The sequence below is a fragment of the Hungatella sp. SB206 genome (genome assembly GCF_051132295.1).
In the GTDB taxonomy this organism is placed as follows: domain Bacteria; phylum Bacillota; class Clostridia; order Lachnospirales; family Lachnospiraceae; genus Hungatella; species Hungatella effluvii.
This window is the reverse complement of sequence record NZ_CP096603.1, coordinates 457,501-572,843: the sequence shown is the minus strand read 5'-3', so window position 1 is coordinate 572,843 and position 115,343 is coordinate 457,501. Positions and strand designations below refer to the sequence as shown.

The 115,343-nt window shown below is 49.2% G+C and carries 95 protein-coding genes, 3 tRNA genes, 1 rRNA gene and 1 pseudogene (2 of these 100 only partly in view); 11 read left to right on the top strand and 89 right to left on the bottom strand.

Annotated elements, in window-relative coordinates; translation table 11 throughout:
* The 4 genes from M1L66_RS02665 to M1L66_RS02650 all read right to left on the bottom strand — a co-directional run.
* Positions 1 to 1,418: the 5' portion of a sensor histidine kinase gene (locus tag M1L66_RS02665; RefSeq protein WP_434690639.1), read on the bottom strand. The gene continues 343 nt to the left of window position 1, outside the view; only the first 1,418 of its 1,761 coding nucleotides appear in the window; the start codon lies at positions 1,416 to 1,418; the stop codon falls past the left edge of the window.
* A gap of 129 nt (positions 1,419 to 1,547) precedes the next feature.
* Positions 1,548 to 3,074, bottom strand: a complete 1,527-nt coding sequence (locus M1L66_RS02660) for an ABC transporter substrate-binding protein (protein WP_187023641.1) — start codon at positions 3,072 to 3,074, stop codon at positions 1,548 to 1,550.
* Between the two features lie 80 nt (positions 3,075 to 3,154).
* Positions 3,155 to 4,084 carry a carbohydrate ABC transporter permease gene (locus M1L66_RS02655; protein ID WP_187023640.1) on the bottom strand — a complete coding sequence of 310 codons (930 nt, stop codon included), beginning with the start codon at positions 4,082 to 4,084 and terminating at the stop codon, positions 3,155 to 3,157.
* 50 nt (positions 4,085 to 4,134) lie between these two features.
* Complete coding sequence (locus M1L66_RS02650; RefSeq protein ID WP_110323174.1) at positions 4,135 to 5,079, bottom strand: ABC transporter permease; 945 nt, start codon at positions 5,077 to 5,079, stop codon at positions 4,135 to 4,137.
* Between the two features lie 317 nt (positions 5,080 to 5,396).
* Here M1L66_RS02650 and M1L66_RS02645 point away from each other — a divergent pair, with 317 nt between their 5' ends.
* Together M1L66_RS02645 and M1L66_RS02640 are read left to right on the top strand one after the other, a co-directional pair.
* Positions 5,397 to 6,890, top strand: coding sequence for a sulfatase-like hydrolase/transferase (locus M1L66_RS02645; protein ID WP_187023639.1), 1,494 nt, complete (start codon positions 5,397 to 5,399; stop codon positions 6,888 to 6,890).
* A gap of 110 nt (positions 6,891 to 7,000) precedes the next feature.
* Positions 7,001 to 7,729, top strand: coding sequence for a gamma-glutamyl-gamma-aminobutyrate hydrolase family protein (locus M1L66_RS02640; protein ID WP_434690634.1), 729 nt, complete (start codon positions 7,001 to 7,003; stop codon positions 7,727 to 7,729).
* A 20-nt stretch (positions 7,730 to 7,749) separates the two neighbouring features.
* Here the strand turns inward: M1L66_RS02640 and M1L66_RS02635 are convergent, their stop codons facing one another.
* From M1L66_RS02635 to M1L66_RS02515, 25 genes are all read right to left on the bottom strand, one after another.
* Positions 7,750 to 8,634, bottom strand: a complete 885-nt coding sequence (locus M1L66_RS02635; protein WP_434690632.1) for a DMT family transporter — start codon at positions 8,632 to 8,634, stop codon at positions 7,750 to 7,752.
* 191 nt (positions 8,635 to 8,825) lie between these two features.
* Complete coding sequence (locus M1L66_RS02630; RefSeq protein WP_434690630.1) at positions 8,826 to 10,760, bottom strand: BglG family transcription antiterminator; 1,935 nt, start codon at positions 10,758 to 10,760, stop codon at positions 8,826 to 8,828.
* 30 nt (positions 10,761 to 10,790) lie between these two features.
* On the bottom strand, positions 10,791 to 11,606 hold the full coding sequence (locus tag M1L66_RS02625; protein WP_187023635.1) for a PTS system mannose/fructose/sorbose family transporter subunit IID: 816 nt from the start codon (positions 11,604 to 11,606) through the stop codon (positions 10,791 to 10,793).
* Complete coding sequence (locus M1L66_RS02620) at positions 11,599 to 12,387, bottom strand: PTS mannose/fructose/sorbose/N-acetylgalactosamine transporter subunit IIC (RefSeq protein WP_434690627.1); 789 nt, start codon at positions 12,385 to 12,387, stop codon at positions 11,599 to 11,601. Before M1L66_RS02620 ends, M1L66_RS02625 begins: the two co-directional genes overlap by 8 nt.
* 18 nt (positions 12,388 to 12,405) lie before the next feature.
* Complete coding sequence (locus tag M1L66_RS02615; RefSeq protein ID WP_002602005.1) at positions 12,406 to 12,885, bottom strand: PTS sugar transporter subunit IIB; 480 nt, start codon at positions 12,883 to 12,885, stop codon at positions 12,406 to 12,408.
* A gap of 138 nt (positions 12,886 to 13,023) precedes the next feature.
* On the bottom strand, positions 13,024 to 13,443 hold the full coding sequence (locus tag M1L66_RS02610) for a PTS sugar transporter subunit IIA (RefSeq protein WP_117633281.1): 420 nt from the start codon (positions 13,441 to 13,443) through the stop codon (positions 13,024 to 13,026).
* Positions 13,444 to 13,550: 107 nt separating this feature from the next.
* Positions 13,551 to 14,642 carry an SIS domain-containing protein gene (locus tag M1L66_RS02605; RefSeq protein WP_434690624.1) on the bottom strand — a complete coding sequence of 364 codons (1,092 nt, stop codon included), beginning with the start codon at positions 14,640 to 14,642 and terminating at the stop codon, positions 13,551 to 13,553.
* A 287-nt stretch (positions 14,643 to 14,929) separates the two neighbouring features.
* Positions 14,930 to 15,598, bottom strand: coding sequence for a helix-turn-helix domain-containing protein (locus tag M1L66_RS02600; protein WP_002602008.1), 669 nt, complete (start codon positions 15,596 to 15,598; stop codon positions 14,930 to 14,932).
* Positions 15,599 to 15,691: 93 nt separating this feature from the next.
* On the bottom strand, positions 15,692 to 16,312 hold the full coding sequence (locus M1L66_RS02595; protein WP_117622593.1) for a YczE/YyaS/YitT family protein: 621 nt from the start codon (positions 16,310 to 16,312) through the stop codon (positions 15,692 to 15,694).
* A gap of 8 nt (positions 16,313 to 16,320) precedes the next feature.
* Positions 16,321 to 17,475 carry an iron-containing alcohol dehydrogenase gene (locus M1L66_RS02590; RefSeq protein WP_434690622.1) on the bottom strand — a complete coding sequence of 385 codons (1,155 nt, stop codon included), beginning with the start codon at positions 17,473 to 17,475 and terminating at the stop codon, positions 16,321 to 16,323.
* A 2-nt stretch (positions 17,476 to 17,477) separates the two neighbouring features.
* Complete coding sequence (locus M1L66_RS02585; RefSeq protein WP_002602011.1) at positions 17,478 to 18,554, bottom strand: ethanolamine utilization protein EutH; 1,077 nt, start codon at positions 18,552 to 18,554, stop codon at positions 17,478 to 17,480.
* A gap of 9 nt (positions 18,555 to 18,563) precedes the next feature.
* Complete coding sequence (locus M1L66_RS02580) at positions 18,564 to 19,865, bottom strand: amidohydrolase (protein ID WP_156832713.1); 1,302 nt, start codon at positions 19,863 to 19,865, stop codon at positions 18,564 to 18,566.
* Between the two features lie 11 nt (positions 19,866 to 19,876).
* Entirely contained in the window at positions 19,877 to 20,623 is a 747-nt protein-coding gene (locus tag M1L66_RS02575; RefSeq protein ID WP_434690618.1) for a nucleoside phosphorylase, read from the bottom strand.
* Positions 20,624 to 20,627: 4 nt separating this feature from the next.
* Entirely contained in the window at positions 20,628 to 21,527 is a 900-nt protein-coding gene (locus M1L66_RS02570; protein ID WP_434690616.1) for an ABC transporter permease, read from the bottom strand.
* Positions 21,524 to 22,615 (bottom strand): ABC transporter permease, encoded by a 1,092-nt coding sequence (locus M1L66_RS02565; RefSeq protein WP_434690613.1) that lies wholly within the window; start codon positions 22,613 to 22,615, stop codon positions 21,524 to 21,526. The genes M1L66_RS02570 and M1L66_RS02565 overlap by 4 nt, the downstream gene beginning before the upstream one ends.
* Positions 22,608 to 24,107, bottom strand: a complete 1,500-nt coding sequence (locus M1L66_RS02560; protein ID WP_025531851.1) for an ABC transporter ATP-binding protein — start codon at positions 24,105 to 24,107, stop codon at positions 22,608 to 22,610. Before M1L66_RS02560 ends, M1L66_RS02565 begins: the two co-directional genes overlap by 8 nt.
* An 81-nt stretch (positions 24,108 to 24,188) precedes the next feature.
* Positions 24,189 to 25,283 (bottom strand): BMP family ABC transporter substrate-binding protein, encoded by a 1,095-nt coding sequence (locus tag M1L66_RS02555; protein ID WP_117502039.1) that lies wholly within the window; start codon positions 25,281 to 25,283, stop codon positions 24,189 to 24,191.
* A complete protein-coding gene (locus M1L66_RS02550) occupies positions 25,280 to 26,140 on the bottom strand; it encodes a purine-nucleoside phosphorylase (protein ID WP_025531850.1) in 861 nt (286 codons plus the stop codon). Before M1L66_RS02550 ends, M1L66_RS02555 begins: the two co-directional genes overlap by 4 nt.
* A complete protein-coding gene (locus M1L66_RS02545; protein ID WP_434690610.1) occupies positions 26,133 to 26,900 on the bottom strand; it encodes a nucleoside phosphorylase in 768 nt (255 codons plus the stop codon). The genes M1L66_RS02550 and M1L66_RS02545 overlap by 8 nt, the downstream gene beginning before the upstream one ends.
* A complete protein-coding gene (locus tag M1L66_RS02540; protein WP_434690608.1) occupies positions 26,897 to 27,952 on the bottom strand; it encodes an S-methyl-5-thioribose-1-phosphate isomerase in 1,056 nt (351 codons plus the stop codon). Before M1L66_RS02540 ends, M1L66_RS02545 begins: the two co-directional genes overlap by 4 nt.
* 10 nt (positions 27,953 to 27,962) lie before the next feature.
* Positions 27,963 to 28,577, bottom strand: coding sequence for a class II aldolase/adducin family protein (locus M1L66_RS02535; protein WP_434690606.1), 615 nt, complete (start codon positions 28,575 to 28,577; stop codon positions 27,963 to 27,965).
* Positions 28,578 to 28,905: 328 nt separating this feature from the next.
* The gene (locus M1L66_RS02530) at positions 28,906 to 29,670 is read right to left on the bottom strand and encodes a DeoR/GlpR family DNA-binding transcription regulator (RefSeq protein WP_002602022.1); all 765 of its coding nucleotides are present in this window, start codon (positions 29,668 to 29,670) and stop codon (positions 28,906 to 28,908) included.
* A gap of 33 nt (positions 29,671 to 29,703) precedes the next feature.
* Complete coding sequence (mtnK, locus tag M1L66_RS02525; RefSeq protein WP_434690603.1) at positions 29,704 to 30,888, bottom strand: S-methyl-5-thioribose kinase; 1,185 nt, start codon at positions 30,886 to 30,888, stop codon at positions 29,704 to 29,706.
* Positions 30,889 to 30,893: 5 nt separating this feature from the next.
* On the bottom strand, positions 30,894 to 31,850 hold the full coding sequence (locus tag M1L66_RS02520) for a nucleoside hydrolase (protein WP_434690600.1): 957 nt from the start codon (positions 31,848 to 31,850) through the stop codon (positions 30,894 to 30,896).
* Positions 31,851 to 31,879: 29 nt separating this feature from the next.
* Positions 31,880 to 32,896: a nucleoside hydrolase gene (locus M1L66_RS02515; protein WP_320932449.1), complete on the bottom strand. Its 1,017-nt coding sequence runs from the start codon at positions 32,894 to 32,896 to the stop codon at positions 31,880 to 31,882.
* A 166-nt stretch (positions 32,897 to 33,062) separates the two neighbouring features.
* On the opposite strand from M1L66_RS02515, the gene M1L66_RS02510 reads away from it, so the two are divergent.
* Positions 33,063 to 33,881, top strand: coding sequence for a helix-turn-helix domain-containing protein (locus tag M1L66_RS02510; RefSeq protein WP_002602026.1), 819 nt, complete (start codon positions 33,063 to 33,065; stop codon positions 33,879 to 33,881).
* 173 nt (positions 33,882 to 34,054) lie between these two features.
* On the opposite strand, the gene dnaB is transcribed toward M1L66_RS02510, so the two are convergent.
* From dnaB to M1L66_RS02460, 10 genes are all read right to left on the bottom strand, one after another.
* Positions 34,055 to 35,392, bottom strand: coding sequence for a replicative DNA helicase (dnaB, locus tag M1L66_RS02505; protein ID WP_002602027.1), 1,338 nt, complete (start codon positions 35,390 to 35,392; stop codon positions 34,055 to 34,057).
* A gap of 12 nt (positions 35,393 to 35,404) precedes the next feature.
* Entirely contained in the window at positions 35,405 to 35,851 is a 447-nt protein-coding gene (rplI, locus tag M1L66_RS02500; RefSeq protein WP_025531337.1) for a 50S ribosomal protein L9, read from the bottom strand.
* A complete protein-coding gene (locus tag M1L66_RS02495) occupies positions 35,851 to 37,911 on the bottom strand; it encodes a DHH family phosphoesterase (protein WP_434690595.1) in 2,061 nt (686 codons plus the stop codon). The genes rplI and M1L66_RS02495 overlap by 1 nt, the downstream gene beginning before the upstream one ends.
* A gap of 264 nt (positions 37,912 to 38,175) precedes the next feature.
* Entirely contained in the window at positions 38,176 to 38,664 is a 489-nt protein-coding gene (locus M1L66_RS02490) for an NAD(P)H-dependent oxidoreductase subunit E (protein ID WP_434694184.1), read from the bottom strand.
* Between the two features lie 213 nt (positions 38,665 to 38,877).
* On the bottom strand, positions 38,878 to 43,068 hold the full coding sequence (locus tag M1L66_RS02485; RefSeq protein WP_434690592.1) for an N-acetylmuramoyl-L-alanine amidase family protein: 4,191 nt from the start codon (positions 43,066 to 43,068) through the stop codon (positions 38,878 to 38,880).
* A gap of 345 nt (positions 43,069 to 43,413) precedes the next feature.
* Positions 43,414 to 45,606 carry an alpha-galactosidase gene (locus M1L66_RS02480; RefSeq protein WP_434690589.1) on the bottom strand — a complete coding sequence of 731 codons (2,193 nt, stop codon included), beginning with the start codon at positions 45,604 to 45,606 and terminating at the stop codon, positions 43,414 to 43,416.
* A 20-nt stretch (positions 45,607 to 45,626) separates the two neighbouring features.
* Positions 45,627 to 46,220 (bottom strand): YesL family protein, encoded by a 594-nt coding sequence (locus M1L66_RS02475; protein ID WP_243270425.1) that lies wholly within the window; start codon positions 46,218 to 46,220, stop codon positions 45,627 to 45,629.
* 50 nt (positions 46,221 to 46,270) lie between these two features.
* Complete coding sequence (locus M1L66_RS02470) at positions 46,271 to 47,095, bottom strand: carbohydrate ABC transporter permease (protein ID WP_002602034.1); 825 nt, start codon at positions 47,093 to 47,095, stop codon at positions 46,271 to 46,273.
* Positions 47,096 to 47,112: 17 nt separating this feature from the next.
* Positions 47,113 to 48,024 carry a carbohydrate ABC transporter permease gene (locus M1L66_RS02465; RefSeq protein ID WP_187023627.1) on the bottom strand — a complete coding sequence of 304 codons (912 nt, stop codon included), beginning with the start codon at positions 48,022 to 48,024 and terminating at the stop codon, positions 47,113 to 47,115.
* Positions 48,025 to 48,096: 72 nt separating this feature from the next.
* Positions 48,097 to 49,437, bottom strand: a complete 1,341-nt coding sequence (locus M1L66_RS02460) for an ABC transporter substrate-binding protein (protein ID WP_434690585.1) — start codon at positions 49,435 to 49,437, stop codon at positions 48,097 to 48,099.
* Between the two features lie 258 nt (positions 49,438 to 49,695).
* On the opposite strand from M1L66_RS02460, the gene M1L66_RS02455 reads away from it, so the two are divergent.
* A complete protein-coding gene (locus M1L66_RS02455; RefSeq protein ID WP_002602037.1) occupies positions 49,696 to 50,544 on the top strand; it encodes an AraC family transcriptional regulator in 849 nt (282 codons plus the stop codon).
* A gap of 27 nt (positions 50,545 to 50,571) precedes the next feature.
* Here M1L66_RS02455 and M1L66_RS02450 read toward each other — a convergent pair whose 3' ends face one another.
* Together M1L66_RS02450 and M1L66_RS02445 are read right to left on the bottom strand one after the other, a co-directional pair.
* Positions 50,572 to 51,315, bottom strand: a complete 744-nt coding sequence (locus tag M1L66_RS02450) for a sialate O-acetylesterase (protein WP_187023625.1) — start codon at positions 51,313 to 51,315, stop codon at positions 50,572 to 50,574.
* Positions 51,316 to 51,338: 23 nt separating this feature from the next.
* The gene (locus M1L66_RS02445) at positions 51,339 to 51,722 is read right to left on the bottom strand and encodes a LytR/AlgR family response regulator transcription factor (protein ID WP_187023624.1); all 384 of its coding nucleotides are present in this window, start codon (positions 51,720 to 51,722) and stop codon (positions 51,339 to 51,341) included.
* Positions 51,723 to 51,944: 222 nt separating this feature from the next.
* On the opposite strand from M1L66_RS02445, the gene M1L66_RS02440 reads away from it, so the two are divergent.
* From M1L66_RS02440 to M1L66_RS02430, 3 genes are read left to right on the top strand one after another with little or no spacing between them, the layout of a single operon-like run.
* A complete protein-coding gene (locus M1L66_RS02440) occupies positions 51,945 to 52,808 on the top strand; it encodes an AraC family transcriptional regulator (protein WP_434690580.1) in 864 nt (287 codons plus the stop codon).
* A gap of 22 nt (positions 52,809 to 52,830) precedes the next feature.
* Positions 52,831 to 53,310 (top strand): hypothetical protein, encoded by a 480-nt coding sequence (locus M1L66_RS02435; protein ID WP_434690578.1) that lies wholly within the window; start codon positions 52,831 to 52,833, stop codon positions 53,308 to 53,310.
* A 51-nt stretch (positions 53,311 to 53,361) separates the two neighbouring features.
* A complete protein-coding gene (locus M1L66_RS02430) occupies positions 53,362 to 53,871 on the top strand; it encodes a GyrI-like domain-containing protein (RefSeq protein ID WP_434690576.1) in 510 nt (169 codons plus the stop codon).
* A gap of 57 nt (positions 53,872 to 53,928) precedes the next feature.
* On the opposite strand, the gene M1L66_RS02425 is transcribed toward M1L66_RS02430, so the two are convergent.
* From M1L66_RS02425 to M1L66_RS02380, 10 genes are all read right to left on the bottom strand, one after another.
* A complete protein-coding gene (locus M1L66_RS02425) occupies positions 53,929 to 55,659 on the bottom strand; it encodes a carbon starvation CstA family protein (RefSeq protein ID WP_187023621.1) in 1,731 nt (576 codons plus the stop codon).
* 334 nt (positions 55,660 to 55,993) lie between these two features.
* Complete coding sequence (locus M1L66_RS02420; RefSeq protein WP_434690574.1) at positions 55,994 to 57,517, bottom strand: bifunctional metallophosphatase/5'-nucleotidase; 1,524 nt, start codon at positions 57,515 to 57,517, stop codon at positions 55,994 to 55,996.
* 2 nt (positions 57,518 to 57,519) lie between these two features.
* Positions 57,520 to 58,329, bottom strand: a complete 810-nt coding sequence (phnE, locus tag M1L66_RS02415; RefSeq protein ID WP_434690572.1) for a phosphonate ABC transporter, permease protein PhnE — start codon at positions 58,327 to 58,329, stop codon at positions 57,520 to 57,522.
* Between the two features lie 15 nt (positions 58,330 to 58,344).
* Positions 58,345 to 59,166, bottom strand: a complete 822-nt coding sequence (gene phnE / locus M1L66_RS02410) for a phosphonate ABC transporter, permease protein PhnE (protein WP_187023619.1) — start codon at positions 59,164 to 59,166, stop codon at positions 58,345 to 58,347.
* Positions 59,163 to 59,921 (bottom strand): phosphonate ABC transporter ATP-binding protein, encoded by a 759-nt coding sequence (gene phnC / locus M1L66_RS02405; protein WP_187023618.1) that lies wholly within the window; start codon positions 59,919 to 59,921, stop codon positions 59,163 to 59,165. Before phnC ends, phnE (M1L66_RS02410) begins: the two co-directional genes overlap by 4 nt.
* Positions 59,922 to 60,020: 99 nt before the next feature.
* On the bottom strand, positions 60,021 to 61,142 hold the full coding sequence (locus M1L66_RS02400; RefSeq protein WP_187023617.1) for a phosphate/phosphite/phosphonate ABC transporter substrate-binding protein: 1,122 nt from the start codon (positions 61,140 to 61,142) through the stop codon (positions 60,021 to 60,023).
* A 41-nt stretch (positions 61,143 to 61,183) separates the two neighbouring features.
* Positions 61,184 to 62,158 carry a LacI family DNA-binding transcriptional regulator gene (locus M1L66_RS02395; RefSeq protein WP_242353118.1) on the bottom strand — a complete coding sequence of 325 codons (975 nt, stop codon included), beginning with the start codon at positions 62,156 to 62,158 and terminating at the stop codon, positions 61,184 to 61,186.
* A gap of 166 nt (positions 62,159 to 62,324) precedes the next feature.
* Positions 62,325 to 63,542 carry a tryptophan synthase subunit beta gene (gene trpB / locus M1L66_RS02390; RefSeq protein WP_434690569.1) on the bottom strand — a complete coding sequence of 406 codons (1,218 nt, stop codon included), beginning with the start codon at positions 63,540 to 63,542 and terminating at the stop codon, positions 62,325 to 62,327.
* 96 nt (positions 63,543 to 63,638) lie between these two features.
* The gene (locus M1L66_RS02385) at positions 63,639 to 65,861 is read right to left on the bottom strand and encodes a DNA topoisomerase III (RefSeq protein WP_434690566.1); all 2,223 of its coding nucleotides are present in this window, start codon (positions 65,859 to 65,861) and stop codon (positions 63,639 to 63,641) included.
* Positions 65,862 to 65,887: 26 nt separating this feature from the next.
* Entirely contained in the window at positions 65,888 to 66,748 is an 861-nt protein-coding gene (locus M1L66_RS02380; protein ID WP_187023614.1) for a hypothetical protein, read from the bottom strand.
* A gap of 408 nt (positions 66,749 to 67,156) precedes the next feature.
* Between M1L66_RS02380 and M1L66_RS02375 the strand changes: the two genes are divergently transcribed.
* The 3 genes and pseudogenes from M1L66_RS02375 to larA all read left to right on the top strand — a co-directional run bounded on the left by M1L66_RS02375 (position 67,157) and on the right by larA (position 70,623).
* Positions 67,157 to 68,047: a hypothetical protein gene (locus M1L66_RS02375; RefSeq protein WP_434690563.1), complete on the top strand. Its 891-nt coding sequence runs from the start codon at positions 67,157 to 67,159 to the stop codon at positions 68,045 to 68,047.
* A 229-nt stretch (positions 68,048 to 68,276) separates the two neighbouring features.
* A pseudogene (locus M1L66_RS02370) lies at positions 68,277 to 69,365 on the top strand (NAD(P)-dependent malic enzyme); the annotation flags it as partial.
* A 4-nt stretch (positions 69,366 to 69,369) separates the two neighbouring features.
* Complete coding sequence (gene larA / locus M1L66_RS02365) at positions 69,370 to 70,623, top strand: nickel-dependent lactate racemase (RefSeq protein WP_434690561.1); 1,254 nt, start codon at positions 69,370 to 69,372, stop codon at positions 70,621 to 70,623.
* Positions 70,624 to 70,723: 100 nt separating this feature from the next.
* Here larA and M1L66_RS02360 read toward each other — a convergent pair whose 3' ends face one another.
* Positions 70,724 to 71,485: an EFR1 family ferrodoxin gene (locus tag M1L66_RS02360; protein WP_434690560.1), complete on the bottom strand. Its 762-nt coding sequence runs from the start codon at positions 71,483 to 71,485 to the stop codon at positions 70,724 to 70,726.
* A gap of 231 nt (positions 71,486 to 71,716) precedes the next feature.
* Positions 71,717 to 72,607, bottom strand: a complete 891-nt coding sequence (locus tag M1L66_RS02355; protein WP_187023611.1) for a helix-turn-helix transcriptional regulator — start codon at positions 72,605 to 72,607, stop codon at positions 71,717 to 71,719.
* Positions 72,608 to 72,690: 83 nt separating this feature from the next.
* Between M1L66_RS02355 and M1L66_RS02350 the strand changes: the two genes are divergently transcribed.
* The gene (locus M1L66_RS02350; RefSeq protein WP_156832698.1) at positions 72,691 to 73,815 is read left to right on the top strand and encodes a glycoside hydrolase family 88/105 protein; all 1,125 of its coding nucleotides are present in this window, start codon (positions 72,691 to 72,693) and stop codon (positions 73,813 to 73,815) included.
* Here M1L66_RS02350 and M1L66_RS02345 read toward each other — a convergent pair.
* The 36 genes from M1L66_RS02345 to M1L66_RS02170 form a co-directional block, all read right to left on the bottom strand.
* Entirely contained in the window at positions 73,807 to 75,345 is a 1,539-nt protein-coding gene (locus M1L66_RS02345) for a response regulator transcription factor (RefSeq protein ID WP_434690558.1), read from the bottom strand. The two genes, M1L66_RS02350 and M1L66_RS02345, sit on opposite strands and share 9 nt — an antisense overlap.
* Positions 75,342 to 77,027: a sensor histidine kinase gene (locus M1L66_RS02340; protein ID WP_187023608.1), complete on the bottom strand. Its 1,686-nt coding sequence runs from the start codon at positions 77,025 to 77,027 to the stop codon at positions 75,342 to 75,344. Before M1L66_RS02340 ends, M1L66_RS02345 begins: the two co-directional genes overlap by 4 nt.
* 29 nt (positions 77,028 to 77,056) lie before the next feature.
* Positions 77,057 to 78,127, bottom strand: coding sequence for a Gfo/Idh/MocA family protein (locus tag M1L66_RS02335; protein WP_187023607.1), 1,071 nt, complete (start codon positions 78,125 to 78,127; stop codon positions 77,057 to 77,059).
* Between the two features lie 20 nt (positions 78,128 to 78,147).
* On the bottom strand, positions 78,148 to 79,044 hold the full coding sequence (locus tag M1L66_RS02330) for a Gfo/Idh/MocA family protein (protein WP_434690556.1): 897 nt from the start codon (positions 79,042 to 79,044) through the stop codon (positions 78,148 to 78,150).
* 1 nt (position 79,045) lies between these two features.
* Positions 79,046 to 80,146 carry a Gfo/Idh/MocA family protein gene (locus tag M1L66_RS02325; protein WP_187023605.1) on the bottom strand — a complete coding sequence of 367 codons (1,101 nt, stop codon included), beginning with the start codon at positions 80,144 to 80,146 and terminating at the stop codon, positions 79,046 to 79,048.
* Between the two features lie 22 nt (positions 80,147 to 80,168).
* Positions 80,169 to 81,008, bottom strand: coding sequence for a carbohydrate ABC transporter permease (locus M1L66_RS02320; protein ID WP_187023604.1), 840 nt, complete (start codon positions 81,006 to 81,008; stop codon positions 80,169 to 80,171).
* On the bottom strand, positions 81,008 to 81,943 hold the full coding sequence (locus M1L66_RS02315; protein WP_187023603.1) for a carbohydrate ABC transporter permease: 936 nt from the start codon (positions 81,941 to 81,943) through the stop codon (positions 81,008 to 81,010). The genes M1L66_RS02320 and M1L66_RS02315 overlap by 1 nt, the downstream gene beginning before the upstream one ends.
* A gap of 21 nt (positions 81,944 to 81,964) precedes the next feature.
* A complete protein-coding gene (locus M1L66_RS02310; RefSeq protein ID WP_187023602.1) occupies positions 81,965 to 83,434 on the bottom strand; it encodes an ABC transporter substrate-binding protein in 1,470 nt (489 codons plus the stop codon).
* 180 nt (positions 83,435 to 83,614) lie between these two features.
* The gene (locus M1L66_RS02305; RefSeq protein WP_187023601.1) at positions 83,615 to 85,663 is read right to left on the bottom strand and encodes a GGDEF/HDGYP domain-containing response regulator; all 2,049 of its coding nucleotides are present in this window, start codon (positions 85,661 to 85,663) and stop codon (positions 83,615 to 83,617) included.
* A gap of 30 nt (positions 85,664 to 85,693) precedes the next feature.
* A complete protein-coding gene (locus M1L66_RS02300) occupies positions 85,694 to 86,050 on the bottom strand; it encodes an Hpt domain-containing protein (protein WP_187023600.1) in 357 nt (118 codons plus the stop codon).
* 183 nt (positions 86,051 to 86,233) lie between these two features.
* On the bottom strand, positions 86,234 to 92,044 hold the full coding sequence (locus M1L66_RS02295; protein ID WP_434690550.1) for a bacterial Ig-like domain-containing protein: 5,811 nt from the start codon (positions 92,042 to 92,044) through the stop codon (positions 86,234 to 86,236).
* 54 nt (positions 92,045 to 92,098) lie between these two features.
* Positions 92,099 to 92,950, bottom strand: coding sequence for a carbohydrate ABC transporter permease (locus M1L66_RS02290; protein ID WP_117633221.1), 852 nt, complete (start codon positions 92,948 to 92,950; stop codon positions 92,099 to 92,101).
* Between the two features lie 3 nt (positions 92,951 to 92,953).
* Positions 92,954 to 93,847, bottom strand: a complete 894-nt coding sequence (locus tag M1L66_RS02285) for a carbohydrate ABC transporter permease (protein ID WP_207729203.1) — start codon at positions 93,845 to 93,847, stop codon at positions 92,954 to 92,956.
* Positions 93,848 to 93,949: 102 nt separating this feature from the next.
* A complete protein-coding gene (locus tag M1L66_RS02280) occupies positions 93,950 to 95,335 on the bottom strand; it encodes an ABC transporter substrate-binding protein (protein ID WP_243270420.1) in 1,386 nt (461 codons plus the stop codon).
* A 165-nt stretch (positions 95,336 to 95,500) separates the two neighbouring features.
* On the bottom strand, positions 95,501 to 97,009 hold the full coding sequence (locus tag M1L66_RS02275; protein ID WP_187023596.1) for a response regulator transcription factor: 1,509 nt from the start codon (positions 97,007 to 97,009) through the stop codon (positions 95,501 to 95,503).
* A gap of 2 nt (positions 97,010 to 97,011) precedes the next feature.
* Positions 97,012 to 98,766 carry a sensor histidine kinase gene (locus M1L66_RS02270; protein ID WP_055657984.1) on the bottom strand — a complete coding sequence of 585 codons (1,755 nt, stop codon included), beginning with the start codon at positions 98,764 to 98,766 and terminating at the stop codon, positions 97,012 to 97,014.
* Entirely contained in the window at positions 98,729 to 100,792 is a 2,064-nt protein-coding gene (locus tag M1L66_RS02265) for a glycosyl hydrolase 115 family protein (RefSeq protein ID WP_434694183.1), read from the bottom strand. The genes M1L66_RS02270 and M1L66_RS02265 overlap by 38 nt, the downstream gene beginning before the upstream one ends.
* Positions 100,793 to 101,010: 218 nt before the next feature.
* Entirely contained in the window at positions 101,011 to 101,790 is a 780-nt protein-coding gene (locus M1L66_RS02260) for a hypothetical protein (protein WP_434690545.1), read from the bottom strand.
* Positions 101,791 to 102,046: 256 nt separating this feature from the next.
* Positions 102,047 to 102,370 carry a hypothetical protein gene (locus M1L66_RS02255; RefSeq protein ID WP_434690543.1) on the bottom strand — a complete coding sequence of 108 codons (324 nt, stop codon included), beginning with the start codon at positions 102,368 to 102,370 and terminating at the stop codon, positions 102,047 to 102,049.
* Positions 102,354 to 102,902: a hypothetical protein gene (locus tag M1L66_RS02250; protein WP_434690542.1), complete on the bottom strand. Its 549-nt coding sequence runs from the start codon at positions 102,900 to 102,902 to the stop codon at positions 102,354 to 102,356. The genes M1L66_RS02255 and M1L66_RS02250 overlap by 17 nt, the downstream gene beginning before the upstream one ends.
* Positions 102,895 to 103,236: a PadR family transcriptional regulator gene (locus tag M1L66_RS02245; RefSeq protein ID WP_434690540.1), complete on the bottom strand. Its 342-nt coding sequence runs from the start codon at positions 103,234 to 103,236 to the stop codon at positions 102,895 to 102,897. Before M1L66_RS02245 ends, M1L66_RS02250 begins: the two co-directional genes overlap by 8 nt.
* 294 nt (positions 103,237 to 103,530) lie before the next feature.
* Entirely contained in the window at positions 103,531 to 103,797 is a 267-nt protein-coding gene (rpsR, locus tag M1L66_RS02240; protein ID WP_002602079.1) for a 30S ribosomal protein S18, read from the bottom strand.
* Between the two features lie 45 nt (positions 103,798 to 103,842).
* On the bottom strand, positions 103,843 to 104,295 hold the full coding sequence (locus M1L66_RS02235) for a single-stranded DNA-binding protein (protein WP_025532065.1): 453 nt from the start codon (positions 104,293 to 104,295) through the stop codon (positions 103,843 to 103,845).
* A 22-nt stretch (positions 104,296 to 104,317) separates the two neighbouring features.
* Complete coding sequence (gene rpsF / locus M1L66_RS02230; RefSeq protein ID WP_002602081.1) at positions 104,318 to 104,605, bottom strand: 30S ribosomal protein S6; 288 nt, start codon at positions 104,603 to 104,605, stop codon at positions 104,318 to 104,320.
* A gap of 153 nt (positions 104,606 to 104,758) precedes the next feature.
* Positions 104,759 to 104,956 (bottom strand): DUF951 domain-containing protein, encoded by a 198-nt coding sequence (locus tag M1L66_RS02225; RefSeq protein WP_187023594.1) that lies wholly within the window; start codon positions 104,954 to 104,956, stop codon positions 104,759 to 104,761.
* Between the two features lie 24 nt (positions 104,957 to 104,980).
* Positions 104,981 to 105,970, bottom strand: coding sequence for an aldo/keto reductase (locus M1L66_RS02220; RefSeq protein WP_187023593.1), 990 nt, complete (start codon positions 105,968 to 105,970; stop codon positions 104,981 to 104,983).
* Between the two features lie 50 nt (positions 105,971 to 106,020).
* Positions 106,021 to 106,752: an NAD-dependent protein deacylase gene (locus M1L66_RS02215; RefSeq protein WP_187023710.1), complete on the bottom strand. Its 732-nt coding sequence runs from the start codon at positions 106,750 to 106,752 to the stop codon at positions 106,021 to 106,023.
* Between the two features lie 198 nt (positions 106,753 to 106,950).
* Positions 106,951 to 107,589: an orotate phosphoribosyltransferase gene (locus tag M1L66_RS02210; protein WP_187023592.1), complete on the bottom strand. Its 639-nt coding sequence runs from the start codon at positions 107,587 to 107,589 to the stop codon at positions 106,951 to 106,953.
* Between the two features lie 89 nt (positions 107,590 to 107,678).
* Positions 107,679 to 108,731, bottom strand: a complete 1,053-nt coding sequence (locus M1L66_RS02205; RefSeq protein WP_434690536.1) for a GNAT family N-acetyltransferase — start codon at positions 108,729 to 108,731, stop codon at positions 107,679 to 107,681.
* Entirely contained in the window at positions 108,728 to 109,654 is a 927-nt protein-coding gene (locus M1L66_RS02200; RefSeq protein WP_110323158.1) for a DUF2156 domain-containing protein, read from the bottom strand. The genes M1L66_RS02205 and M1L66_RS02200 overlap by 4 nt, the downstream gene beginning before the upstream one ends.
* Positions 109,655 to 109,701: 47 nt before the next feature.
* Complete coding sequence (locus M1L66_RS02195; protein ID WP_349768973.1) at positions 109,702 to 110,109, bottom strand: hypothetical protein; 408 nt, start codon at positions 110,107 to 110,109, stop codon at positions 109,702 to 109,704.
* Between the two features lie 108 nt (positions 110,110 to 110,217).
* Entirely contained in the window at positions 110,218 to 112,110 is a 1,893-nt protein-coding gene (locus M1L66_RS02190) for a sensor domain-containing diguanylate cyclase (RefSeq protein WP_187023590.1), read from the bottom strand.
* 255 nt (positions 112,111 to 112,365) lie between these two features.
* Positions 112,366 to 112,436, bottom strand: a tRNA-Cys gene (locus tag M1L66_RS02185).
* Positions 112,437 to 112,481: 45 nt separating this feature from the next.
* Positions 112,482 to 112,553, bottom strand: a tRNA-Glu gene (locus M1L66_RS02180).
* Positions 112,554 to 112,600: 47 nt separating this feature from the next.
* Positions 112,601 to 112,673: transfer RNA gene (locus M1L66_RS02175), tRNA-Asn, on the bottom strand.
* A 114-nt stretch (positions 112,674 to 112,787) separates the two neighbouring features.
* Positions 112,788 to 115,343: ribosomal RNA gene (locus tag M1L66_RS02170) — 23S ribosomal RNA — on the bottom strand (it continues 335 nt past the right edge of the window).

Here is a 115,343-nt window from a genome sequence, read left to right as displayed (position 1 = left end):
GTATCCACGTCCTTTGCCTCCTCCTCAATATCCACCCGGTACACAAAGGTATCCGCGAAGCGGAGGGACATGAGCTTTAAATACATCTCCAGGACCTCCACTTCCTTTTGCAGAGAAATCACCTCCGGACAGCGGATCAGAGTCCGGTAGAGTCTTCCCAGTCCCTCGATAGCCTCCGCCGTCTCCCTGTCCTTTAGTACCAGCGCTCTGGCCCTTATACTTTCCAGGGTATTATATAGGAAATGCGGATTAATCTGATGGCGCAGCGCCCTCATCGCCGTCTCCTGCTGCTTCAGCTTCAGCAAATACTCCTTACGGATATATCCGTCCAGTTTGACGCTCACCTCCGACAACGCGTCGGCAATCAGCGTGTATTCATTGTAGTGGCCACCCCGCTTCATGACCATGGTTCCCACCTCTACAAAAGAACCGTGTTCCATGGTCTTGAGCATATCCATGATATGGGAGAGAAACCGGGCCTCGCTCTGTAGATTGAAAAAGGCAACCACGACAGCACCGGCTGCCAGCACAAGGACGGTCACGGCCAGCGTCGCGGCTCCCGCCCCGTTCGCCCGCCAGAGAGAGACGATGTCCACTGCCGAAATGTACTCACTGTCCCCGGATGAGTTGACGAATTCAAAATGGAAAACCGGAAGCCTTCCTTTCCATAGAAACCAGCCCTGAAACGCCTCCTTTTCGGAAGCCGTCAGAATCCACTCCCGTTCCCGTTCTCCCTTTACATTTTCATAGGATATCATCTTTCCCTTGATCAGGGCCCAGTCATACGCCTGGCTGCTTCCCTTGTAAATATCCTTCGATGAGCCGTAAAATGTCAGTGTTCCGAGACTCTTCATGACGGAATCCGGACTCCTCACTTCAAAGGATTCCAGCACCGTATCCCTGTCCGTCCTGTCGATCAGCTGCCATTCCCCTCTCAATCCATACGTTACCCTCATATTCCCGGAGAGATTATCCAGCCATATGATTTTTAATCCCTCCGGCGACCGGACCGTAACCGCGTTTACTTTCAGCTGGCTGTTGACAAACAGCTTCCGCATGTCACCGGGCAGCCAGGCGATCTGCGTGTTGGAACGCGCGCTGTTCTCCTCCCTGAGTCTCGTATAATCCTGCTCGCTGGTGCTCTCAAACAGAGTCTTTGTATCCTCCATCAGACTCGGCTTTGCATAAATGCCGTTCACATAATTTTCTAACTGTTCCGACCTGTCTCTTTTCTGCTGCTCCAGGGTCATAAAACTGGATTGTACCTCCTGCCACCGGTTATCCGCCCATATGGTTGTAAAAAAGCAGAGCGCGAAAATCAGGCAAAACAGGGATATAAAAATAATAGAACAGACCGTGCCTGTAAAACGCCTTCTGTATACACTGATTTTCAAGAATGAACCTGATGTCTTTTTCATAAGCTTTTCCCTCTGTCCGTTCGTTTTCTTTTCTGCCAATTATTAATTATACAGTCGTTTTCTTCGATTCACAAGCAGATGCCATTAGCCGCATCCGGTCTGTTCTATATTTTGTTCTGCATTTACTTATCAGTTGTAAAACTCGTTGATCTGCTTCTGTGCCTCCTGGATGATCGTATCAAACCCTGCGGCCTTTAATTCCTGGATCACGGCCGGAACCGCTGTCTCCGGGTCGGAAGCGCCGGTTAACAAGTCGTATTTGTACTTCTGCCATACGGTCAGACAGTTGGACATCTCATTCTGGATATTGGTCAGATCGAGGGAGAAACCTAAGCAGGAAGAGGAAACCGCTTCCTCGTTCTGTTTCTTTACCTGATCCCATTGATCCGGGTCCGCATCCTCCGTAATGGACATGTTGAAGAAGGTTCCCTGCGTATAGGCGGCAAGCGGCCATGTATCCGTCTGCTTCTCAATTACGCCGTCGCCCACATATTTGAAGGTTTTATCCGGCACACCATATGCCAGCATATCGCGTAATTTGGAGTCGGTATTCACGAGCTGCAGGAATTTCAGGCACTCATCCTTATATTTGGAGTTTATGGAAACGGCGTTCATGGAGCCCTGGATGGTATCGGTAGAATAGAGCGGGCCGAATACCTTAAACGCATCATACTTCTCCACACCGTTTAATACCTGCCATGTGGCAACCGCACTGGGCCAGCCCTGTGCGGAAGAAAATGGAAGCTTCTTCTGCGGCTCGGTCAGAACATTCGCATCCGGATTGATGATGCCATCCATATACCATTGATGAAGCAGCTTTAAATTCTCCATGATATCCGGCTGGTCCAGAGTACAGATCACGGTTCTTGTCTGGTCATCTACCTTTACGCCGAGAGGCTGCAGGCCGGAGGTCAGGCCGTCATATTCGTTAAAGAATCCATTAAAGGGGCTTCCCTGTGACATCTGAAGCGGATAGAAGCCCTTGCCCTCTCCCTCCTTCATATCGCGGAACGGCTTATCTAAGTCCTGCATCGTCTTGATCTGATCCAGATCAATGTTGTACTTCTGCACGTACTGATCATCAAAATACCAGAACTGTGCCATGGAGGAATCCTTATAGGTGGGAACGGAATAAACCTTTCCTCCAATGGTCACGCCCTTCCAGAGCTGCTCCGGAATCATTTCATAAAGCTCCGGCGCCACCGACTGGAGCTTGTCGGATATATCTTCGAACGCACCCATTTTCACAAAACGGCTGTAATTCGTATTGTTTACAAACATCATGTCAAAATACTCACCCGAGTTGATGATGGTGTTCATCTTCTTCTCGTAATCGCCCCATCCGGCCACCTTCAAATCCAGCTTTACATGGATCTTCTCCTCCAGATACTCGTTAATCGCGGCAATATCCTGATCAAAATCACTGGGCGTGGTTCCCCCCACGGTCCAATATACCAGAGTCGGAATGTCGCCCCCGGCTGGATCGGCCGCAGCCGTATCCTTCGCAGACGCACCATCTTTTTCCTCCGTGTCTCCCGCGGGAGTCCCCGTCTCTTTCGTATCTGTCTTAGCCGCGCATCCGGTTATGGTGCCGACGGCCAGCAGAGCGGCCAAACCGGCCGCAGCCGCTTTTTTCCATACATCTGTTTTCTTCATAAACAATCCTCTTCTTTCCTGATTATTCTATTATCAACGGGAAACCCGACTGATAAGCAGTTATTAAAATACGGGCGTGATCACCCTTTGACGGCTCCGACCGTCAGTCCGGAGATAAAGTATTTCTGGAAAAACGGGTATGCACATGCGATTGGCAGTACAATAATGACCACAATCGCCATACGGGCCGCTTCCTTTGGCATATTTGCAACCATATCCGCCATACTCGCGCCCATGGTTGCGGCGTTCTGCGCCAGCATGTTGATATTGGTCATGATGGCATTTAAAAGCGCCTGCAGGGAGTAGAGACGCTGGTTGTCGATGTACAGCATGGACTGATACCAGTCATTCCAGTAGGCGAAGCACAGGAACAGCCCAATGGTTGCGATAACCGGCAGGGAGATTGGAAGCACAATCTGAAAGAAAATCTTAAACTGGGTGGCCCCATCCATCTTGGCCGATTCGATCAGTTCCTCCGGTATGGTTGTCTTAAAGAACGTCCTGCATATGACGACATTAAAGGAAGATACCGACAGAGGCAGAATCAGCGCCCACAGAGTATTCTTTAAATGCAGGAACTGGGAGACAATAAAGTATGTAGAGACCAGACCTCCGTTAAATACCATGGGAATGAAGACCAGCATGGTGAGAAATCCGTTCAGCTTGTAGTCCGGCCTGGATAACACGTATCCCATCAAGGTGGTGAGAAGCGTTCCCAGGGCGGTTCCCACGATAGTAACAAACAGGGATACTCCCAACGCCCTGATGATCAGGGCACCCTGCTTCAGCAGATAGCCATAGCCATCCAGCGAAATGATCTTAGGAATCAGCCGGTAGCCGTAATCGGTGATAGACTGCTCCGCGGAGAAGGAGATTGAGACCACCAGCACCGCCGGTATTACACAAATCAGGGCCAGAATCAGAAACATGATATTTAACAAAATATTAGCCCTCGTGGATATCCTGTTGAAGCTCTGCACGTCTGCCGCTTCCTTATTTTTTTTGGACATATTCTTCCTCCTGTCTAATAAATGAGTGATAGTAGTTTTTCAGACACGTTTTAGATCATGGCGCTCTCCCGGTCAACCTTGCGCACTACGGCATTGGCCAGAAGAATGGTGATGCATCCGGCAACGGACTGGACGAATGCGGCCGCCGAGGCCATTCCCGTGGTCGATGACATGAGCTGTTTGTATACAAAGACATCCAGTGTATACGTTACATTGTACAGGGAATTGGAGTCTCTGGGCACCTGATAGAACAGGCCGAAATCCGAATAAAAGATACGGCCCACCGCCATGATGAACATCATGATAATGACAGTCCGCATGAGCGGAAGCGTCACCCATTTCATCTGCTGCCATACGCTGGCCCCGTCAATACAGGCGGCCTCGTAATACGTCTTGTCAATTCCGGTAATGGTAGCCAGATACACGACCATACTGTAGCCCAGATTTTTCCAGAGATACATAAATATTAAAAAGCCCGGCCACAGCTTGGGAACCATGTACCATTGTTTGGGATCCTGGCCGAGGCCTTCCATCAGATTGTTTAACATCCCTTTGTCAAAGCTTAAGAAGGCCCATACCAGAGCGGTTACCACCACCCATGACAAGAAATACGGCAGAAACATGGCCGTCTGAAATACCTTCGCCATGCGCTGGTTGTGAATCTGCCCGATTAAAAGCGCCATGGTTACAGGAACCACAATGTTTAAGATAATGAAGGTGATATTATAGAGAATGGTGTTTCTGAGTATCATCCAGATATCGCCGGACGAAAACAGGAACTTGAAGTTGTCCAGTCCGCACCACGCGCTGGTAAGAATGCTGTGTAGAAATCCCCCGTTGATGGTATACTTTTTAAACGCAATAATAATACCAAACATGGGCAAAAACGAGAAGAGCAGGTACCAGACCGCGGTTGGAAATGCCAGTATGGTCAATTCCGTGTCATCCCTGTTCCACTTCCGCTTTTTCCCCGGCTTCTTTTTCAAATCTGCCATAAAATATGCCTCCTTTTTCTTTTTCATTGTTCTTTTTCATATCTAAAAAATATTATAATCTATGCATTTTTACTTTTCTATCTATGATTTCTTATATAGTATCCTGTAAATGTTAGGTATATCCGAAATTTTATTGTTTTGTTTTTGTGCATTATGCACAATCGCTTTCCTTCTAATTCCTCTCTGTCACAGTTTTTTATCTCACTTTTTTGCAGGTATATCTAACGTTTATGAGATAGACAACCTTCTCCGTATTTTTTATACTGAACTCAGAAATGAAACCGACGCGGTACCCAAAGAGAGAGGAAGAACCCATTATGAATGTACAGCAAGAAATACAGCAAAAAATGAAAGACAATATTCTGCTGATCACCACGGACCAGCAGCGTTTCGATACCATTAACGCCTGGGGAAACCAGAGTATCTTCACACCGCACTTAAATTATATGGCAGCCATGGGGACCAGTTTTACCGGCTGTTACGCCTCATGCCCGATCTGTGTCCCCTCCAGAACCACCATCATGACGGGCATCGAGGGATACGAAAGCGGCGTTGTATCCAACGCGGACCACAGAGCATTTATGGAAGCGCGGACAGCAAAGCGGCTGACGCTTCCCGCCATGCTTACGGACGCCGGTTATCAGACATGTGCAAAAGGAAAGATGCATTTTGAGCCGGCCAGGGCCTGCTACGGCTTCGAGCATATGACCCTGCCGCTGGACTACATGCGCGCCTGTGACAAAAGAGGCGACCGGGTAAGGCCCAAGGTCCACGGCATAGGTGAATGCCTCATGGAGCCTGTGATTTCCACGGTGGAGGTCAGGGACAGCATGACCTCCTGGATCGGGGATGAAGCCATTGATTTTATCGAGACCAGAGATCCCCTGCGCCCGTTCTTTCTGTGGACCAGCTTCACAAAGCCGCATCCACCGTTCGATCCCTGCCGTGATTTCTGGGAACTGTACCAGCAGATTTCCATGCCGGAACCGGTATACGGAGACTGGTCCCACTCCCTCGAAGGCACTCCCCAGGGCTTTCTGGCCGGTTCCTATGAAAATACGGATATGCATCTCTTCGGTCCCGAACAGATTGCGGCCAGCCGCAGGGCATACTATGCCTGCATCACCCAGGTGGATTACCAGCTTGGCCGGCTGTTCGGTGCGTTGAGAGAACACGGTCTCTTTGAAAATACCTGGATTCTCTTTACCTCCGACCACGGAGAGATGCTGGGCGACCATTACATGTCCCAGAAGAACCTCTTTTTTGAGGGCTCCGCCCATGTGCCGTTCATCCTTGTTCCTCCAGCCGGGCGCGGCATCCCCCATAACAACCAGGTGGCTGGCGTCATCACGCTGGCCGATGTATTTCCTACCATACTGGCTATGGCCGGACTCACACCTCCGGAGGATGGAAGCGGAGAAAACCTGCTGCCATTTCTCAGTGGAAGGGGACAGAAAGAAAAGAGATTCTATGGAGACAGCCTTCATACGAATTTCTGTGTGATGGAAGACCGGAATAAGCTGATCTATACGAGAATTGGCAGCAGTATGCTGCTGTTTGATTTAGAAAAGGATCCCATGGAACGCCATAATCTGGCGGACGATCCCAAATACAGGGAAGTCAGAGAGCGGTTGTGGAGCTTATTAATCAGCCACGTAAAGAAAACCGCTCCCCAGGTATTAAAACCGGGAAGCGGCACAGACAATTCCGATACTTTTATATCCATTCCCGCCCCCCGTTTTCCCGGAGACATGCCCGGACGGTGGCTGGGATTCCATTACCATGATTATACGGTAGATACGTTTCATTGAACAGGTACTGAGCAGGAGCGGTGACACCAGTTTTCCATTGCAACCGGAAATAAAATCACATATAATGTAAAGAAGATTAAAAATGCAATGAATGAAACGAGGTATGATTCATGAAAAAACCATTGATTGGTCTTACGCCCTCCCACAACACAGACAACAACGACATACAGATGCGCCCCACCTACATAAAGGCTCTGACGGCCGCCGGCGCCATTCCTGTCGTACTTCCGCTGACTTCGTCTGAGGACGACTTAAGGCAGCTTGTGGACACGCTGGACGGCTTTCTCTTCACCGGAGGCCCCGACGTCCACCCCTTCCTGTTCGGAGAAGAAACTTTAGACCGCTGCGGCAGTGTTTCCGCCGAGAGGGATCAGATGGAACTGGCTCTCCTCCCCCTGGTGATGGAGACCGGCAAGCCTGTTCTCGGCATCTGCCGCGGGATACAGCTTTTAAACATCGGCCTGGGCGGCACCATCTGGCAGGATATTCCCAGCCAGGTAAAGAGTGATTTTCCGTTGGCCCACACCCAGCCCTTCGCCTACGCGCTCCCCTCCCACACCGTGACCTTGCAGCCCGACAGCCGTCTGGCCAGGATCGCGGAAGCGGAGACACTGTCCGTCAACAGCATGCATCACCAGGCAGTCAGGGATGTTGCCCCCAGCCTCGTCGCCTCGGCCCGTTCCTCCGACCAACTGGTGGAGGCAGTGGAGATGCCGGATTACCCGTTCTTCATCGGCGTCCAGTGGCATCCGGAGTATCTATGGGAGAAAAATGAAGCCGCCGCCAGACTCTTTTCCGAGTTTATCAAGGCGGCGGCTGGTACTGCATTGCGTAATTAACCGTGCTGCAGTACCGGAACTTAGCGCATCTTCCCAGCGGCTGCGATCAGCACCACGCTGAGCAGGATACACAGACATCCCGCGATCTTTCTCGCGGTGAACAGTTCGCCGAGGACCAGCACTCCAAGGATCACGCTGGTGATCGGCTCCAGTGTGGACAGTATGGCTGCCGTAGAGGCGCCCGTATACCGGATTCCCAGCTGGAATAAGCTGATCGCTCCCACGGAGGCACAGATGGAGACCAGGAATGCAAACAGCCACGCCTGGCCGGTTAAGTGAAGCGCCAGCTGGCCTGTCACGCCTCCGTAGATTCCCGATAAGGCGGCGCCGAACAGGCATAAGTAGAACGACAGCTTAAAATAGTGCATGTTCTTGATCCCCGACTTGTCCATAACTACCATATGAATGCTGTAAAACAGTCCTGAAAGCAGCGCCAGAAAGATTCCGGTGCCGCTTCCCGTGGCCGCAGAAAAATTTTCCAGAAACAACACGGTGCCGGCCGCTCCGCAGAGCAGAGCCAGCACCTTTTTTATCGTGATCCCCTCCCGGAAGATGAGGACGCAGCCCGCGGTAACCAGTACGGGATAGATAAAATGAAGCGTGGTGGCCATTCCCACCGGTATGTATGAGTATGACATATAGAGCGTCACCGTCGTTGCGAATGCCCCGAAGACGCCGCAGACAGCCACCGGCATTCTCCAGGCAGGTTCCACTTTAAGCGGGATGCCCTTTATTTTTAAGATCAGGAACAGGATCGGCAGGGACAGCAGACAGCGCAGAAACGTCATCGTGATCCCGTTGGCCCCGCCGTCATAAGAAATCCTGGCCAGAATGGGCGTAAATCCGAATATAACGGCAGAGGCTGCCGTAAATATAATTCCTTTATATACCTGGTTCTTCATCATAGTTTTTTTCCTTTCCGGTGCAGAGCCGTCTGATCGCAACCATTCAGACGGCAGGATAAACTTGTAAACTTACAGAATTTTTAAAAGCTGCTTTCGTCAATAACTTTAGCTGAGATTTCGGGGTTTTCGTTCTGCCGAAATCTCTCTCAACCTCATGAGGAACCACAATTCTTAGTAATTCTGTAAGTTTTCTAGAAGCAGAGCTTCAGACATTCTTCCGTAATGTCGCCGCAGAACACCTCATAGCTCTGTGTCTTTAAAAAATGTTCCACTTTTTCCGGCGATGAGGCCCAGTTGGAGACAATACGGCAGAGCAGCGACAAATTCTTGTCTCCGTCCCGCTTCGTCTTAATCATCACCAGCACTTTTATAATATCCTGTTCCCACAGAATAGGCGTTTTTAAGATGCAGACGTAACAGCCCGCGTTCTTTAAGATTCTCCCCAGATCCTGGATATGGGCGATCCCGTTGCCCACCTCGTTGGCCCGGAAAGCATTCTTCCAGTCCAGCTCCGTGGCGATCAGGCCGCGCCCAGCCAGACAACGGTACAGGTTCTCCATGACCTCATCCCGGTTCCGCCCCTCCAGTCCGAACATGCCGAATTCCGGTTTTAAATACTGCTCGATCTGTACCTGCTCCAGCTTATATTCCGCGATCGCACTGCAGACCTCGCTGGTGGAATCGCCGTCCTGTATCTCATAATACGGCAGATTCCCCGGCAGCCGGTAGTCGCTCACATAGATCAGATACTGAAGCTGGTTCAAATAGCCGTTATTGTGGTATTTATCTATCCATATCAACTCATAGCCGTCCTTCGGGAGGCTTTCCGAAAGCTCGTTATAATAGATCAGCGCCTCCGAGAGCCCTAAGTCCCCACAGAAGCCGATCTTAAACCTCCTTCGCTTCTCATGGGTGCTGATAATCATGTTAAACGCCGGCACCAGATACGCGAACTCATTATTGTCCATCTGCACTCCAAACAGCTTTTCTATGATACCGCTGGCAGAGTGAGCCACCTTGGTGGCAAACAGATAGCGGCGCAGATTCTCAAACAGAAGTGGATTTCTGACGATCAGATGCGTTCTGAGCCTTAAGACCATGGGCTCAATGCTGGTATATAAAAAATCCAGGAACACAGGATCATCGGTAAAATCCAGTTCAAAATTGTCCTTCACCTCCCGCAGAATTTCCGCCACGCACTGCTTTAATGTGGCGTGTTCCTCGGAGCCTACAGGACCGCTGTCCGGCATTTTCTTACTCAGGATATGGAGAGCAAAATACTCCCGCTCTTTCTCAGAAATCGATATGGAATAGAGTTCTTCCAGCTGGTCCGCGACCTCCCCTGCCGCGTACCGCTCCCTCACATAATTCATCGTCATGGTACCGCAAGACAGCTCCCCGATGCCGCATCCGGCCCTCATGCGCAGCACACTGACATACATATGACTGGCCAGATCCACGGCCAGAAACGGTGACAGCCTGATCTTATTGGCCCGGCACGCCTCCCAGACGATCCGGACCAGTGTCTCTCTCTGGGCATCCCAGTCATACTTTCCGCCATCCGCCCGCCGCTGAACCATAACCTGAAGCTTGTCATCGTACCGGAAGAAATATTCCGCAATACAGAGGCGTTTATCCAGTTCATCACCGGCGACACCGATTCCCCGCCGCAGATTCACGTCGATCTCCAGACGGAACTTGGCAAGAAGGGTGCGGGCGCGGTTCAAGTCCTGGGTAAGGGTCGAACGGCTGATGTAAAACGTGTCCATCAGCTCCTCCGCCTTATAGTACGGCTTTCCGATCAGCAGCTTGTTGATGATATAGATGACTCTCTGAAAATTATACCGGAACACTTCGCCCTTATTTTTCCGCAGATTGGCCCGGAGCGCCTTCGACAGCCCATCCATGTCGGAGCCGTCTCCCACCAGCAGGCGGTAGCCGTAGGACCGTTTCGATTCGATCTCCACGCCGTACTCCTTTAAGAAGCTCTGAAGCTCCTTTAAGTCGTACTTTACCGTGCGCACAGAAACCCCGGCTGCTTCTGCGAGAGCAGCCGAGGTTACGTACGTTTTCCTGCCTAACATCGTTTTTATTATGATGACATATCTGGTTCTTGCCTCAACCATGAGCTTCTGACCTTTCCGGGTTCGCCAGGATTAAAGGATGTGAAGAAGAGAACCTATCACACCTACTGCGATTGTAATCAATAAGATTGTAGTTGATTTGCAGCCTTTTTTCAAGAGGCCAAACATCGCCAGGGTGTAAAGCAACGGAAGCAGCAATGGGAAAATCTGATCTAAGTATCCCTGAAGCTCAAACGCCGTCTCCCCGATGGTAAAGGTAAGCGGGGTTTTCATCGCAACCATGGAGGCACTCATGGCGCCGATTACCATAAGGCCAACGATTGACGCGCCCTTGGAAATCATCTTTAAGATGCCTGCGCTCTTCGAGTTGCTCATTAAGCCTGCGCCGAACTGATAGCCCAGCACTGTGCCGTAGTAGCGGATCAGGAGATGCGGAACGTTGAAAATGATTAAGAACAGAACCGCACCCAGAACGCTTCCCTGCTGTGCCAGAGATAAACCGATACCTGCGGCGATGATTCTCAGTGTGCCCCAGAAGAAGGAATCGCCGATTCCGGCTAACGGGCCCATGAGTCCTACCTTTACGTTATTGATGATATCCTTGTCAAAGTCCTTGTTCTCACTGGCTTCCTTCTCCATGGCTGCTGTAACGCCGCTGATTACGGATACCATATGAGGTGTGGTATTAAAGATCGCCATGTGGCGCTTTAAGGCTTCCGCCTGTCCCTCTTTTGTCTTATAGAAACGTTTAATCGCCGGCCACATACCCACGGAGAAGCCCAGGGCCTGCTGCCTTTCGTAGTTGTAGGAGGCCTCCAGCAGGAATGAATTCCAGAACAGGCCATTTACCATTTTTTTGTCTTCGGCAGACATTTTTTGCTTACTCATCGAACAAATCCTCCTCTTCCTCTGAACTTACGGCTGCAGCCGCTGCTGTCCCATTTCCAGACACGCCCTTTTCATAGCAGATCACAAAGGCCAGCACGACGCCCATGATGGTAACCGCCATAATCGGCAGATTCAAATAGGATATCAGAATGAAACCAAATACGAAGTAAATTGCATTGCGTTTCTCCATCATCGGAAGAAGGAGAAGTGCGAAACCGACTGCCGGAAGGAGTCCGCCCGCTACGGAGAGACCATTTAAGATTACCTGCGGAATATTGTTTACAAACGCCTCAACCGCCGGTGAACCGAAGAGCAGTGCCACAAAACCTACTGCGAAATACATGAAACACTGAAGCAGAAGACCGCCGATGTTTAATGCGTACAACTTTTTGATGTCTCCCGCCTCCGCTAACTTCATGGCGAGATCCATAAACCAGCTTCGGATAATGAACACGATAACCTTTAATGACTGGGCCAGAATCGCGATAGGAAGTGCCAGAGCCAGAGCGATATCGGCTCCCTGTCCGGACTGGATCGCAAACGCCGTTCCAAGTCCCGCGCCGACTAATACATCCGGCGGAACCGCGGCTCCGATCTGAATAGCGCCCATAAATACCAGTTCCAGAGTGGCTCCGACCATGACACCGGTCTGTAAGTCTCCCAGCAGTGCACCGATCACCGGTGAGACCACGATCGGCCGGATCACCATAGGTGTACCGCCTAATTTTTCCAGGAACCACAATACTGCCATTGCGAGTCCAACTAAAATTGCTGCCTGCATAATTTCATTTCCCCCTTTTTAAAATTTCTTACGTAAGTCCGCATACTTTGCCATTGCCGTGGACGGTACTTCCTGAACCTCGATGGTATATCCCGCAGAAGCTATCTCATCTAAGTTCCTTAAGTCCTCCTCATCCACATAAACGGCCTTGGAAAACAGTTTCTTACCGTCCGCCATCTGAATTCCGCCTAAGTTGACGACTGGCTTCTCCTCCAGCTTCTTTAAAAGGCCGTTGGCATCGGCCGGACTACCGCAGATTGCAAATACTTTCATGTCCTTCAGTTTCGGGTTATTGATCAGCTTCGCCGCTTCCTCCACGCTTCTGGTGGCCAGCTTCACACCTTCCGGGCAGCACATCTTGATAACGCCCTTCCGAAACTCGTCTGCCGCGGCCGCGTCGCTGGCGATTACAATGGCGTTATAGCTGAGCGCCGATTTCCAGCTGTAGGCTACCTGGCCGTGCAGAAGTCTGTCATCAATTCTTAATTTTACTATCATATCGGATATCTCCCTTGTTATGAGCATTTGGCGGACGTATTTTGTCCGCCTACGTGCGATACATGTCATCTCCACTCAGCGTGCCCCGCTTTATCGGGCATGGTGAGGTCTTTTCGAACCTAGTGGAGTGGCGTCTATTTAGAAATCAAAGTCATCTGATGAATCAGCGGCTTCTTCCATCTCCACAACCATAAGCTGTTCTCTGGCCAGCGCCACTGTATTCTTCAGCTGATCCGCCGTAATGGGGCTGTCCCCGTCCAGCAGAGTTACAAGTTCCAATACCAGCGGCAGATTCGCCCCAGTGACAATCAGGCTGTTCTTCAGCCGTTTTCCCATAATTTTCTGGTTCACGCTACCAAAAAATGCATCAGTGATTACCAGAACCTGATCTCCCTCTCCGAGAGATTCCGCATAGTCGTCTATCTGTTTTTCCAGAGGTGTTTCCGTGACAAATGCGTTAATACAGGTGATGTCTTCCCGCTTCCCCATAATCAGGGACAGCGCGCTTTCCAGGCCATCCGCAAATCTTGCGTGAGCCGCGATGAGCATTCGTTTCATTTCTTTTCCTCCTCGTTATGAGCACTTAGCGCCTGTATTTTAGGCGCTTACGTGCGATACATGTCACTGGCACTTAGCGAGGTCTTTCACGAGCTTAGTGCAGTGACTTATAAAGTTTTTGTGATATACTGGCTGACTACCGCGTTGACGCCTCTGTGCAAGTCTCTTCCGCGGTCATCCGCCATCCGGTAAGCAAGCACCTGGAACACGGTCACGTACTCCAGACCGAAGAACCAGCGGCTGGCCGGGCTGATGGATAAGTCCCGTTCTTCCATGGGTTCTTCTCCTACCAGGGCGCAGAAACCGATCTGCTCCTTGATGAAGCGGGCGATTGCCTTTGCCTTCTCGTCGTCCTCTCCCCGGTGATATAAGATAAGGAAGAGAGTGGTGTCATCAAAAGAGTTCTGAGGGCCATGGATAAATTCTTCCAACTCGAAGCTTCTTGTCATCATGGGAACCATCTCCATAACCTTAATATCCCCTTCATTGACGATTGGATACAGGTCTCCGGTTCCGGCCAGCATCATTTTGTTTCTTCTTAACAGTGAGAATTTATTGGCCTGATACCACGTTTCCGTCGCCGCTTCCACAGCCGGCAGATTCTGGATCATCGCATCAAAGTCCTTTAAATATCCCGCTTCTGCTTCCGCCGTCACCTCTCCATTATAGACGCCTGCCGCAAGTCCCAGCAACCAGCAGACGGCGGCTGAGGTGGAAAATCCGATGGTGCGGTACATAAATTCCTCCTGTCCGCATCCCATATCCAGGTGGAAACCGGCCATCTTTGCGATGGACGCTTTTGCATCCGCGGTGATCGCCATACACGGCCTGTCCGCATTTTTAATCTTCTCCAGGGCCTGGTAAACAAGCTTTGTCTCCCCTCCCTGGGAAATTACCACATATACCGTCGAATCCGTATCACCTGCCTCCCGGCTCAGTTCCGTAACGGCTTCATAATTTACAAATAAATTCGGATACTTGAAATCCGTCTCTATTCCGCACTGATTTTTAATAAACAGCTTCGCTGTGTGGGCACTGTTGTAAGAGGACCCGCTGGCGATAAACACGAGGCGGCGAACCTTTTTGATCCCGCTCTCAGACAGATAATCCGCAATATTTTTCGCGCGTTCTGGATAACTGTCCCTGATTCCCTTCAGACATTTTGGAATCCTTTCAATACAATCTAATACAGTTGTCATATCCTGCACCTCCCTGACAAGTCACAGTATAGTCCTTTATAAAAAAGTTTTCAAATTGTATTTTTGCACTATATAAAGTGCAAAAACAGGCATACTTCCGAAGTACTGTTCTTTTTTCAGCCAAACTCCCTTCGCATAGTGTGCGCAAAAGCGGCCTGACCATTCGAGTCACGCCGCTTTCATACATGTATTACCATTATTCTGTTTTTCATCTCAGTATCTTCCTTATCGTAAGCTTTATCATTTTGTTGTTTACTTGTTTTATCTGTGGATCCTACACTGCCGCGTTAAAGCTTCTTTCCATTTCTCCCAAACTTCTTTTTCCGGTTAAAAAACGGAATCTTTGAAGCCGCGGCCTCGGCACGCCCTTTGTTATCTTTCTGATACGAACGGAGAAGCTCGTCCAGCTGTTTGAAACGCTCTTCTTCCTTCTCATCCTTCACTCTCATCAAATATTCCAGCTCTTTTACCACCTTGTCATTTACGATACTGCTGACATCCTGGCTCAGCTGTTCATTGTTGACCTCCAGGGCCCGTCCAATGATGTGATTCATGATTTCCTGGAACTGCTCCATCTTCTCCTGAGCAATGATTACCTGCGCTGTGCTATGTACTTCAGCAAGTCCCGTCTCTCCGTCTCCGCTGTCTGTGACTACCGCGCTCTCTTTTAATGCCCGTGTCACCGATTCCTCCAGAAGCTCGTCCGGTATCACCGGATCTTTTCCGTCTTCCATGATTTTATCAAGCGCTGTCTTGATGGCTTTTAACTGGTATCCTTTTTCCTTCAGTTCCTTGATCTGCTGGAATAAACGGATGTGTGCTTCGGTGTAATACCGGTGTCCCATCTCATTTCTTGGAATCGCAAGCTCAAGCTCGTCCTCCCAGTAGCGAAGTACGTGGGACTCTACATCCACCTTTTTAGATGCGTCCGATATTAAGTAATGTATCTCAGCCATAGCTATATCCTCTCCTTTGGTTCGTATAGTTTCATAACTTACTATTTATATCTTATGCGGCGGTGAGAGGGATTATGAATGGTTTTCGAAAATTTATTCAACACCTTTATAATTAATTCTTATCAATTGCTTCATGATATGAACGGTAGCCTGTATGATAACTCCGTTGACTGCCATGGATATGAGAGTTGCCCAGCCCAGGCAGCCCCCTAAGATAAAGCCGAATGCTGCTAACAGGACATCCAGTGTTATTCTTGTATTCCTGAGTGAATACCGGTATTTGTCCATAAAATACATCATCATGGCATCGATTCCGGCTTCTCCCAGCCTGGCGGATATATAGATCCCGATTCCCATACCCATAAATAAAAATCCGCCGGCTGCGCTGAGCAGCCTGCCCCAGAGGGGCACATGGGCCCCAGCGGGGAAACCGGCTGCAAAGAAGTTAACAAACGCTCCCACCAGAATACTGTTTAGAATGGAGCCAATTCCTATCCGTTTTCTGTCCAGAAAAAACAGGATTATGATAATACCAGTCATTAGAAGTTGGGAGGCCTGTCCCAGTGAAATATGAAATACATTACATAAGCCAGCCTGAAATAAGGAGAGCGGGTCTAGTCCAAAGCCCGCAGCAACCAGCAGATTGATACTGAGTCCCATAACAGCAGAGCCCAAAATTACCAGAACAATACGTACTAACATTTTATCCTTCATAAGTCCTCTTACATCAGACTGCGAAAAATCGTCTCGATTTCCTCTTTGTCCGGTTTGTAAATATTATGGCGCAGACTGGCATCTAAAAACGTCTTATCTGCCAGCAGGGAGATATCCTCCATTTTAACACCAAGCTCCGACAATTTCCTTTTCGTCCCTACCGCCTCAGACAGTTTTTCGATTCTTTCAATCAAATAATCCGCCCTCTCCCCGGTTGTCATATCGCGGCTCTCTATCGGGAAAACAGCTTCGCATAACGCGGCATAGCGTTCTTCAGCTTCCGGAGCCTTCCTATTGGCGCGTGATCCTTCCGGCATCAGGATCGCATTACACAGTCCGTGCGGCAGGTCATAAACCGCGCTTAACTGATGGGACATGGAATGAATGAGTCCGCAGCCAGCGTTTCCAAATGCCAGCCCTGCTAAAAACTGTGCAACCGCCATCCCCTCTCTGGACTTACGATCCGGAGAAATCACCGCAGGTTCCAGATGCTCAAAGATCAGACGCACCGCAGCCGCAGCCAGTTCCGATGTAATCAAAGCTCCATCTATGGAACAGTAGGCTTCCACCGCATGGGTCAATGCATCCATCCCGGTTCCTGCGGTGAGAGACGCAGGCATATTCATCATCAGTTCATAATCATCCACAGCCAGAACGGGAAGCACATTCCGGTCGGAATTTCCATATTTCCGGTTCTGCGCTTCATCGACTACTACATAGTCGCTGGTACATTCGCTCCCCGTTCCCGCCGTTGTCGTAACCGCAATCAGCGGGTATGCTCTGCTGCTTTTATCTGCCCCTGTATAGTCCTCAATTTTTCCGCTGCCCGCCGCTACAACGGAAATTGCCTTAGCGCAGTCGTGAGCAGAACCGCCGCCGACGGAAATGAGAAAATCACATTGATTTCGTATAAATGCATCCGAGCCCTGATTTACATTGTTTGTTGTAGGGTTTGGCTTAAAATCAGTAAATAACGCATAGCCTGTATCTGCTGCTTCCAGCGCATGAATGACATTTTTTACGATAGCCGTGTCAGACAGATCGCGGCCTGTTACCAGAAGTGCCTTTGTAAGCTTTCTGCTACGGATTTCATCCTGAATCCCCTGTACGCTTCCAAAACCAAACAGCGCACGTTCCGGTGACTGATATTTGAATACACCCATTCTCAACACTCTTCCTTTACTTTTTTATAGTTTCCGGCCATTATACAGGCCAGTATGACAGCAAGAATTCCTCCTGTGAGCTTTGCCGCCATCATTGGGGCAATCATGCGCGGATCGATCGACTGGGTGTAGGCATAATGCGCCGTGATAATACAGATCGCATTCGTATACCACGCTGCCGATATTATGACCCCCCGTCTGTCCATATCCTTTATCAGCATAAAGGCTGATAACACATTTACACAGGATATGGGAATGGCTGCTGCCGCCACATCATTGATATGCAGAAGTCTTCCAGCTGCCGCAAGAGGACGTCTCAACAGATAAATAAAGAGATATGCCAGGGGGATACTGCCAAGCTGTACAATACTCATATCGGCCACAATACCCATAGCATTTTCAATCGGTTCCAATCCATTGATGAGTGGGGTGTGAGTAATATACGTAAATGCTGCCGCTCCCAGGCTGAGAATCGTAATGATCCTGAGAATCCTGGCAAAAAGCATAAATCCGCGGATAACGCGATCTTTAAGGATCAGGAAGCCGGCAATCACCAATCCGGATATCAACGCTACCGGTATTGTATTTCGAATCAGCAGGACAGCGTCAAGGCCCATTGACAGACCACCGGCCACAGCCCCGGCCGGGACTGTGATCAGTCCGATCATAATTCCTGTTGCAAAATCTCCCTGCTGGTCTTTATTGATTAACCCCAGCGCCACCGGTATCGTATAGACCAGGGTGGCCCCCAGAGTAGAAGACACGATAAGGCCGGAATAGAGTCCAACGCCCTGGTCATCAGCCATAGACATGGCCAATGGATAACCGCCCATATTATTAGCCAGAATACATCCGAACATAGCCGGGTCGATTCCGAAGGACCGGAACAGGGGCGCCACAACTATTGCACAGCTTTTTCCCAGCAGAGGAGCAAGACAGATAATCCCCACCATGCTGAGTGCAGTCGGCCCCATACATAGAAAACCTTCCTCGAACTTTTCTCCAAGCTTTAATTTATTTCCGCATACGCAGTCGGCCGCGCCGATCAGGGCCCCCACCGCTATTAATAAATTCAGCATTTTTCTCAGTCACATCCCCTGCATCTGACTGCAGATCCGCTTCACCCGTCTGTCAGCTTCATATTGGACACGCTCCCGGTCTATCGTCAGGAATTCGCCTTCCTTATACACCACGCGTCCGTCTATGACGGTCATATATATATCAGACGCCTGTGCAGAATAAACAACATTAGCCAGAATGTCATGTTTCGGAATCAGATGGGGCTTGTCCAGATCCAAAATGATAAAATCAGCTTTCTTTCCTGTCTCTATCACTCCACAGTCCGCTCTCCCCTGCGCCTCCGCTCCGTTAACCGTTGCCATCTCAAGCACGGTCTGAGGCGGCAGCAGCGTTGGATCCAGGAAGGCACCTTTGGCCGCCAGCGATGCCAGATGAATCTCCTCCATCACATTTAAATTGTTATTGCTTGCCGCTCCATCTGTTGCAACTACCACCCGGATACCCTCATCCAGGTAGCTGCTGATCGGAGCGACTCCGCTTCCCAGCTTTAGATTAGAAGAGATACAGTGGGACACTGTCGCTTTTCTCTCCCTCATGATCTCCTTATCCCGCTCCTCGAGCCAGACACAGTGAGCGGCCAACACGGGATTTTCAAACATTCCGCGCTCATAAAAATACTGGACCGGTGTTAAACCTCCATGACGAAGCTTACACTCCTCATGTTCTTTCTTTGTTTCCGAAATATGAGTATGGACTGTAAGGCCCTGTTCCTTTGCAAAAGCGGCCACTGCCTGTACCAGGTTATCTGTGGAGGTATACTCTGCATGCAGTCCCATATCTATCCGTATCCGTCCATCCTTTTTGTCTCTGTATTCATTCAGCAGGGATACCGTATTTCTCCAGCCTTTTAAGCTTTCCGGTCTTTCATGGGGATCTGAGGAAGAAAGACCATGGCAGATATTTGCCTTCATCCCTGCATCGTAAAGGGCACGGGCAATATCCTGTACATGGAAGTACATATCCGAAATTGATACGCATCCGCCTGCCATTAATTCCATCGCACCTAAGAGCGCCCCGTAATAGCAGTCTTCCTCTGTCATGTTCCCTTCAAAAGGAAACATTTTTTTCGTCAGCCAGTCATTTAATGAGAGCCCTTCTCCCAGTCCGCGCGTCAGAGTCATCGGCACATGGCAGTGCGTGTTGTAGAAGCCTGGCATCAACAGTTTATTTTTTCCATCAATGACCATTTCCGGGTCTTTTTCCACCACGTCCACGCCAATAGAATCAAACCGGCCGTCTTTCACAACGACATTCCTGTGCTCCAGGGGCTCCATATTACTGTTTAGAACCGTAATATCCTTTATCAGCATACCTTTCCCCCTCACTCAGCGTCGATCCGGATTAATGCCTCCAGGGCAATTAATATTTCATGTTCAACCGCCAGCGCTACCATTTCCTCATCCGGCTGATATCCCTCTACGCCAACTAACTCGAAGGCCGGTGCGTCCGCTGCAAGAATAGCGCCTGCTTTTATCCCATGAAGGCTGGCCACCACCAGAAGTCCCGCCACCTCATTTTCCATGGCGATCACTCCAGCCTTCTGATATAATTTGACCCTGGATTCCAGGAGTCCCGGATAAAACAAAGCCTGAGTCAAGACAATGCCGCTATGGGCCTGTAACTGCAAATTGCTGGAGCTTTCCTCCAATGCCTTCACCACATCCATATCCGCAACTGCCGGATAGGAAAGCGGAAGCATTTTCTCCGTCACGCCGTCTTCACGGCAGGCTGCCTTCACGATTACCAGACTCCCTGCGGTAACTTCCTTCTGCATTCCACCGCAGGTACCTACGCGTATTATGACCTTTGCTCCCGCACGGCAGAGGCTTTCAAATCCGATTACAGCCCCTCCTTCTCCCACGCCATGGGAAGTTACCGTTACGGGAACGCCTTTATAGGTACCGCTGTACGTATGGTATTCTCTGTTTTTTGCAAGGCATTTCACATTTTCCAGCTTCTCAGAGATTTTCTTAGCTCTGGCCGGATCACCACAGGTCAGTACTCTGGGGTTGATATCACCCTCACAAACTGCAATACACGGTAAAACATCTCTCTTTTTTTCTTCCATCTTCTTACCTCTGTTTTTTTCTGATTTTTTTACTTCCAAAAATCGACAATGCTGTCACCGTCGCAATATAAGGAATTGTCAATGTCAGCTGAGAAGGAATAACATTCTGCAGCGATACTCCGATTGCCTGACAGAACCCGAAAAAGAGGCTGGAGGCGATAATGAATACCGGCTGATTCTGGCCCATACTCGCTGACGCCATGGCTATGTATCCTCTTCCTGAGCTCATATTTTCCGAAAAGAGCGTAACCTGCCCCATACTAAGCACAGCTCCGCCGAGACCACACAGGGCACCCGACACCAGAACCGCAATCATCTGAGTCTTTAAAGTTTTAATTCCCAGACTTCCTGCCGCTTCCTCATTTTTCCCAATACTCTGTACATGAAACCCCTGCACCGTCCTGTATAGATAGATAAACATAAATATCGCCAGAATATAGGACAGATAATCGATAAAGGTCAGCTGCTCGAGCACGCGTCCAAGAAATGGAATATCCTTTATCACAGGTATGTTTAATTTAGGCAGTGCCTTTAACTGGGGACTTGAGAAGCTTCCCTTAACCCCTAAGATCGTATACAGCAGTACGCTGGTCAGGCCGCTGACCAGGAGATTCACCGACGTACCAATTACCATATCAGCCGCCTTATACTTTACCTGCAGAATGGAAACAAGAGAGGCCACCGCCGCTCCGGATGCCACACCACAAAGCACTGCCATGTACACGTTTCCTGTATAATAATTAGCCACAATAGCTACGAAGGAGCCAATTAAAATCTGGCCTTCCAAAGCAATATTAAATACTCCTACCTGACTGCAGATTGCAGAGCCTAACGCAGCAAGCAGTACGGGAGTTGTGGAACGTATTGTCGAATTAATGATAACCGCCAACAGATTTAAATTCATGCCGCAGCGCCCCCTCCTTCGCTATGATCCATTTTCAGTTTCCGTTTCTTAATAAATTTAATTCCTATCTTTGCCGAAACAAACAGTGTAATCGTACTTTGAATCACAGTCGCCATCTGCAGCGGAATACTGGAGGATCGCTGGATCGCCTGTCCCCCAACCTGAAGTCCGGAAAGAAAAATCGAGGATACCAGGATTCCTACCGGATGCAGGTCTGCAATCAGTGCGGCCATCAGGCCCGTCCATGCGTAACTGGCGCTCGTAAACATCCCATCCGTATACCGGTATTTATATCCGAATATCTCGCACATCCCGGCCACAGCAGCGATCGCTCCGCTTAAGGCCATCGTCTTAAGCATGACTTTCTTTTCGAATACACCGCCATACTTTGCAAAATGAGGGTTTAATCCGGTCATCTTTGACTCATAGCCCAAAACAGTCTTCCGTTCCATATAAAAAAACAGAATTGTAATAACCGCCGCGACAACTATTCCCAAATTCAGGGTGTTCGAGGAGCTAAACTGCAGAAAATGGGTGCTTTCAGGAATTGTTTTTGTTACAAGCGACAATCCATCTCCCGATTTATCCTTAAACGGATAGCTCACCAGATAGGAGGCGATGTAATTGGCTACATAGTTTAACATGAGTGTACATATTACGATAGAGCTTTGAAATTTCATATTCAGAACAGCCACAAGAGTAGCGTAAAGACCTCCTGCAATGATTCCGGCGAGGATTGAAAGCGGCAGCAGCAAAAAGCCGGGAAGAGGCACGTAAATCGCTGTAACTGTCGCGGCAAAGGCTCCGGTAATCATCTGCCCTTCCACACCAATATTAATGTATCCTGCCCGCCATGCCGCTGCGGTTGCAATTCCACAAATAATAATTGGTGTAGCTCTGGTTAATGTCTGTGTCAAATAATAGGGGTTGAAAAACGATTTTTCAAACATATTCATATAGATTTCAATTGGATTTTCATAAGATACCAATATGAATACAGCTCCCACCAGAAGACCCAGAAGTGTAGCCGCAACAGGCTGGGCCATAACTTTTCCAAACTGTTTTCCATAGTTTTTTAATTTATCCATTATGCCCTCCCATCATTAAAAATCCGACCTCCTCCGTGGAAACTTCTTCCCGGTTGAACTCTCCTCTGATTTTTCCATCATAAATAACGTAAACACGGTCAGATAAAGCCAGTATTTCAGACAGCTCCGAGGAAACGAGCAGCACCGCGTCTTTCCTGTTTCTTTTTTCCACGATTCTGTCATGAATAAATTCCCTGGCTCCTATGTCGACGCCTCTGGTCGGTTCTGCTGCAATTAAGAATTTTGAGTGATGCTCAATCTCCCTGGCCACAATCAGTTTCTGTATGTTCCCTCCCGACAGCGATCCGGCTTTATTCTGAATATTGTCATACTTTACACCATACTTCTCCAGCAGCTGCAGCGTAAATTCCTGATTTTGTTTCTTGTCCAGTATTCCCTTACGTGAAAATTTCTTCTGATACTCAAATCCCATGATTGCAGTTTCTTCCAAAGACGCTTTCTTAGCGCATCCATATTCATAACGGTCTTCCGGAATATGAGCGCAGCCTGCCTCCCGGATCTCCCGTACACCCAGGCTGGATATCTCTTTTCCCTCCAGCGTAATCTTCCCTTTCGTCAGATTAGTAAGCCCGGTAAGACACTGGATCAGCTCTGTCTGTCCATTGCCGGATACGCCGGCCAGCCCCACAATCTCGCCCTCCTTCACATGCAGGCTCAGCCCCTTTAAGACCGTAACGCCATCGTTTTCACAGTATGCATCCTCTATCTCCAAAACGGTTTTCCCGGGTTCCTGCTTCTCGATCTTACGCTGCGGGATTCCTTTCCCTACCATGAGATAGGACAGCTCTTTTATATCCGTTTCACTGATTTTCCGTTCCCCTATGTAGTTACCTTTTCTCATAATAACTGCCCGGTCCGCCACATCCATGACTTCCTGCAGCTTATGTGTAATAATAATAATGCTTTTTCCACGGCTTGCCAGATGTTTCAGAGTCTTCAAAAGCTCATCAATTTCCTGCGGAACCAAAACTGCTGTGGGTTCATCGAAAATAATAATGTCCGCATCCTGATACAGCACCTTTAATATTTCAATCCTCTGCCGCATTCCCACAGAGCACTCCTCTACTTTCAAATCCGGATTAATTGAAAGCCCATATTCCTCACTTAGGTTTTTAACGATTTCACTCGCTTTTTTTCTGTCAAAAAACAAGTTTTTCTTCGGCTCTTTGCCATACACGATATTTTCCGCAACCGTATAGCTGTCAAACAGCATAAAATGCTGCTGCACCATGCCAATGCCGCAGGCAATGGCATCCTGCACGGAATGAATACTTACCTTCTTTCCATCCAGAAATATTTCTCCCGAATCAGCGTGGCCCAGTCCATACAGGATCTTCATGACCGTGGTCTTCCCGGCGCCGTTTTCTCCTATTACTGCCAGAATCTCACCCTTATTCATCCCAAAGCTGATATGATTATTCGCAATCGTCTTGCCATATGTTTTTGTTATATCTTTTAATTCCAGGAACATATTAAGTCCTCCTGTTATGGAAGAAGATACTGCAAAACACAGGATCTCTGTCTTTCGCAGCATCTCCTCTGACATCTAAGCCTATTGGTTATAGCTCTCTTCTTCCGGAACTACTGATAGATCAATCTCTTTGTTCTTAATTTTTTCAGCAGTCTCTTTTAATGTTGCCACATCCTCGTCAGTCAGTTTTTCATTTCTCGGATTTTCACTCTCATGGGTAACGAAAACAGCACCGATCGCACCCTCGGCAACACCTAATGACTCATCCTCTGTCGTCCACTTATCTGAGTAATACTGATCAAGCAAATACTGCATGGTTGCATAAGTATCCTTGATCTGGCTGGTAACAATCCATGGATTGTCAGGGGAAGTCAGATCCACATCCTGACCTGAAGTATAGAATTCTTTTTCTTTTGCGGCCTCAAACACGCCTTTATCTCCTCCTGCCGCCGCGGAATTGATAAACTGGCATCCCTGCTCATACTGCTGGATTGCATACTCTTTGGATTTCGCCGGATCATTATAGCTGCCGACGTAATTGAAGATAAATTTGGCATCCGGTTTTTCGGATTTTACACCTTCCATATATCCCCATCTCCATTTCCAGCTGCCAGGTCCCTGATTCACATGTACTGCGCCGAATTGGCTGGCCGTATCATCCGTTACCATGCCGGCAATCTTTCCGATTAAATACGCACCTTCCTGTTCTCTATAGGAAATACATTTTACATTTTCTACATCTACCTGGGAATCAATAAGCGCATAGTCCGCCTTATCCGGAAATTCAGTTGCAACCTTGGTAATTGCATCGCCTGCCTGCCAGCTGCCTCCGATAATTAAATCGGCGCCCTCTTCCACCATAGCTCTGCAGTTGTCTTCATATGCAGCCGCATCGGCACACTCAGCCACAACCGCTTCAAATCCATATTTCTCCGCACTCGCTTTCAGACCTTCAATCATGTTTAATACGAATACCTGTGTACCTGCCACATCGCAGATCAACGCGACTTTTTTCTTTTCACCATTCTTCTCCGGAGCCGCTTCACTCTGTGCCGAATCCTTTTTTTCCGCCGCATTTGTATTGCCTGTCGTTTCAGAAGCACCACAGCCCGTCAGCACGACCATAGCAGCGCAAAGCCCCACTGCCAACATTTTTGTTATACTCTTTTTCATCATTCATCCTCCTGTGATTCCATATGCGCCAAAATGCTGCTCAGATATTTTTTGAACTCCTTTGCTGACTGAGCGGCCACATAATCAACCTCTTCCCCATCAACCCGATTATTGTTTACACCCGCTGCCATATTGGATATCAGTGATATAGCCAGTGTCTTCAATCCACAATGTGCCGCAGTAAGTGCTTCTGTGACAGTTGACATCCCTGCCGCATCCGCGCCGGCCATTCTTAAGAAACGAATTTCAGCCGGTGTCTCAAAGTGAGGTCCCGTCTGATATGCGTAGACCCCTTCCTGAATCCTCAGACTGCACTCCTTTGCCAGACTCTTTGCCAGAGTTCTTAAACCTTCATCATAGGCATTGCATACATCAAAAAACCTCGGCCCGATCCGGTCATCATTCGGTCCCCTCAGCGGAGAGGCGCCTGCCAGATTGATATGGTCCCTGATAATCATCAGATCCCCCGGCTTGTATCCCGTATTGATTCCTCCAGCCGCATTCGTCAGAATCATATTCTCAACTCCCAAAAGCTTAAAAAGACGAACCGGAGCCACCAGCTGTTCATAATCATATCCTTCATAATAGTGGAAACGACCGGACATACAGACTACCTTTCTGCCGTATAATTCTCCCAGAATCAGTTTTCCCGCGTGAGATTTTACCGTGCTGACCAGGAAGTCAGGAATATCCTCATAAGGAATCTCAACGGGGTTTTTTATATCAGAAGCCAGGCTTCCTAATGCCGAACCGAGAATCAAAGCTGTCTGTGGTTTGAAATCAATCTTACTCTTTACGTAATCTGCACTTTTTTCAAAGTATTCCAGATTAAAGTTGTATTTCATCTCGATATTATTCATACTTCTCCTTTTTAATTAAGATACGTATTCCTTCTATTACCGTTCTTATGGCCGGTGATAAATCCCGTACAGTCTCACAGGGGAGTCCGGCCTGCTCCCTCTCTTTGTTCCAGATTACATGCAAAACTGCACCCGCACGGATCCTTCTGATCTGGGAAACTATGAACACGGCTGCACATTCCATCTCTGATCCGAGCGCTCCTGCACGAATCCATGCATCATAATGTTCTTTTAAGTCCCTTCCAACAGGCATTTCAGCCGGCATATGCTGCCCATAATAGGAGTCCTTACTCTGCACCACTCCCTTGTGGGCTTTTACCCCAATCACAGCTGCAGCCTCACTCAAAGCAGAGGTCACATCAAAATCAGGGACCGCCGGAAATTCTCCATATACATATTCTTTCGTTGTGCCTTCCTGTCTGATCGCACCCGTTGGGAGTATAATCTCACCGCTGCCAACCTCCTGCTGCATCCCGCCGCAAGTCCCTAACCGTATGACCGTATCAACTCCAATCATGGCCAGCTCCTCGACCGCGATCGCAGCCGAAGGGCCTCCCATTCCAGTTGAAATAACCAGTACTTTTTCGCCTTCCAGATAGCCTTCGTAGCTCGTATATTCTCTATGTACCGATAACGGTCTGGGATTTTCCAGATAGCCTGCGATTACCTTCACCCTACCGGGATCTCCAGGCAGAATCGCATACCTTGCACCGACCTCCGGCCCTAAATCAATGCTGCTGCAATATCCCCTCTTTATCATAGCGTTTTTCCTTTCTCCGCGTAGGCCTTCAGCTGATAGGGAGAGAACACTCCTAAATCCGTAACGACACCGTTGCAGAGTTTAGGCGGTGTAATATCAAAAGCAGGGTAATATGCCTTCACCCCTTCTTTTGTGACCTTTGTTCCCATAGCCTCCATTACAAGTTCCGGATCTCTGTATTCAATCTTCACCGTGTCAATAGTCTCATGACGCAGATTCGGTGTTCCTGTTACGAAATACGGGATGTTATGATAACTGGCGGCCAGCGCAATCTGGAATGTTCCCACCTTATTAACCACATATCCGTCCATGGTGATAACGTCGGCAGCAGAAGTAAATACATCTACTTTTTTTTCCTTCATGATAAACCCCGGCATATTATCCGTTATAACCGATACATCGACCCCCATATCATACGCTACACTGGCGGTAAGCCTTGCCCCCTGAAAATATGGCCGCGTCTCCGCGCAGATCATTTTGATGTCATTATTACGCTTGTGGCATTCCTTGATCAGAGTACCGATGATTGTCTCCGCAAAACACTGGGTCAAAATGGTTCCATTTTTCGGAATCAAATCTGCTAAATAGCTGCCGATCTTTTCATACTTTAAATAATTGTTGTTAATATAAGAGAATGCATATTCTCTTAAGGGTTCGACAAGTTCTTTTGCACAGCCGCCGTCTTTTGCGTGCTTTCTTACAAGCATCATGGCTCCATCTACAATCTGTACCATTTTAGCCACCGTCGTCGGCCTTGCATGGGATAGGGTATAGGCTGCCCTGTCCATATATTGCACAAGCTCATCTCCCGATTTCTCCCCTGCCTCATATGCGGCCAGTGCCATACCCATGGCCGCCGCTGTATATGGCCCGCCGCTCTGTGTCACCATATCAGCGATCGCCTGTGCAACCTCCTCGTGTTTACTGCAGATTACATATTCCGTCTTTACGGGGTAAATTCTCCTGTCCAGAATTTTCACCTTACCATCTTCATACCACGCTACATTTTCATACCGCAGAAGAAAACCCATCTGCTCATCTGCTCTTCTCATGCTATCCTCCTTATTTTCCTTTCATGACATTCACATATTTTTCATCAATAATCTGTACCTCTCCATTATTTAAGGCAAGGCTGTATATCTTAGCCGCGTCCTCCGTGTAGACTGCCCTGATATGAGCCTGTTCCAAATTCTCTCCCACAGCCAGAACTCCATGGTTGGCCATCAGGCATGCATTTCTGCCATTCAGCTTCTTAACCGCTTCCACGCCAACCTCTACAGTTCCAGGTATGGCAAAGTCCGCAACTTCTACCTCACCGCCTAAAAATGGGACCATCTCAATTAAGATCACCGGTATGCTCTGATTATTTACGGCAAACGAAGTGGCATACGGTGAATGTGTATGTATCACAGATGATATCTCCGGCTTCTGCCTGTAAACCTCGGCATGCAGCCTCCATTCTGATGAGGGTTTTCTTTCCCCTTCCAGCACCTCTCCATCCAGAGTCATTCGTACCAGATCCTCCTCCGTCATAGTTTCATATGGGAGCGAACCTGGTGTGATAAACATCTCACCCGACGCATGATCATAATAGCTGATATTTCCGCTGGTCCCTGCAAACAGGGCTTCACGATAAGACTGCTTTGTTACTTCAAGAAGTTTTTTTCTTATTTCCAAGTGATTATGTCCCCCTTTTCTTGGTTTTATGTTGTTTTATGTTTTATATAAACAAGATACCACACAATTCCAATTTATGCAACTATTAATTATTAGTTTCTTCTATTTTTTTTGTGATTGTAAGTTGTTTTTTGTATCTATTCAACACATTTACTGATAGTCCAACACGTTCTTTCCACAAATACCTCTTTTTTTTCTTATCTATTTTCCAATTCTTAAACATAATATACAATCCTCCAAAACAAAAAAGGTGCTGTTTCATGGAGAACAATCCATAAAACAGCACCTTTTTTGTTTTCTATTCTTCTTAACACCTCGTGAAATAATCCTATTTACCGCATTCGACCAAATGTATACTGCATTCTTTTAAATGATTCTTCCAATCCTTCGTCAGCTCTTTATCCGTAACCAGCACATCAACGCTGTCCAGGGTACCCATCCTGGCAAATGCCGAACGGTCGAATTTTGTGTGGTCTGCAATTAGAAATTTCTTATCCGCACAGTTTAAAATACTTCTATGAAATTCAGCTATCATATCACCTGAATCATAAATTCCATAAGCAGTATCCAGGCTGGTACAGGATATAAACGCCTTGTCAAAACAGTATCTCTTTAAATACTGGATCGTCTCAATTCCAAAGAACGCCTGGCTTTTTTCATCAAAGTCTCCGCCCGGTATACATAACTTTATATTGTTATGCTGAGACAACAGCTCCATAGCCGGAAGAGAATTGGTCATCACCGTCAAAGGGATGTTGGAAATAAAATTACAGAGTTCAAACACAGTAGTTGTATGGTCTAAAAATATACAATCATTCGGCTGTATAAACGCTGCTGCATACATTGCCATCTGTCTTTTTTCTTCCCGCATGATCGACGACTTTATCTTCTGTGAAACGGTTATATTCTTCTTAAAAACAAGGGAGGCTCCTCCGTACGTTTTAATCAGAAAACCTTCATTGCTCAAAACTTCAAAGTCGCGGCGGATCGTCTCTGTACTCACAGAAAAGGCGTCTGCCATCTCGGCAACCGTTACATTCTTTCTCTCGAGTAAAATTTCCTTAATTCGCTCTCTGCGTTCAATAGATAACATCTTGTTCCCCATTTCCCATTATCTGATTGGATACTATGAACCGGATCGTACAAACATATTCTTAAATGCGCCGGGTTCCCGAAATTTATTCCGGTTCAGAACCAGATCAATTCCCATCTCTAGAATCCGTCTTTCTGCCTCTGCCCTTTTCCCCTGGCCCAGACTGACGATATCCTCTGCCTTAGCGCTGCCAACAACCCTACGAATTAATTCCAGACCTGCATATCCCGCTGTATCCTCTAATATACCCATATAATACCATTTATTCAGAATCTTTTCAAATGCATCTTTCTGAACCTGCTCATGATCCATTCCTTTCACCACAAACAACTCTGGTATCTTTGAAACTGTATTCTCTGCCCATATTACACCAGCCGGTTTTTGGTTCTGTCTGGCATTTTCCCTTGCAAGCAGCAAATGTGCAATCAAATTTCCTATATCATATCCCATCGGGCCGTAAAATGCAAATTCCGAGTCAAATATTTTCATTCCCAGCTCATTTACAAAGATGGATCCTGTATGCAGATCACCGTGCAGCAGTGCCTGTGCCTCGGTCATATAGCGGTATTTCAGCTTTCCGGCTTCCTGATGCAGTGTCTCATTCTGGTAAATATTGGTTTTAACAAACAACTCATTTTCCGGTTCCACTGAATTTTTTCCCGAAAGGTTAAACATAGCTTCATCAAAAACAAGACGTTCGCTTATCTCACACAGTTCCGGATTGGTAAATCTCTTAACCTGATACTTTTTTTGAATATGATCCTTACCGACATCCGATGTCCTAACCCAGGTTTCCGCCAAAAACGAACTGATCTGTTCTGCAAAATCGGGGAAAATCCTGTCTTCTTCAATCAGCGCCTTTCTCAACACAGTATAGTCCTTCAAATCTTCCATAAACATACAGTCCATGGTCTCATCGTAGAGATAGACCTTCGGAGCACAGCCGGGCAATATCTCGTTTTCGGCCTCCAGAGCTGCAGCCTCTCTTCGGTTCCTTTTTCGGCTGATACTTCTTTCCGATGAAAGGCGGGTTGACAATCCCGCCTGTTTTAAGATAACGCTTTTCTCACCATCGCTGATCCGGTAAATATAATTCATATTCCCGTCCCCAATCTCCTTACAGCGCACGTTTGCTCCATGACTGCAAAAAAATCCTTTAGCACATGCGTATTCGGCCGCACTCTTTTCATCCAGTGCAAAGTACTCCCCCTTTTCCATGCAGTTCACTCCTGTCCTGAATCCATGTAAAGCAGATGAATAAGCATTTCTCTGTCTATGTGACATACCTGGCTGATATTCATCTCCTCCTCCGTGTGCTCCAAACGGTTGTTAATATCAATAACCAGCATGCCAAATGTCAGCTTCCCCTTTAAATCCACCTCTCCATATCGCTTTTTCTTCTCACAAAGCCATGGAAGTACTGCCGCTGCCACCGCCGCCATCTCCTGCATGGGGAGATTCCTTTTTCTCTCCCCCATGGGGGCTTCTGCGTTCACATCACACCACCGTTTTTTCAACAGCCTGTTGAATTGATGCATGACCGGCTCTGTCTCATATCTTCTGCTGTCAACCTCACTCAAAGACATATAGCAGAAAGTTCCCGCATCAACCGGACACATGGTAAAATTTAATCCCTGTTCCAACACATACTGCGCCGCTTCCGGGTCGAGATATGTCTGCACATCCTTTACAATCTGCAGGCTGGCATGTCTTTGTGTCCCTCCGCACCAGATCAGCTCTTTTATTAATTTTCCTGCTTCCGGGTAGCGTTCAAGAAGTATTGCCATATTTGTCAGAGCGCCTGCACAGAGGACTTTGGCCTCTCCGCCGGCTTCTCTCAATTTTTCGTATAAAAAATCTGCAGCATCCAGCCTGGATACCGCACAGACTTTGCTGGTATCAACCTGCAGGCCATTAATCGGCTCGGAAATATCACTTGCCGACACAGGCAGCTGATAATCTCTTCTCCACGGACGATCCGCACCAAGTGCGACCGGCACCTCCCAGCCCAGCAGTTCATTGAGGCCGGATATGCTTCTGTGTGAACTTTCCAGTGACGTCTCCCCAAAACACAATGATATTCCTTTTACCTCAACATGATTCAGACGGTTCAGGGCAAACAGTATGCCTGCAGTTTCTTCTGTAATGTTTATGTCAACCAATATGAGTTCTTTATTCATTTCTGCCTCCTGTCTTTTTCCCGATGTATCTATTGACGCTCATACTTTTGTTCATACATTCGTTCATACTTTTGAAAGCACTCCATAAAGAATGACGAAAAGCCTTCCCGATCCACCGAATCTACAAAGAACAGATTCTTACGGTCAAGCGGAAGTTTCAGCGTATCCTCGTAGTCTATCACTGTCATTGCCACACATAAATCACTCTTGCTTTCTGCTCTGCAGTAATATCTTCCATAAGTAAATAATTCCGGATGTTCGATAAACGCCAGAGCGCAGTTGTCGTGCATAGACTGGCCGGTCAATCCATTTACTACATTTTCTCCAATCTTTGAACAGGTTTCGTAATAGGCGTCAACCATAAGACTGGCCGCCTTGCCAACCGGTGAGCGAAACTGCTTCATGTGCTCCATTTCCTCAACGGTTATAAGCGCATCCCCGGTTAAGTCTCCCGGACACATATAAAAAGGAATACCAGACTCCATGACAATTTCCGCGGCCTGTGCATCATAAAAAATATTGACACTGGACATAGGGCTTAACGTCCCCTCTCTGATATAACCGCCCATATTAACAAAGCATTTAATATACCGGGACGCATCCGGATATTTCGTCAACAGAATTGCAGCGTCAGTCAGAGGGCCCAAAAGGCAGTATACGACGGGCTTCCCATACTCTTTTATCGTCTGATAGACAAAATCCCATGCCTTTTCTTTTCTCAGCGCTGTTTTTGTATCTTCAAAATCGAATTCATAGCCCCCCAGACCATTTGCCCCATGAACCACCATTCCTCCGGATTCATTTTTCTCATCATACTTCCTGTTGCAAAGCAATGGCCTCTGGGCTCCCGCCGCGACCGGAATATCTTCCCGCCCGCACAGTTTAAGAACGTTCAGTGTATTCCTGAGAGTGTTTTCTAAGTGATTGTTTCCATGGGTAGCCGTCACTCCCAGAATCTCCAGGGAATCACTGACACAGGCCATCATGAGAGTAGTTGCATCGTCAATGCCGGTATCTACATCAAAGATAATTGGGATTCGTTTCATCTTTTTTCTCCTTTTTTCTTTTTATATTACGCCTGTCGGCACTGGTGTTCAATAATCGGTTCGTTGAAGATACCGCCAGATTCAACCGGGGGTTGAATAATTCGTGAAGATAGATTATATTGAAAAGAGAGACAACCCGGCCGGGTCGGAAAGAAGAGGTTTATGAATGGAATTAGGAAAAAACATTGCAAAGTACAGAAAAGAGAGAAATTTGACTCAAACCAGACTTGCAGACATGCTGGGAGTATCGTTTCAGGCGGTATCAAAATGGGAGAACGGAAATTCTATGCCCGACATTCTGCTGCTGCCTAAACTGGCCGCTGTTCTCAATGTCAGCTGTGATATCTTAATAGGACATTACCCCGCAGTCTTTTCTTCTCCCTATGATGAACTTTATCAGTCTCCGGAATATTATTGGGGGACACAGCCGACAACGCTCAGCATGAAGGTACTTTCTTTCTATCCTCCCATGAGTTCCCCCTCTCTTCTCGATATCGGCTGCCGTGAGGGGCAGAATGTACTTTTCTTTGGCAGAAACGGTTACCGGGCTACCGGTGTCGATGTCTCGGAGGCAGGCATAAAAAAAGCTCAGCTGCTGGCTGAGAATTGGCACGTAAGGGCAGAGTTCATCTGCGCATCCATTGAGAATTACCTTCCCCGTCACAATTTTGATATTGTGTTCTGCGATGATATGCTTCATTTGCTTCCTCCTGACAGCAGGCTGCAGCTGCTGAAGGAGTGTAAGAAATTTACACAGCCAGGTGGAATTCATGTGATGAATGTTCCGGTTGAAAAACCATTTTTAACATATAAGTATGGTATTCAAAAGGCTTATCCATGGCACTCCGGGGAACTGTTCACCATCTATTCCGATTGGGAGATTCTGGAGGGCGGCGAGACAGGCAAGATGCCCATGGGACATGGAGGGGAAGAACGGATTTATAATTACCTGGTGGCCAGGAAAAGGGAGGGGAAAGGGATATAGTTTTTATCTGAGAAAATGGATTGGCGGAGGATGGGATGGGGGGAGTCCGCAGGAGCCAGGCATACGAATCAGGAAGGTTCTCCAACTATGCTGGCATAGATACAGACTTGGCAGAACCTTCCTGATTCGTATGCCTGGGGGGCGTTCGGCCCATACCTCTTTTTCTATCCTGCTCATTGCTTGGCCATGTTTGCGAATTTCGTAAACTCTGGTCTCCACACTAAATTAACCGTTCCAATGGGACCATTTCTCTGCTTCGCAATAATAACTTCTGCAATATTCGGCATATCCGTATCTTTATTATAATAATCATCTCGATAAAGAAACATAACCACATCCGCATCCTGCTCGATTGCTCCTGACTCTCGTAAGTCCGACAGCATCGGACGGTGATCCTGCCTCGTCTCACACGCTCGGCTTAACTGCGATAATGCGATTACCGGCGCGCTTAATTCTCGCGCCAGCGCTTTTAAGGATCTTGAAATCTCTGATATCTCCTGCTGACGGTTGTCTCCGCCGCCTTTTCCACTTCCACTCATCAACTGCAGGTAGTCAATAATCACCACGCTTAATCCATATTCCAGCTTCATCTTTCGGCATCTGGAACGCAGTTCCATGATAGAAATACCCGGCGTATCATCTATGATCAGTTTGGAATTGCCGATGACACCGATTCCTTCTACTACCGCATCCCAGTCGGAGTCGGACAGCGTTCCGGTTCGAAGCTTCTGGGAATCTACGTTGGATTCCATCGCTAACATACGGTTTACCAGCTGCTCCTTTGACATCTCCAGACTGAATACCATACACGGCAGACCTTTTTTTACCGCAATATGATCAACCAGGTTTAGTACGAACGCCGTTTTTCCCATGGAAGGACGGGCCGCAATCAGAATAAAGTCGGAGGGCTGCAGGCCCGATGTCTTGTAATCCAAATCGATAAAGCCTGTCGGGATTCCCGTTACGGTTCCCTGGTTTTTGGAGGCTTCCTCGATTTTTTCGAGAACGTTCATCGCAACCTGACGGATAGGGACGAAATCACCGGAATTACGGCTCTGCAATAAGTCGAATACCGTTTTCTCCGTCGTCGCCAGGATTGTCTCCAGCGGCTCTTTTCCTGCGTAACACGTGTTGGCAATGTCTTCGTTGACCTTGATCAGTCTCCGCAGGACCGCTTTCTCACGTACAATGTTCGCATACGATTTGACGTTGGCCGATGTTGGCACCGTCGTGATGATGTCCCGCACGAAGTCGAGACTGCTTACCTCGGGCGGGACATCCTTTTCCTTTAACCGGTTCTGAAGCGTGATTAAGTCTACCGGCCTGTTTTCATTGAAAAGCTCTACCATGGCCTCAAACATGACTCCATACTGGTGCTGGTAGAAATCATCGGCCGTTATGATCTCGGAAGCCGCTATAATCGCTTCCCTGTCCATCAGCATGGAGCCGATTACCGACTGCTCCGCCTCCACACTGTGAGGAAGTACCCGCTTGATCAGGGCGTCATCCATGTCTTAAGCCTCCTAGCTCTCTACTACTTTAACAGCAAGCTTCCCGGTCACTTCCTTGTGCAGCTTGATCGGAACCTCATGTACTCCAAATGTCTTAAGCGGCTCCGGAAGAACCAGTTTCTTCTTGTCGATATCTAAGGACAGCTGGCTCGCGATGGCTGATGCAATCTCCTTTGAAGATACGGAACCAAACGCCTTTCCGCCTTCTCCCGCCTTGATGGAAACGGTGATGGAAGACTTCCCAAGCTTTTCTGCAAGCTCCCTTGCCGCTGCCAGCTGCTCTGCTGCCAGTCTGGCCTCATTGGCCTTCTGAAGCTTTAAATCATTTAAGTTCTTCGGAGTTGCTTCGATTCCCAGCTTTTTCGGGAGAATAAAGTTTCTCGCGTATCCGTCATTGACCTTGACAATCTGTCCCTTTTTTCCAAGTGTTTTTACATCCTCTAATAATACTACTTCCATTATGATATATCTCCCTTCTCTAACATGTCTCTGATGACTTCCTTGACACGGTTTCTCGCTTCCTCAAGACTCATGTCCTTCAGCTGCGCTCCCGCGATGGTCCGGTGGCCTCCGCCGCCCAGCTTCTCCATCATGACCTGGACATTCACCTCGTCGATGGAACGGGCGCTTAAGTAAATCGTATTGTTGTAGAACGTCATAACGATAGACGCCTTCATTCCGGCTATGTCAAGCAGCTCGTTCGCCGCCTGGGCGCCCACAACCGTCGGGCTTTCAATGCCCTCGGACGGGCATGTGCTGATCGCAAAACAGCCCTCAAATATCTCCGCCTCCCTGACCGCCTCCGCCTTGGCCTTATAATCGTCAAGATCGTCGCGGAACAGTTTGCGGACACGCACAACATCGGCGCCGTTTCTCCGCAGGAACGCGGCGGCCTCGAAGGTGCGGACACCTGTCTGGTTCGTAAAATTGTTGGTATCGATCACGATACCGGCATACATCGCGTCGGCCTCGGCCGATTTGATACGGATTCCGTCGGCGATATACTGCAGAACTTCCGCAACCATCTCACACGCGGAAGACGCGTACGGCTCTACGTAAGAAAGCACCGCATTGTCGATGATCTCACTGCTCTGACGGTGATGATCCAGAACCACAATGGTCTTGACCAGCTTAAGAAGCTCCGGTGCATCGGTGATGCTGGGGCGGTTTACATCCACCACCACGAGGATGGTGTTATTGTCCACTAAGTCGGCAGCCCTGGCGCCGGTCATGAAAATATCGTCCGGATAATCGCTGTTGCCGGTAAAACGGTCCATCATCGGCTTCACCGAGGAAGTCACTTCGTTGATAATAATGTTGGCCTTCTTGTTCATGGCCGTGGCAATCCGGTAGATGCCGACTGCCGCGCCGAAGGAGTCCACGTCCGTCAGACGGTGCCCCATGATCAGAAGGCGGTCCTTCGTCTCCATCAGCTCACGGAGGGCGTGGGCCTTTACACGGGCTTTCACACGGGTGGTCTTCTCCACCTGCTGCGCCTTGCCGCCGAAGTACTGAATCCGCTCCCCATCCTTTACCACAGCCTGGTCGCCTCCGCGTCCCAGAGCCATATCGATGGCGATACGGGCGTAGTCGTAGCTCTGGCTGTAACTTTCCCCGTTCATACCGAGGCCGATACTTAAGGTTACCGCCATCTCATTGCCGATGTTGACCGTCTTCACATCCTCCAGGATAGAAAAACGGTTATCCTTCAGCTCCTGAATATAGCACTGTTTGATCGCAATGAAATACTTATCCTTTTCCAGCTTCTTCACGATGCCGTTCATGGCGGTGATGTACTTGGTGATCTTCCGGTCTATCAGTGCGGTTAAAAGAGAGCGGCGCACCTCTTCCACACTCTCCAGCGCCTCCTCGTAGTTGTCGAGATAGATGAGGCCGGCCACCATCTTCTGGTCGTTGACCATCTGCTTATAAGTAAGAATCTCCGTCTCATCGAATAAATAGACCGCGATCAGCACCTGACCCGCGTCCTCTGTACCGATGGCATCCGCTATGTCCTCGATGGAATCCTTCATGTAAACGGCCTTCAGCTGAACCTGATACTTACGGTCACCGCACGTGCAGTGGAGCACCACAGAGCCCTCCTCTAAATCCAGGACCTCCTTTGTGATCTCCGGAAAAATCGATGATAAGTATTTCCTCGTATTTTTAAATGGCTTTTCCTCGCCCAACACTTCTGCCAAAGCAGTATTCCCCCAGAGCAATCGGCCGCTCTCATCCGCGATTCCGTACGGAAGCTCCAGGTCGGTAAGCAGCTGTTTCTGCATCCAGGAATATTCCGCAGAAAATTCCACCAGGCCATTTAGCAGTCGTTTCTTTCTGTAGGTGTAGATCCACAGAGCGATTCCGATATACAGCAGCGTAAACACAGCCATAATAATCCCGGCCGTCACGCTGACCGCTCCGATTATCGCATTCATGATAATCAGCATCGCCGATAGATATAACGGCCACTGCATATAAGCCCTCAGCTGCCCCTTTACTTTTATTTTTTCTTTCATATTTGTCTCCTTAGAATATAGGTTCCGCAGGCAGAGCGGGGCGCGCCTCCATGCGGAACATTTTCACATTATAGGACGTATTGTCCCGTAACATGAAAAAAGGGTTCTTTTTTCGCTATTTTAATATTATAACATAGCCTCTCTGGTTCGTCTATGATAATGGGGCAAAAAATCAGGGACTGCCCCCGCCGGAGTTCCCGCTTATGAATAAGTAAGAACCCGGTGTGCCAGTCCCATTCTGCCTGCTTTTTCCTGTTAAAACCGTCAGTACTTACTCAGAATTGCGGCGACCTCCTCCGGCTTTACATGACCGTAGGAATCGCTGTCCACCATCAGGTTCGGAGCGGTTTTGCACTCCTTTAGACATTCCTTCATCATGATCTTAAATGCACCGGACTCCCTCGCCTCCACCGCCTTCAGCACCGCCTCAAAAACTTCAGCGGAACCCTTACTGCCGCAGCGCGCTCCCGTACAGACCGTGATGCAGTGTCCATAAGGCGCCTTCTTAAAGCTGGGATACAGTTTGATCAGCTGTAAGAGAAGCGTCTGCTTCACGCCCAGTGCATCTGCCATCGCGCTGGTCTTCTCCGAAGGAATATATCCGTACAGTTCCTGTACCTCCCGAAGCATCTCCACGATATTATCCTGGCTCTTCGCATCCTTCTGGCCGCCGTAGTAGTCCACGATTTCCTGCCACTGGCGTTCCTTCTGCTCTTCTTCCTCCATCTGCATTCTGAATTCGTTTCTGTCCATGTCATTCACCAGCCCTTTCCCTCCTGTCCGGCATTACGCTCCCATCATACCAGATTTCGTTCTATATTTCTATCCTTTCCTATTTCTGCCTGACTATTCCTGTCACACAGGGTAACAGTCAGCTTACGCTGAGGGAATTTAGAAAATGAAAGGGCTGTGAAAATATGGAATTAAATCAACTCCATTTTTTCACAGCCACTTTCTGTCTTGTCTCTATTCTACCAGTTTCCCATTTTCATCCACCAGATATCCGTCCGGTGTCCTGGTATTCCGGTACATTTTTCCTCTGGTTCCGTCAGGTTCTTCATTAAAGTAGTAGTAAACTCCGTCAATGAGATACCATCCGGTCACCATCCGTCCTAAGGTGTTGTCGGAAACCGGATTTAAATAATAGGTATCCCCGTTTCCTTCCGTATACCATCCGGTCATCATGTATCCGTTTTCGTCAAACCGGAACCAGTCAAAGGCAGACTGCCCGGCCATGATATTGGCATAGGGATTAAATACGGCAGCCCAGACATTTGCATAGCTTCCGTTGGCTCCGTAAAGATTCCAGCCTCCAGCCACCTTCTGCCAGGTTCCTTCTGTCACATATTCCGGAACACGAATTCCTTCTATCAGCTTCGTAGCGCCTCTGTAATTCACCGGCAGGCTGCTTTTCGATTCCCCGGTTCCGCTGGAGCCGGAGCTTCCTCCGTTATTTTCCGGTTTCTCCGGCTCTGCGGGCTGATCCGGTTCTTTATCCAGGACCTTGACGGTCCAGCCTACGGTAGTAGTCCTCTGATTGCCGGATTCGATGGTATTGGTCACCCTGCACTGATACTCATACGTTCCGGGAATCTCGGTGGAGGGCAGATAGCTGTTGCCCGCAGCTCCCTCTATGGCATTCCACTGACCGTCTCCATTCTTCACATACCACTGGTAGCTTAACGTTCCTCCGTCCGTCACCCATGCGGTGACGCCCATTTTAGCTGCCTTTTCACCCTTTGCATACTCCCTTTTGCCGGCGTCAGAGCTGACAGTTGGATACTGTGCCCCTCCTTCCTCCCTGCCCAGCACCTGAACGCATGCAATCTTACTCATAACCTCTGCTGTCTGGTTTCCTGTTGCCTCGGGCTTGAAATTGATAATCTTACAGAAATAGTACGTAATCCCCGGCTTATCCATATGGGGAATGATCGTTTTATCATTGTTATACATCGGGAGCCAAGAGGCGCCTGTCATGCTCTTTACATCGTTTTTAAACCACTGATATTCCACCTTTCCGCCGTCTTCCGATTTTGCATCAACCGTAAGAGTGATAAAGTTTCCGCTTCCCATTTCGCAGGTCTGCATCTCCTCATCCAAATCCTTTAAGAGGATCGGCGGTTTCGCATCGGTTACTGGCCCTGAAACCTCAATGAACCAGGTTGCATCGATGGTACTGTGATCGCCGGACAAAATGGTATTGGTCACGGCGCATTTATAACGAAACAGTCCGCTGTCTTTTGTGGAAGGCTTATAGCTCTTCTCGACAGCTCCTTCTATGAGCTTCCACTGACCGTCTGCCATCTCATACCACTGATAGCTTAATGTTCCTCCGTCCGTCACCCATGCATCCACTATCATGGCCTTCGGCTCTTCTCCCTTTGTATACTTTACCTCATTCGCATTGGAGCCGAGACTGGGGCGCTGTGCCTTTGCTTCTTCAACTACAATGGTAACTGCCTGCGTGGACACAGAGACTTCTTTCTCCTGTGTGGCCTTCTCGTTGGTATTGGTCACAACACACCAGTAATAGGCAGTTCCCGGTTCCTCGCTGGACGGCAGATAGTTGGAGCTTTTCGCACCGTCAATGGCTTCTGCTCCGCTCTGATCCGCCTTAAGGCTCCTGTACCACTGGTAGCTGATTTTCCCTCCATCCTTCGGATTCATTACGCCGATATATAACTCATCAGCCTTTTGATACTGCTGGTATGTAACGGTTTTGGCTTCCAGATCCAAAGTAATCACCGGCTCATCGGCCTTTTCCGGCGGCGGATTTACCACGATCGTGGCAGTCTTACTGTTTATTTTGACCTCCTTCATGACACCGCTGAAGAATTTCTGGCTTGTCACCTGGCAGCGGTAGTATACAGTTCCTACTTCGTTTGTAGGAACAGGAAGGATATTCTGGGTTTTTCCGCTTAACATCTCCCAGTTTTCTTTATCCGTACTCTGATACCACTGGCAGGTGAGCGTGCTGAAATTTTCACTCATGGCGTCGACCCGCAGCGACAGAGAATCCAACTGGATACATTCCCTCGGCTTCTCGTCCAGATCAACAATAAAGTAAGGCTTATCCACCGCCATAGTATGGACATTTACCATAGTGCTGACAGCCTGGGCCGTCTTATTCACCGTGGCCTTCTCGTTGGTATTGGTGATGACGCACCAGTGGAAAATCTGGCCTGCCTTCTCCGTGGATGGCGTATAGGCAGGTTCCGTGGCTCCTTCAATCGGGGTGCCTGTGTCGTAATTGGCATTTATATTGCTATACCACTGATAGGATAAGGTGCCTCCGTCCTGGGACTCGGCCTTTATCCTTAATTCCTCGGCCTCATCTCCCACCCAATAATCGCTTTTTCCGGTGGTATCCAGGGTAATCTTCGGCTCCTCGGCATTCTCCACGGGTTCTTTTGGCTCCTCAATGATCACAATGACTCCGTAGGTTGCTTTGCTGGCCGTTTTCTTTCCTGTAGCCTGTAGATTTTCATTGGTAACCTCACAATCGTATAAGTGGATTCCTATCTCGCTGGAAGAAGGCGTGCAGGATGGCTTGTTACTGTCCGGTATAAATTCAACAGAGTTGTTTCCCCTGTCGCCGGTTTCATCACAGACCGTCCTCCTCCACCGATAGTTGATGGTTCCCCCGTCTGTTGGCTCTGCCACTTCAATGATTAAGGGTTCTGCAGTCTGATTGAGTTCATATCTGACAACGCTTTTCTTTTCTAAATTCTTTATAATAACCGGCGCCTCGGCATCCCAAAGCGGCTCGATCGTCCCGCCTTCTCCCTCTGGAAGAAGCGGCGCATCTGTGTCTGTTCCGTCAAAGGCGATGAGGGACGGAAGCTCAGCTCCCACGGTAAGCTCTGTTTCCCCAGGCTGATTCCAGACATTCTTCGAAGCTGCTAAAAGCCGGAAAAACGTCATTAAGGAATCGTTGCCTGAAGCGGCGGAAAGAGTCTGGCCGTTGGCCGCCTTTTGAAGGTCTGACCAGCCCTCCTCTTTGAGCATTGCCTCCTCGCCCTCTTTTCCCAAAACCATATCCTGGCGGGCAGAGCAGTCTGTTATCATACCGGAGCTTCCCACATACCCGGCCAACCGGCCAAAGCTTTGCGCATTCTCCCCCAAAGCTGTAATTTTCACATTCAGCGCACAGCATTTTTCTATGTAGGCCCTGTAGGAAGCCACATAGCCTGCGATACCGCCGACGCCCGGGTTTTGATAACCAAAACCGCCATTCGCCGGCCCCGTAACCGTGCCTGTGGCGTAGCAGCGCTGTACAGCTCCCTCCTGCATCTGGCCCACCACGCCGCCGGCATGGCCGATTGCCATTGCTGATTCACTGGGCCATATCGACACGTCGCCGGTGGTATAGCAGTCCATAATCCACCCGTTGTCCTTTGCCGTTCCCACCAGACCGCCGGCGCTGACATTGACAGCGCCATCGTCCAAATCCTGATCAACGGTAATCTCGCAGGCAGAGTAGCACTGCTTCACATAGGAAGAGCCCTCTAAGACTCCCACCAGACTGCCTACATTACAGCCAGCGTCGCGATAAGACTTGGAATAGGCAGCAGTAACCGTAACGGTTCCCTCCACGCCCAACTGTTGTATTGTACTGCCTCCTGCCACATGGCGGAACAGGCCCACTGCATCCTGCCCCTGCATGGAATCCGGATCGGCCGTAATGGCCAGCCCCCGGATCACATGGCCGTTTCCGTTAAAGCTTCCTTTAAAATAGCTTTTCACGCTCTCACTCGAGTTTTCTGCTCCGGTTCCGATCATGATATTCCCGGCATTGTCAAGATCTTCTAACAGCTCATACTTTGTCTCCCTGCTGGCCTGATTGGTATCCGGATCATTGACTAACTCCGTCAGTCTCTCAAGCTCCTCCAGGCTGCTGATGGTGTAGGTTTTTCCTGCTTCCAATTCAGTCACGGTGTCGTCCAGGGGGATTTCCGCCTGTCTTTTAGACGCCGCAGACGGGGTGGCCGCATTGCTGTCCGTCGCCTTCCGGCCAGCGAACTCTGCACTTAGTCCCTGATCCTTAGAAAACTGGGCGTCCTCCCACGCGAAGCTTGGCGCTCCCGACATGGAAAAGACCATGGAAAGCGTGAGAAATACAGATAAAATCCGCTTTCCGTTCTTCATTTTTCTCATTTCATTTCCTCCTTATTTTATTTCTGCGGGCAGCAAGCCAGGCAGACACGCCGGCGCACCCATTTGGCGACTGCCAAAGGAGTCAAATCCCACATTTCTCTACCGTGAATTATAGCACGAACCATGACGGCGTTTTGGACACCGTGCTAAAAATCACGTTTTCGGAGATAAAAATCACCTGTCTGTTTCGGCTCCAAAAGAGGAGAAGCATACGCTCTTTATGGCCGTTCTCCTGCATATTTGGGGAAATGAAAAGGCTGTGAAAAAATGGAATGAAATCAACTCCATTTTTTCACAGCCCTTTAAACGTTTATATCCCGTAAAACCATGATCAGCCCTTCACCGTCAGACTTCCGTCAGTACCATCTGCACAGCCGGATAATCGCCCATAATCATCGGGATGGATATCCCGGCATTCATCAGCGCGCTGCCGCTGTAGATACGGCCATCTTCCTCCAGACGATACCGTTTCTCCGGGTCTAGGCCGCGGAGCTTAAACCAGAGATCGGGGGCATTAGCCCTCACATGAGTGATCACCAGATTAAGCAGCGTCCTCGTCTTATCGCCGGATACAAACTGCCACGCAGTGAAACCGGAATCTCCCTGCGGGCTGGCGAGACGGTAGTAATCCCCGTTGTGAATGAGGTCATAATACTTTTTATAGTCTTCCACCTGCGCCTTCACTGCTTCTTTTTCATCCTCTGTCAGGAGATTTAAATCCATCTCATAACCGAAGCTGCCGGCCATGGCCACCACGCCGCGCGTCGCAAGCGGTGTCCTTCGTCCCGTCTGATGGTTCGGTATGGCCGATACGTGGGAGCCGACGGCCGAAATCGGATAGAAGAACGAAGTTCCGTACTGAATCTCCAGCCGCTCGATGCCATCCGTATCGTCGCTGCACCAGATCTGCGGCGAGTAATACAGGATAGCCGGATCGAAACGGCCGCCTCCGCCGCTGCATCCCTCGAAAAGGATATTGGGAAATGACGACGTAAAGCGCTCCATCAGGTCATAGATGCCAAGCACGTAGCGGTGGTAAACCTCGCCCTGGCGTTCTTTGGGGAGAACGGCACTGCAGACATCGCAGATACTGCGGTTCATATCCCATTTTACATACTCGACATTGGCGCTCTTTAGGACCGCAGCAATCGAATCGAATACGTAGTCCCTGACCTCGCTCCTGGACATGTCAAGCACCAGCTGGTTCCTGCTTCTGCACGGTTTTCTGCCCGGTATCGTCAAAGCCCAGTCCGGATGCTCCCGGTACAGGCGGCTGTCCTCATTTACCATTTCCGGCTCGATCCAGATGCCGAATTTCATGCCCAGACCGTTGATGCCTGTAACCAGATCCGTCAGTCCGCCCTTCAGCTTATCCGTATTGACGAACCAGTCTCCCAGGCCCGCGTTGTCGCTGTCCCGGCTGCCAAACCAGCCGTCATCCAGCACCAGCATCTCGATGCCCAGCTCCGATGCCTGTCTGGCAATGGAGAGAATCTTCTCTTCATTAAAATCAAAGTAGGTGGCCTCCCAGTTGTTGATAAGGACCGGCCTCCTGGCAAACTTATATTTTCCCCGGCACAGATTGTGGCGGATAATGGAATGGAAATTGGCAGACATACGGCCCAGGCCGCTTCCGCTGTAGGTCATCATGAGCTGAGGCGTGTCGAAGGCCTCTCCCGGCTCCAGCCGGTACTCAAAGAATTCCGGATTTATTCCGCATACGGCCCGCACGGAATCCATCTGGTCCATCTCGATCTCCATGGAAAAGTTGCCGCTGTAAATCAGGGACAGGCCGTAACAGCCCCCGTGTTCCTCCGTCGCGTCAGGCGAGCACAGAATCACACCGGGATTGTGCTGATGGCTGGAGGTGCCTCTCCGGCTTCCCACCTCCATCGTCCCATGCATCAGCGGAAGGCGCTCCAGCCTTCGCTCCATGGCGTGCCGCCCGTGGAAATGAATCGCTTCCCAGGAGCCGTTCGGCAGTTCCAGACAGGCAGACATCATCTTCTCCAGCCTGACCGTCTCCTTTCCTCCATTGGTGATTCTGGCGGAGCGGGCGATCACATCGCGGTCCGCAAACACGACATAGTACAGCTCCAGTTTCAGGGAAGACGCCGCGTCCTCCAGGAATATCACCAGCGTTTCCGCCGTTTCATCCTCATCGAACAGGCACGGCAGCCCCGGAATCTTATGGGCCCCCTCCCGGATCTCCCAGGAGACATAGCGGAAGTCGGCAGCCCGCGTTCCGTCCGCCTGACACACGCCCACACAGTTGTTCCGGTAATCGCCCACTCCATAGGAGGGAAATTCCTGAGGCAGCGTATCCAGGGAAAATGTTCTGTCCTCCCCCGCCTCGTAAGGATTTCCGGAAAATCCCACGTCTTTTCTGTGCAGCAGGTAATCCATGGTACAGTCCTCTACCCTTGCGCCATAGTAGAGATGAAGCAGAATCCCGTAATCGCCTGCCTTCATCTGATAAGTCGTCCGTTTCGTCTGAAGCGTAAATACCTGTTCCGCCTGATTCATAATGATAGCCATAACCTGATCTCCTTATAATTTTATATAAAAGTATTTTTCTGACACTCTTTGAGATGCGGCTGAAACAGCCTCAAGTAAAACCACGCGTTGCCGTAAGCTGTCAGTGAAAATCCGCACATGAGCCAGATCAGAAGGTAGACGGGAAAAAGCTTCGCATCCACCATGGTAAAATACATCGGCAGGCATGTGAGGGCAGCCGTGGCAATCAGGTATCCCGGCTTGTGAAAGGCAAAATAGAATGCATGGCCGGCCAGCTTACCCAGGGTGTTGGAAAATGCGGCAATGACCGGAAATATGTAAAGCAGCAGCACTCCCGTGATCAGCCCGATACCGATAAAGCCATAGGAAAGGAGAAGGGCTTCCACTGCGGCCAAAACCGCCCAGATGGCCGTCGCCTGCATGAAGTTCTGCCTAAAGCTGTGAAAAAATGCCTTCCAGACCGTGACATCTTTATCCTTATGGAGTTTCAGCGCCGTGTAATACATGGCCGTGGTCGAGGCCCCGATCGTCACAATGGGGAGACTCGTCACAAGCCAGAGGATATTCAACGCGATCATATTTCCCAGGAATCCGAATATCTGCCCGAAAATACTGTCTTCACTCAATACATTCATCGTTTCACACATCCCTTTCTCTCTCAGCCGTTATCCTATAGATTTCTATCCTACAGCTTTCCGCCTGAAGTTGCAATACCTTCAATAAACTGTTTCTGGAATATTAAGTAGATCACAATCATCGGCACACAGGCCAGCAGGGAAGCCGCCATCAGCTGCGGATAATTGTTCGTATACTGCCCCTGCATCTTCGCCAGCGCGGCGGACAGCGGCATCACCGTCTTGTTGCAGATCATGGGCCACATCAGATCCTTGTAGGCAAACACCGCGGTAAAGATACCGAGGGCCACCATGCCGGAGCGGGTCAGGGGCGCCATGATGTATAAAAATGTCTGACCGATATTGCAGCCGTCCAGACGTGCCGCCTCTTCCAGATCCTTCGGAAGTCCCAGATACGCCTGCCTCAGCAGAAATGTTCCGAACGCGGTCACAAGCCCCGGGAAAATCAGGGCAAACACGGTGTCCAAAAGGCCCATCTTACTCACCATTAAATACTGCGGAATGATGAAAATCTGTCCGGGCACCATCATCTGAAACAGGACCAGGGAAAACATGAAATTCTTTCCCTTAAAATTCAGCCGTGCAAACGCATAGGCCGCCATGGTCGCCGTGAGTACCGCGGCCGCGACTCGGCCCACGATCAGCAGGATGGTATTGATATACAGCTGAAGGAAATTCATATTATCGATAACCGTCTTAAAATTATCCGTCTGCCATACGGCCGGGAAGATGACGAACGGATTGACAGAAGTTGCCTCTGTTGATGTCTTAAATGCGGTGAGCGCCATCCAGATAAACGGCACGAGCATCGTAATGCTTACCAGGATCAAAACAACGTGAATGGATATGGCTGCCGCCTTTTTCTTTTTTTCCATGTTTCGTCTCCCCCTCTCTAATTATAATAAACCCATTTTTTCTGCGCCTTCATCTGGAATACCGTGATGATCATGATGATGGCCAGAAGTACAACGACAATGGTGGAACCAAGGCCCTTGTTATTCTGTACGAAAGAATACTGATAGAATAAGTAGACCAGGGACTGGGTCTTGGAGAGCGCCGGATTGTTTCTGTCCATAACCATAAAGATTAAGTCAAATACCTGAAGCGCGCCGATCACTCTGGTCACTGTCACGAAGAAAATAGTCGGTGACAGAAGCGGAACGGTGATATGGAAAAACTGGTAGATCCCGCTTGCACCGTCGATATTGGACGCCTCATAGTAATCCTTCGGGATCTCCTGAAGCCCCGATAAGAACAGGACCATGTTGTAGCCGATGATGGACCACACGCCGATGACGCCGATGGAATAGACTGCGATATTCGGGTTGGAGATCCAGTTAATATTTGTTCCGAACATATTGTTTAAAAGCCCGAACTCCGAGTTAAAGAGCCATCTCCACACCATGGCAATCGCCGCGGGGGCCGCAACCATGGGGAGGAAGAAGATCGTACGGTAAGCGGCCCGCCCCTTCATCTTCCGGTTCAGCAGCACGGCCAGAACCAGCGCGATGATGATGGAAAACGGCACTTCCACGATGGCGTATTTGAATGTATTAAGCAGCGACTGCCATACCTCCGGGTCTGTTAAGACCCTTTGGTAATTGGCCAGGCCGATGAAGATGTTGCCCTTTCCGAAGTCGCCGGTCTTGAAGAAGCTCTCATAGATCGTCTTGATAATCGGATAGATATTCAGTACAATCAGTCCGACCATGGTCGGCAGGATAAACGCCCAGCCCCATAAAAACTCGTTCTTTTCCCGGCTGGTGATCTTTCTTTTTATTTTCAATTCTGTTTCCTTTGCCACAGAAATCCCTCCTTCTCGTACCAGAGCGTGTTTGAAAATTCATATCCGAATTCTTCAAACACGCTCCAGGCCTTACTCGTCTGCCAGCATCTGATCCATTTTTTCTGAAATTGTCCCGCATACGGCAGCCATATCCTGATTACCGGACCATGCCTCTTTTAACTCGGTCGTCATCATGTTCCACCATACAAGAGTGCTTCTGGAATGCGGACGAAATACGATATCACCGTTCATCATATCCAGATAAGGCTGTAAATTGAACTTATCCGTGTTATTTACCCATTCATCGGATACGCCTTCATAGGCCGCCATGGTAACCCCCAGCTGCGCCTGCTTTAACTGCATATCCTTCGTTCCAAGGAACTCAATCAGCTTCCATGCCGCCTCCGGATTCTTTGTGTTGGCGCTGGCCGCCCATCCTAAACCATTATATAAAGAAACACGTTTTCCTGTCTCAGCATCCTTTGGAAGAACCGCTACGTCGCAGTGCTCTGCTATGTATTCGTTGTCCTTAAATGCAGCTACCATCCAGGAACCCTGGGACAACATTGCAATCTTGCCGGAACCGAGAAGTACATCGGTGCCCGTCTCAGACATAACCGCTGCCGGAGGCATTGCGTCTTTTACCAGCTTATCCACGTATTCCATAGCTTTAATGGTGTTTGGATCATCAAAACCAGACTTCTTCATATCATCAGAAATGACATTTCCGCTCATGGAGTAGATCACGTTCATCCAGCCGTCCTGCTCATTGGAAGGATTCATGGCGATTCCGTACTGGCTTCCGTCAGCCTTAGTCAGCTTCACCGCCGCATCGTATAAATCATCCCAGGTCCAGGTATCATCCGGATAGGCGATTCCGGCCTCATCGAACATATCCTTGTTATACCATAAGGCAATGGTGTCGATATCCTTCGGTATCGCGTAGGTCTTTCCGTCGTACTGGTACATTTCCTTAATGTCGGACGGGAATTTATCCATCTCCAGCTTTTCGCTGGATGCTACTTTATCGGTGAGATCCAGAAGAATGTCGTTGGACATATACTTTGTCGCCTCATTGGAGTGCATCCAGAATACGTCAGGCATGTCGCCGCCTGAGGCTCCCGCCTCTAAAAGTGTCCAGTAGCTGTCCCATGTGATTACCTGTAAATCGGTCTCGACTCCGGTCTCCTTCGTGAAATCGGCGAGGATCTGATCCAGTCCCGGCTTCTGTCCGTTATCCCAAATTGCTACATTTAATTTTCCGCCTGCGTCCGCAGCCGGTGTATTTCCCGCTTCTTTGCTGCCGCCTGATGAAGAATTTCCGCCGCCGCATGCCGTTAAAGATACCGCCATCGTCACCGCCATGGTAAGTGCTATACCTTTTTTCCACAATTTGATCACTTTTATTTCCTCCTTGCAATCCTGATTCATTCTGAGTTTTCGTTATTATTACCATCTGATCTTCTTCATCGGCCAATGAATTTTTCTTTTATTTGTGCACATTTTGTAGTTATGTCTTCGTTTCTGTGACTATATATTAGCACATTGCCACTCTCACCGTAAATGGAAATACCTTGATACAAATATACCAAAATGCTTTCTTGTGCGAAATATCTTGAAGTCACCACGCATTTTGGTATATAATATTTATAATTAATCCCCAGAAATAGATAGAGCGGAGGTGCTTTTTTGTCTAATTTTTCATTTGCCCTGTTTACCGATAAGAATTTCGTCGACTGCACCCTGTTTCAATACGGATGGGAGAAATGCGATCCACACCACTCCTTCGGGCCGGCGGCGCGCAACCATTATCTGTTTCACTATATCATTTCCGGAAAGGGGCTCTTCGTCTCTACCGACAGCAGCAAAAAGGATACGGAATACCATCTTCACGCCGGTCAGGGCTTCTTAATCTCGCCCGGCCAGACCAATACGTACATTGCCGATTCCCTGGACCCGTGGGAATACGCGTGGGTGGAATTCGACGGCTTAAAGGCGCCGGAGATCATCGCCCTGTCGGGCCTGTCCTTCGATCTGCCGGTTTACAACAGCAACAATCCGGCCATGGAACAGGTCTTAAAAGACGAGATGATCTATATTGCCGGCCATACGACCGAATCTTCCTTTCATTTGATCGGCCACCTTTATCTGGCTCTCGACGCGCTGATCAAGTCCTCCAACCGCCGTATGACGGCTGTGGGCGGCCAGCTGAAGGATTTTTATGCCCGGGAGGCGGTCTCCTTTGTGGAACACAACTACCAGAACGATATCACGGTGGAGGACATTGCCGCCTTCTGCAACTTAAACCGCAGCTATTTCGGCAAGATCTTTAAGGATGTCCTCTCTGTTACGCCGCAGGAATTCCTGATCCGTTTCCGGATGGCAAAGGCCTGCGAGTACATGGAGACGACCAATCTTCCCATTGGAGAGATCAGCGCACGGGTCGGTTACCCCAGCCAGCTGCATTTTTCCAGGGCCTTTAAAAAAACGTATGGCCAACCTCCACGGGAATGGAGATTGGCCAATCAGCATAAGTAAATTCACAGTAACAGTTCATGTTGTATTTTATTTCAGGATTTCCCCGGTTTGGGCTCCCCCCTCTTCCCCTACCAGATTATACGCCTCCTGCTTATAATGGTAGGAATCCTTCATCAGCCCCCTGTCGCGGAATGTGCGGAAGGACCGTGATATCAGAAAAATGGTTTCCACGGACTCCGCCAGCTCCTCCTGGGCCTCCTGAATGGGAATATAGAGGTCCGGCAGCTCTCTGTGGTTCCCGATCTGAATCAAAAAGATTCTCTCAACGCCCAGCGCCTGAAAGGCCCGGAATAAGGTCAGCGTCTTCTCTTTATATTCTTCCTTTGTCATCCCATTGTCCGCATCCGTGCAGCCCTGGCACCAGACCATCCCAATCGAATGAACAGCGATCTTCTGAGATTCCACAAAGCTTACGCACGCCAGAAACCGCGCCGCTGCGTCCTTAAAATACGGAGTACCCGGCTGCCATTCCCGTATGCTGGAACCTCCCTTGGAACATGACACTGCAATAACCGGCCGTCCCGTCTTTCGATAACACGCATTTACAAACGCCGCAGCCATGGAGCCTGTCTTCATGCCTGGCTCCCAGACTCCTCCCTCACGGTTCTCATTTACTCCAAATGGTTCCACAAGCGGCACCAGTCTGTCCGGCTCCGTCACCGCCCGGTATTCCCAGGCCGCCCCGGGCAGCACCTTCGGAGCCAGCTGATCGTCGCCGCGTCCGGCCATATTGCTCTGTCCCATAAATAACAGAATATCTGCTTCCATCATAAGTCCTCTCCTGTTCCAATTGTCTACAGAACCTTCCGGGCCTCTCTCTCGCACCGGTAACGGTTTAACATATCCACAATCTGCACTCTCGTATACGGCTTAATGATAAAGCCGAACGCACGAATCTTCCACGCTTCCAGCGAGAACCCCGGTATTCCGGATAAGAGCACTACCTCCGGCGGATCCGGAAGCTGATATATCTTGGATGCCAGCGTGATCCCGCTGATATCCGGCATCACCACGTCAGAAAATACGATATCCACCGGATTCTCCTTCACATATTGAATTGCCGCAATCGCTTCGCCGAAGCTGCCGCATAGCTCGACGTCCTCCATCTCCCTTAATATTCTGGTAATTTTCTCCAGAAGTTCCTCTGAATTGTCTACTGCAATTGCCCTGATGCTCATAACCCCTCCTGATTTTCATCTAAAAAGAAGCCCCGGAATATCGCTATTCCAACAGCCTCCGGTAATCGAAATCATTTCCTTTGTTAAGAAATACGATACCATAAAAATGAAAAGAAGTCTATCTTTATGATAAATTATCCTTCCAGTACCAATAATAAGAGGAAATTATGATTTATAAATGATAAAATAGAAAAACAACCAGGAGGACGGAGATCACTTAAAATGGAATGGAACGAAAAATTACAAAGAATCATCGATTATGTGGAAGACCATCTGCAGCGGCGGGAAGAACCCATTGATGAAAACGTGGTATCGGACATTGCGGGCTGCTCCTTTGGTTTCTTTCAGAAGGTCTTTTCCTATATGAATGGAATCAGTTTTTCCGAGTACATCCGCTCCAGAAAACTGACGTTGGCCGGCTATGACTTAAAAAGCACGGATTTAAAGGTGGTTGATATCAGCTATAAGTACGGCTATGCCTCGCCGACCTCCTTTACGAAAGCCTTCCAGCAGTTTCACGGCATAACGCCCAAAGAAGCAAGGGATGGCCGTTCGGAATTAAAAATAGCGCCGAAGATGCAGATATCAAACAGACAGCAGTATTCGTGGCATATCGATCAGAAAGAGTCTTTCCGGCTTATAGGTATAAGCAAAACATTTTCCTGTAAAAACGGAGAGCACTACCTCCAGATCCCCAAATTCTGGAGCGAATGCCATGTGCGGGGCGATACGGCGAAACTGATTTCGCTGGACCGCGGTAATCCGAAAGGAATCTTCGGTCTGTTTACTGATTTTTGTGAACAGCACGAGGAGACAGTCTATTCCATCATGGTAATATCCGATCAGGAAGCGCCTCCGGGATTTGACGAGATCGTCATTCCCCCAGCCGCATGGGCCGTCTTCGACTGCCACGGTAAAATACCGCAGTCCATACACCATGGCTGGAAGTATCTTAACGAGGAGTGGCTTATAAAGTACCCCTTTAAACATGCGGCCTGCCCCGAGTTAGAATGGTACAGTGAAGGAGATCAGACCAGCGATACGTATAAGGCCCAGATATGGATACCCATTATAGAAGAACGATGAAAATGCAAAAAGGAGCAGCGTTATGAGCGAAAAATATACATTTGATGATTTTTTATCCACTGTCGATGGAGATAACCGGGAGTTTGTAAGGGAACTGCATGAGGAGCTGACGAAACTCGGCTGCAAAACAGAGATAAAGCAGGCAAAAAGCGGCTATGTCGTCTCCTGCCTTCAGAATAAAAAGACGATCCTCAACTACGTATTCCGCAGAAAGGGACTGATGGTCCGCATCTATCCAAACCATCTGGCGGACTACATGGAGGTGTTCGATACCATCTCCGATGAGCTGGCAAAGGCCATCCGGGACACGCCTGTGTGCAAACGCCTGTTGGACCCATCCGCATGCAACTCCAAATGCGCCATGGGCTACGACTTTGTCTTTAGAGGCCAGCGGCAGCAAAAATGCCGCAGCAGTGCATTCTTCATTTTACTTAGCAGCGATAACAGGGCTTTCGTAAAAGCGCTGTTGTTGAACGAAGCTAATGCATCTGTACAAGTATGACTCACACCAGCTTAAAAATACGTAATTTCTAACCGGAAAGGAATAACAATTATGAGAAATATGGAACCGCCGTTTCGAATCGAGAAAAAAGACAGTTTCCGCGTTGTCGGCCCTGCCATGCGCACAACAAATCAAAAAGGGCAGGGAAGGAAAATGATTCCCGCACACTGGGCGGACTTCAAAGCGAAAGGGCTTGAGAAAGACTTATTATCACGGGCGAATCGGGAACCTTACGGTCTGTTCGGCATTAATATCTATAACACCGATGAAGCCGATCCGCGGATATTCGATTATCTTATAGCGGTATCCAGCGATACGGAGGCGGGGGATGCATTTTCGTCTTATGAAGTACCGGCCAGGACCTGGGCCATCTTCCCCTGTACCCTTGAAACGATCGGAAAGACGGAAGCGCAGGCCATCACAAAATGGCTGCCTTTATTTAAATATAGACCGTTAAATAAAGGCTACATAACCGGCCGGATGAAATCAAATGCACCGGATCTCGAGTATTATGGGGAGAATGGCCTTGTGGAGGTCTGGATTGCGGTGGAGAAAAAATAAAGAGTCCGGCAAGCCGGACTCTTTCATCGTAATGCGGCATCCACATCCGCAGCTTATCTATGCAACGACTTCTCCCGCAGACTTCTTTGTATCTGCGGTCTCTGTATTTTCTGAAGTCACATCTTTTCCGATCAGCTTCTTAATCCCCTCAAAGGCTACAATCACACCCAGAATCAGAAGAAGTACTGCAAATACCAGCTGCAGGGCATTGCCAAAGACAAACTGGCCGGAAAGTGCAGTCACCAGTTCCGTGATCTTTAAAGCCAGAGCCGTAAATGTGACGCCGAGCATGATCACCATCGGCCCCCAGAGCATGGCGCCCTGGCGTTTCGTCTTCTTTAAAAATACGGCGCAGGCAATCAGGGCCAGTGCGGAAAGCAGCTGGTTCGCCGAACCGAACAGCGGCCAGATGCTGGCGTAACCGGCACGGGAAAGCGCATAGCAGAGCACCAGTGTCAGGATGGTGGCAAAATACTTATTGGTCAGAACCTTGTTAAGCGGTGACTGATTCTCCGGTGCGATGCTGTCATCCGTGAAGAATTCCTGGAACGCGATACGTCCCACACGCGCTACGGAATCGAGACTCGTCAGCGCAAACGCCGAAATCGCCAAAGTGATTAACGTATAGCAGACGGACTCCGGAAGCCCCAGGCTTGTCAAAAAGATGGAAATAGCCTGTGCAAACAGCTGCGGCGGCGTTCCTGCCGGAAGTCCTTCCTGTGTGGCGACGAATCCGGCCGCAATCAGCGCCGTAATGGCGAGAAGGCTTTCCAAAAGCATGGCTCCAAAGGATACCGGAAGCATGTTTTTTTCATTTTTAATCTGCTTGGAAGCCGTTCCTGAGGCAACCAGAGAATGAAAGCCCGATACAGCGCCGCAGGCAATGGTGACGAACAGCGCCGGGAATAAGTAGGAGACGCTCCCGTTGGCCGCGGTCAGCTTGAAGGCTGTAAAGGAAGGCAGATTCATAGACGGATTGTATACACAGATGCCGAGCACCGATCCCACGATCATGGCGATCAGCAGATAGCTGTTTAAGTAGTCACGAGGCTGTAAAAGCGCCCATACCGGTGTCACACAGGCAATGATCACGTAGATAAATACGAAAATCAGCCATGCACTCTGCGGCACATAGATGGGGAATGCCAGCCCCAGGCCTACGGCCAGTACGAGAAGCGCGATTGCAAACAGTGTGTTAAGCATCTTGGGGAATCTCGTATATTTCAAATAAAAGCCCAGTCCCACGGCAAATGCGATGAAGAGCAGCGAGGTCGTCGCAACCGCGCCGTTGGCAGTCACCGTGGCTTTGTTGGCGTCAAAACCATTGAAGGTACCCGCCACGATATCGGCAAATGCCGCTACCACCAGAATGGAGAACAGCCAGGTAAACAGCAGAAACAGCCGTTTTCCAAGTTTTCCGATATAGAGTTCGATGATATAGCCGATGGAACGGCCCTTATTTTTCACGGAGGCATACATGGAGGCAAAATCCTGTACTGCGCCGAAGAACACGCCGCCCAGCAGAATCCAGAGCATAACAGGAAGCCATCCGAACATCGCCGCCTGAATCGGTCCGTTGATCGGCCCCGCGCCGGCAATTGATGCAAACTGGTGGCCAAATACCACGTTGGTATCGGCCGGAACGTAATCCACACCGTCCTCCATCTCATAGGCGGGCGTTTTGGAATCCGGATTGATGCCCCATTTCTTTGCAAGATACCTCCCGTAGATCAGGTACGCGCCGCCCAGCACTACGACGGCAAGAATCATCATTGTTAAGCCATTCATACTCTGTCTCTCCTTTTTCTTCAACCAGACCAATTCCTCCTGTGTCTGGCCAGAAGTTCCGGAGTAAAAAAGAAACGCCCCTTCCGCTGTTCGCTTATTACCGCCTGTCGGGCGGCAGTCATGCGGCGCGTAAGCCCCGTCTTCATCCGCAGCGTTTCTTCCAGTCGGGAAGGCGCCTGGGGACAAATTTTCACTTTTTCATTCCAAACCTCTGATGAAATGGAGTTTATCACTTTACAGTATAGAAATCAATAATAAGTTTATACTTTTTTTATATTTTATTTACATATCTTTTATAACTTACAGTTATATAAATTCAGGGCATTGACTACCGTTACCATACCACGGAGAGATCGCTCCTTGTTTTTATCTGCACAGTCTCATGCTCTCTTAAATACTGAAGGGCCATCTGCGGCACCTCGGAGCCGATCCGTTTCACCACCCGGCATTTGCGGTAGAAATCATAGCCGCCCGTCCCGCTGGCGCGGTAATCGCTCATACAGAGCGTAAGCTTCCGTCCGCCAATGGGGGCCCCGTCATACAGAAGCTTCGTCACACGGTCTCCCACCGGTCTGCGCAGATCGAACTCACAGGAAATCCCGGCGAAGAAGTCGTAATTGTAGTGCTCGACCTTAGGCTTTAAAAATACGTCCGAAACCCGCACTTCTCCGTTTTCCACGGTGAAATATTCCGCACACCGTTCCAGTGCCTTCTTCATCACCGTTTCGTCCACTTCCAGAACCACCAGTGTGTTGGCAAACGGGTACACAGACACGATATCCCGTGTCGTCACACGTTTCTCCAGACCCATCGGTGTGTTCCCCAGCCCCACACAGGAGATATCCGCTCCCGAATATTCCAGCTGGAGCTGGTTAAAGAAATCGGCTACCCTGGAACCCTGAAGCGCCATCGCAAGCTTGGACTGCCGGGGAATATCCTCCTCCAGGCTGCCCGCCTTCTCGTCAAGCCACTGCTGAACCCTCTGCTCCAGCGGAAGCAGGGACCGGTACGGTTCCTCATCATGAATCTCTCCCGCCGGATTGATCGAGGCCGAGACGGACACTTCTCCAGCCTCACAGGCGATTTCCAGCTTTGCATAGCAGACCGCATTTGCCGGAAGCTGCAGCGTTGTGGTCCCGTTTATCTTCCTGGCAGGCACCATCATGTGCTGATGAGCGGTCAGCAGCACGTCGAAATCCAGCTCCCGAAGGATCCGGCATCCCACATTTTCCCCGCTCTCACTCAGCAGGTCTCCGGTTTCCAGATCACATTCATAGCCGCCGTGATAGATGCACACCGTCACATCCGAGATCGCCTTTAAGCGCTCCAGTTCCCGTTCTGCCGCTGAAAAGGCGTCGGTCACTTCCAAATCCCTCATATGCCCCGGCTGTTCCCACACATTGACAAAATCGGTTACCACACCGGTTACTCCCATCCGCAGACCATTTTCCATGGTAAACACCTGGCTGGATATCACTCCCAGGCGGCCTTTCCGGTCCCGGACATTGGCACAGATGCAGCGCGCGTTTAAGGCATTTAAATGATGCTCCAGATACTCATATCCGAAGTTAAAATCATGATTTCCAAGAGTCACCGCGTCGTAACCGCCGGCGTTAAAGACATCCGCAATGGCATGTTCCGCCTCCAGGCCTTCCTTCCTGCCCGCGGACAGGTAAATGGCCATGGGGGACCCCTGTAGCGTGTCGCCCCCGTCCAGGACCAGCGTATTCCCGTCCTTCTGATAATTGGCGATGCAGTTTAACAGTCCGGCCGGCTTCTCGCTCCGTTCCGTGTATGCAGAAGGGAAAAGATATCCGTGGACATCTGATGTATAATAAATTTTTGCTGTCTTTCTCATATTTATCCCCTCGTCAGTTTTACCCTGATTCTCGTGGAAATGTATTCCACAATCAGAACCAGCACAATCAGTCCCACCAGAATGGCTCCCGCCTCGTTCCAGCGATAGGAATTCATGGCGAAGATCAGTGGTGCGCCGATACCGCCCGCGCCTACCAGACCCAGCACAGTGGCATCTCTTAAGTTAATATCAAAACGGTAAATGACCGTCGATGCAAAATTCGGAATCAGCTGAGGCAGAATTCCATACCTGATCTTCTGCATCGTATTGCAGCCGCAGGCGTCCAGCGACTCCAGAATTCTGATGTCCAGATCCTCGATTGCCTCAATATACATCTTGGACACCATACCGATGGAACACACGGACATGGTCAATAGTCCCGTAAATGCCCCAGGCCCGCTGACACGGATAAACATCAGTCCATAGACAAACGCCGGCACGGTACGGATTGCCATGATGGCCATCCGGCTCAGCCTGGCGATGGGCGCCGGCATCAGATTCGATGCGGACAGAAACGAAAACGGGATCGCCAGTACCGCGCCCACCAGTGTACCCAAAAATGCGATGCAGACGGTCTCCAGAAGAAGGTAGGGCACGCCCTGCATGGTAAAGTTAAAGAGCAGCTTTGGATCGGGATGAAAGATTCCCTTTAAAATGTTTAAGGCGATCTGCCCGCCGTTTGCTCCGCCTCCCGTGAATTCCACTGCGGAACCGGACCATGCGATCAGGGCCACCACGATCACCGATACCACAATCTGGTATACCGTGCTGCGCGGACGATCTTTATATGCTTGTTCAATCTGTTTGTTCATTTTCCGCTCTCCCCTCTATACCAGTTTTTTCCGGCAGTAACGGCTCACCGATTCGATGATGAATACCGTAAGAAACAACATCACCAGGATCATGCCGACGCTGGAATACTCTCTCCAGCCCAGCTTTTCATTCAGGATCAGTCCCAGGCCGCCCGCGCCCACGTAACCGAGGATCGCGGCGTACCGGACATTTCCCTCAAAGCAGAACAGGCCGTTGGAGATGTAGGATGGGAGCACCTGCGGAATAATTGCGCTGACAAATGCACGGACCCGCGTAGCCCCGATGGCTTCCACCGCCTCGAAGGCGCCCATATCCACCGTCTCGATCTCCTCATACAGGATTTTCCCCATATAGGCGAATGTGAAGATGGCAATCGCCGTGGTTCCTGCCAGAGTGCCCAGTCCGAATACATAGGTAGCGATCAGAGCGGTTACCAGCGTAGGAAGCGTTCTCACAATACTCAGGAACAGCCTCATGACACTGATCACCAGCCTGCTCTTAATCACATTGGTGGAAGCCGCCATGGCAAACGGTACCACCAGCACCGCGCCGGCCACCGTGCCTAAAAGTGACATTTTGATGGTATCAAAAAGCGGTTTCCAGATCTGTGACATATAGGAGACCCTCGGCGGGATCATCATGCCCAGTATGACGAAAAACTGATTTCCCCTCTCGGCCAGAACCCTCAAGTCAAATCCGGTTATCTTCACGGAGATGGCCGTCATAATCAGCAGGATAACCGCAACGAGAGGCAGACGCGAAGCCGGTTTTTCAATTGTCTTACCATTGGAAATCGTCATTTTCTTCGGCGGAAAGACCTTGTCGTATAAACTCATCCGGCCACCTCCTGCTCCAGCTTCCCTTCGTAGATATTGTTCAGGATCTCTTCATTGACATCGGATACGGGGCCGTCATAGACGATCTGGCCCGCACGGATGCCGACCACGCGGCTGGCGTACGTGAGTGCCAGTTCCACGTGGTGAATGTTAAGAAGAATGGTGATATTCATCTCCTTGTTGATCCTCTGGAAGTCCTCCATAACCTGCTTGGCCGTTACCGGGTCTAAGGATGCCACCGGCTCATCCGCCAGGATGATCTGCGGATTCTGCGCCAGGGTTCTCGCCAGGGCCACTCTCTGCTGCTGCCCGCCGGAGAGCTGGTCCGCGCGCACAAACGCCTTGTCCAGAATCCCCACCTTATCCAGAGCCTCCAGGGCCGCCAGCCTGTCCTCCTTCGGATAGATCCCGAAGAGCGCCCGGATAAAGGACAGATCCGGCACCTTTGCCATCAGCACATTATTGATGACCTTTGTCCGGGTCACTAAGTTAAACGACTGGAAGATCATGCCGATCTTTCTGCGGAAACGGCGGAGTTCCTTACCTTTCAGCTGCATCACATCGGTTCCGTCCACAGTAAGCTTCCCCTCGGTGATGTCGTGCATCCGGTTAATGGTCCGCAGAAGCGTGGATTTCCCGGCGCCGGAAAGGCCAATGATCGCCACAAATTCTCCCTGCTCGATCTTTAAATTGACATCCTTCAGTGCGTTAAAACCATTGGGGTACGTCTTTCCTACTTTATCAAATTCAATCATGCTCCTACCTCGACTTTAGTATTTTCTCATGGAAACCCAAAAGGAGGCGCCGTAAACCATATTTCTTTACGGTGCCTCCTTAATAATCGTGCTTATCGCTTATTTGGCATTTAATTCCTGAATCATCTTCTGTGCTGCGCGCTCATTATCGTAATCGGAAGACTGTGCAGGCTCATATCCCATATGGCTGTAAATGGCGATTACCTTCTTGCCCTCTTCTGTCTTTCCAATGTTGATAAAGGCATTCTGAATGGCTGTCTTAAAGGCGTCATCCATAATCTTGGAAGTCTTGCTTACGCTGACTGTATCATTATAGATTGGAGGAGTTACACCGATCACATTCGTCTCTTCCCAGATCGATCCGCTTCTTCCATACTCGGAATTCCACTTTTCTTCATAGTCTCTGCGGGCATCTGCGTATGTACAGAGGACATCCACCTGTCCGGAAGCCAGTCTTGCAAATGCGCTGCCGTAAGAATCGGACTGAACCGCATGTCCAAGATCCAGAATGTTCTTCTCAAAGTTCTCCTGAAGCCATAAAGACGGATAGATGTATCCGGCCGGTGATGAGGAAGACATCACGCTCCAGTTTGCGCTGCTTAAATCATCAAAGGTCAGCGCTTCTCCGCTGTTAACCTTCTTTGCCAGCTCCTGCCCTTTTTCAGATGGTCCTGCGATCATCAGCGCACGGTAGGAAGTAACCTGCTGGTCTGTCGGCTCCGTCGCCTTACCGTCATTCCAGTCCTTGGCGCTGTCGGAATTCTTGCTCAGTCCGTCACGGGTTGCTGTCAGGATTACATCGGCACCATCGTCGTAAAGCACATAGGTACCGCCTGGAATCAATCCAATGTCCGCCGTTCCAGCGGAGAGTGCCTCGCCTACCGCCTCATAGCTGGTACCTACTGTGATAACCACCTCGCCGATATCATACCCTTCCTTAGCGAGTTCTGCCTTTAACATATCCTTTAATGGTTCTGTTGCCGTTACAATCTCTTCCGGTTCTCTGGAAGGAACGAAGTATACGTTCAGTTTGTCAATCTTCTTGTTTTCCGCAGCGGCCGTCTGTTCTTCAGTCGCTTTCTCCGATGCTCCGGAAGCGGTCGTCTCCACAGCAGCCTTCGTGTCCGCTGCGGTATCCTTCTGTCCGCCGGATCCTGAACATCCGCTGACCATTGCTGCACACAGTGCAATTGCCATCATTACAGAAACTGATTTTTTCATAACGCTCTCCTTTACCTGATCCATCTTCTCTGGGGTTACCGTTATGCGCTGTCGCCAACCTCTAGCTTGGTGGGAAGATAAATTGTCATGTTGTCGCTGCGTCCGCCCTGGATCTGTTCCAGGAGAAGTTTGATCGCTGTCTGCCAGACAATCTCCGGAAACATACGAACCTTGGTGTACGTCGGCCACTGGGATTCCAGTGTCTCGATATCCTTGTAGATCACCACGGCCACATCCTTGGGTACCCGGAGCCCCGCATCAAAAAATGCCTCCAGCACCCCTTCGGCCACCTCGTCGCTGCCTAAAAGCACCGCTTCCGGCAAATGCCCCGACGCTGCCGCCTGTCTTGCAAGCTCGTATCCGCCCTCCCGGCTGAACTCCCCGATAAAGAAGTGATTCTCATCGTAACAGCCCCGCTCCCGGAAGGTCTCTCTCAAGCCCTCCAGTCTCCGGTAACCGATGCGCAAGTCTCCCTCTTCATAAAGTCCGCCTATGTATCCGACACTCCGGTACTGCTTTCTGTCCAGAAGATAGTAAAGCATCTCCCGAATTCCCTTTGTAAAGTCCATGACGATACAGTCGTATTCGTAGTCTTTGGGATCCGAATTAATAAACACGATGGCAAAGCTCTGCATCCGCAGACTCTCCATCTCCGACTCGGAGAAGACACCAAAGGCGATGATTCCGTCGTAATGTGACGGTGCCGCCTTGTCCATACGTACAAACTTCACGTCGGTCTTTTCCGCCATGGTCTTTGCAATGCAGTCCAGAGAAGAAATCCGGATATTCGGCCTGTCCTTCCTGATGATGTGCCAATCCGCAACTCCTATGACAATTTCCTTTTCTTTCTGCGCATGCCGCATTCTGGGTGGGACATAGTTTAATTCGTGGGCAATTTTAAATATCTTCTTTCTTACTTCAGGACTTACCACAATGGTGTCATCCTGATTCAGCACACGTGATACCGTCGTACTCGAGACGCTCGCCAGCTGAGAAATTTCTTTAATTGTAGCCATGTTTTATATCCTCACCTTTCAATTTTATTATAGTTCCATTATCTTCCAGAGTCAATGAAAATAGTAAATATTTACTGAAATTTTACTAAGAAATAAAGCGTCCTTTACAAATCGAAAAGGGAGACCGTTTACCGGCCTCCCCTCACTGTACGTGGCAGTCTCACAGTTAGTCTAAAAACTGATCGCCATATCCATAATGTTCCACCACATAGTCAATATCCTTATCGCCTCTGCCGCTTAAGCACACCAGGATCGAACCCTGTCTCATCTCCTTCGCCCTGCGCATCGCGTATGCCACGGCGTGGGAGCTCTCAATCGCGGGGATGATTCCCTCGTAGCGGGACAGCTTGAAGAAAGCTTTCATGGCCTGCTCGTCGCTGACTGTCTCGTATTTCACACGGCCCAGGTCATGTAAAAATGCGTGCTCCGGTCCTACCGACGGGTAGTCCAGACCACTGGCAATGGAATATACCGGCGCCGGTTCTCCGTTCTCATCCTTCAGCATGATGCTCTCAAAGCCATGCATGATGCCCTTTTCTCCAAATTTCATGGAAGCCGCGTGGTCGCCTAACTTCTCGCCTCTGCCTAAAGGCTCCACGCCGGTGATGTCCACAGGATCATCCAGGAACGGAATGAACATACCGATGGAGTTGCTTCCGCCGCCGACACAGGCGCACACCTCGTCCGGGAACATCCCTGTCATCTCATAAAACTGGTCTCTCGCCTCGTATCCCACGACTGACTGGAAATCACGCACCATCAACGGGAATGGATGCGGGCCCAGCGCGGAACCGATACAGTAGATCGAGTCCTTATAATTCTTCGCATACGATTCGAAAGCGGAATCAACTGCTTCCTTTAAGGTCTTGAGACCGTGTGTCACAGGCACCACCTTGGCGCCCAGAATCTTCATTCTCGTCACATTGGGAGCCTGCTTCGCAATGTCGACTTCCCCCATATGAATCTCGCACTCCAGGCCAAAGAAAGCCGCAGCCGTGGCTAAAGCCACGCCGTGCTGGCCAGCTCCTGTCTCCGCGATCAGACGCTTCTTTCCCATGAACTTCGCCAGAAGTCCCTCGCCCATGCAATGGTTTAACTTATGAGCCCCTGTGTGGTTTAAGTCCTCTCTCTTTAAATAGATCTGGCAGTTGCCGATGCTTTTGGAGAGACGTTCGCAGTGGTAGACCGGCGTCGGCCTGCCCTGGAACTCCTTCCTGATTCTCCGCAGTTCGTTGATAAACTGGGAGGAGTGGCAGATCGTCTGGTATGCGTCTGCAATCTCCTCAAAAGCCGGGATCAGTTCATCCGTTAAATAAGCGCCTCCATAAGGGCCAAAACGCCCGTCTTTGTCCGGGTAGTTCTTCAAATATGTCCTGTAATCCATATCCTTCTCCTTTATAACTGTTTTTGTTAGCCGCTAAGTGTTTACAGTATAGCATAAATAGGGGGCGCTTGAAAGACTTGCGGCGTTACTATTCCATTATTTCTTCTTATCCAAATTTAATTTTGCAAACGCATCCGCAAACGCTGAGTTGATCGGCGCCTCCGCCTCCTTCTTCTGCTGGTTTAAATATTTGGCCACGTCCTTTTTCGATACGCCTGCGCCTTCCTTGGCCCGGCGGTCCTTGAAGGATGACAGTTTTTCCTTATAACCACATTTGCATACAAAGATCTGACTGTCTCCTTTTCCGCGCAGCTCCATCTTCTTATGGCAGACCGGGCAGCGTGCGTTGCTGGTTCTGGCTACGGTTTCCCTGTGGCCGCACTCCCTGTCCTGACACACCAGCATCTCGCTGTTCTTCCCTTTTACGAGAAGCATCCGTTTGCCGCAGACAGGGCATTTTGTATTTGTCACATTATCGTGGCGGAACTGGCCCTCTCCGCTTTTAATCTGGGAGATCAATTCATTGGAATAGGAGCGGATATCCTTCATAAAGGCGGCACGCTTCAGCTTTCCATCCGCAATTTTCGACAGCCGCATCTCCCAGTCAGCAGTCAGTTCCGGTTTTCTCAAATCCTCCGGAACCAGGGTGAGAAGCTGTTTCGCCTTAGAGGTCAGGCAGATGTCCTTCCCCCGTTTCTCCAGCAAGAAGCTGGAAAACAGTTTCTCAATAATATCTGCTCTGGTGGCGACGGTACCCAGACCGCCTGTCTCTCCCAGCGTCTTCGCCATAGCTTTATCCTTCGATTCCATATAGGCGGTGGGATTTTCCATAGCAGAAAGCAGTGTCGCCTCGTTAAATGGAGCCGGCGGCTTCGTCTTTCCTTCCGTCATTGTGACGGAAAGCTTCGGAATCCTGTCCCCTCTCTTTACATCCGGAAGTTTCTGCGCGCGTATCTCCTGCCGCTCCGAATCCTCCCCGTCATCCTCGTCGTCCTCCTGCCCCTCATAGACCTCCCGCCATCCGGCGCTCTTTACAATCCTGCCCTTTGCGGCAAAATTTTCACCGGCCAGTTCTACCGTAAGCTCCGTCTGCTCGTACTCGAAAGGCGGATAGAGAACGGCGATGAATCTTCGCACCACGAGGTCATAGATTTTGCGTTCCTCCACAGTCATATGGTCCAGCTGTACGAACTGCTCCGTCGGTATGATGGCATGGTGGTCCGATACCTTCTTATCATCCACAAAAGACGGCTTAGCCACAATCTTCTGATTCATCAGGCGCCCGGCCAGTTTCCGGTACGGGCCCACGCCGCAGGCCTCCAGGCGCTCCTTGATTGACGGTACGATATCCGAGCTCAAGTATCTGGAATCCGTTCTGGGATACGTCAGGACCTTGTGATTTTCGTAAAGCCGCTGCATGATATTGAGCGTTTCCTTGGCCGAATAATTGAACTTCCGGTTTGCCTCCCGCTGAAGCTCTGTCAGATCATAGAGCTGCGGTGCATACGTCTTCTTCGGAATACGCTTTACCTCGGTTACAAGCCCCTGGCCGCTGCCAGCCTCGATCTTCTTCATAATTCCTTCCACCCGTTCCTTATCAAAGGAGCGGAAGCTCTTTGACTTTTCGTCGCGCCACGTCAGTATGAGCGGTGGTGTCTGGCTCTTTGCCGCGATTCCGTAATAGGGCTTCGGCACAAAATTCTTAATCTCCTCCTCCCGGCTGGCGATAATTGCAAGGGTCGGAGTCTGAACACGGCCGCAGGACAGCTGCGCATTGTACTTGCAGGTCAGAGCTCTGGTAGCATTGATTCCCACCAGCCAGTCTGCTTCCGCCCGGCACATGGCGGCATCATAGAGATTGTCGTATTCATGGCCGTTTTTCAGCTTCGCAAATCCGTCCTTAATGGCCTTGTCCGTGACAGACGAAATCCAGAGTCGCTTGATCGGCTTCCGGCATCCGGTTTTCTCCAGGATCAGCCTGGCCACCAGTTCCCCCTCCCGGCCTGCATCTGTGGCGATAATGATCTCGCCCACATCCTTCCTCTGAAGCTGCGCCTTGACCGCACTGAACTGTTTTCCCGTCTGTTTGATCACTTCCAGCTTAAACTGCTCCGGCATCATGGGAAGGTCTTCCATCTTCCACGTCTTATACTTCGGGTCGTAATCTTCCGGGTCCGCCAGCGTCACCAGATGCCCCAGCCCCCAGGTTACAATATATTGATCGCCCTCCAGCGCGCCGTTTTGATTCCTTCCGCAGCGAAGGACCCTGGCAATATCACGCGCCACCGACGGTTTTTCTGCTATTACTAAAGATTTCATTTTGTTTATTTCCTTCCTGACCCCGTTTACTGCCGGTTGTCCACTTTTTGCATGCTGTTTAATATCTCTGTGATGGATTCACTTCTGCCATCGCTGTAAAGAGCAATCAGAAACATGAGGTGAGATCCGATCTCCCTGCAATAGATATCCTCGTTAACATCGGCCGACAAGGATAGCTTTATATAGGAGTATCCGCCCAGCATTACACTCTCCGTTATGGTGGAAGGAGTCCCGCCGGCCATGATCTGCCGGCTCATCTCCTCTAAACAGGTTTTCGGAGTGTAGCCGTAATAATCAGAAGATGGGGACTCGGTATCCTCATAACATATCATCAAATGGGCCAGGCTTTTCCCCTGCTCCATACTGAAATTGCTTCTGGAATCCACAACAAAATCTAAATAATTCTGACTTCTGTCCCAATCCCGAATGGACCATTCAGCGTGGCCTCCCGGAAAGGTGATTTGATAATCAGCCCATTCGTTTGTAAATATACTTCCGCTTTCGTTTAAATATGCAGCTGGAGAAAGGGCAGATTCCTCTACACCGGGTTCTTTTGTCTGACTGCATGCACCGGAAGCATCAAAATCATAACTGGTTCCATGGAATACCTTCCGGGTATTTCGCAGCATATGCCCATCCGGTTCCAGATAATACCATAGGCATTGATCCCACAGCCAGCCGGTATCCATATAGCCATCCCGATTTAAATAGTACCATTCTCCCTGCACCTCAACCCATGAATTGATCGTCGGCTCACCATTGTCCTGCAGATATTGAACTCCCTGTTCTGTCCTGTTCCAGTCTCCATTCGCCAGCACAGCGCTTGCTTCACTTGCTGTCAGAGCCCCGGTAAACAGCGTACATAGAAGAATTCGCTTCCACTTCATGCATTTACCTCCTAAAAGAATTCCGCTTTATTCCTGTGCCATCTGGAGTCTCAACGTCTCACTGTGCCGGACAGCCAGTTCTCGTACCAGTATAACATAAATTCCAGACAATTTCAGCCCTTTAAAAATGATGGAAAACAGCTTGTCCCAGGCCGCCTGTCCATGTTATACTACTATCACAAAACCGATGATAGCCTTTATAAGAAGCTATCGCCACAGGAATCCGGTTTCTGTCCGCATTCCTTTCTGCCCAATTCATCTGGCATTCTACGTCCGTTCGGACTTAAGAATCCCCATTTACCAAAAATCAATGTAAATAACACCAAAAAATAAGCAGGGCTATTGTCTGTTTTTGAAAAAAACATTATAATGGAGATAGGTTCTTATATAGCTGGAAACGGAGGCTATATGAGCAATACGAATGATGCAGGCGGCTCCAAAGATATACCGGACAACTTTCCGGCGGAAGATCTTGTCTTAAAGAGCGCTATGCAGTTTTTCGGAGATGAACTGCTGTCATACTTAAAAATCACTGCGGAACCGGTAACAGTCGGCCAAACGGAATTTGTCCATCTGGAAGCGAAGCAGCTATATGAAGACTTTAACTTCATTAAGCCTGACCAAAGCTGGATTCATCTGGAGTTTGAGAGCGACAGTATCAAGGAGGAGGATCTGCGCCGCTTTCGCAGTTATGAAGCAGTCACCGCGTATATCTGTCACGTCGATATCACGACTTACGTGATCTGTTCATCAACCGTAAAGGAAATCTTGTCAGAATTAAAGACCGGACACAACACCTACCGGATCATCCCGATTCGTCTGAAAGACAAAGACGCGGATGAATTACTTGCCAGGCTGTTTGAAAAGCAGAAAAGCGGAGAAAAGCTGGAACATTCTGATCTTGTCCCCCTGCTGCTCACCACATTGATGTCTGGTACCACGAATCAAAAAGACCGGATTATTCTGGCAAATCAGCTGATCACTAAATCCGGCGCTATATCAGAGACAGATTTAAAAAAGATGCAGGCAGTCCTGTATACACTTGCAAACAAGTTTCTGTCAAAAGACGATTTAAACCAGGTAAAGGAGGTGCTATTCATGACACCATTAGGTGAAATGCTGGTGAAAGATGGATTTGAAAAGGGCATAGAAAGAGGCGCCGGCGCTCTGATTTCCATTTGTCGGGAAACAGGATTTTCCTATGATGATACCCGTAAAAAGCTGATTGAAAAGCTGGAACTGGACTCCCCCGCCGCAGTCAGATATATGGAAGAATTCTGGAGCCGGACCTCTGTCTGATTCCTTAAAAGGCCGCCTTGATATCACGACTGCATAAAATAATCTCACCGAAAAAAACAGCGGCAGAAAGAACCACTAAGGCTCTCTCTGCCGCCAAAAGTCATACGCTTTTGCATAGATCCGGACACTTCTCTGACCTATATCCGATACTTCTCATACTCCAACTCACAGGGATTTCCCTTGCAGAACAGGATCTCGCCCTTTGTCAGATTAATAATCATGGAGAATTTTATCGCTGGCCTATACGCCGGGAGTCGCCCAGCCCTGCGTGGAGATCCACCGTAATCCTGAGGAGAGTTATGAACTCACCGGCCGCGGAAACTTAGTAGCCGTCGTCACAGACGGAACCGCGGTACTTGGCCTCGGTGATATCGGCCCAGAAGCCGCCATGCCTGTCATGGAGGGTAAATGCATCCTGTTCCGGGAATTTGCCGGAGTCAATGCATTTCCCATCTGTCTGGCTGCAAAGGACGTGGATGAGATCATCCGGACCGTGGAATGCATGGCCCCCACCTTTGGCGGCATCAATCTGGAGGACATTTCCGCCCCCAGGTGTTTCGAAATTGAACGAAGACTGAAAGAGCGGCTTTCCATCCCTGTCTTCCACGACGATCAGCATGGGACGGCCATCGTCGTGCTGGCAGGTCTCATCAACGCATTAAAGCTGACCGGAAAGAAGAAAGAGACTGCTCGGGTCGTGATCAGCGGCGCCGGGTCTGCCGGAATCTCCATCTGCCGCCTCCTCATGTCTCACGGCTTCCGTGACATCGTGATGACGGACAAATGCGGGGCGCTGGCCCCCGGAGAGTCCTTTATGAATCCGGCCCAGCAGGAGATGGCCGCTGTCACCAATCCGCGCCAGGAACGCGGTCCGCTGGAGACAATTATCAAAGACAAAGATATCTTCGTCGGAGTATCGGCCCCCGGGATTGCAACATCGGCCATGATCTCCACCATGGCACCGGATTCTATCGTATTTGCCATGGCTAACCCGGTTCCCGAAATTATGCCGGACGAGGCGAAAGCCGGCGGCGCCCGTGTTGTTGCCACCGGACGCTCCGATTTTCCGAATCAGATCAACAACCTTTTAGCCTTCCCGGGAATCTTTCGCGGAGCGCTGGACGTCAGTGCTTCCGATATCAACGAGGATATGAAAATAGCTGCCGCAGCGGCTATCGCCGGTCTGGTAACCGATGAAGAGCTGTCTCGTGACTGTATTATTCCGAATCCACTGGATAAAAGAGTCAGCGCTGCCGTCGCCAGAGCCGTAGGAGAAGCGGCGGTCCGCAGCGAAGTCGCACGCAAAGTGAGGAACTGATTGTATGAAACTGGAAATAGGCTTCGGCACCACCCCACAGATTGTGGAGCTGCCTGATAAAAACGTAGACGGAATTCTCTATCCCAATGAAGTAACCGTCACCACCACCGGGGCGGAGGAAGTGAATCGTTCACTCTCCCATCCGATCGGAACACGTTCCCTGGAGGAGATTGTAAAAGGAAAGGAAAGAATTGTCATTGTAACAAGCGATATCACACGCCCCATGCCCTCTCACGTCGTTCTCCCGCAGCTGTTGGAACGCGTGTATGCAGCCGGGGTTAAACCGGAATCGATAACCATCGTATTTGCCCTCGGCAGCCACCGGACACAGACAGAGGAAGAAAAGCTCCATCTCGTCGGGGAATCCGTCTACCGCCAGGTGCGCTGTGTCGATTCCTCGGAATTTGATTTCGTTCACATGGGCACCACTCCCGGCGGCACTCCCGTAGACATCTGCCGTCCTGTGGCAGAGGCGGACTGCCGTATCTGTCTGGGCAACATCGAATACCACTATTTCGCCGGATATTCCGGCGGAGCAAAGGCTATCATGCCGGGAGTCTCCACAAGGGCGGCGATCCAGGCCAACCACTCCCGCATGGTCAGACCCGATGCGTGCGCCGGCAAGCTGGAAGGCAATTCCCTCCGGAAGGACTTGGAGGACGCTCTTGTCTGCTGTCCGGTTGACTTTATTGTCAATGTGGTTCTGGATGAGACCAAGCAGATCGTCTACTCCGTCTGCGGAGATATCATCACGGCCCACAGGGCTGGCTGCCGTTTTCTGGACCGTTTTTACCGGAAAGAGATCAGCCGCAAGGCGGACATCGTCCTGGTATCCCAGGGAGGCGCTCCAAAGGATCTGAATCTCTATCAGACCCAGAAAGCCCTGGAAAATGGTAAATACGCGGTTAAAGAGAACGGAATCATCGTCCTGGTCGGCTCCTGCCGGGAGGGTATGGGCGAACGGGTCTTTGAGGAATGGATGCTCCGCGCGGACCGGCCTTCCGACTTAATTAAGCGCATCGAGACCGATTTCCAGCTGGGCGGGCATAAGGCCGCGGCGATCGCCATGGTTCTGGAACATGCGAAGGTATTTCTCGTCTCTCACATGGAGGAAGAATTTGTCAGAAATATATTTATGACACCGTTCTCGTCCGTTCAGGAGGCTGTCGATCAGGCCTTTGAGGAATTAGGGGCGGAGGCTTCCGTACTCGTTATGCCGTTTGGAGGATCTACGCTTCCGGTGGTTGGGGATACGTAAGTATTTACTGCTGGCCACCTTTGCCGTAACAATTATATAAATGCACAAAAACGCATAACTATGATGTTTATGCGTTTTTGTGTTTAGAGCCGAATGCCCTCTACAAATAGTTCTTTATATCGCACTGCTCAACCACCCGCTTTCCCAGCAGTGTGATTGCCTGCACCGGACACTGGTTGATACAGCGGTAACACATCGTACACCGTTTTCCCGGCACAGCCGTTTTATCCTTTACCTGAATATTTTCCATAGGGCACAGGCTGGCACACATTCCGCAGCCAATACACCGACCTGCGTCTATCTTCATCTTATCAGTATATTCCTTTGTCTTATAAAAGAAATACAGCCTCTGCCCAAACAATCCGGCCAGATGCCAGAGAACCCCAAGGCCTTCCCGGGGCGGTTCCCCGCATTTTAAAGCGGCAGCGGCCTTCTTTATTTTGCTGCCGGCATTCACTACCAGCTCCCTGTTTTTCTCCAATGGCCTTTTTAAAGCTCTCTCATCGCCAATGCTGTCAGGCATCTTCACATGCACACCGCCTGTAATAACGGCGCCGTATCTCTTCAGCAGCCTGGCCATAATTCCTGCTCCATCCCCGCTGAACAGCCCCATAGTGGCAATGATAAAGACTTTTTTGCCCTTCCAGATCTCATGATTGGAAATCACGTAATCCTTTAAAATCTTAGGTATGCTGCTGAATTGTACCGGGTAGCCCAGAACAATCTCGTCCTGATGCCCTATTTCCAGCGCCGCATTTTCATTCTCGATGGAAAATGCCTCAGCCTGCGGTTCATATTCCTCCAAAAATTTCTCCACACAGTATCTCGAGTTACCCGTTCCGCTAAAATAGATCCCAACCATCCTTTTTCTCCTGATCCCGATCGTTCAACCGTTTCTGTACGTTTCCAGCATATCACAAATCCACTCCCCTATCCAGAAGGGATTAAAAAGCGTAGTGCCGGGCGGCTCTAGCACCTGACCACAATATAGTTTGATTTTCCACTCGAATCCGCAATATCTGATAACATAAAATCTTTCATACATGCTACAATTTGACCGTGATAAAAAAGTGCCTAAACAACGGGCCGGCGTTTACGGTTCACTCGTCAGTCCGTTGGTATAAGTCACCGTATTCATTGTTTTTCGATACTTCAAGGGAGACATGGTCATATACGTTTTGAACACCTTCTCAAAATACGTGATACTCTCGTATCCAAGCTTACGGGCAATCTGCTGCACGCTCAAATCCGTCTCCTCCAGCAGCCTCTTCGCCTCCCTGATGCGGTGAATATTCAAATACTCACTAATGCCGTATCCCGTAATTTCCTTAAAGGTGCGGCTCAAATAATATTTGCTGATATAAAACTGGTCGGCCAGCAGATCCAGCGTTATCGTTTCATCAAAGTGCTCCGAGATATAGTCGGCCACCGCGTAGATATTCTGGTATTTGGAAGGCGCGCTCACATCCGTATGTTCAATGGCCGGAGTATGATTTTCACGCATAAAACGAATAAAGTACTGGATAATTTCCGTCTCGATCATGGCCCTGTAATTTCGTTTTCTGCTGTCAAATTCATCCTGAAGCCTGGTATAGAGGTCGATAAACTCCCTCTGCTGCCTTTCGTTCAGCGGAAATACCCCATAGTGCTGGTGAAAAAACTTAACCAGGTTCAGATTCGGGAACAGCCGGTCAAATTCCTTCATTTTATCCCGCTCCACATAGAGGATAATGCGGTCATGGCCGATTTCCTGTTCGCTGTTCGCCGTGGTCATATGAATCGAGTTTTCATCCACCAGAATCAGCGATCCGCCTTTTACCAGATAAGAACGGTTGTCAAAGAAGAAACGCCGTTCCCCTTCCAGCAGATAGAAGATCTCATACTGGTTGTGGAAATGCTTTCCATGCATATTAAAATGACCCTTGCGTATCATTCGTTCCAGTTCGATGCCATCGGTCCTGGCGTAATAGATGACGGCTTCCATGCCTCGTCCCTCCTGTCTGCAGCATTTGGAACCATTATATAATAAAACCCGTTAATTTTCTATAAGAAAGGAGTCTCCTACTCATGCAGGAACTGAAAAAAGAAGAAATCACCCGAAAACTTGACCTGGTCGTAAATAAGCTCTTAACGCTCGGCGGCCCTGAAAATGAAACAGAACTGGAGAACGGGGGCGAAAGCATCGGCTTCTTCCGCCGTGATTTCGGAATCAGCGAATGGGACTGGCCGCAGGGCGTCGGCCTATACGGTCTCTACAAGATCATGATGGTTGAAAAAAAGGATGAATACCGCGAGTTCTTATGCAGCTGGTTTAAAAGCAACATGGCCGAGGGCCTTCCGTCCCGCAACATCAACACCACCACTCCGCTGCTGACGCTGGTACAGCTAAACGAAATCTGCCCCGATCCGGAATTTGAGTCTCTCTGCTTAAGCTGGGCCGACTGGCTGATGCGCTGCCTCCCCCGCACGGAGGAAGGCGGCTTCCAGCACGTGACCAGCGCCAACGGCGACCGCCTGGGCGTCCGTTTAAATGAAAATGAAATGTGGATCGACACCCTGTTCATGACCGTTCTCTTCTTAAACCGAATGGGCCAGAAATACAACCGCCAGGACTGGATCAGTGAGTCCATCCACCAGGTACTCTTACATATTAAATACTTATACGACAAGAAAACCGGTCTTTTCTACCACGGCTGGACGTTCAATACGCGCGATAATTTCGGAGGCGTCTTCTGGTGCCGCGGCAACAGCTGGTTTACCGCAGGGATTCTGGAGTATCTGGAGATGTTTAAGGGCAGCCTGGATGCGGGCGTCCGGGAATTCATTGTAAACACTTATAAGAGCCAGGTCCGTACGTTAAAAAAGCTGCAGAGTCAGTCAGGATTATGGCATACCGTACTCGATGATCCGGCCAGCTACGAGGAGGTCTCCGGCTCCGCCGCCATCACTGCGGGGATCTTAAAGGGAATCAAGCTCGGTATCCTCGATGATTCCTATCTGGACTGTGCCTGGAAGGGCGTCCGGGCCGTCATGAATAATATCGATGAGGAAGGCACCGTACTGAACGTGTCAGGCGGCACCGGGATGGGGGCTGACAGGGAACATTACAAAAAGATATTGATTGCGCCGATGGCTTATGGACAATCACTTACGATTTTGGCTTTGATTCAGGCGTTAGACAATTTAAAATGATATTTTCACATTCCCCATCGCCCTCTTATACTCACTCGGCGTGCATCCGCAGCAGGAACGGAAGACCTGGCTGAAGTAGTGAGGATTATCACCGAAGCCGGTGGCTTCGCACAGCTCGTAGACCTTGATGTCGGGCCTTTCTGCGATCAGTTTTTTAGCGCGGTCCATACGTAAGTCCATGACGTACCGTGTAAATGCAATTCCGGTTTCTTTCTTGAAGAGCTTGCCGAAATAGTCCGGGTGGATGAAGAGAACCGTTCCGGCTACTGCGGCGATGGAGAGTCCCTCGTCGCTTATATGATCGTGTACATACAGCATGGCCTTTTGCACGGTACTGCTGAAGCTGGCCTGGTTCCTCTCTGACCTGTCGGTCTCCCACTGCGTTAAAAGCTGGCGAAGCATGGCCGCCAGACCGTTAAAGTCGGTGCGGGCACTCGTCATTAAAAGCCTGACGATTCCGGTTTCCCGAACGTGTTCATTCGTGTATTTGGCCAGAAGAAGATAGAGTCTGGCACAGTAGGTCCTTGTTTCTTCCGGAGACTTGTTTAAGCGCCGCAGGTCGTATATCACATCTTCCATCTCTGTCAGAGCCAGCTCCGCATTTCCGTCCTTTACGGCTTCTTCCAGCGCGTCAAAGCAGGGCTCCCCTTCTGCGGATTTCGTATCTTCTTCGGATAAGATGCAGAACTTGTCGTAGTAGAAACGGTATGAGGAGATTCTGGTCAGAAGGCTGTAGCGGTCTGCAAGGCAATCCCTGGGGGTGACCGGAATCCAGGATACAGAAAATGGGTATTCGTTTTTTTCACTCCACTCCCGGATCCCCGACAAGAGAAGGCCAAAATCAATTGTTTCCTGATTTACCGCAAATACAACGTGGCCCATAAACAGCGTGACGACTGCCCTGCTGTCCCGGCGGGGTCCCAGGACTATCTGTTTTATGTTTTCCAGGAGTATATTGAGACCTCCCAGATTTTCTTCCTCCCTCTCGCAGGGAATACACTCCGCCAAGATATAACCGGAGCCCAGAAGCCGGTCAAGACGGCCGTTGTCCGGCCCCCCCAGCAAGCCATTTTCCAGCTGCTGGGCATTGGCATCCCGGATCGTCTGTTTTACAGTCCCGCGCAGCATCTCATCCTGCTGCCGGGCTTCCTTTTTTTCTTCTATCTCATGAAAAATCCTGGTGATTGTATCACTTAAATCCAACTGGGAAATGGGCTTTAACAGATAATCAGAAACACCGTAATGGATAGCCTCCTTCGCATAGGCGAAAGAATCATAGCCGGACAGAACCACTGTCGGTATGTCCGGGTACACTTTTCTCATCTGAGAGATAAATTCCAGGCCGTCCATTTCCGGCATGCGGATGTCTGTAATGATCAGGTCAAACCGGTACTGCTCCATTAATTCCAGAGCCTGCAGGCCCGTCATGGCGGGCACAGGCTCAATATCCAGAGAAAGCCAGATCGGCAGTCTCATAATTCCATTTACTATGATGCGTTCATCGTCTACAATCAGTGCCCGGTATTTCAACTGCTTTCACCTCCTGGCTGGCATATACACAGCGTAATCCATGTTCCCCGCCCTTTTTTTGAATAAATCCTTAACCCGCTGCCGGTTCCTCCCAGCATCTGAATCCGATCCTCTATATTTAACAGGCCGATTCCCGTATTGTCAGGCACCCGCCGCTCTCTGATCTGTGCCAGTATCTGTTCCGGAATCCCCGGCCCGTTATCCCAAATGCAGAGAATCAGGCGGTTTCCCTTCCTTCTGGCCCTGATTTCGATCAGACACGGCTTCATGGTAACCTCAGCCGCGTATTTCACCGAATTTTCCAGAATCGGCTGAAGAGAGAGTTTGGGAATCTTCATATCCATACACTCTTCCGGAATGGTGAACGCCACTTCCAACCGTTCCTCCAGCCGTATTTTCTGAATCGTTACATAGCACGATAAAAGTGTCAGTTCTTCCCTCAGCGGTATCAGGTACTGCTGCTGTTTCGTCGCTTCACGGAAGAGAGTCGCCAGAGACTGAACCATACTGGATATCTCAGGCCGCCCGCTGTCCATGGCCAGCCAGTTAATGGCATCCAGCGTATTATAAAGGAAATGGGGATTAATCTGCGCCTGAAGGACCTTGATCTGGTACTCCTTCTCCTTGATTGTCCTTAAGTAATTGTCTTCCACCAGCCGTCCGATCTCTCCCGTCATAAGGTTGAAGTTAGCCGCCAGTTCCTCGAATTCCATTATATCCGTATCCAAAAGGTCTCTGTCAATCTGTACCGAAAAATCCCCTTCCTCCACCGCTTTCATTTTCCTGCTCAAAAATGCGATAGGAGCCGTTATGTGATGAACCACACGGGCCGTCGCCAAAAATGACGCAATTAATATGAATAAAATAGCCGCTGTAAAGAATATCATCAGCGTGTTCGTCGATGTCATCATCTCTTTGTATCTCTCATACCCCAGATACGTAATCCCGGGAAATTCAGACTCCCCCTCGGTCCTGAAATACCGTCCGGAGCCTCCATTTTTTTCTTTTCTCACAGAATCCAGCAGCTCCGGGCTGTCAAAGATTCGCTTGTCTCCCGCGTAAATGGGATTTTCATGGTAAAAAATTACGATATTGCCCTTCGCAAGGCTTCCCTGCCTGCTCTCCGCCATCATCTTATCCAGATTCACACGGATCAGTATCATGCCCAGCGGGCGGTGTCCCCCAAACGGGGTGTCATAGAGTTCCCGGCCATAGAGCAATTCCTGGCCATTCCCCCGTTCCAGCCACACCGGCTCCGTTCTGGAAGAGCGTTCCTCCATGAGAAGCCTGATTTTCTCCTGCTCCTCCTCTGTCAGGTTGTAGTCCAGGCTTCCCGTCGCGTACTGGCGTTCCTCTAAGTCTGTTACAATAATGGAGACTGCGTCATTTGCCACCAGCGATCCGGTAATCAGGCGGTAATACAAATCATCTACCAGTGCGTAGCGGTCCTCCCTCTCCTGGTTTACCGCCCGCAGCGCCTCCTTCACCGTCTTGTCATTCATGATGTTAAAAGCGATGTTTTCGACAAAATGAAGGGTGTTTTCTATATTCGAAAAGGAGGCTTCAAATACATTAGAAGTCTCCGTCTCCATATCCTGGCGGTAGATGCGCTGTGACAGAATCACGCCGGCCCCCGCGATCAGAAAAAATATAATAATATCAATCCACACGAGCTGCATCATCTTATGATGCAGCCCTCTTTCCTTCTCCTTTATGACTTCCTCCCTCTGACACGGCATCCCATCTGCGCAATCATAACCGAGTGAACCGCCGATGATCCGTCAAATAAATCTTTTTTCTCTTCCGGTATCTCTCCCCCGCTTACCACATGAAGAAACAGCTCCAGCTCCTCCCTCAGAGAGACCAGAATATACTCCGGAGGCCGTTCCTCCGGGGATCCGTAGGAGATACCGCCGTCGGTTCGGGCAAACAGCTCACAGATCGCCCTCGCGCTCTTCTCATCCTCAAACAGCGGAAACTGCGTTTCCCCCGCATCGCTGATCACACGGACTTCGGCGCGCTTAAAATCGATCACCGCTCCCGCTTTCGTACCGTTAATACGGATAAAATGGTTTCCCACCCGGAACCCCGAGCCATACTGAAGCGTTGCGAATGCATTTCCGTTAAAGCTGGCGGTCAGCAGGAGCACATCGTCCTCATCTCCGAACTCCGCCCCGCGGTGCCCCAAATTTCCTCCCACCGCGTACATCTCCGTAGGCACTCCCATGATCCACTGCATAATATCAATCTCGTGAATATGATGGAATAGATGGCCTCCGGATTTATCCTGCATCTTCTTCCAGCTCACTTCCGCCTTTTTCCGCTCCCATCCGGTACGTTCGATATGCATGGTGAGTATATCACCGAAAAAGCCATCCTGAATCATCGCCTTAACTCTGGCAATTCCCTGATAAAAATGCATGATGTGGCCCACCATCAGCGTAACCTCCGCCTTCCGGCACGCTTCCACCATCTCTGCGGCATCCTCTGCGTTCAGTGCAAACGGCTTCTCACAGAAAATGTGTTTTCCCGCACCGGCCGCCGCCAGTACATGCTGATGATGCAGATAGTTCGGCGTGGCAATGATCACGGCGTCGATATCCGCATTTTCCATGATCTCATCGACAGAGGAAGCCCGCGGGCAGCCCAGCTCCCGGCTTAACCGCTCCGAACTCTTTCCGGGACTGTAAACCGCTGCCAGATGGACGTCCTCCCTCTCCTTTATGGCTCTGGCAAATTCCGCCCCGAAATAGCCGCAGCCCAAAACACCTATTCGTATCATCTATTTTATCTCTCCTTAATTTATAATACCACTTCCCGCCCGGTCGTGAGGCTCTCACCTGCGGCCTCCAGAAAACGGACCACCTCTGTCATCTCCTGCCTCGTAACGGGACTCTGTCCGGTATCGAACATCCGGATAATCTGTTCCACCAGACACTCATAATACCCTCTCTTGTCCTGGGATACATCGATAAACACACTGCCGGATTCATGGAATATGGTTCCTCCGAAGTTGCCGTTTCCACATCGGTTTCCCCGGATATTTCCGATTCTCCCATCCTTCCAGACTCCGGTGATGATATCATGCTCACTGGTATGGATGACGGAAACCTTGCTGCATCCCGTCCCCATAGTCCTGTAAAGCATGTCCGCCATGTGGACCCCATACCAGAAATACCCCGGCTGCGTAGCGGTAAACGGCATGGGGCCGAAGAAATCGGCTCCAATCACAGAATGCCATTCACACTGCTTCAGTGCGGCTGTAAGTCCGTCTGCAAAGCGGAGAGAGGAAGTGGATAATACCGGTACTCCATACTGTTCCGCCAGCTTGAACATCTCTCTGCAGTCTGCCGTATTTAACGCAAACGGTTTATCGACATAGATTGGCTTCCCAAAGCAGACCATCTCCTGAAACTGCGGGAGCCGCTTTCTTGCGTCGACCTGTTCCAGAAAGACCGCGTCTGAATTTTTCATCACCTCTGCGATGGATGAATATAATTTTACTCCCCAATTGTCGGCAACTTCCCTGGTAAAATTCCCCATCCGATCCCGGCTCATATCAAAATCCTGTGATACAGGGCCCGGATACGCTGCGGTCACTGGATGACCTCCAATATGAAACGGCTCCCTCTCCCCATTCAGGATTCTTGAAAACTGAACCGCATGGGAAGAATCCAGCCCTATGATTCCCAGTTTCATACTATCTCGCCTCCAGTCTGACCGGCAGCCCCACGGCCATGGACTCTCTGGCCCCGTCCAGTACCTTTACACAGTTTAAGGCTGCGCTTCCGTCCAGCAGGGTCTCACAGCCGGGAGCTGTGTTCCCGGTTCTGACCGCCTCATCAAAACACATCAGTTCCTTATAAAATATAGAGCGCATCCAGGAAGAGGTCTTCATTCCCGGCTTACCAAATCCCCTTCCCGCGTCCGTTCTGTTTTTTCGATACCCACTCCTGCGTTCCTCATCCTCCGCCTCATTTTCCTGCATGGGATACAGTGTCTCTCCCCGGTCATTTTCCAGGCGGACAAAGGAATTTTTAAAATCCATCAGAATTCCACCCGTCTTTCCCTGAAGCTTTACAAAGTGATCTCCCAGGCGGAATGCGGAACCGATCGTCAGGGATGCAAAACCGCCTCCCTGAAGCTCCATATTCAGAAATATGGCATCCTCCTCATCGCCGCAGCCTTCTCCATGATGGACCAGATTCTTCCCTTTTGCATATACCGAAGCCGGAAGACCGCCCAACTGGCAGATTAAATCCACCTCATGCATATGGTGGTACAGATGACCTCCGGAGATTTCCTTCATCTGTTTCCAGCCTATGGTTTTCTGAGGGCCCGCCCAGTCCGTATGAACGGCCTCAATCATAAGCAGCTCTCCGATCTCTCCCGCGGCCAGCAGCGCCTTCGCCGTCTGGACACCCCTGATAAAATTGGTTGTATGCGCGGCAAAAAAATGTACCCCTGCCTTCTCCGCCGCATCAAGCATCTCTTTCGTATCTTTTAAACTCAATGCCACAGGTTTTTCACAGAACACATGCTTTCCGGCCTCTGCCGCAAGGATGGCAGGAGTCACATGGCTGTTATTGGGAGTCGTGATGATTACGGCCTCCACTTCCCTGTTGCTGCACAATTCCTCGATTGTCGGGGCCGCATAAGCCCCCGTGTCCCGCACAAACGCCTTCGAGCGCTCATAATCCAGATCAAAGGCCGCTGCCAGCCGCGCCCCCGGCAGTCCCGCAAGATTATCCGCGTGGATTCCACCCGCATATCCGCATCCGATGATTCCATATCCAGCCATTTTCTTCTCCTCTCTCCAGCCTTTATTTGTCTGCCCCCGCGGTAAGCCCCCCTACAATGCTCTTCTGTATAATCGAGAAAAACACAATCGACGGAATGACGACCAAAACTGACGCCGCCATCATGTCTCCCCACTGAAGCGTCTCCATACCACCCTTCAGGGAGTAAAGGCCCACGGAAACGGTCTGCTTATCCCCACTGCTTATAATCAGAAGGGAGTATAAGAATTCATTCCACGCGTTGATAAATGCAAATATAGCCGTAGCCACCAGCCCGGGCGCCACCAGCGGAAGCGCGATGTGGAGAAACACCCCCGGCCTTCGGAGTCCGTCTATCAGGGCCGCCTCCTCGATATCCTTTGGCACCGTCCGAAAGTAGCTGACCAGCAGGTAGGTGCAGAAGGGGACGGTAAATGACATATAAGCCATTAATAATCCCGGCAGCGTATTGGCAAGCCCCAGATTCGACACCAGGATAAAGTAAGGGATTGCCAGCAAAATTGGTGGAAACATATAGGTCATCACAATCACTCTCGTCAGAATCTTCTGTCTCCTGCCTCCAAACCGCGTAATTGCATAGGCGGCCAGAGAGGAGATCGTCATGCCCAGCACCGTGGACAGCGACGAGTAGAGAAGACTGTTCCTCACGTATATCAGAAAGTCCGTCTTATGAAGCAGATCCTTAAACCAATACAGCGAAAACCGTTCCGGCAGAAGGGCCGCCGTGTTGCTGACAATCTCAAACTGTCCCTTAAAAGAGGCAAATATCACGATAACGAGCGGTCCCCCCGCCAGCAGTACTGCGGCGGTAAGAATTACATAGGACAGTATGGTCCATCCGTTTTTATGCAGTCTCGCTCTCATCACGCCACCTCCTCTTCCCAGTGGTCCAATATCTTAAAATAGATCAGACAGGCCGCCGTCAAAAACAGCAGCAGCAGAATGGTCACAGCCGAAGACCTTCCCAGGGAATACAGGGTCCACCCCATGCGGTAAGCAAAGATCGGCACCGTTTCCGTGGATGTTCCCGGACCGCCTCCCGTCAGGAGGAATATCAGGTCAAAGCTGTTAAAAATCCAGATTGTTCTTAAAATAATGAGCAGTCCCACTACGACTCTCACAAACGGCAGCGTAATAAAACGAAATCTCTGAAACGGGCTGGCGCCGTCAATCTGGGCCGCTTCGTATAAATCCCTGGAAATCGTCTGCAGGCTCGCCAGAATATTAATGGCAAACAGGGGGACTCCAAACCACACATTGATCAGGCTCACTGTCAGCATGGCGATCTTCGGGTTGGCCAGAAACTGAATCGGCTGTGCGATCAAATTCCAATGCAGCAGCTTGGCATTGACAATCCCGTATAGATCATTCAAGAGATAGGACCATGTAAAGGTAACGATAATCATGGGAAATGCCCACGGGATCAGCACCAGCGTCCGGAACATCCCTTTGAGCCGGTTGATTTTATGAAGTGACAGAGCCACTATAAATCCGAAAAACAGCTGCAGAGACAGTGAAATCACGGTGTATACAAGGGTATTCCACAGCGCGTGGTAAAACTCCGGATTCTGCAGAACCGACACGTAATTGTTAAACCCGACGAACTTAACCGCTTTTCCCAGCAGGCTCTTATTGGTAAAACTGTAATACACACTGATACATATCGGATATGCCAGCAGCAGTATGGTCACGAGAAATGCCGGAGTAATGAAAACCCCGCACATGTGGCGGTCCACAAAATCCGCTATCCGGTCCCCGACACTCTTTCCGGCGTTTTGCCGATCCCGGTATTGCCTCATAAAATTCCTCCTGTAATGCTATTATTCCATCAATATCTCAATCGCCGCGTTCAGCTTGTCATTCGCTTTCTTCGCAGCTTCTTCCGCTGGAGTCCCGTTCAGTACGATATCCTGCAGACATTCCTCAATAATACCCTGGCTGGTCAGCGCCGAGGCCGCAGGCGTAAGGCCATAGTCCATACCGATAAAGGTTCCCTTTTCAATCCCTTCCTGGATGTACTCGATCTCTGTCTTGAATTTCTGGATAGTCTCATCATCATAGAATTCTGCTGAGTTCGCAGCTTCCGCCGTCGCCGGCAGCTGTCCGCCTGGAATCAGATGCAGGAAATCAATATAGCGTTCCTTTTCAAAATGGAACTTGATGAAGTCATATACCGTTTCCGGGTACTTCGTCTGATTCCATCCCATCAGACCAATGACAAATGTGGTAGCTCCAAGATTTTCCCCATCCGGTCCCGTAAACGGAACCGCTGCTATCTTATCCAGAAGCTCCGGTGAATTCTGTTTGACTCCATTGATATGGAAGCCCGATCCAAATGCAAACGTCGATTTTCCCTGGAAGAATACGTCATTCTGCTCGGAGAGCCCATAGTTTACGGAGCCTTCCGGAGAGCCTGCCTTATAGAGGTCCGCCATCAGCTGAATTGCCTTTACCACCTTCGGATCGGTTAAATTCCCCTTATTATCTTCTGTAATTAACGGAGCTCCCTCCGCCTTTGCAAAGCAGCTGAGAAGCTGTGCGCACATCTGGTCATTTTTAGACATGGCAATGGTAAATCCATATCTGTTCGGGGGATCCGCCACCGCGGTCACCGTGCTTAACAGCTCGTCCCAGTTTTTCGGCACAGGCAGATTTTTTTCCTCCAATACGTCCTTGCGGTACCACATGACATAGGAATGAAGGTAATAGGGAATCCCCAGAACCGTGTCCCCATCCGTAAAGTTCTCCAGTGGTTTTCCAAGGAAATAGTCCTCTCCCAGCGCATCGATCAGAGGATTCATAGGCAGCACCGCCCCCGCCTGATTAATTGCAAATAAGTTGTCCGGATTTACGCTGCTGACATCCGGAAGCGCTCCGGCCGCCAGCCCCGCCGTCCATTTCTGAGTAAATACATTCCACGGATACACCTCTACATTGATGGTCACATTTGGATGTTCCTTCATGTACTCGGCTACCATTTCGTCAATATAGTCTTTACGTGCTCCCTCTGTAAATGTATGCCAGTATGTAATCGTCTTTTTCGTTCCATCATCGGTAATGGCTGCCATGGGGTCTGCGGTCTCACTCTCCTGTACCTCCTGCCCCTTGCCTGCGTCCGCACGTTCCGCCGCTGTATTTCCTGCTGCCTTACCTTCCGCCGCTGTACTTTCCGCCACACTTTCCGCCGCCGGAGCCCCGGTCGCTTTCTGCCCGTTTCCGCTGCTGCACCCCGTCATTACTGTTGTGGCCGCAAGTGCTGCCGCCACAATCAGAGCTAATCTTTTTTTCATAATCGCCTTTATCCTTTCTTTTCATTTGGGAAGCTTCCTCATCTGTTTCTATTTTAACAGACGCTCTTTATCAAGTTAATTCAAAAATCAGACATAAATGGTAAAATATCCGAAATAAAAAAGCGGAACCTCCGGTATCTCTCCGGAAATTCCACTCTTCTCGCCTGGCCCACAGCTTCCTCAATTATCCATTGGCGAAAGCACAGATAAAAAGCCCTGAATTGTCTTGTCATACAGGCAGAACTGGTTCCTGCCATTTTTCTTTGCTGAATAGAGCGCCTGATCGGCGCAGTGGAACAGCACTTCGTAATCTACTCCATTCTCCGGACAACGCGCCACTCCCATGCTGACAGATATCTGGAAGCCCTGGAAGGAATCCGTCAGGGAACGGAAGATGCGCTCAATCTGCGGCATCACATTGTCACGGTATTCCACGAAAATCAGGAATTCATCGCCTCCGACTCTGGCTGCGACATCATCCCTTCGGATATTCTGCCGCATCTTCTGGGAAATGTACTTTAACACCTCGTCCCCGAAGATATGACCGTGCTGGTCATTGGCAAACTTAAAGTAATCCACATCAATCAGGATCATGGCATACTCTTTGCTCTCGCGCTGGACTATCATATTCTCAATCATTTCCTTGGCCGCCTTGTGATTATAGAGGCCGGTAAGAGAATCCTGGGAGGCCAGGCGCTTTAAATTAGTGAGTTCCATCTGTTCCTCGTGGATATCGATGAATTTACCGATCGTCCCGGAATATAAGGTATCCTCGTCGGAATCCCAGATCGTGCGCGCCACTACCTTGAACCACCTCGGTTTTCCCTCGATGACAACCTGATAGCTCCCACTGAACACCGGCTCTCCCGGGGTGGTCGCACGAAGCTGTTTCTTTAAGTCTGCAAAATCACTTCTATTAAATACCCTTGCAAGTTCTTCATTATGCTCCGGATGGGCGATCAACTCCGGAATCCCCAGATACTTTGCTCCCCACTCAGATACTTCCAAAAGGTCCGAATGGATATTGTATTCAAACTGAACCTCCTGCGACATGGAGGCGAAGAAACGGTACTTAATACGCTCCTGCTCCAGAAGCATCAGCGTCCGGTTCGACGCACGCAGTTCATTATGGGACTTCAGCTCGTACGCAATTCCCTCCATCTCAATATCTGACATCCCGTCCAGGGAGTGTAAATCAAGCTCCTTCAGAATGCGGTCCCCCACCTCCACGAGACATTCCAGTAAGAGCGGGTTAAATGCCCCGCACTCCCCGTTTAAGATCATTTCCATTGCCTTTTCGTGGCTGTAGGCCGACTTGTATACACGTTCGCTGGTGAGCGCATCATAGACGTCTGCCACTGAGACAACCTGGGCCGCGATGGGGATTTCATCCCCCTTAAGCCCGTCCGGATACCCATTTCCGTCATACCGCTCGTGGTGCCAGCGGCAGATATCATGAGCCACCTGAATCAGCTTTTCCGTCTGACGGTTCGGCGCATTTTTCAGGATCTGCGCTCCTACAGCAGAATGGGTCTTTATGACCTCGAATTCCTCCGGTGTCAGACGGCCGGGTTTATTCAGAATCTCCTCAGGGATGGAGATCTTTCCGATATCATGCAAAGCCGACGCATTGACGATCAGAGCGATATCCGACAGCGACAGGTGGATCTCATCGGTCTTCTCCAGCAGCTTCTTTAAGAGCATCTCCGTGATCACACGGATATGCAGCACATGGAGCCCGCTCTCTCCGTTACGGAACTCGACGATGTTGCTCAGAATCTCGACCATCAGGAAATTATTCTTCTCCTTATCGATGATCTGCTCCGTCACCATACCTTCCAGAATCTTCTGCTTCGTATAGAGCATGAGCATGTTGCTCACACGGCGCAGCACCGTCTTCTCATCAAATGGGCGGCTGATATAATCGGCCGCTCCCAGGTCATAAGCGTGTTCAATATAACTGGAGGACGTCTCCGCCGAAATCGTAATGACCGGAATGCTCTGAATCCAGCCATTTCTGTTCATAATCGCCAGAACCTCGAATCCATCCATCTCCGGCATCACGATGTCCAGAAGAATCAGCGAAAGATCGGCGTGGTACTGGTTTAGCAGGGAAACTGCCTCCACGCCGTTGGACGCTTCCATAATATCATACTCGACAGACAGTATGTCCGCCAAAAGGGAGCGGTTGATCTCCGCATCGTCCACTATTAAAATTTTATTCTTCATTTATCTTTTTTCCTCGCGTATCTGGCGCAATTAATCGTTCTTCAGCATTTGAATCGCCTGAACCGTCTGACTGTAATCGTCTTTCACCCGTTCAAAAAGAGGTCCCGCCTCTTCGCTCCAGCCGCCGGCCCGCAGAGACTCAGTCAGCGCGCTGCTGGACTCGGCAAGCCTGGTGATCGACAGATTCAGGCAGATCCCCTTCAACGTATGGGCCGCTCGGAAAGCCACCTCATAATCACTCTCCTCCACTGCCTTAACCAGTCCGGCAAAGCTTTCATCACTGGAAAACTTCAGCAAAAAACGGGCGACTCTTTCTTCATTCGCCAGACGGCGAAGAACTTCCTCATAATCGGCGCCCATCGCCTCGTAACATTCCCTTACCGTCATCGAAATATCCTCCTGATCCTGTAACCTTAAGTCTTTCTATCTGTTATGATAAAACGCTTCTCATCATTTGTCAATGAAGGAACCTTCATTCCTCATTTATTTACTGATTTCACAGATAACATCGGATAAAACCAAAAAGCTCCCGGGAAGTATCCGCTTCCCGGGAGTCCATGTTCCTATCTCTTAATCAGGGCGCCAGACGCCGTCTTCTCCGATCCGGTATCCGACCGTTACCACAGTGTCTTTAGCCATACTGCCATCGCTGTTTAAATAATACCAGTTTCCATTCCACTGAACCCATTGGTCTGCGGCCATCACTCCCCCGCTTTGCAGGAAGTACCACAATCCCCGGTCCAGGACCCAGACATCAGCCGCCATGGCGCCATCTGCTCCCAAATAATACCAGTGGTTCTGATCGAGTACCCAGCCGACTGTCATGTATCCCAGATCGTCGAAATAATACCATTTCTCATTGATACGAGCCCAATCCGATTTCACGAAACCGCCGTCCAGTGTCTCAAACCACCAGCCATTCTCATTCTGTTTCCAGCTTCCCCTTACCGTATCCGGCAGAACCGACTTGACTGCCGGACTTCCGCTGCCATTATTACCGCCTCCGATGTCATTACCGCCATCGTCATTGCCTCCATTACCGTCGTCATTACCGCCATCGTCATTGCCTCCATTACCGTCGTCATTGCCGCCGTTGTCATCATCTCCGGAGCCGTCGTCCTCCGCCTTTACTGTAACGGTAAATTTTGCGGTCTTTCCTTTATAGGATATTGTAATCGTTTTAATTCCAGCCGTCGCTGAGTCGAATCCAGCCAGTTCATACTCCGTGACAGCAGCCTTCGTTCCGTCCTCGTAGACAGCGGTTACCACCAACCCGGAAGCGTCAAACGCCTCATGAATCCGGTACTCTGTTTTTTTCGGCTGAGCCGTAATTTCGATTCCGGTTAAATCGGCCTCTTTGGGATTGGCAATTACAAATGTACTGAAGCTTCTCACGAAAAAGTGCAGGAAGCCGCCGCTGATCTCCGGATCAATCACTTCAATACTGCCATCATCCAATACGTGATAGATGATGAGATCAGCCTTATCGATCCCCTCCGGGATCTTTAAGGTCATATAAAGCGGGATATCCGGCTGAAGCTCTTCTCCATTCACCAGAAGCTTGATTTCCATTGCCGCCGCTGCTTTGGTCTCCGGGATGTCTTCCGGAAGCTTCGTTCCCGTAATCCGGGAAACGATCGAAAGATTCCCCTGGCCAAGCGGAGCATTCAGGAGCGCTCCGGCCACCTCCGCACCTTCCGTCAGCTTCGAATCTCCCTCGGCTCGTATCGCGATACCGGGATATGCATTTTTAAGCAGTGCCTCGAGTTCTCCCATACGGACGGCCATCTCTTTTGTCAGAACCGTATGTTCCGCTCCCATCACATCAAGGAACACTTCCTTAGCCGCATCGGCGGCCGCGGCCTTTTCCTCTTCCGTCACATAGGCCACGTTCTCTTTGTTTAATATCTCCCTGGCCCCGGCCACCGATTGCTCCAGAACCGCGTTCTTTAATATATCTTCGCGGTTTGTTACCGTAACCGTCACACCGGTTGTAAACGTCCTGTCTTCCCCGTCTTTATCCGTTCCCTCATGACTGACCGATATCTTTCTGGTTCCGGTTTTGGTCAGCTCATCTGCATCATAATCGTAATCTGTAATGGTTTCTTTATAATAGACGGCGTTGCTCCCGCTGGCCTTCATGGTCCGTTTTACTTCCATACCCTCCGGATCAAAGACACTCCCCGTCTCATAGACCGTCTTCTTCGGCTGCTTTGTCACCGTAATTCCCGTCTCGTAATAGTCCAGTTCCTCATCATAGACGGTTACCGCCACGCGGTCCTCCAGATACCGTTCCTCTCCCTCGCTGTCGGTCCAGGTATAGCGTATCGCCACCTTCGTGTCACCCGGCTCTGTAAAATCACCGATGGCGTCGTATTCCCCATCATCCAGAATTCTGACCTCCGCCGGTGCCGCATTGCTCGCCGTGGCTTTCATGAGAAGGCGCACTTCCATGCCATCCGGCTGGAACGCTTCTCCGGTTCCATATACAGTCTGTTCCGGCGGTTTTACCACCTTAATGCTCTGAGGTTCCATGGTATCCCGGTCGTAAACGTTAATATCAAAGGCGGCTTCCAGCGTCATACCGTCTTCCGTCACATAAGTAACCGTTACCGGAACGGTTCCCGTCTCCGACGTATCCGGCATACTTACCGCAAACTCGGCCGCGTCAAGCACGCACACCCGCTCTCCTTCACAATAGGCTCCGACCGTCAGTCCTTCGAAATCAGGTTCTTCCCCTCTCTCATAGACAGTTTTTACAGGCGGTGTATCGATCCTGATTCCGTCAATCACACAATCTCTCGTAACAGTGACAGTATAATCCGCAAAGCTGGTACCGTCCGCCGATGCGACTCCAATCTCTATGACATTAACACCTGGCTTTAACGGAATCACCGGATCCGTCACGTACTGGTTATTAACCTTGATTGTCACCTCATTGCTCGCCTGAACCGTCTCATACTGCAGTGTCACACGGCGCACGTCTGACGGCACTTCTCCTTCGTATTCCATTGTATTAAAATCAAATTCAGGAGTTAAAGTGACGCCCTCCATGGCAAGACTCGTTAAATAGGCCAGTCCGGATGCATCCTTTTTCACCAGATTCAGCTGATAGCTCTCCTCTGTCTCCCCATCCTCGGCCAGAACGGTTATGCGGAACGAATCACCAGATCCGGATACCGGCACGGTAACCGCGTCCTTTGTAGCATCCTGATCTCCAACCATAATCTTTCTGGCGAAAATGCTGCTGGCTGCCGGCTGTACCTTCACCTCACTGCTGCCGGAAGGGATTTCCAGCTCATAGATATTGTCGCCCTTCCACTCCGCCTCTTTTCCATCCACACGGATTCCTGAGATGCCCGCGTCATCGTAATCCATGGCAGGCCCGGTACAAACCTTAAAATAGTCGATTAGTAAGTCTCCAACGTTTGATCCGCTGGAGAAAAACTCAAAACGGTCAATATTTTTTCCCTGTGTCCGCAGCGGCTGGTCGGCCAGCTTTGGGACATTCATGTCATTTACATAAAAATCAAAGGTGTTGGTATCCAGGTTAATGACATTCCTGATAATATCCCATTCGTTCTTTGTATACCCCTGAACATTTACTGTGTTCGAAGAGCCCTTCTTATTATGGGTGATAATATTTCCTTTCGAAAGCGCAAAGGTACCGATTGCATTGGAACTGCCCGTTGGATCTCCCGTTTTGAAATCTGCTTTGTTAAAGGAATACATACCAAACTGATTGGCAGATGCAGACTCCGTTGTCCGCTTCACTCTTGCCTCCACCGTAATGATTCCGCTTAGATCATACTCCTTTTTTGTATAAGCATAGAGGCTGTAGGTGCCGGTTTTCGCCATCTCCAGATATTTGTTTCCATTCCCCTCTGCCTTAATCTGCAAAGATGCCTTAGACGCATCTACAGCGGAGATATCGGAAACCTTCCATATATTGTTTCCGCTGCTGCTGTTTGTAAATGCTCCCGCATCATACTGATCGAATAAGTCTGCAATGAGATACGTCGTTTTTCCGATCTCCTTGGAAAGAATCAGATTCACTTCCGTTGCGGCGGCTGGCATTACCTTTACCTCTTCAGCGGCAGCCGTTGTGTAGCCCTCTTTCGAAGCCGTTACCACATATCCGGTTCCGATCTTCACATCCGTCATCTCGTAGCAGCCGTCGTTTCCAGTTTCAGCAGTAAATACCAGATCTCCCAGCGATGCGGTCACGGTAACGCCCTGCAGAGGCCCGGATGAGTTTGATACGCACCCTTTTACACTGCCCGCGTCAGACAGGCTCTCCCCCAGCTTCAGCTGGACTCTCGTCACCGCCTTCTCCTCCACCGTGATATTCGGTGTCTCTCCATCCAGATAAATCTCTTTGGATATCACCGCCGTATACGATCCCGGCTTCACCCCCGTTATGGCGAAGAATCCCTGCTCATCTGTCAATGCGGCGTAATCCGTATCCATTAACTTTACGGCGGCTCCCTTCATGATATTTCCGTAGGGGTCTTCCACATATCCGTTTAGGATTCCGCTGCCCGCTTCCCCCTGATACTCGAAGATTCCCATATCCGGTTCCCCGTTAAACAGGGGAGCTCCGGCAAAGTCACTCCCCGGGTTCGCCGAAATAGACAGAAGCGGGTCATCCTCTATCTGGGTTCCTGCATTCAGAAGAGGCGATTCCGGTTTCAGACGCAGCTTGAGAAGCTCCGCCGCCCCATCATCTTCGTCTCCTGTCAGACCGCCTTCAAACATCGGATCACCGCATACCGCGCGGGTCTCCTGCTCCGGCGCCTGTACTCCTTTTCCATAATAGCAGTTGCTGTCATAAGAGGTAGAAGGCCCCTCGCCGATTCCAACGCTGGTTGTGGTCTTAGCAGTATTGTAGAATATATTATTGTTGATATAGTGCATATTGCCCGATTTATTTAAATAAACACCATTGCCCCCTGATGACTCAATAAACGGCAGATTAGACTTCTCAATTGTATTATAAAGGATGTTATTGTAGACATAATTGACACCCTTGTCCCCATGTGGATTGATATACCGTTTCTGTGCATCCTTAATTACATTGTAGCGGACCACGGAGGTTCCAAAGATAAAACCGCAGAGAAGGATCCCGTCTCCCGTGTCATGGATGTAGTTGTACTGAATCAGGATATTGGTGGACGCCTTATCGGGATCTATGGCATTGGAATCCGCCCCCCCGGCTTTTACCCTGGTCTTGTAGACTTCATTCCTCTGTACGGTTACACCATCCGCGTAGTACATCTCTATGCCGCACGTCCCGGCTTCCTTGGATATATTTCCCTCCACAACGGCGCCCTGCACGCTGGTCAGATAGATGGTGTTGCAGGCATAGTCGGAATTTTCCTGGCTTAAATAGTTGTCGCGTATGGTGACGTCCGTATGCGGCTTCCAGTTTTCACAGTAATAATTATTTGCGGCATTGCCCTTTCCCTCTTCTCTCGACGCCCAGTGTTCTCCGCCGGTATCGGCGCCCTTCCACTGCTTGACAATAATGCCGCCGAAGGAATTGTTATTCACTACATTCCGCTCAACCGTAATATCGTGAAAAACCGTCGGCTGGTCTGTGGCCGGTTCCATCACCTCAAACAGGATTCCGCCCGTTCGCTTCGACTTATCCCATCCCTGTTTTCCCAGAATTCCCGGCTTTCCATTGTTGTCGCCGCTGATCCAGGCACATACGCCGGTCACATCATGAACGTATAAATCGTGCAAATAGTAATTGTATAAGTCGCCTCCGTCCTGACCGGCAATGCGGATTCCCCTGACATCCTTTAACTTATTCCCATTCTGGTCGTTCATGGCGCCGGTGAATCCGGCTGCCGTATTGGTAATCTCCAGATCTGAAATCTCCCAGTACTGCTGATTATAGAGCGATACCACTTCGGGAACCGCCGCATTTCCGGCCAGCTTCGGTTTCTCCCCAGCCCCATAGGCGCCGATAACGATCGGATTTCCAGCCTCACCGGACCCCTTCGGGAAAAGAGTTTCCTCTTCCCATACGCTTCCGGCCTTCAGCAATATCCGGTCTCCCGGCTGAAAGGTTCTGTTATTCACCATTTCAAGGCTCTTCCACGGCTTGTCTTCCGAGGTTCCCTCATTTTCATCATTTCCGGCCTTAGAATCGAGATAATAGGAAATACCTGTCCCCGCTTCTTCTCCATAGTCCCTGGATACAAGAGCCCTTCCTCCTGTAACCAGGCGTTCACCATAAGCCTTCATCTCCCTGTTTCCCGCCAGATCCACGACCTCACTGCCATCGTATGCGGCCATCTTACCTGCCGCCGCTGCCGGAACCGGGAACAGCGTACTGAATGCCACGGCTCCCGATACTATACATGCTGTCATTCTGGTCTTCCATCGTGATAAGCTGTACAATTTGTTATCCCCCTTTTATTTTATTTATCCCTTAATCCCATCCATGGCAATCCCATCCACCAGATACCTCTGGAAAATAATAAAGAACACCACAATTGGAATCAGTGAAACCACTGACATTGCAAACAAACCGCCATAGTTATTGTAAGAGTTCGGGTCTAAATACATATTGAGCGCAAGCGGAATCGTATATTTCGTTGATGAGCTCATGAAGATCAGCGGCTGGAAGAAATCCTGCCAGATCCAGTAAAATGCAAAAATAGAAGAAGTGATAATGGCCGGCCGCACAATCGGAATCAGCACCCTGACCAGAGTCTGAATCTTGCCGCATCCATCAATTTCCGCCGCCTCATCCAGCTCTTTCGGAATCCCCTGGAAGAACTGAACCATCAGGAAGATAAAAAACGCTCCTCCGAAGCACCACGGCAGGATCAGGGCCACCCGCGTATCGATTAAATGGATTTTCTTCAAAATAATATACTGCGGAACCACCATAACCTGTGCCGGTATCATCATGGTCATCATCACACATCCAAACCAGAAATTGGAGAACCGAAATTTCAGTCTGGAAAATGTATAGGCTGCCAGCAGTGAGGAGAGCACGCATGTGATGGTCCCCACAACCGTTACCACCATGGAGTTCATGAAAAACGTGCTGAAAGCCACGCCGCCGATTCCCGCAAATCCGCTGGCATAGTTCTTTGCCGCATCCCAGACTTCAGGGAGCAGGGAATAGGTATTAGTAAACATTGTTTCGTTGCTCTTAAAGGAGCTGGCCAGCAGCCACAGGAGCGGGTAGATCATAAAGAATCCCAGTATACACGCCCCGGCGTGAAAAATCACTGAACTCAACTGTCTTTTTCTCTTCATTCCCATGATTTATTCCCTCCCGGCTTCATAGTAAACCCAGCTTTTCTGAGTCTTAAACAGGATTACGGTAAATACGGAGACAATCGCCACCAGCACCCACGCCAGCGCACAGCTGTATCCCATATCAAAATACGTAAACGCACGGCGGTACAGGTACAGGACGTACGATAAGGTGCTGTCCAACGGTCCTCCATCCGTGATGACGTAGCTCTCGGTAAACACACGGAAACCATTAATAATCTGAAGAATCAGATTGAAGAAAATGGTCGGCGTCAGCATCGGAATCGTAATCTTCCAGAAGGTCACGAAGCCGTTCGCGCCGTCCACCTTTGCAGATTCATAGAGCGAGCCCGGAATCTGCTTCAGCGCGGATAAAAAGATCAGCATGGAAGAACCAAACTGCCAGACCCCCATAAGAATAATAACGTACAGCGCCGTCTTCGGATTACCTATGAGGGACGTCTTCTGCGCGATGCCAAAGACACCCAGCAGCGTCATGATAACGCCCTTGTTTCCGAAAATCTGTTTCCATACCACCGACACTGCGATGCTGCCGCCGATGATGGATGGAATATAGTAAAGCGTCCGGTAGAGTCCCAGTCCCTTGTGCTTCTTGTTTAACAGCATTGCCACAAACAGCGCAAACGCCAGACGCAGAGGCACTAAGAGCAGCACGTATAAAAAGGTCACTTTTAACGCCTTATAAAAGGTCTTATCCTGTGTAAACGCCCGCACATAATTGGCGGCCCCGATAAACTGCGGATCGTTCAGAAGATTGAAATCCGTAAAAGAATAGTAGATGGAGATACACATGGGAATCAGCCACATCCCGATGAAGCCCAACAGCCAGGGGGCAAGCAGCAGATACGCCACTTTATTGTCTTTATATCTTTTCTTTATCAAAATAGTCACCTCAGTCTTTTAAAAAGGGACTGTCACAATGTCTTGTGCAATCCCTTTGTCTTCATTTCCTGAAACGTGTCTGAAAATGTTTTCTTCCACGCCTTAGTTATTTCTCACCAGTATGGCATTTGCCTCCTCACGGAAGGTCTTAGCAGCCTCTTCTGCTGAAACCTGGCCGTAGAATGCGCTGTAAGCCGCGTTCTTAAAAGCTTCGTTGATCTCGGACATACCGATCGGGTCCGGAGCAGGCGTCTCGCCGCAGATATCGGCAGTGATATCTAAATAGTTGAACATTTCTTCCTGCTGCGGAGATAATTTGCCGGTGGATTTCATGTGTTCTCTGACCGCGGATGATGCCGGAGTTCCTCTTTCCCCCATCATGATATCGTTGGCTTCCTCAGAGTTTACAAACCAGTTGATGAACTCAGCCGCCTCTTTTTTATGCGCTGATGTCTCGGAAATGGTCAGGAACATACCTGGTTTATTCCAGAGGCCTTTATATTCGGTGTTATCAGATAATGGCAGAGAAGTAATCTTCAGCTTATCGTTTACGGATGCCACCTTATTGGCATAGTTGTTCCACTCGATCATGGTAGCGCCTTCGCCCGTCACCACAGGGCCTGCTTCCTGTCCCAGCGTCTGGATTGCCGCATACTCATCCGGATTCGGAACTGCGCCTGCTGCCATCAGCTCCGACCACATATTCAAATAGTCGATACAAACCTGGTCATCGTCATAACCGAGGGATTTCTGATCATCACTGAATAGAGAAGCGCCATGCTGTCTCACCCAGTAATTAAACAGGTTGGTATCATCCACAGGGCCAGTCGCAGAACCCAGCTTTCCTGTCTTATCTTTCACGGTCTTGCATAAGTCAATAAAATCACTCCAGGTCCAATCCATGGAAGGAACCGCCACACCGGCCTCCTCCAGCACTAAAGGATTATACCCCATTGCGAGAAGAGAGCTGGAATACACGAGTCCGACTGTCTTTCCGCCGATCTCACCGGACTTCATCAGGTTTTCATCGATACTGGAGGTATCGATGGTGCCGTCTTCTATATATGGTGTCAGATCCGCGATGGAACTGTTCTTTGCATAGGTACTGATATAGAGATAGTCCATCTGAACGATATCCGGCATGGCTCCTGCTGCCGCCTGAGTCGCCAGCTTGTCAAAGTATCCATCCCAGCCGGAGGGAACCGCTTCAAATTTTACATTCGGGTGAAGCTCCGTATACTTATCCAGAAGCTGCTGTGTCAGTTCGTGTCTTGTCTGCCCGCCCCACCAGGTAAACTTAAGTGTTACATCTTCACCATCGGAGGAAGCTGCTGCGGTCGTGCCGCCAGTGGATGTGCCTCCAGTGGCTGCTGCCTGCGTCGTATCAGCCGCGCTGCCTTTCGTCTTATCCGGGCTTTTGCATCCCGTTGCCGACAGTACCATCATTCCAGCAAGCCCCAGCGCCAGTAAACGTTTCATTTTTCTCATAACCATTTCTCCTTGATCTGTATTTTTAACTCTCAAAGTTTCGGTGCGCACCTTGTTTATGCTGTTATTCTACATGATTTGAAACAAATAAAAAATGGAAAAAGCCGTCATCCCAATTGAAAAAAGCCGACTTTCTTCCATGCGGAAAAGCCGGCTTTTTTCAAATTACGCCTGTTTTTGTATATAATCCTTGTACTCAGAAGGGGACATTCCCACTAATTTTCGGAAGGTCTTGGAAAAATACTGGCCATCCGCCGGGTATCCCACTTCTTCCGCGATCTGAGAAAGCTTGATCTCCGGAAAATACCAGATCAGCCGTTTCGCCAGTTCAATTCTGACATTTAAGATATAAGAAGAATACTTCTGTTTCATACACTTGGAAAAGACACGCCCGAAATAATCCTGATTCATGTACAGGACTTCCTTCGTCAGCCACTGGATGCTCAGTTCCTGGCTGCTGATGTTCTGATAGATTCCCAGCAGAATATCGCGCATACGCCGCTCTTCCTTATCTCCGCCCGGATGAAGCCCCTGCTTCTCACTGATATAGTCGGCCAGAAGCTTCAAAAGCTCCCTGTCGTCTTCCCCCTTCAGCCACCGTTCATTGTCCTCATCCTCATAGAGCATGTCAAGCACATACCGGATTGCCGCTTCCTTTCTCCCGGCCAGATCGCCTCTGAGCCGCATCTTTACGAATCCCAGATACAGCTCAAACAGGATGGCATCATAGGATTTCGCAGCCCTCAAAGCCCGGTAATTAATCAGCATCAATTCCTCCCGGTTGATATCCTTATAAAATCCATGCCACAAAGCGTCCGTGTCCGCGTCGATCTTTCCCATCTTTAAGAGTCCTGAGACCTCCTCATAGAGGCCCTGTATCTGATCCCAGCTTCCGCGGCCGGAAACCGCTGTCTGAAGCGGGCTGGAATCAAACTTCTCATACTCCTTTTTCACCTTCACAATGACAGGCTGAATCTCATCAAATACACGCCCTTCCAGCAGAAGCAGCACATCGTTGCGGATAGACGTCACCAGAAGCACGTAACTGCTTCCCAGCAGCTCCGTAATAATGTTCGTCACCACAAACTGTTCCAGATAGTCAAACCATTTTTCCTTATGAAACGCCAGAAGAAAGACCTCTCTCCGGAAGTTCCCGCAGTCCCCCAGATACGCCTCGAAGTCCTTATGGATATCTTCCCGGTTCAGCAGCACATTGCGGAACATCTGCTCCCTGGCTCTCGGAGCCAGCCGCTTGACCTGGGTCCGCATATCATCCTCTTTTCTCTTCTTCTCTTCCCGGACCTTAAGCTCCTCCGTTACCTTGCCGATCACTTCCACAATCTTCGCCTCATCGCAGGGCTTCAGTATATAGTGGCGCACGCCCAGCTCCATGGCTCTGCTGGTATACTCATACTCTCCGTAGCCGGAAAGCACAATGAATACAATATCCGGAAAATCCTCCCTCGTCTTCCGGATCAGTTCAATTCCATTCATGACAGGCATCTTAATGTCCGTAATCACGATATCCGGCATCTGGTTCTGGATCTCCTCATATCCCTCGACACCGTTCCATGCGGTTCCCGCCAGACTTATCCCGTACTTTTCCCACTGGATAAAATCTGCCATTCCCTCTCTCTCCACATCCTCATCGTCCACGATCAGAAGCTTATACACATCTATTTCCCTCCATATTTCGGAATTTCAATCCTCACAACGGTTCCCTTTCCGGGCTGGCTGGTTATCTCAAATACTGCGTCAGAAAAGATCAGGTTCAGCCGTTCCCTGATATTTTTAAGTCCAATCCCATTTCCCTTGGGCACCATGGTGAAATTCCTGACGGCCTCCAGTTCTTCCTCCGTCATACCCGGCCCGTCATCCTCCACCTCCAGGGTCATGGTCTGCTCCTCTACATTTTCCTTTACCCGCACCAGAATCCTGCATTTATTTAAGGAATTGTCCACGCCATGGTTGATCGAATTCTCCACCAGCGGCTGCAGAATCATCCGCGGCACGTGGTACGCCTCCAAATCACCCTCTGCCTCCACAAGAAACTCGGCCCTTCTCCGGTACCGGACCTTCTGAATATCAATATAATGCCTTGCCAGCTCCAGCTCCTCCAAAACCGTAGCCAGCTGTTCCTTCTTAAATGCCGCCCGCAGCAAATCTCCCAGCGAGATCAGCATCTCAGACGCCTCCTCATTCTTCCCCGACCGTATCATCCAGTTAATGGAATTCAAAGTATTATAGAGAAAATGAGGATTTATCTGCGCCTGAAGCGCCCGGTACTGCGTATCCTTCAGCAATATCTGCTTCTCATAGTTTTCATGAATCAGGACCATGATCTTATCCAGCATAATCTGGAACTCCTGGGTCAGGATTCCCGCCTCGTCGCCTCGCTTCTCTCCCTCCAGATACTCCTTCGCCTTCTGAAACTCACCCGCTTCCACTATCTGAATCGAATCCGTCAGTCTGTTAAGCGGTCTGGTAATGGCCGTGGAAAGCCGTTTCAGGATCAGCATCGCCGCCACAAACAGCACGAGAAATCCGCCGATCAGACAGTATCGGACCATGGTGTTCATAAAATAAATCGAGCTGTACGGAAACATGTTCACATACGTCCATCCCGTCTCCGCCGATGTAAGCTGACAGAGAAAATACTTTCTCCCCTCCAGATTTATGATCTCATAATCGCTCTCCGGCAGCACCTGCCTGATCTTCTCATACAGACCGTCCTCGCTCTGATAGATCAGGCCGGAGTCGCTGGTCACGCACAGGCTGGAAACATCGGTTTTCAGCTGATTTAAATGCTTCTCGATCAGCACCCGGATATCCGATACAAAGATCAGGCTTCCCAGATAGTCGAGACTGGCATCGATGTGCTTGCGTATATCCCTGCCGGAGACGAGATAGGGAAATTCCTCCGTAGGATTCTCATAAACATAGGCTCCTTTTGCCTTGTCAAACTTCTCCAGCAGGCTGTCGTAAATTCCCACCGGCAGTTCCACATACCGTTTCCCCACCTCATATCTGGTCAGGAATTTATCCGTATAGATAAATTCCGAAACCAGTTCCGCAGACAGCGCCTCTGTGGTCAGCCGGCTTCGCATCTTCGACATCTGAAATGAATATTCCGCCTTGTTCTTCGCACTTTTTATGACCGACAGCTGATTTTGAATCTCGTAGTCCATTGCCAGATCGAAGGACAGCTCCTCCACCTTTTTCAGCTCTCCGTCCACCCGCTCCGTGAAGAAATTCAGTTCCTCCAGCGACTTCTGGTAAAGCTGGCCGTCATAGATACTCAAGGTAACCTGCATGGCAAGCAGCGTGATACCGCACAGAATTCCGAATATGGCCGCATAGACCACCATCATCTTTCTGGCAAGGCTTGTATTCCTAAACCGTTCCACCCACTGATCCCAACGCTTTCTCATCACTTTCCCGCTCCTTCATCGCCTGGTAAAGTTCCTGATCCGTCATATGGTTCTCCATGTTGGTGATGAGAACCACCCGTTTATCTTCCTCCGAATAGGTAACCTCCCTCTGCCACTCATAGAAATGAGGGCCGTCCCCTAAATTCCTGATATATCCCATCAGCCGTCTCAGGCAGTACGCAGTCTCCTTGACATCGCAGAGACAGTCATTTTCGTAAAAGCCCTTCCATTTTCCGTGTTCCCGCGCTCTCATGGACCAGTCCGCCGCCTCATACCAGTCCGCTGCCCTGCCAAACAGATAAAACGCCCGCAGATACTGTTTACCGGCATACGCCTCATAACCGTCACAGAAGGACACAGCGCCTCTCAGACAGTACGTATGTAGTTTCACCTGCAGGAGAAGGGAATCCTCCAGAAGCGGCCCCGCCTGCTCTGCCATCCGGCTGCATGCTTCCAGAAGCGGTTCAAATGCATTTCTCCCATTTACAACCGTTTTCCGGTACTGTTCCATCTGTTCTTCCAGACTCTCTCCCGGGGCAAACCAGTTAAGCTCCGGCTCCGGTCTCTGCCCCCCATCCGCCATAATGCGGCAGACAAAATCCCTAGTCACGTAATTATAAAACTGGTCGCCCGCCCGCTCGTCCTCCTCTTTCCCATACCGAACCGTACACTTAAAATACGCTTCAAAGAGATCCGGGAGAGCCGCCAAAAGGTCCTTCCCGTCAATCCGCTGTCCATAGGCGTAGTAAGACTCCATATAACGCCTCCTGTGTTCCGCTGCGGTGAGCGAATTTCCTCTCCACAGATTCCCAATAAAGTCCAGAGGATACACGTGGGGCTTTACATTAGAACAGTTGACAACCCACAGGCTCTTTATTCCACAATCATACGCTATTTTCAATTCTTTTTCCACAAATTCCATAGAATTTGGCAGCATGGTAATATGATTCGCCGCCTGCAGATCATAAAAAGAGACGTGATAATACGTTCCATGGTTCCCATCCCTTAAATCTGCGGGAGGCAGCGCCGGCACTCTGGGATTGTGGTTGCCCTGTCTTCTCGATACCATTTTCCCGTAACCATTATCAGCCCAGATGGTAATCACATCCTCCGGCAGAATCAGGAATCCCTGCTGATACAGTTCCATCGTCTCCCCATAGAGATTCGTGCAGAATACAGGATTCTTCACATACTTCTTTACCAGCTCGTACTGGCGCACCATCAGGCTGCTGATTAGGTCTCCCCGCTTCTTCGGGGTATCATACTGGGGATCATCGTCCCAGAAAGGCCGGTCTCCCTGCCCCCGGAATCCGATATTCCAGATAACGCGGTAATCCTTCTGCCTCCGGATTCCGTCCTCCCACAGGCTGTAAAAAAGCTCCGGATATTCCGCAAAGGAAGGCGTCTTATCCGGATAGACCCGTGCAAACATCTCGGCTCCCAGCGGTTCCGCGTGATGATGAGTGATCCAGAGCCCCATATCGGCCGCCAGTCCCACATAAATCTTGGAATTCGCATCAGTACCCGGTATCACTAAATTTCCTCCGAGACGCAAAAGCGCCTCAAATGCCATCTCCCACGGATACTCCCTGCTCACTCCGCCATCCCAGCGGCTGATCAGTACCTCGTCGTTCAGAAACCAGCCTCTGTATCTCACCGGATATGGAGACGACGCAATTGTTCCCACCGGGATCTCCACATACTCCCGCTTTTCGAATTTCTGATCATTCCAGAACCAGAACGGCAGAATCCCCATGTACGCCTCGCTCAAATGCAGCAGTGCATACACAAATCCCAGTTCATCCCCCGCGCAGATTACCATCCGTTTTTCCTCAACCAGTATCCTGTACTGTTCCGGATCCATGGATTCCTCGCAGAGCCTGATCCCGCCCCCATAAGCAGAATCCCCGTCAATCACCATATCCAGATCCCGGTAAAACCGCTCCACCGCTCGTCTCACCGTACCTCTGTCCTTCATCGTTCCAAGATCCGCCGTAACGCTTTTATCCAATAAAAATGTTCCCATCATATCCTCCTTTACCGTGAAAAATTCTATCGTATCTCCACTCCATTATAGGAAAATATACAATGGGCGTAAATGGAAAAAAACCGTAAACACACTTGGAAATTTCCGACTTATTTCTAATACCATGTACAGTTTAGTGATCTGAATATACAAAATAAGGCTGCCTGGTTATAGGCAGCCTCATCATTATTCTCTAACCGGTTAAATCTGACGAATATCTAATGAAACAGTTCTTCTACTTCTTCGGTTTTTCTCAGTCTTAGTGATTCTGCCTGATTTGAAGGTTCCATTTTTACACCTTGTACATGGTCACTGGAATCCAGCATCCAACCATCACCAGATGTTTTAAACTTGTACAAATAATTCATACCATAAGCATCCTGTTTAATAACATATACAATTGATTCTTCTGGATTTATATACGTGATAGGAACAGTATCACCACCGCGTACATTTACTTGTTTTCTTGTTACTAATAATTTTTTTTCAAAATATTCCTTTTCTGGAGGGTTCAAAATCCTATAGTCACTCAAGTCAATATCAAAGCTATCTGCTATCACTGCATCTCGCTTAGCTATTAGTTTTTTGTTGGCAGTCCGCTTATTTTGATAATAAAAATCAGCCGTGTCTGAGTATCCATCATCTGGAACATCTGCTATATAACTTATTTCGCCATAGGCCCATTTACTATAGGCTGTTGCAATTGGTCTCGTTAATGTATAGCCTGATCCAAGACTACTCTGTCCTGATTTCGAACCATCCCATGCACTAATAACTTCACCTGTATCCTCGTTAATACTTTCAGTTGATAAATAGATCGTATCCACGAAATTATCAGGTGCATTAGTCTTAACCATAGCACTAAATTTTAGACTGTTTCCCGACGGAGCAATATTAACAGTTACTGACGGATCATATGCAAATGCCGTTCCCGTCATAGCGATACTCATTACCAATACCATTAATAATGCCGACAATCTTTTCAGTGTTGTTTTCATATTAACCTCCCTTGTAGAAATTATGGTAGTGTCAAGTCTGACACTACCATAATTTAGGTATCTTTATTCAATCAACATCTTTACAGGGGCTTCGGTAATTCAAAACTTATTGACCTGAAGCAATCGTAATAGTTCCATTAGGTGAAATATGGGCTGAAACTGTAATCGCATATTCGCCAAGAACATAATAGGTAACAAAACCGTCCTGACCTTCTGTGCGTTTTTCCCAAGACACATAGTCATAAGAGCCAGATCTCTATGCGACTTTCACATCCGCCATTTCACTTACATTATCAACCGTTGAATACATACCTGTAAATGTAGCTCTGTAAACACCCAAGAGAACGCCATTTCGATCCCTAAATGTCGAATCATAACTCTTTGTGGCAGTCCGATCCGGATTTACTCTTGATTCTGGCTCCTGAACTTCTTCGATAGTAATTTCGTATCCATCTTTAGTAACTATTATCAGTTTTTCAGTAACCTCTGTCCTTTCAGCTGCAAAGCTTGCAGCACAAGCCAAAATTGACATCGACAATACAGTATAAAAGAAAGTAATAACTTTACCTAATCTCTTCATATTTTCCCTCCTCCGATGTTATAAGCACATTTTTTGTTACGATAAGTTGAATGCGGTGATGATTGTCAACGAGCTCACAATAAGTCTCTATAGCCCCTGTAAGTAGAGAATTATTTTTATAGTCAGGCGAATATAAATCATCAATCAATGCATCCGCCACACTAACTTTCCCTTCTTCAATTCCATTCAAAAAAGTAGTATATTTTTCATGTTCTGCCATATTTATAACCGCACTGTTGACACCTAACACCAGTGCGGAAAACGCTGTTAATCCAATTACCCCTTTGGCAATTCTTTTCCTGGCCTTTAACCATATAACATGGTTAAAGCTGTTTCTAATATCCTCGGGATCTCCCATAGCTTGGATTACCATCTTTTCAATCCGCTTAATATCATAACCTCTATCTAAAAAATCAGAATAGAGGGTTTCCATATGAACAGATAATTCATCTTCGATTTTCTTTTTATATTTGCCTCTGCATTTAATCCCAGTCGTAACCTCTTCTATATACTCTTTAATACCCTCAGTCATATACTTTTCCTCTATTAATTACGCAAAAAATACTATTCGAGTACTGGTTCCATTCATCAATCAACTGCCTGAGTTTGTTTTGACCAGAATCCGTTATATGGTAGACTTTCTTTTTCCTTTTTGAATCGTCCCCTATCCAATATGCCTCTAAATATCCATCCTCCTCCAAATTGTGTAAAATAGGATATAACGACCCTTGTGCAACTGAAAGAGTATACTCAGACATTTCTTCCATTTTCTTAATAATTTCATATCCATGCATATCTTTTGTTGACAAAAGTTTCAAAACCAGCATGGGGGTAGTTCCTTTTAGCAGTTCTTTATTATATCTCACTATTACATCTCCTTATATTTACCATTATGTCTGATTACAATATATCATTATACGATGTATATGTCAATACTACTTTTACTCTTTTATATTAAATTCTTTCTCTCCCACTTCTCGGCCGTTTTGCAGATCATAGATTTGCCATTATGTCAGTGGGGATATATGCCGCTACTGCCATAATGGCAATTCCATATTAAAAATCCCCTCACATTCACATGCGAAGGGATTTCATTCTTTATTCTATGCAATCTGAGTAAACTGCTTCCTCTTATCTGCACACCCTCATTATATAAGGGTTTATTCCATTGTATAAGGCATAAGAGCGATGTGTCTTGCTCTCTTGATTGCAACGGTAAGTGCTCTCTGATGCTTTGCACAGTTACCTGTAATACGTCTCGGAAGAATTTTTCCTCTTTCAGAGACATATCTTTTTAATTTATTTACATCTTTATAATCGATGGTGCCGTTCTTCTCACCACAGAATACACATACTTTTTTTCTTCTGCGCATGCCGCCTCTTCTGAACTTGGCGCCATCAGCTTTATCATTCTTATTATATGCCATTGGTACTACCTCCTGTTAGATTTTGTTGTTTCTATCCCTGCAAGTTTAGTTGAATGGAAGTCCTTCGTCTTCGACTCCATCCGGGATATTCATAAATCCATCACCGATTGCGGAAGACGGTGCCGGTCTGGATGTTGGCTGATAGCCGCCGCCATCACCGGAAGCCGCGCCCTTGCTGTCGGCGAATTCCTGATCGTCTACAATGATATCGGTCGTGTAAACTTTGATACCGTCCTTATTCGTGTAACTGCCAGTCTGGATCCTTCCGGAAATCAACACTCTCATGCCCTGGCGGAAATACTTCTCGGCAAACTCACCTGCTCTGTCAAATGCGACACAGTTGATGAAATCTGCGGTCTGCTCGTTGCCGTCCTGGTTTCTGCGGCCTCTTCTGTCAACAGCAAGAGTATATCTTGCGATGGCCATGGCGCGCTCGCCCTGGGAATATCTTACTTCTGGATCACGGGTCAATCTACCCATCAGGATTACTCTGTTCATACGATCACACTTTCTTTATCTATTATGCCTCTTGTCTTACGCATAAATATCTGATAACTGGTTCCATAATACGAATGCGTGATTCTAACTCATTCGGTGTTGTGGAATCGCCATCAAACTGGATGAAGTAGTAGAATCCCTCTTTCATCTTCTGAATTTCGTAAGCTAATCTCTTCTTACCCCATTCGTCGATGTTGGTTACAGTACCGCCAAAACGAGTGATATAATTTGTAATCTTCTCGATGGCTGCTGCTCTCTCCTCATCTTCGAGCTTTACGTTAAGAACAACGGCTAACTCATACTTGTTCATGCTTGTTTACCTCCTTGTGGTCTCTGGCCCCTGCTTTCAGTTTCAGGAGCAAGGAATTTAATGTGTCACGGATTAATATTTTAGCAGAAATTGGCGGAAAAAGCAAGTACTTTTTCCTGTTTTCCTACGATTTTACGACATTTCCGGGACTTCTTACCGCTTTTCCGCCCCATCCGCTCCTTTCAGCCCTCTGACGTTCTTCTCCACCAGCTTTCTGGGAACCATAATCATGTGGCCGCAGCCCATACATTTCAAACGAAAGTCCGCGCCGACCCGCAAAATTTCCCATTCACAGCTGCCGCAGGGATGCTGTTTCTTCAGTTTTACAATGTCTCCGACTTCAAAATTCATCTCGCTCTCCCGTTATCAGTGTCCTTATTTTAAGATCTCGTCAATCGCCTTTAACTCATCTGCCGAAAACTCCAGATGATCGAGACACTGAACGCTGTTTTCCAGCTGTCTCACACTGCTGGCCCCGATCAGTACGGAAGTCACAGCCTTCTCCCGAAGCACCCATGCCAGCGCCATCTGAGCCAGCGATTGATTCCTGTTCACCGCGATCTCATTCAGCCTGCGGATCTGATCCAGCTTCTCCTCGGATAAATAGCGGTCATTAATCGTAGTCCCCACTCTGGAAGCTCTTGACCCCTGCGGGATACCATTTAAATACTTATCGGTCAATGCGCCCTGCGCCAGAGGACTGTAGCAGATACAGCCCACGCCGTGCTCCCACATAGCTTTAAACAATCCGTCTTCCGGAGTTCTCTCGAACATGTTGTAACGCGGCTGCTCGATGAGACAGTGTACGCCCATATCCTTCAACAGAAGGACCGCTTTCTCCGCCTCCTGCTTCGAATAGTTGGACAGGCCCACGTAAAGCGCCTTGCCCTGTCTTACGATATCCGCCAGCGTTCCCATCGTCTCCTCCAGCGGTGTCTCCGGATCCGGTCTGTGGTGATAGAAAATATCCACATACTCCAGCCCCATCCGCTTTAAGCTCTGATCGAGACTGGCCATTAAATACTTCCTGGATCCCCAGTTTCCGTACGGTCCCGGCCACATATCGTATCCGGCCTTCGTGGAAATGATCATCTCATCCCGGTAGGTTCCAAGGCCGTGTCTCAAAATCTCCCCAAAATTCTCTTCCGCCTTTCCAGGCGCCGGAAATCCGTAGTTATTCGCCAAATCAAAATGTGTCACACCCAAATCAAACGCCCTACAGAGAATAGCTTCCTGATCCTCAATGGGCTTTTCCAGACCGAAATTCTGCCATAACCCGAGTGATACCCTTGGAAGTTTTACACCGCTTCTTCCACAGCGCTTATAGTCCATCTTCTCATATCTGTCTTCTGCTGCCTGATACATAGTTTTACGCTCCTTTATTCTGTCATTTTTTCTCTGCCTGTACAGCGCGCTCACATGCCCGCCGCGTCTCCCAGCACCTCACCCAGCTGCCCGCTGATCACCAGATCAGCACGGCTGTCCATGGGGGTAACCGTCTTATTAATCAGAACCATCCGGTTTCCTCTATAATAATCGATCAGTCCCGCGGCTGGATAAACCGTAAGCGATGTGCCTCCAACGATCAGCATGTCCGCCCTGGTGATATATGCCACCGACCGGCTAAGCACCTCCTGATCCAGACTCTCCTCATAGAGCACCACGTCCGGTTTAATTGTCCCACCGCAGCTGCACCGCGGAATTCCATCCGGTTCATCCATATTTAAAATGTCTTCCAGGCTGTAAAACTTCCCGCACCGGGTACAGTAATTCCTGTGTACCGATCCGTGAAGCTCGAGGACTTCCTTACTGCCCGCCGCCTGATGAAGACCGTCAATATTCTGAGTGATAACAGCCTTTAACTTTCCTTCCGCCTCCAGCTTTGCCAAAGCCAGGTGTGCCCGGTTCGGTTCTGCTTTCGGAAACAGCATTCTGTTTTTATAAAACCGGTAAAATTCCTGGGGATTCTGCCTGTAAAAGCTGTGGCTGATAATCGTCTCCGGCGGAAACTGATACTGCTGGTGATACAGCCCGTCCACACCCCTGAAATCCGGAATCCCGCTCTCCGTCGAAATACCGGCTCCGCCAAAAAATACGATTCGGCTGCTCTCCGAAATCCACTGCTTCAGCTGTTCCTGTGCTTCCATCTCTCCCGTTCTCCCTCCTGTCCTTTCAATCAGGCCGCCACTGCACTCTGCCATGCAATGCCGGTCCGGTACTGGAACTCAGACGGGGTGCCGCAGACTGGATTCTTCCAAATCCGCCTGCGGCACCCCGGATCGCTTCAGAGTATGTTTGAAAATACCTCATTTCAATCCACGCCCGCCACTGCCGTTAAGCTTCTTTTAAAGCTTCGAATATCCGTAACCGTTTACAAGGGCATCCAGCCTGATTCCCTTCTTGCAGTATGGGCATTCCCGGAAATCATACGTCTGATAATCAGGGATATCACGCTCCCGGAATACAGAGTTCACAGGCATCCCATCCAGTTCCCCGATCGCACTGAAGATCGCCGATATTCCCTGGAGCTTTCCTCCGTAATACTGAATACACTCGACTCCCTTGTTGATCGTCTTTCCCGTTGTCACGGAAGCCATCAGAAGAATCACATTCTTACCGGTTATCATGGGCTGAATATTGTCACGGAAAATCATCTGGCTGTTACTGTTATACTCCGGAGTCACAACGTAAATTGTCTGATGCGCATTCCTTGACATAACGCCTGCCTTTGTCAGTTCCTCCGCCAGATAGGCGCCTACCACATCCATGCCATCCAGGCATACGATGGTATCCACAAACGTATTATACAGGTAAAGCCCCACTAAATCACGGGCGACCTCTTGTGCCTCACTAACACGTGTCTTCAGCGTTGTCATATCAATGTAGTAGTTGATATGGGAATGGTTGGTTGCGAAATGTCCCGGCACAACCTTGAGCGGTACGTTACATCCTGGAGCCTGAAGCTTAATATATCTGTTTTCCATAGAAACCTCCCCTGCTGCTGTTTTCTTTATTATACTACAGAAACAGGACTGGTTACAAGGAAAATCTATTAGTTTTGCACAAAGCGGTACTATACCACCTCATCGAAATAAACACCGTTTAACGGCCTGATTCTTTCCGCCATACTCCGGCGGTTTTCCGGCATCTGCGGCATTTTGTATCCAAAGAGCCAGGCTGTCATCTCCGCAATTCCCAGCGACAGATGCGGCTTCACAAGAGTCCCTTCCGTCATCCGAGTCACCCTGGAACCATTCTTATCCAGCTTCCAGCGGAAAATGCCGTCGTTCTGGCGTATCTGCCCGTCCGAAACCTCGATCATAAGTTCCATCTCACTGACTTCTGAGTCCTCTTTTAACCGGATCACGGAGACAAACTGCTCCAGATTGATGATTCGTCCCATCATAAGAGGCTTTGGCGGGGCGATCTCCTTCACATAGTCCGGATGCACCAGAAGCTCCCTCTGTTCCATCTCTCCGCCTCCATAATAGGCGGAAATACCGGCCAGCCGCTCCCTTTCGTCCCTCGTTCTTAAGAGTACCAGATCCCCGTCGGCGCTTCTCACCTCCCGGCATAGAGTCCGGTAATACTCCTCATCACGCATCGTATAGACCTCATAATGCTTTTCGAGGCATTTGCCCGCAAATCTGGCCGCCTCCTCGCATTCCTCCGTCCGCTGTTCTATGAGGGCCCGTCCGCTCAGACGCATCATGCCCTTTTCACTCAAAGTAAGCTGCGGCTGATCAAAGATATAGGTAAACTCAAACGGCAGATAAATAGCCGGATCCACCGGATGCAGAAAGCAAAATCCCATCTTTTCCATATACATATCGGCAAATATCCTGGACAGCAGGCGGCTCATATACCCCTGGTGACGCCATGCCGCCGCGGTAGCCACCCCGGCGATATAGTCGATCCTCCAAATACGGTCCTTAACCACCACATCAAACGGATTCCGGTGGAGCATGGCCACGATCTCATTGTCCTCCTCCGCCACGAGAATCTTGTTCCGGCGAGCCTTCTCCGCATAGTAAAAATCCACGAACGACTGGGAATCTTCCACAAAGATCTCTTCCCACAGCTTCCGGCTCCTGCTTTTCTCTTCCTGTCTTAAATAATGTATCATCCTTTAAAGTCCTTCTGTTCTATGCTGTATTTTCTGGCAAAGTCAATGGGATTATAGGACATCTTCGCTCTGCGCAGGCCTTCCATTCCCACGTCGTCCTCCCGGTTGACAAGCATCATTTCCTCCGGAAATGCCCTGACCAGAAACTCTCTGTTAATAAACTGGTAAAGTCCATTGATCTCCGGATTGGCCTTCTCAATGTGAATTACCGCCATTTTTTCAAATTCATTATAGCTTCCTATCGTAAATGCTTCCAGCTTACCATCGATATAGACGCCGGCCATCCGGACGCATAACTGGGAACAGTTCTTCAAGATATCGTGAATTCCGTTTACCTCATAATCCAGCTGGGTACCGAACTCCGCGGCCTCCACCTTGTTTTCCCACCATCTGTCCAGGAACTCCCACACATCGTCCCGGTCAGAACAGCATAAAGTCCGGTACTCATACCGCCCTTCATACTCTCTCAAAAATGCATTCAGATGATTCTTTTTCTTATGCAGCTTCTTGCCGGCCAATGACCGCATGGCTGCAGCATCATACAAATAATCCTTTAAATCTTCCTGCTCCTTCACCTCAAACTTCTCAGGATCCAGTTTTAAATAGTTCACACCGTCCTCATCCGCCAGATAAATCCGAAATGGCTTTTTTAACACGGTATTAAAATATTCCACCATCTCATAAAAGTAATGGGACAGCTCCTCTTCCTTGCACATCGGCATGGCGCTGAAAGTAATGCCATCCTTTTCCATCAAAAACTGTACTGCTTTCTCATCGCTGATCGCGCATTGGATATGGTAAAAATCCCTCCAGATAAAACTGTCCAGAAACACACTGTCACACGTCTTATTGGGCCGCAATGCGAAAAACGGCGTCACTCTCTCGATATCCTTTGCCTCTACCGGCTTAAACTGTAGGTTCATAATAATTCCCTTCTGCATTAATATTGTCTTTTGTCTTATAATCTGATTTAACTCTTCTTAACAAAATCCGTATTGCACTTCGGACAGTGAATGCTGATTCTCCCTTTTCCTCTGGGAATGCGAATCTTCTGTCCACAGCTGGGACATTTATAGATATGGTATTCCTTCTTTTCCCGGATTCTAAACTTAAATTTGCGAAACTTTTCCGTTACAGAATAGCGAAGTCCTTCAAACACCTGCTCTTCCTTATACCTTTTCCCGATATTCCTCGAAAACATCCGGAAATAGCAGAGAATCAGGCACGCAAACGCCAGAATATCCACCCATGGTTTCCTTATAAAAATTCCAAGCAGCAGAAAGAAAAGTGAAACACCGATTAAAAACTGTCCAAGGCGATCCGCCCCATAGCGGCCCACCATAAATCCTGCAAACTTTTCCCTCCATTTATTCATCATATATTTAAACGCCTCTTTTCCTCATAATGACTTAACTATAATGAAGTCCCTGCAAAAAGTCAATCTCGTCAATTGATGTTTCACAATCTTTTTAGATTTTCCTGGACATCATGCTATTGTATACCCATTTTTCCCCCTCTGTTTCGTCTGATAAAGCGCCGCATCCGCTTTCTGATACAGCGTATCAAAATCATTTCCATCAATAGGGGCAATAGAAACTCCAATACTTGCGGACATCTCCCAGCTCTTCCCGCCTTCTGTGCATGTAACCCTCAGTGCATTCGACAACTCCTTCGCCTTATCCTCAACCCATTCAGAGTCAGGCGCCGGAATAAACGCTGCAAATTCATCTCCGCCCACTCTCCCCAGCACATCATTTACCCGGAAATGCGTTCTGATGATAGAAGTAAACTCTCTGATACAGTAATCTCCAAATGCGTGCCCGCACGAATCATTGGCCTGCTTAAAATTATCAACATCAAACAGAAAGAAGGCATAGACCTCAGCCGCCGGTTTGGACAACAGGGCGGTAATTTCCCTTTCCGTTTCCATCTTAGTTAAGAAACCAGTCATCTCATCAAAAGAGGCCCTAATTTCCTTTTCCTTCTCTGCATTAATATTTTTCCGGTACGTAAACATATGGATACATTCATCTTCCTGAGAAAAGAAGATATAAGCATCGATCCGCATCCAAAAATACCGGCTCCCATCCTGAGTAATCTTAAAATCATATCTTAAATGATTATTCCCCATTTCATACTGCCGGATAACATTTTCCGGAGTAAATGTGGAGACGTATCCCTCCCGGTACTCCTCCTTAATCTGTTTTTCCGCAATCACTTTTAGTCCCTGGTCATAAGGCAGATCCCCCGCACCCAGACTGCCGAAATACTGTTCTGTCAATTTATTCGCATATCTGTTTCTCGTTATATTCAGTTCGTAGATATTATCATACAGCTGCTCTGTAGCCCTCTTAAACGCATCCTGCCGTTCTTCCATCAGCTGAGTAATCTGCCTGTTGAAATTGCGGAGCACCGTTGTTATTACTACCAGGACAGTAATAATAATCGCTATAATAATAACCCCTGTCTGGTACAGCCGATCCTTTATTTCACTCACGATAGCGCCGTTATTCTGTTCCACTACCAGATGCCATGACAGTTCCGGAATATACCTTGAAACCACATAGCTCCTTCCCTGGCCGCCCACCGCAGTATCCGACCATAGTTCCAGATTGGCAGAATCCTCCTTCCAGCCCAGCACCTGACTGCGGATACTCTCCTGCTCAAACGTCTGAAACCAGTCGATCCTGCTGTATCCCGTATGTTCAGAAGAGATCTCAATCACACCGTTCTCATCGATCAGACATGCATTCAAATGATATTTTTCTTCATAGCTCTTCAAAAACTCTTTTAAATAACTCACCCGCATACCGACTCCCACCACACCCAGGAAATCACGATCAGGCCCATAGATCTTACAGTTTACAAACACCGTTATTGCATTGTCCGCTCCGTTTACCTCATCATTATCCACGTTCATGGAGTACTCAAGATCATCTTTCAGCATATCAAAATACCATACGTTCTCCGGATCTCCTTCCGTGAGTATTCTGTCAATCCCATTGAAATTATAATAGCGGTTCGTCAGGGCCGATACCAGAAAGACTGAATCAAAGTCATACTTCTCCCGATAAGTCTCCAAATAGTTCTTGATCGTCCATGCATACTGTTCGTCCTCTAAATGAGCTTCCTCGCCCTCCAAATGGGCCGCCAGAAGGCTGTCATGGGCCATGGTAAGGGAAATATTAACAGGCCTTGTAAACAGGGCTGTAAGCTGATAATAAATGCCCTCCGTCGTCAGAGAAGCCACCTGTTCGATGTTATTAAGCGAAGCCTCATAATTTGCCTGATAACTAAAAAAAGCCGTCACCAGAAAACCACATACCAGGATCACACTGACCAGCAAATTTGTCTTTAAAAGCTCCCGATTCTTTTCCAAAATGAGCCTCCTTTACTTTTTTAATCCTGTGTTGTTTTATTTTTGATATTTGTCTTATTTTTAATACTTGTCTTATTTTTAATACTTACTTTTGACACTTTAAATCTGATTTTTAGTATATCACATAATGCGCCGTCTAAATAGTTACCACTCCTGCCTCTTACAGAAATGGTTCTGTTCTTACTTAATTCAATTCAGATTCGTCATCTGCAGACACAAAAAAATCCTGGAAAGTAAATTCCAGGATTCTTTGAGAGGCGACAACCAGATTTGAACTGGTGATCAGGGTGTTGCAGACCCACGCCTTACCACTTGGCTATGTCGCCGTAGATATTGTAAAAAGTTGAAGTTCTGATGAATTTCAACTTAAGTGACCCCAACGAGATTCGAACTCGTGTTACCGCCGTGAAAGGGCGATGTCTTAACCGCTTGACCATGGGGCCTAAGCTTTGCATTTCGTTCTCCTCATTTACCGTTTGAGTATCACGAACTCCCCGAGTAGGACTTGAACCTACGACAGCGCGGTTAACAGCCGCGTGCTCTACCGACTGAGCTATCGAGGATTATTATACCATGAGGTATCCTCTATTTCAAGGCATATACCCTCAAAACCACACATTGTACATATCTTTCATCCGTTCTTACTTCCTCTGCCATTTCTGACAACCTAAACCAACTTGGTTAAGCCCTCGACCTATTAGTGACAGTCAGCTCCACATGTTGCCATGCTTCCACCTCTGCCCTATCTACCTCGTCGTCTTCAAGGGGTCTTACTCTTGCGATGGGATATCTCATCTTGAGGGGGGCTTCACGCTTAGATGCCTTCAGCGTTTATCCCTTCCCGACTTGGCTACCCGGCCATGGGTTTGATACCCAACCGGTACACCAGAGGTCAGTCCATCCCGGTCCTCTCGTACTAAGGACAGCTCCTCTCAAATATCCTACGCCCACGCCGGATAGGGACCGAACTGTCTCACGACGTTCTGAACCCAGCTCGCGTACCGCTTTAATGGGCGAACAGCCCAACCCTTGGGACCTACTTCAGCCCCAGGATGCGATGAGCCGACATCGAGGTGCCAAACCACTCCGTCGATGTGAACTCTTGGGAGTGATAAGCCTGTTATCCCCAGGGTAGCTTTTATCCGTTGAGCGATGGCAATCCCACTTTATACCACCGGATCACTAAGTCCTACTTTCGTACCTGCTCGACCCGTCAGTCTCGCAGTCAAGCTCCCTTATGCCTTTGCACTCTTCGAATGGTTTCCGTCCATTCTGAGGGAACCTTTGAGCGCCTCCGATACTCTTTCGGAGGCGACCGCCCCAGTCAAACTCCCCACCTGACATTGTCCCCCGGCCAGGTCATGGCCGCAGGTTAGAAACCCAATATCGCAAGGGTGGTATCCCAACAATGGCTCCGGTAAGACTGGCGTCCTGCCTTCACTGCCTCCCACCTATCCTGTACATGCGACACCGAATCCCAGTATCAAGCTGGAGTAAAGCTCCATGGGGTCTTTCCGTCCTGGCGCAGGTAACCAGCATCTTCACTGGTACTTCAATTTCACCGGGTGCATTGTCGAGACAGCGCTCAAATCATTACGCCTTTCGTGCGGGTCGGAACTTACCCGACAAGGAATTTCGCTACCTTAGGACCGTTATAGTTACGGCCGCCGTTTACTGGGGCTTAAATTCAAAGCTTCGGATTGCTCCTAACCTCTCCTCTTAACCTTCCAGCACCGGGCAGGCGTCAGCCCATATACCTCACCTTTCGGTTTTGCATAGACCTGTGTTTTTGCTAAACAGTTGCTTGAGCCTATTCTCTGCGGCCCACTCTCGTGGGCACCCCTTATCCCGAAGTTACGGGGTCATTTTGCCGAGTTCCTTAACAATGCTTCTCCCGCCGGCCTTAGGATTCTCTCCTCATCCACCTGTGTCGGTTTACGGTACGGGCACGTATTACACAATAGCGGCTTTTCTTGACAGCCCCTATACCAACTTCCCTACTTTTGTTCGGTACGCTTAACGCTTTCCTGTTGTTAAACGGATTTTCCAGTCTAACCAGTCCGGCGCTTGCCCCGGTCTTTTCATTCCCGGGTTTGGCTTCGGTTCTGTGTCCCCACAGTTCTGATAATACGCGGTACAGGAATTTCAACCTGTTGTCCATCGACTACGTCTTTCGACCTCGCCTTAGGCCCCGACTTACCCAGAGCAGATCAGCTTTACTCTGGAAACCTTAGATATTCGGCCTGGAGGATTCCCACCTCCATCTCGCTACTCATTCCGGCATTCTCTCTTCTTAACACTCCACGCCTCCTTACGGTAACGCTTCTCCGCAGTTAAGAATGCTCCTCTACCAATTGACTTACGTCAATTCCTAAGCTTCGGTGTTGTGTTTCAGCCCCGGACATTTTCGGCGCAGGACCTCTCGACTAGTGAGCTATTACGCACTCTTTGAATGTGTGGCTGCTTCTGAGCCAACATCCTAGTTGTCTTTGAAATCCCACATCCTTTTCCACTTAACACACACTTTGGGACCTTAGCTGTAGGTCTGGGCTCTTTCCCTTTTGACTACCCAACTTATCTCGTGCAGTCTGACTCCCGTACATCATTTATGCGGCATTCGGAGTTTGATATCTCTTGGTAAGCTTTGACGCCCCCTTAAGAATTCAGTGCTCTACCTCCGCTAAACTAATACGAGGCTAGCCCTAAAGCTATTTCGAGGAGAACCAGCTATCTCCGGGTTCGATTGGAATTTCTCCCCTACCCACACCTCATCGCCACCCTTTTCAACGGATGTGCGTTCGGTCCTCCATTTCCTTTTACGGAAACTTCAACCTGGACATGGGTAGATCACCCGGTTTCGGGTCTGCCTGAACTGACTTATTCGCCCTATTAAGACTTGGTTTCCCTTCGGCTCCACACCTTCAGTGCTTAACCTTGCCAGTCCCGGCAACTCGCCGGACCGTTCTACAAAAAGTACGCGGTTCCACCTAAAATGTGGTTCCACAGCTTGTAAACACAGGGTTTCAGGTTCTTTTTCACTCCCCTCCCGGGGTCCTTTTCACCTTTCCTTCACAGTACTATGCGCTATCGGTCACTAAGGAGTATTTAGCCTTGGGGGGTGGTCCCCCCGAATTCCCACAAGGTTTCTCGTGTCTCGTGGTACTTTGGAATCTGCTCGCTCTCTTCTGGTTTCACATACGGGGCTTTCACCCTCTGTGGCCGGTCTTTCCAGG

What these genes read in the sequence shown, in the direction of transcription:
- M1L66_RS02470 (WP_002602034.1), bottom strand. Translation starts at nt 47,095, where the DNA reads ATGGAAAAAAAGAAAAAGGCGGCAGCCATATCCATTCACGTTGTTTTG.
- M1L66_RS02540 (WP_434690608.1), bottom strand. Translation starts at nt 27,952, where the DNA reads ATGAGAAGAGCAGATGAGCAGATGGGTTTTCTTCTGCGGTATGAAAAT.
- M1L66_RS02235 (WP_025532065.1), bottom strand. Translation starts at nt 104,295, where the DNA reads ATGAACAGAGTAATCCTGATGGGTAGATTGACCCGTGATCCAGAAGTA.
- M1L66_RS02360 (WP_434690560.1), bottom strand. Translation starts at nt 71,485, where the DNA reads ATGGTTGGGATCTATTTTAGCGGAACGGGTAACTCGAGATACTGTGTG.
- M1L66_RS02560 (WP_025531851.1), bottom strand. Translation starts at nt 24,107, where the DNA reads ATGTTCCTGGAATTAAAAGATATAACAAAAACATATGGCAAGACGATT.
- M1L66_RS02450 (WP_187023625.1), bottom strand. Translation starts at nt 51,315, where the DNA reads ATGATGGAAGCAGATATTCTGTTATTTATGGGACAGAGCAATATGGCC.
- mtnK (WP_434690603.1), bottom strand. Translation starts at nt 30,888, where the DNA reads ATGGAAAAGGGGGAGTACTTTGCACTGGATGAAAAGAGTGCGGCCGAA.
- M1L66_RS02460 (WP_434690585.1), bottom strand. Translation starts at nt 49,437, where the DNA reads ATGAATCAGGATTGCAAGGAGGAAATAAAAGTGATCAAATTGTGGAAA.
- M1L66_RS02205 (WP_434690536.1), bottom strand. Translation starts at nt 108,731, where the DNA reads ATGATACATTATTTAAGACAGGAAGAGAAAAGCAGGAGCCGGAAGCTG.
- M1L66_RS02660 (WP_187023641.1), bottom strand. Translation starts at nt 3,074, where the DNA reads ATGAAGAAAACAGATGTATGGAAAAAAGCGGCTGCGGCCGGTTTGGCC.
- M1L66_RS02490 (WP_434694184.1), bottom strand. Translation starts at nt 38,664, where the DNA reads ATGGACAGAAACGAATTCAGAATGCAGATGGAGGAAGAAGAGCAGAAG.
- M1L66_RS02565 (WP_434690613.1), bottom strand. Translation starts at nt 22,615, where the DNA reads ATGGATAAATTAAAAAACTATGGAAAACAGTTTGGAAAAGTTATGGCC.
- M1L66_RS02590 (WP_434690622.1), bottom strand. Translation starts at nt 17,475, where the DNA reads ATGGGTGTATTCAAATATCAGTCACCGGAACGTGCGCTGTTTGGTTTT.
- M1L66_RS02440 (WP_434690580.1), top strand. Translation starts at nt 51,945, where the DNA reads ATGGAATGGAACGAAAAATTACAAAGAATCATCGATTATGTGGAAGAC.
- M1L66_RS02295 (WP_434690550.1), bottom strand. Translation starts at nt 92,044, where the DNA reads ATGACAGCATGTATAGTATCGGGAGCCGTGGCATTCAGTACGCTGTTC.
- M1L66_RS02635 (WP_434690632.1), bottom strand. Translation starts at nt 8,634, where the DNA reads ATGATGAAGAACCAGGTATATAAAGGAATTATATTTACGGCAGCCTCT.
- phnE (WP_434690572.1), bottom strand. Translation starts at nt 58,329, where the DNA reads ATGAACAAACAGATTGAACAAGCATATAAAGATCGTCCGCGCAGCACG.
- M1L66_RS02430 (WP_434690576.1), top strand. Translation starts at nt 53,362, where the DNA reads ATGAGAAATATGGAACCGCCGTTTCGAATCGAGAAAAAAGACAGTTTC.
- M1L66_RS02630 (WP_434690630.1), bottom strand. Translation starts at nt 10,760, where the DNA reads ATGGTTGAGGCAAGAACCAGATATGTCATCATAATAAAAACGATGTTA.
- M1L66_RS02555 (WP_117502039.1), bottom strand. Translation starts at nt 25,283, where the DNA reads ATGATGAAAAAGAGTATAACAAAAATGTTGGCAGTGGGGCTTTGCGCT.
- larA (WP_434690561.1), top strand. Translation starts at nt 69,370, where the DNA reads ATGAAACTGGAAATAGGCTTCGGCACCACCCCACAGATTGTGGAGCTG.
- M1L66_RS02335 (WP_187023607.1), bottom strand. Translation starts at nt 78,127, where the DNA reads ATGATACGAATAGGTGTTTTGGGCTGCGGCTATTTCGGGGCGGAATTT.
- M1L66_RS02225 (WP_187023594.1), bottom strand. Translation starts at nt 104,956, where the DNA reads ATGAATTTTGAAGTCGGAGACATTGTAAAACTGAAGAAACAGCATCCC.
- M1L66_RS02310 (WP_187023602.1), bottom strand. Translation starts at nt 83,434, where the DNA reads ATGAAAAAAAGATTAGCTCTGATTGTGGCGGCAGCACTTGCGGCCACA.
- M1L66_RS02210 (WP_187023592.1), bottom strand. Translation starts at nt 107,589, where the DNA reads ATGGAAAACAGATATATTAAGCTTCAGGCTCCAGGATGTAACGTACCG.
- M1L66_RS02640 (WP_434690634.1), top strand. Translation starts at nt 7,001, where the DNA reads ATGAAAAAACCATTGATTGGTCTTACGCCCTCCCACAACACAGACAAC.
- M1L66_RS02305 (WP_187023601.1), bottom strand. Translation starts at nt 85,663, where the DNA reads ATGAAGAATAAAATTTTAATAGTGGACGATGCGGAGATCAACCGCTCC.
- M1L66_RS02620 (WP_434690627.1), bottom strand. Translation starts at nt 12,387, where the DNA reads ATGCAGGCAGCAATTTTAGTTGGACTCGCAATGGCAGTATTGTGGTTC.
- M1L66_RS02520 (WP_434690600.1), bottom strand. Translation starts at nt 31,850, where the DNA reads ATGAATAAAGAACTCATATTGGTTGACATAAACATTACAGAAGAAACT.
- M1L66_RS02475 (WP_243270425.1), bottom strand. Translation starts at nt 46,220, where the DNA reads ATGAATGTATTGAGTGAAGACAGTATTTTCGGGCAGATATTCGGATTC.
- M1L66_RS02255 (WP_434690543.1), bottom strand. Translation starts at nt 102,370, where the DNA reads ATGAAGAGATTAGGTAAAGTTATTACTTTCTTTTATACTGTATTGTCG.
- M1L66_RS02385 (WP_434690566.1), bottom strand. Translation starts at nt 65,861, where the DNA reads ATGAAATCTTTAGTAATAGCAGAAAAACCGTCGGTGGCGCGTGATATT.
- M1L66_RS02420 (WP_434690574.1), bottom strand. Translation starts at nt 57,517, where the DNA reads ATGAGAAAGACAGCAAAAATTTATTATACATCAGATGTCCACGGATAT.
- M1L66_RS02300 (WP_187023600.1), bottom strand. Translation starts at nt 86,050, where the DNA reads ATGACGGTAAGGGAATGTTACGAGGCGATGGGCGCCGATTATGAGGAA.
- M1L66_RS02195 (WP_349768973.1), bottom strand. Translation starts at nt 110,109, where the DNA reads ATGATGAATAAATGGAGGGAAAAGTTTGCAGGATTTATGGTGGGCCGC.
- M1L66_RS02445 (WP_187023624.1), bottom strand. Translation starts at nt 51,722, where the DNA reads ATGAGCATCAGGGCAATTGCAGTAGACAATTCAGAGGAACTTCTGGAG.
- M1L66_RS02585 (WP_002602011.1), bottom strand. Translation starts at nt 18,554, where the DNA reads ATGCTGAATTTATTAATAGCGGTGGGGGCCCTGATCGGCGCGGCCGAC.
- trpB (WP_434690569.1), bottom strand. Translation starts at nt 63,542, where the DNA reads ATGGATTACAGGACATATTTGAAGAACTACCCGGACAAAGACGGGCGT.
- M1L66_RS02355 (WP_187023611.1), bottom strand. Translation starts at nt 72,607, where the DNA reads ATGGAAGCCGTCATCTATTACGCCAGGACCGATGGCATCGAACTGGAA.
- M1L66_RS02400 (WP_187023617.1), bottom strand. Translation starts at nt 61,142, where the DNA reads ATGAAAAAATCAGTTTCTGTAATGATGGCAATTGCACTGTGTGCAGCA.
- M1L66_RS02650 (WP_110323174.1), bottom strand. Translation starts at nt 5,079, where the DNA reads ATGGCAGATTTGAAAAAGAAGCCGGGGAAAAAGCGGAAGTGGAACAGG.
- M1L66_RS02280 (WP_243270420.1), bottom strand. Translation starts at nt 95,335, where the DNA reads ATGAGAAAAATGAAACGTTTACTGGCGCTGGGGCTTGCTGGAATGATG.
- M1L66_RS02655 (WP_187023640.1), bottom strand. Translation starts at nt 4,084, where the DNA reads ATGTCCAAAAAAAATAAGGAAGCGGCAGACGTGCAGAGCTTCAACAGG.
- M1L66_RS02290 (WP_117633221.1), bottom strand. Translation starts at nt 92,950, where the DNA reads ATGGGAATGAAGAGAAAAAGACAGTTGAGTTCAGTGATTTTTCACGCC.
- M1L66_RS02220 (WP_187023593.1), bottom strand. Translation starts at nt 105,970, where the DNA reads ATGTATCAGGCAGCAGAAGACAGATATGAGAAGATGGACTATAAGCGC.
- M1L66_RS02550 (WP_025531850.1), bottom strand. Translation starts at nt 26,140, where the DNA reads ATGAATAATATCGAGATGAAATACAACTTTAATCTGGAATACTTTGAA.
- M1L66_RS02215 (WP_187023710.1), bottom strand. Translation starts at nt 106,752, where the DNA reads ATGGAAGCACAGGAACAGCTGAAGCAGTGGATTTCGGAGAGCAGCCGA.
- M1L66_RS02270 (WP_055657984.1), bottom strand. Translation starts at nt 98,766, where the DNA reads ATGAGAAAGCGTTGGGATCAGTGGGTGGAACGGTTTAGGAATACAAGC.
- rplI (WP_025531337.1), bottom strand. Translation starts at nt 35,851, where the DNA reads ATGGAAGTAGTATTATTAGAGGATGTAAAAACACTTGGAAAAAAGGGA.
- M1L66_RS02510 (WP_002602026.1), top strand. Translation starts at nt 33,063, where the DNA reads ATGGAATTAGGAAAAAACATTGCAAAGTACAGAAAAGAGAGAAATTTG.
- M1L66_RS02250 (WP_434690542.1), bottom strand. Translation starts at nt 102,902, where the DNA reads ATGACTGAGGGTATTAAAGAGTATATAGAAGAGGTTACGACTGGGATT.
- M1L66_RS02545 (WP_434690610.1), bottom strand. Translation starts at nt 26,900, where the DNA reads ATGATAAAGAGGGGATATTGCAGCAGCATTGATTTAGGGCCGGAGGTC.
- M1L66_RS02425 (WP_187023621.1), bottom strand. Translation starts at nt 55,659, where the DNA reads ATGAATGGCTTAACAATGATGATTCTTGCCGTCGTAGTGCTGGGCGGC.
- rpsR (WP_002602079.1), bottom strand. Translation starts at nt 103,797, where the DNA reads ATGGCATATAATAAGAATGATAAAGCTGATGGCGCCAAGTTCAGAAGA.
- M1L66_RS02645 (WP_187023639.1), top strand. Translation starts at nt 5,397, where the DNA reads ATGAATGTACAGCAAGAAATACAGCAAAAAATGAAAGACAATATTCTG.
- phnE (WP_187023619.1), bottom strand. Translation starts at nt 59,166, where the DNA reads ATGAGTTTATACGACAAGGTCTTTCCGCCGAAGAAAATGACGATTTCC.
- M1L66_RS02575 (WP_434690618.1), bottom strand. Translation starts at nt 20,623, where the DNA reads ATGGAAGAAAAAAAGAGAGATGTTTTACCGTGTATTGCAGTTTGTGAG.
- M1L66_RS02330 (WP_434690556.1), bottom strand. Translation starts at nt 79,044, where the DNA reads ATGAAACTGGGAATCATAGGGCTGGATTCTTCCCATGCGGTTCAGTTT.
- M1L66_RS02600 (WP_002602008.1), bottom strand. Translation starts at nt 15,598, where the DNA reads ATGGCTGAGATACATTACTTAATATCGGACGCATCTAAAAAGGTGGAT.
- M1L66_RS02200 (WP_110323158.1), bottom strand. Translation starts at nt 109,654, where the DNA reads ATGAACCTACAGTTTAAGCCGGTAGAGGCAAAGGATATCGAGAGAGTG.
- M1L66_RS02515 (WP_320932449.1), bottom strand. Translation starts at nt 32,896, where the DNA reads ATGAAACGAATCCCAATTATCTTTGATGTAGATACCGGCATTGACGAT.
- M1L66_RS02625 (WP_187023635.1), bottom strand. Translation starts at nt 11,606, where the DNA reads ATGAGTAAGCAAAAAATGTCTGCCGAAGACAAAAAAATGGTAAATGGC.
- M1L66_RS02395 (WP_242353118.1), bottom strand. Translation starts at nt 62,158, where the DNA reads ATGGCTACAATTAAAGAAATTTCTCAGCTGGCGAGCGTCTCGAGTACG.
- rpsF (WP_002602081.1), bottom strand. Translation starts at nt 104,605, where the DNA reads ATGAACAAGTATGAGTTAGCCGTTGTTCTTAACGTAAAGCTCGAAGAT.
- M1L66_RS02530 (WP_002602022.1), bottom strand. Translation starts at nt 29,670, where the DNA reads ATGTTATCTATTGAACGCAGAGAGCGAATTAAGGAAATTTTACTCGAG.
- dnaB (WP_002602027.1), bottom strand. Translation starts at nt 35,392, where the DNA reads ATGGATGACGCCCTGATCAAGCGGGTACTTCCTCACAGTGTGGAGGCG.
- M1L66_RS02435 (WP_434690578.1), top strand. Translation starts at nt 52,831, where the DNA reads ATGAGCGAAAAATATACATTTGATGATTTTTTATCCACTGTCGATGGA.
- M1L66_RS02615 (WP_002602005.1), bottom strand. Translation starts at nt 12,885, where the DNA reads ATGATAGTAAAATTAAGAATTGATGACAGACTTCTGCACGGCCAGGTA.
- M1L66_RS02340 (WP_187023608.1), bottom strand. Translation starts at nt 77,027, where the DNA reads ATGATGCAGCTCGTGTGGATTGATATTATTATATTTTTTCTGATCGCG.
- M1L66_RS02260 (WP_434690545.1), bottom strand. Translation starts at nt 101,790, where the DNA reads ATGAAAACAACACTGAAAAGATTGTCGGCATTATTAATGGTATTGGTA.
- M1L66_RS02610 (WP_117633281.1), bottom strand. Translation starts at nt 13,443, where the DNA reads ATGAAACGAATGCTCATCGCGGCTCACGCAAGATTTGCGGATGGCCTG.
- M1L66_RS02495 (WP_434690595.1), bottom strand. Translation starts at nt 37,911, where the DNA reads ATGAAAGAAAAAATAAAAGTAAAGGGGCAGCTGAGGGCTTATATGCAG.
- M1L66_RS02570 (WP_434690616.1), bottom strand. Translation starts at nt 21,527, where the DNA reads ATGAATTTAAATCTGTTGGCGGTTATCATTAATTCGACAATACGTTCC.
- M1L66_RS02485 (WP_434690592.1), bottom strand. Translation starts at nt 43,068, where the DNA reads ATGAGAAAAATGAAGAACGGAAAGCGGATTTTATCTGTATTTCTCACG.
- M1L66_RS02480 (WP_434690589.1), bottom strand. Translation starts at nt 45,606, where the DNA reads ATGGCTATCATTATGAATCAGGCGGAACAGGTATTTACGCTTCAGACG.
- M1L66_RS02580 (WP_156832713.1), bottom strand. Translation starts at nt 19,865, where the DNA reads ATGCTGATAAAGGATATTACGGTTCTAAACAGTAATATGGAGCCCCTG.
- M1L66_RS02605 (WP_434690624.1), bottom strand. Translation starts at nt 14,642, where the DNA reads ATGACAACTGTATTAGATTGTATTGAAAGGATTCCAAAATGTCTGAAG.
- M1L66_RS02380 (WP_187023614.1), bottom strand. Translation starts at nt 66,748, where the DNA reads ATGAAGTGGAAGCGAATTCTTCTATGTACGCTGTTTACCGGGGCTCTG.
- M1L66_RS02350 (WP_156832698.1), top strand. Translation starts at nt 72,691, where the DNA reads ATGCAGGAACTGAAAAAAGAAGAAATCACCCGAAAACTTGACCTGGTC.
- M1L66_RS02595 (WP_117622593.1), bottom strand. Translation starts at nt 16,312, where the DNA reads ATGAAGGATAAAATGTTAGTACGTATTGTTCTGGTAATTTTGGGCTCT.
- M1L66_RS02265 (WP_434694183.1), bottom strand. Translation starts at nt 100,792, where the DNA reads ATGGGAACATTTTTATTGGATAAAAGCGTTACGGCGGATCTTGGAACG.
- M1L66_RS02320 (WP_187023604.1), bottom strand. Translation starts at nt 81,008, where the DNA reads ATGAGAGCGAGACTGCATAAAAACGGATGGACCATACTGTCCTATGTA.
- M1L66_RS02315 (WP_187023603.1), bottom strand. Translation starts at nt 81,943, where the DNA reads ATGAGGCAATACCGGGATCGGCAAAACGCCGGAAAGAGTGTCGGGGAC.
- M1L66_RS02375 (WP_434690563.1), top strand. Translation starts at nt 67,157, where the DNA reads ATGAGCAATACGAATGATGCAGGCGGCTCCAAAGATATACCGGACAAC.
- phnC (WP_187023618.1), bottom strand. Translation starts at nt 59,921, where the DNA reads ATGATTGAATTTGATAAAGTAGGAAAGACGTACCCCAATGGTTTTAAC.
- M1L66_RS02325 (WP_187023605.1), bottom strand. Translation starts at nt 80,146, where the DNA reads ATGGCTGGATATGGAATCATCGGATGCGGATATGCGGGTGGAATCCAC.